The sequence below is a fragment of the Ensifer adhaerens genome, from assembly GCF_002007205.1.
GTDB lineage: Bacteria > Pseudomonadota > Alphaproteobacteria > Rhizobiales > Rhizobiaceae > Ensifer > Ensifer adhaerens_D.
In genome coordinates this window covers 1-114775 of sequence record NZ_LAZS01000010.1, presented here as the reverse complement: position 1 = coordinate 114775, position 114775 = coordinate 1, and the positions used below count along the sequence as shown (strand labels likewise).

Here is a 114775-nt window from a genome sequence, read left to right as displayed (position 1 = left end):
GTACGAAAACCCGCCGGGAACACAGGCCTGGGAATGGACCGGCGCATTGCCGGAGCCGACGCGGGCCAAGGATGCCAAGACCGTGATCACGCCGAAACCGTGAGAGGACGGCCGACTGTAATGAACTCTTTCAAATCCATCAGGAACCATATGATGAAGAAATCAGCACTCGCTCTGGCGCTCGTTGTCGCCTCCGCCCTTTCCTCCCAGGCCTTTGCCAGCGGCAGCCATGCCGGCGGCCACGACAAGGTGTCGATCGGCGAGCCCGGCGACAGCAAGAAGTCGACGCAGACGATCCGCGTCACCATGAAGGAAACCGACGACGGCAAGATGATCTTCACGCCCTCGACCATCAAGGTTCGCCAGGGCCAGACGGTGCATTTCGCCATCAAGAACGCCGGCGAGCTCGCGCATGAATTCGTGCTCGACGACAAGGCAACCATCCAGGAACACAAGATCACCATGGAGAAATTCCCCGACATGGAGCACGACGACCCGAACGCCATCCGGCTCGAGCCCGGCAAGTCCGGCGACATCTACTGGACCTTCACCAATGACGGCACCTTCGAATTCGCCTGCCTGGTGCCGGGCCACTACGACGCCGGCATGCACGGCCCGCTCGACGTCGTGAAGAAGTAACTCCGATTACAGGAAAGGACGAAACCATGAAGACCATAGGCAAACTTTTCGCAGCGCTCACGCTTGCCGTTTCCGCCGCCACATTTGCCCTTCCCACTCACGCAGCGGAATTCACCAAGGGCGTCGTCAAGAAGCTCGACACCAAGGCCAAGAAGGTGACGATCGCCCATGAGGACCTGAAGAACCTGGACATGCCGGCCATGACCATGGTGTTCCGCGTCAATGACGACGCGGTGCTCGCCAAACTCAAGGAAGGCGCTGCGATCGAATTCGTCGCCGATCGGGTCAACGGCAAGCTGACAGTGACCGAGATCAAGTAAGCTGCGGCAAACCGCCCGGGTCGACATCTGGCGACCCGGGCTTCACAATCCTTAAAATCAGGAAGAATGGAAAGGAGTGTTCGATGAACGTGTTACGCAGGCATTTCGTTGCAGGCACGATTGCGGGCATCACCCTCTTGGCAACAGGCGCAGTGGCGGCAACCGGCACCATGGCCGTCTACAAGGATCCGCAATGCGGCTGCTGCGAGGAATGGGCGGACGCGATGGAAGCGGCCGGCTACAAGGTCGAGGTGCACGACGAGGCCGACATGTCGGTGATCAAGACGCGCTTCGCGGTTCCCGCCGACGTGGAAGGCTGCCATACCGCCGTCATCGACGGCTATGTCATCGAAGGGCACGTGCCGCTCGAAGCGGTCAAGAAGCTGCTGGCTGAAAAGCCTGATGTCGCCGGCATCGCCGTGCCCGGCATGCCCTCAGGCTCGCTCGGCATGGGCAACGATCCGAAGGCCTCCTACGACGTCTACACGATCGCCAAGGCAGGCGGCGCGAAGTCGACGGTTTACTATCAGGTTCGCCCAGCGAACTAAGCCGCGCTTCGCCCTCTGAAGGATAGCGCACAATTCCAGGCGCCTTCGCGACGGCGAGGGCGCCTTGGATTTCAATGAAGCCAGCGCCTCAGTAAGTTTAGGGTTTCTCCGGGTCGGTTGGCGATTCCGGCACCTGCGGCTCTCCGATCTCGATCGCATGCCGGTCCGGGTCGTAGAAGCGGAATACGCACTGGCCCCATGCCTGACGCGCGACCGGATGGATCAGGTCCACATGCGGCGCAATGCGCGCGAAAGCCGCATCGACGTCGGCGTGCTCGAAATAAAGCAGCAGATTTCGCCGCCCGTAGGGTTCATTCGAACCAAACTCTGTTCGCCAGACGGTCCGCTCCAGCGAACGTCCTTCATGGATCGCAAAGCCGCCTTCGAAGAGGACGAAGTTACCGAAATCCTCGCGAACCGTCAGGCCAACAATCTTCTCGTAGAATTCCCGGGAGTGATCGATGTCGCGGACGAAAGGGATCGGATTGATGAACCGCATGCAAGTCCTTTCGTAACGTCCCGAGCAGATAGACAAATCTATCGCGGCAGGCGTTTGGTGAAAAGGAATTCAGGCGGCGTGCCAGCTGCCGTCGTCACGCCGCTGAAGCAGGGGCGTTTGAAACACTCCGACGACACGCTCGGGCCAATGTGGTGCACGCGCGGCGAGCGGGTGATGCCAGCGCTCGGTCTGCAGCATGGCGGCGCCGATCGCGACGGGTTCGATGCCGCAGGCCTCCATGAGGGTCAGCCCGGCAACGATCGACGTGCCGCTGGAAATGACATCGTCGATCAGCGCCACGCGTTTGCCCTCAAGCAGCGGCAGCATGCGCGGATCGACATAGAGCCGCTTCTTCTGGTCAGGCGTCGTGATCGAGGAAAGCGGCACCGACAGGTCGTCGACATACCAGAATTTTCTGGAGGTCCCGAGCGGCACGTAGCGGCTGTGGCCGAGCTTGCGGGCGACGGCAGACGCTAGCGTGAGACCAAGTGTCGGCAGGCCGGCGACGACTTCGGGCTCGTAGGCCGCGAGCTTTGCCGCGAGTTCCGTTGCCAGCGCGTCTTCGACGGCAAAACTTGCCTGATTGACGATCAGCGAGGCGAGCGCATGCTTGCCGTCGGCAAGCGGACGGATCGGCAAGAGGATCTGCCGTCCGTCATTGAGTGTCGCCGGGAAGAAATCGCGATAACCCGCCTGAATGTCGAAGCTTTTCGGCGGATAGATTTCTTGCCAGAAGTCGTGGGGCTGCATCGGTTACGTCCTCGTCTGCACGCTTTCGCCCTAGAATGAAAGGCGATCAAAAAGGCCGGCTTACTGTTCTGGTTCCGACCGTTTTCGTCTATACCGTTTGCGACTTCGATCAAACCGAAAGGGCACCGCCGAGCCGACAATGCGCGCGGAATTCACAAGCCCTTCGCCGGATGAAACATGGGAATGCCTGCCGATGCGCCTGCCAGACGGAATTGCCGACGACCTCTCCTTCCTCACCGATTTCCGTCGCGACCTGCATGCCCATCCGGAACTGGGCTTCGAGGAAGTGCGCACCAGCGACCTCGTTGCCGAATGGCTTGAGGATGCGGGCCTAAAGGTACACCGGGGCTTGGGAAAAACCGGTGTCGTCGGCACCCTGCAAGTGGGCAACGGCACGCGCTCGATCGGTCTTCGCGCCGATATGGATGCGCTCGCCATGCCGGAGATCGCCGACCGTCCCTACAAATCCCGCGAGGCCGGCAAGATGCATGCCTGCGGCCATGACGGCCACACGGCAATGCTGCTCGGCGCTGCCCGCCATCTGGCGAAGACCCGCAATTTCTCCGGCACCGTGCATTTCATCTTCCAGCCCGCCGAAGAAGGCCGCGGCGGTGCGAAGCGCATGGTCGAGGACGGGCTGTTTACCCTCTTCCCCTGCGACGCAATTTACGGCCTACACAACATGCCCGGCCTTGATCCGGACGAAATGGCTGTCGTCGCCGGCCCGCAGCTTGCTTCTTCGGATAGCTGGCGGCTCACCTTCCGCGGTGTCGGCACCCATGGCGCCAAGCCGCATCTCGGCCGCGACCCGGTAACGGCATCAGGCACATTCCTCGCCTCGCTGCAATCGATCGTCGGCCGCGTCGTCGACCCCTTGCAGCCCGCCGTCGTCAGCGCCTGCTCCGTGCGCGCCGGCGACTCGAAGGCGCTCAACGTCATTCCGGATATCGTCGAGATCGGCGGCACGGCGCGTGCCTATACGCCCGAAGTCCGCGATCAGCTTGAGACGGAGATCGGCCGGTTGGCGCGCGGCACGGCGGAGATGTACGGGATTTCCGTCGAATACGAATTCGAACGCCGCATTCCGCCGGTCGTCAACGAGGCCGATGCCAGCGCCCGTGCTCTGAAGGCCGCACGCGCCGTCTTCGGCGACAGGACCCGCACGGCGTTCCCGCCTTCGACCGCCGGCGACGACTTCGCCTTCTTCGGGCTCGAAGCCCCCGGCTGTTACGTCTGGCTCGGCAACGGCCCCGCCGTCGACGGCGCGCTGCACCACAACACCGCCTATGATTTCAACGACGCGGCGATCGGTCCGGGCGTCGCCTTCTGGTCGACCCTGGTGGAGCAGGAGCTGGAACGCGCCGAGTAAGCGGTGTCCGGCGATCCGCGAAATCGATCGGAAGCTGGCAATCTCAAGGCTTTAGAGCGTTTTCTTGAATATTGAGGCGCTCCGCCTAGCGGACGGGTCTTCACAGGTCGCCTTACTTCGGCGACCTGTGAAAATCATGCTTCAAGAACCTCAAGGATCGGGCTTTCCATGACCTTGCCCGTCGCCACGTCGGCGATGCCGCGATCGGTCTGGTGCGGGCCGGCATTGCAGGCGAGCGTCGCGCCGAAGCAGGCCTTGAAAACCAGATAGGGCGGCTGCCAGTCAACGATGCGACCGACCGCTTCGCGGAGCGCGGCAAAGCCCGAGGCCACCTCTTCCAGCGGCTCTTCCGAGACCAATCCGGCGAGCGGCAAAGGCAGGAGCGCGTCGACCTTGCCTCCGGACGCAACGGCCATGCCGCCACCGGCCGCAATCACCGCGTTGGCAGCGACTGCCATATCCGCGGCGTTTCCGCCAAAGACGGTGAGGTTGTGGCTGTCATGCGAGACCGTGGTGGCGAAGGCCCCACGCCAGGCGCCCCAACTCGACAACAGACCAACGCGTGGCCGGCTTTCAGCACGCCCGTGGCGGTGCGCGACCGCGATCAGGGTCGTACCCTCGGGCGGAACGACGAAGCCGTTCTCGACCTTGGCAACTGCTTCGCCCCACTGGGTGAAGCGCGGCCGGTCGATGGTCGCAACGCGGACCTTGGTGCCATCGGCGGGAATACAAAAATCGTGCGTCGAAAGGGGAGCAATCTTCATCGTGCCATGCAGCGCCTCGGCGGCGATGCCGTCGAGCGGTTCGATCATCCGTCCGGCGCCTGCAATCGCCTTGCCGTCGACGATGACCGTGCGCGCACGGAAATCAGCGAGATCTTCGAAGATCACGATGTCCGCCCGACGCCCTGGCGCCACAAGCCCGAGGTCGTGACGGCCGAGCCGGACGGCGCCGTTCAGCGTTGCCGCCCGGAGCGCCCATTCGACCGGCAGGCCGTAACGCACCAGCCGGCGAACGACATCGTCGAGACCGCCCGCACGGGCGAGATCGTCGGGGAAAACGTCGTCGGTGCAAAGCGTCACCGTCTGAGGAAGATGGCCCAAGCTGTTGAGTGTTTTGACGAAGTCCGGCAGCAGGTGGTCGTGGGAGCCGCGCAGTTCGATCGAAAGCCCTGCCCTGAGCTTTGCCAGCAGGTCGTCGCCGGAGACAAGCTCGTGGTCGGAGCTGACGCCGGCGGTCACGAAGGCCTGGAGATCAGAGCCGGCAAGGCTGCGCGCATGGCCGTTGACCGGCTTGCCGGCGGCGAGCCCCGCCTGAACGATGCCGGTGATCCGCGCCTCGCCATCGATGACGCCGCGCATGTTCATCATTTCGGCGATACCGCCGATTTCCGGCCAGCGCAGAATTTCGGCAATCACATCAGCGTCGAAATCGGCACCGGCCAGCTCCAGGCCGGGTGCCGACGGCACGCTGGAGGGCGCCAGCAGGACTGTACGCAACGGCAGACCGCGGATGGCATCTGCGGCCCAGCGCACACCGGCAACGCCGTTCACATTGCCGAACTCGTGCGGATCCCAGACGACGGTGGTGACGCCACGCGGCAGCACGGCATTGGCATAGGCCGCCGGCGTCACCATCGAGCTTTCGACATGCATGTGCGTGTCGATCAGACCGGGGGATATGAAGGCACCACTCGCATCGATGACCGTTACCGCATCACTGCGCGCCCCCGTTTCGTGAACACTGGCGATCAATGGTCCGACGAGGCCGATGTCGGCCGGACGTAGCTCGCCCGTGACCACGTCGACGAGCGTGCCGCCCGATATCAGGACATCGAACGGTCCTGCGCCGCGCGCTGCCGCCACCGCACGGGTGCGGAGCGCTGCGTCCATCAAGTCCTGAGGCTGCTGCAGGGCGCTCATTTCTGCGCTTCCTTCATCAAAGCACCCAGGATCTGCGCCCGCGTGGTCTCGACATGGGCATCGACGGCGTATTCCGCATTGAAGGTCACGTCGCTCGCGCGGGTTTCGACGACGGTGCGCCCACGCGTTAAGGTTCCGCCGAGTTCGACATCAATGCGCGCACTTCGGAAGGACACAGCCCCCGGATTGACGAAGGCAACGGCGGCTGAAGGGTCATAGATCGCCATGCCCGGGCGGCCGCGGCTGGTGCCGATGGAGATGTAGCCGGCGAGCAGATCGGCGAGCAGCGCCGCATTGGCGCCGCCGGCCGCGCGGATCGACGCGACATCGTCGGGATAGGCAAAGACCTTGCGGCAGAGATCGAGATCGACCATGCGCAGCGGCAGGCCGTGCGCAATCACGATCGCCAGCGCTTCCGGATCGGCAAAGGCGTTGAATTCGGCGGAAGCCGTGTGGTTGCCGCTGGTGACGCCGCCACCCATCCAGGTGAGGTCGGTGATGCGGCTGGCCAAGTCCGGACGGGCAAGGCAAAGGGCAGCGAGATTGGTGAGCGGTCCGAGCGCCAGAATGCGCTTCGGCCCCTCCCCGTCGAGCCAGGCGCAAAAGGCCGCAAAGGCGTCGCTAACCGGCAAGGCGTCCGCCTCCGGCAGGGTCAATCCAGCCGTTGGCATGCCGGCTTCGCCAAGGATGCGTTCGGCGGTCTCGAGCTTGCCGAGCACCGGCAGGGTGCGACCCTCGTGAATGGGAAAATTCCAGCCGAAGGCAAGCATCGCGCTGGCGGCATTGCGCTTCACCTGGTCAAGCGGCGTGTTGCCGAAGACGAGCGACACGCCGTCGATCTCTTCACCGGCATGAAGGACGACAAGCACGGCGGCAATGTCGTCGAACCCCATGTCCGTATCGATCCAGACACCCATCGGAGCTTACCCGAACTTCTTGAGGCGTGCGGCCTTCTCGACCGGCAGGTCGAAGGCAATGGCAGAACCGGTTTCACGGGCTGCAAGTGCTGCATCCTCCTCCGCCTTGATGGCGCCGAGCGGCGTATCGAGCAGGTACTCGCGCGTGCTGCCGGAGAAAGAGGCTCCGCGCACGGTGCCTTGGAAAGGACCTGAACCAAGGGTCACCATGCGCGGACGCCACGCAAGCCCTGCCGTGTCAGGCGGCAGGGATCCGGAAAGATCGATCGGGCCGTTGCCGGCCTTGAGCTTGCCGCCCTCGACGGCAAAGATGTTTTCGAAACCGACGAAGTCGGCGACGAAGCGCGAAATCGGGCGATTGTAGATATCCTCGGGCGTGCCGATCTGCTCGATCGCGCCATTGAGCATGACGACGATGCGGTCCGCCAGCGACAGAGCCTCGCCCTGGTCATGGGTGACGAAGATCATCGTCACGCCCGTTTCCTTCTGCACACGCTGCAGTTCCGTGCGCATTTCGAGGCGCAGGCGAGCGTCGAGGTTCGACAGCGGCTCGTCGAGAAGCAGCACCTTCGGCTCCATGACCATCGAGCGCGCCAGCGCCACGCGCTGCTGCTGGCCACCTGAGAGTTCGCCCGGCTTGCGCGCAGAAAAATTCGAAAGCCCGACCGACTTCAGGCCGGCGGTCACCCTGCTCTCGATCTCGGCTGCCGGCAGTTTCTTCAGCCGCAGGCCGAAAGCGACGTTCTCGAACACGGTCAGGTGCGGAAACAGCGCATAGGACTGGAAGACGAGGCCGACCGAGCGCTTATTGGCGGAAACGCGGGTGATATCGGCGCCGTCGAGCTTGATTGCGCCGGAGGCCGGCGACAACAGGCCGGCGATCGAACGCATCGTCGTGGTCTTGCCGCAACCGGAGGGCCCAAGGAATGCCACCAGTTCGCCCTTGCGGATCGAAAGGTCGAGGTCCTTCACCGCAACGGTATCGCCATAGGCGAGCGTCAGTTTTTCAAGGCTGAGGAAGGGGGCGTCAGACATAGCGAGAGAATCCCAGGAAGCGTTCGGCAAGGAAGACGATGCCGATGGACATGAAGGCGAGCAGCGCGGAAAGAGCGGCAACCGACGGGTCGTAGGTGATCTCCATATAGGAGAGCATGTCGATCGGCAGCGTGCGCACACCCGGGCCGGAGAGGAAGAGCGACACCGGCACCTGGTTGAAGCTCGTCACGAAGCCGAGAATGAAGGCGGCAAGAATACCGCTGCGGATGTTCGGCATCACCACCCGGAAGAAGGCGCCGGCGCGCGAGGAGCCGAGCAGCACCGCCGCCTCCTCGATATCGGAGCGCAGGTTGTTGAGGCTCGCCGAGACGACCCGCACCGCATAGGGCAGAACCAGCGCCGTGTGGGCGAGGAACAGTGTCAGCGTGATGTTGAGGCCAAAGGGCACGACGATGTAGCGCAAGAGCGCCAGGCCGACGATGATGCCGGGCACGATGATTGGCAGCGACACGATCGTGCGGATGGTTTCGCCGAAAGGCAGCTTGTAGCGCGACAGGGCGTAGGAGGCGGGAACGCCGAGCACGAGAGCGGCCGCCGTTCCGCCGATCGCCAGCAGCATCGAGATTGCAAAACTCTCCTGGAAGCTCTCGACCGTGAAGACCTTGGCGACCCATTTGAGCGAGAAGCCCTGCGGTGGGAAGGCCAGCGTCTCGCCGCCCGAGAGCGACGCGGCAACGATGATGAAGAACGGTCCGATCAGGAAGCCGATCACCAGGAAGAGGACGAGCGGAGTAAAGATACGAGGTGTCATCGCTTGTTCCTCGCAGTGGCAAGCCGTTTCAGGAGAAGGTTTGCGGCAAAGCTCATGACGATCAGGATGAAGGCGATGACGCTGGCTGCGACAAAATCATTGGCGACTGTGACGCGCTGATAGAGCAGCGTTTCGAGCATCAGCACCTTGGAGCCGCCGAGGATCGCCGGCGTGATATAGGCGGTGAGCGAGCCGGTGAAGACGAGCGTTCCGCCGATCACGAGACCTTCCTTGGTCAGCGGCAGGATCACCTTGAAGAACACCTGGAACCAGTTGGCGCCGAGAACGCGGGCGGCGGGAATTGCATCCTTCGGCATGTTCTCGAGCGCGCTGATCAAGGACAGGATCATCAGCGGCAGGAACAGCTGCAAGAGGCCGATGAACACGGCGGTTTCCGTAAAGAGAAACCGGATCGGTTCGTCCGAAAGACCGACGAGCTGGAGCGCCTGGTTGACGATGCCGGTGCGGCCGAGAATGACGATCCAGGCATAGGTGCGGGCAACCGACGAGATCATCAGCGGCAGCACGACAAGGCCGATCATCTGTCCCTTGTTGCGCGGCGTCAGATTGACGATGGCAAAGGCGGCGGCATAGCCGATGACCGCCGAAACGACGGTAACCATCAGGCCGAGCCGGAAGGTGCGCAGGAAGACGGTGCGGTTCAGCGGATCGGAAAAGAAGGTCGTATAGGCCGACAGCGACCAGCTGTCGGCGCTGCGAAAGCCTTCCGCCAGCAGGATCACGACCGGCGCCAGAAAGACGATCGCCGCAAAGACCGCTGCGGGCAGAGCGAGCGCCAGGGCTTCGGCGCGGTTCTGGAACATCCTTCTTCCTTTCAAGGCATTCCTGGGCGCGTCTCATCGCGCCCGTCGCATGAGGTCTCCACCGGCGATCACGATCCGCCGGTGGAGGTCGCAATGGCTTGGACTTACTGGCCGACCTGGGCGTTCCACTCCGACAGCCACGCTTCGCGGTTGTCGAGGGCGACGGCCGACGGGATCAGCTTCAGGTTCTTTACCGTCTCTTCGCCATAGGTCAGGTTCTCGGCGATCTCGGGCGAAACCTTGACGTCCTTGTTGGCCGGGCTGTCGACCAGCTTTTCGGCCAGTGCCGTCTGGATTTCGGTCGAGAGCCAGAAGTCCATGAACTGAAGCGCCAGATCCTGGTTCTTGCTGCCCTTGGTCAGCACCATGACGTTCATGCCGCCGGTCTGGCCTTCCTTGGGCGTTGCCCACTTGATCGGCAGGCCGAGCTTGGTGAAACCTTCCCAGGAGAAGCGGCCGATCGGTGCCGCCCAGATTTCTTCCTGCTGCATCAGCTGCACGAGCTGCGAGGACTTGACGTAGAAGGTGACGATGTCGTCCTTCTTGGCGCCGACGGCAGCAATCGCTTCCTTGAGATCAGGCGTGTTCTTGCCGATGGCTTCGCCGACCATGTAGAGCGCCGGCGGGCCCTGGTTGGTGGTGACGTTCGGGAAGGCGACGTGGCTGGCGTTCTCATCGCTCAGAAGATCGGCCCAGGAGTTCACTTCCATCTTGTCCGAGCGATAGACGATCGAGGTCGCATAGAAGGTGTAGCCGACGCTCATGCCGTCGCCGTTCGGATCCTTGGCGAGGTCATAGAGCTTGTTGAAGTTCTGGAGCTTCGAGGTGTCGATCTTTTCGATGAGATCGGCGCGGGTGGCGGAGAGCGCATCAGCCATCGAGACGACGGCCATGTCGACGACCGGGCTTGCCTTGTTGGCTTCCATCTTCGCCAGGCGCTCGACGCTGTTGCCGGTCTCGACGACGAGCTTGCAGCCGCACTTCTGTTCGAACGGCGTATAGACCAGTTCCTTGAAGGCGTCCTGGGCAAAGCCGTAGACGGAGATGGTGAGCGTCTTTTCCTGAGCGGATACGGCAGGGGCGGTAACGAGCAAGAGCGCGCTCGAGGCAAGCAGAAACTTCTTCAAGGCTGGTGTCCTCCTTCGGTGACGGATGTGGCTGCGGTGACGGTGGTATGAACGGGTTGAAACGCCGGCGGTGCGGCGGCCGATTGCCTGATGACCAGGTGCATCGGCACCTTGGATGTCTCGGCGGTGACCGGTGCGCCGATCGCGGGATCGGACGGGTCGCGCTCGCTGATCGCCTTCACGAGGGCTGCAACCGCGATGGCCGCAATCTCGGTCATGTCCATGCGCGCGGTCGTCAGCGCCGGCGTGATGACCGGCGACCAGATCAGGTCGTCGAAACCGGTGACGCTCGCCTTCTCCGGAACGTTGATGCCGGCGCGCTGCAATTCGGTCAGCGCCCGGAGCGCATGGAGATCGGAGATGCAGGCAAACGCGGTGTAGCCTTCCGCCACCATATCGGCGAGCCCGAGCGGACAGCCCTTGCCGGCCACCTTTTCCAGCGGCTCGATCCAGAGCGTATCGGTATGGGTTCCCTCGCCGAAAACCGAGCGGATGCCGCCGGCGCGGTCGTTCTGCACGTTGGAAGCCGGATTGTTGCCGATGATCAGCACGCGGCGGTGCCCGAGCGCCTTCAGATGCTCGGCGATCTGCCGGCCGCCGCCCCAATGGTCGGCGGCAACCGTGTTGCCCGGCGTCGAGGGCGTATCGATGACGGCGACCGGACAGCCGACATCGGCAATGCGCGTGCCGCGCCGCGGCACGATCACCAGTCCGTCGACGTCGCGATCGATCAGGCGCTCGATCGCCTTGGTCTGGGTCGAGACGTCGCCGCGCGAGTCCGCGATCAGCACGCCGTAGCCGGAGGAGGATGCAGCAAGTTCGATCGCCTGGGCGATCTGCGGGAAGAGCGGATTGGCAATATCGGGAAGGACAAGGCCGAGAACGCCGGTGCGGCCGGTGCGAAGCGCCCTGCCCGCCTGGCTCGGCACATAGCCGAGCTCGGCAGCGGTCGCGCGGATCTTTTCCACCATCTCGGCGGAGACGCGGCCCTTGCCGGAGAGCGCGTTCGAAACCGTGGCCGCGGACACGCCGAGCGTTCTGGCAATCCTCGTCAGTTTTGGTCCGGAACGCGCCAAGTCAGTGGTTTCCGCTATCGCATGATTAAACGATTAATCAGCCGATATATCAGAATCCTCTGACTGTCGAATCCTTTTGTCGACTCGTTGCATTTTGCAATTATCGAGGGAAATCGATTGTGGACGACAATCCGCCAAGCCCTCAAGGGGGCGAGATTTTTGCGACCTGGCTCGACAGAGCGGACAAACGGCAACCGGCGAAAGCGCCTGCACCATCGCCTCCCATTTCGAAGGGGTTTGATCCACTCCTTCTGATATATCTCGGCGACCAGTTTTTCGGAAAAACCGGAATCGCCTTCGCCAGCATCGCCATTTGCCGGGGTACAATTTTCAACTTCGTCGGACAAAAGGAACCAATTTTCCCACTAAATTACTAGAGAATAAGTATGATGCATCGCAATCATCCGCAGCGTACATTCGGATGGCCGCGGGATCCGCGTGACAGGCATAATGCAGGAGTTTGGGACATGACTGGTACTATCATCGCCTCGGGCAAGATCTCGGGACAGGGTCTGCGGGTTGGCGCTTTGGGAGCCGCCACGCTGGCGCTCGCTCTCTCGTCGAGCACGGCCGTCTTCGCCGAGGACGCGAAATTCGATCCCAACGCCTCGATCACGATCGGCTCGCTCTATGAGCCGCAGAACCTCGACAACACCGCCGGCGCCGGCCAGGGCATCAACGAAGCCTTCAACGGCAATGTCTATGAAGCCCTGTTCACCTTGACCGATGCCGGCGACGTTCAGCCGGGTCTCGTGGCCGAGCAGAGCGTCAGCGAAGACGGCCTCGCCTATACCTTCAAGCTTCGCTCCGGCGTCACCTTCCACTCCGGCGATCCGCTGACGGCGGCCGACGTCAAATATAGCATCGAGCGCGTGACTTCAGAGCAATCCAAGAGCTCGCGCAAGAAGAGCCTCGCGACGATCAGCGCGATCGAGACGCCCGACGATCAGACCGTCGTCGTTAAGCTGTCGGCGCGCTCGATCTCGCTGCCTTACAATCTGAGCTACGTCTGGATCGTCAACGATGCGGCGAAGGACCTGAACGCCGGCGAGGACGGCACCGGCCCCTACCGCCTCGACGAATGGCGCCGCGGCTCGTCGCTGGCGCTGACCCGCAACGACAAATACTGGGGCACCGCCCCGACCAACGGCGAAGTCGTCTTCCAGTACTTCACCGACGCGACCGCGCTCAACAATGCGCTCCTGACCGGCGCCGTCGATATCATCACCAGCGTCCAGAGCCCGGACTCGATCGCCCAGTTCAAGGACAATCCCGACTTCACCGTCACCGCCGGCCAGTCGACCACCAAGGAACTGCTCGCCTTCAACGATCGCGTCGCTCCCTTCGACAACGTCAAGGTCCGCAAGGCGATTGCCCGCGCCATCGACGACAAGAAGCTGCTCACCTCGATCTGGGGCGAATACGGCACGCTGATCGGCTCCTTTGTTCCGCCGACCGATCCCTGGTACGTGGATCTGACCGCCGTCGACGCCTATGACGTCGAAAGCGCCAAGGCGCTCTTGAAGGAAGCGGGCTTTGCCGATGGCTTCAGCTTCAAGCTCGACACGCCGAACTACGACCCGCATCCGATCGTCGCCCAGTTCATCCAGAGCGAACTCGCCAAGGTCAACATCAAGGTCGAGATCAACGTGATCACCGCCAACGAGTGGTACACCAAGGTCTATAAGGCACATGACTTCCAGGCGACACTGCAGGAGCACGTCAACCACCGCGACATCGTCTTCTACGGCAACCCGGACTTCTACTGGGGCTACAACAACCCCAAGGTCGTCGATCTGATCAAGGCGTCGGAAGCCGCCGCCAACACCAACGAGCAGACCGCCAAGCTTAAGGAAGCCAACACGATCATCGCCGAGGACGCCGCCAGCAACTGGCTCTACCTCTACCCACAGATCGTCGTCTCGAGCTCGGCCGTATCGGGTTACCCGGTGAACGGCCTCAACTCGCAGTTCTTCGCCTACGGCATCAAGAAGAGCGAACAGTAAGCGGCACCACCATCCGGCGCATTAGCTCCGGTCACTGACACGGCAGCCCCTGGATCCCTTCCGGGGGCCGACTGCGTTTAACCAATTCGTCTAGGCATCTTCCCGCGTTCCACAGGCGCCCCCAGGGATGCTCTAGCCTGCCCGATCTTTTTGGTGCAAAAGCCAGCTCTCTGATCACGGCCCCCGTGAGAAGAAAGGAATGCAGCCATTCTCACCTATCTCGTCCGCCGCCTTGCCATTCTCATCCTGTCGCTGCTGATCGCCGCGGTGGTGCTGTTCGTGTTGTTGCGCCTGCTGCCCGGCGACCCCGCCAATGCGCTCCTCTCCGTCGGCGCCGATGCCGCGCAGATCGAGAAGGCGCGTGAACAGGTCGGTTCGAACCTGCCGCTCTGGCAGCAGTTCCTGCGCTTTGCCGGCAGCCTCGCCCGCTTCGACCTCGGCACCTCCTTCGTCAGCGGCAAGCCAGTGATCGAAGAGATCGCTGCGCGGCTGACCGTCACCGTCCCGCTGGCGCTAATGGGTTTCGTGCTTGCCATCCTGATCGCCGTGCCGCTCGGCATCCTCTCCGCCGTCAAGGCCGATCGCTGGTATGGCGGGCTGATTTCGACTGTCTCGCAACTCGGCATCGCCATCCCCGTCTTCTGGGTCGGCATCCTGCTCGTCACGGTTTTTGCCGTTACCTTCCGGCTGTTCCCTTCCGGCGGCTTTCCCCGTCGCGGCTGGCAGAACGAGGGACAGGTGCTTTATGCGCTCGCGCTGCCCGTCATGACGATCGGTCTCGTCATGGGCGCGTCGCTGCTGCGATACGTCCGATCCGCCACCCAGGACGTTCTCGGCAGCGACTACCTGCGCACCGCACGCGCCCTCGGCGCCAGTTTTCCGGAAGCGCTGATCCGCCACGGCATCCGCAATGGTGCCGTACCGATCGTCTCCATCCTCGGCATCGAGCTTGCAACCACATTGCTTGGCGCCGTCGTCGTCGAACGCGTCTTCGCGCTGCCGGGCCTCGGCTCGATGCTGCTGCTCGCGATCGAGCAGCGGGACTACCCGAACGTTCAGGGCGTACTGTTCATCTCCACTCTGCTGGTGCTGCTGATCGGTTTTGCCGCCGACCTCACCCAGCGCCTCATCGATCCGCGTCTGCGCGAACGGGCCGTCGGAGGCAACGCATGAGCCCCGTCGAGACATCCGTTTCCGCGCGCAAGCGTCGGCATTCGCTCGCCCTTACCGTCGGCCTCGTGCTTGTCGGCATCAATCTCTCCGTTGCAGTGCTGACGCTGTTCTGGACGCCTTATGATCCGCTGAACGCCTCGGGCGGCCGGCTCGAAGCGCCGTCGCTGTTGCACTGGCTCGGCACCGACCGGCTGGGCCGCGACCTGCTCACCCAACTGATGATCGGCGCGCGCACGGCGCTGCTGGTCGGCATCGGCGCGATCGCGATCGGCGCGATGATCGGCGTCAGCCTCGGCGTTGTCGCCGCCTTCGCGACGCGCCTTGCCGACGACGTGATGGCCGCGACGCTCGATATCCTGATCGCCTTCCCGACCCTGCTTTTGGCCATGCTGGTGGTGGCGGCCAGCGACAGCGCCAGCCTCTGGACGGCGATCCTCGCGCTCGGACTTGCCATCTCCGCCATCGTCGCGCGGCTGACCCGCATCCTCGCCAAGCGCGTGCTGCGGCAGGACTACATCGTCGCTTCGCGCACGTCTGGCACGTCCTGGGTCGGCGTCGTCTTCCGCCATGTGCTTCCCAATATCTGGCCGACTCTCTCGATCAACTTCGCCCTGCAGTTCGGCCTTGCGGTCATTGCCGAAGCGTCGCTCTCCTATCTCGGTCTCGGCGCGCCGCCGCCGAACGCCTCCTGGGGACGGCTGCTGCAGGAAGCACAGGGGACGGTCTATACCGCACCGATCGGCGCAATCGCGCCCGGTCTCGCGCTCGTCGCCCTTGTCATCGGCATGAACCTTCTCGCCGACGGTCTTCGCGATATCGCCGATCCGACACGAGGGAGATCGCGATGACAGCGCTGCTCGACATTCGCGGCCTCACCATCCGCACCGGTGACAAGCCGCTGGTCTCCGACCTTTCCTTTACAATCCGTCCCGGCGAGCGCATCGGCCTGATCGGTGAATCCGGTTCCGGCAAGTCGATGACGGCGATGGCGGCAACCGGCCTGCTGCCGCCATCCATCGCTGTCACCGGTTCGATCACGCTCGACGGACAGCAAGTCGTCGGCGCCGCCGACAAGGTGATGAACCGCCTGCGCGGCGTCGCCGCAGCCGTTGTCTTCCAGGAACCACTGACCGCGCTCGATCCGCTGATGAAGATCGGCCGACAGATCGCCGAACCGGTTCGCCGGCGCCTGGAGCGGGACGGCGGCACGGCATCGAAGGACGCCATTGGTCGTGAAGTCCGCGACCTCATCGACAAGGTGGCGCTGCCGCAGCCCGACCGCATCATCAATTCCTACCCGCACGAAGTGTCCGGCGGCCAGCGCCAGCGCGTGGCGATTGCCATGGCGCTCGCCTGCCGCCCGAAGATCTTGATCGCCGACGAACCGACGACGGCCCTCGACGTGACGACCCAGGCGGAAATCCTGAAACTGCTGGACCAGTTGGTGCGCGAGACCGGCATGGCGCTGCTCTTCATCAGCCACGACCTGCCCGTCGTCGCCCAGGTGGTCGAACGCGTGATCGTGCTGAAGAACGGTTTTGCCATCGAGGAGGGCCCGGTCGGCACGGTTTTCGACAAGCCGCACCACGATTATACCAAAACTCTGGTCGAGGCCGCCCGCCTGTTCGACGAAGCACTCGGGACAACCGGATCATGATGCTCGACCTTCAAAACGTCAGCTTCGGCTACTCCCGCCAGCAAACCACCCTCGACAACGTCTCCATATCGGTGCGGCCGGGGGTGAGCGTCGGTCTCGTCGGCGAGTCCGGCTCCGGCAAGACGACGCTGCTGCGACTGATGCTCGGGCTCATCCGCCCAACGAGCGGCGCCATTCGCTTTGGCGAGGAGATCCTCGATACCCGCAACAGCACCTTCATGCAGCGCTATCGCCGCGCGGTGCAGCCGGTCTTCCAGGATCCCTACTCCTCCCTCGACCCGCGCCAGCGGGTGATCGACATTATTGGCGAACCGCTCAGGTCGTTGCGGATCCCGGGTGATCGGACGCGGGCCGTCGCCGAGGCGCTCGACGCGGTCGGACTTCCTGCCGATGCGCTTGGTCGCTATCCGCACGAGTTTTCCGGCGGCCAGCGCCAGCGCATCGCCATTGCCCGCGCCATCGTCGCAGGGCCTCAGATCGTGCTGGCGGACGAGGCGGTGAGCGCGCTCGATCTTTCCACCCGCATCCGCATCGTCGAACTGTTCAAGACGCTCGCCGAAAAGCTGACGCTGGTTTTCGTCTCGCACGATCTCGGCGTCGTCGCCGCCCTTTGCGAGGAGATGGTAATCCTCGAGCGCGGCCGGGTGGTCGAGCGCGGCAAGACCCGCGACATTTTGGCCTCCCCGAAGCATCCCTATACCCAGCGCCTTCTTGCCAGCATACCGCGCATGCCCGCTTGACGAGGGGTTGGCGCGGACCCCGCTTCCTCAGGCGAATCCGCCTTTGTCCCCAAGGGCTTGATGATTCGCGCGCGCATTGATCCAGGACAACCGCTGAGACGCCCGTCTTGAGCATAGTGCCGCCGGCCGCAGAATCCCTGCCGCCGAACGCCCTGACCGGCGATGTTCAACTTTCTTCTGGGGGTCCGGAAATCATGCCTACTCGCGCCATTCTGCCATCTGCCGTCCTTTTCGCCGCACTTGCGGCGTCGCTCGCGATCGCGACGGCGGCAGATATCTCCGAGCCGGGCGCGGTCGCGGCACCGGAAACGCCTCTCGCCAGCGAGCCGGGGCCGTGGATGATCCGCGGCCGCGCGCTCGCCGTCCTGCCCGACGACAAGGGCACGCTCTATCTGAACGGCGCCGCGCTCGACGGCGAGAAGGTCGGCGTCAGCAACTCCGTCGTGCCGGAACTCGACATCACCTATTTCTTCACCGACAACATCGCCGCCGAACTGATCCTCGGCACCACGCCGCACACGGCACGCGGCAGCGGCTCGATCGCCGGCCTCGGCGAGATCGGCAAGGCCTGGCTGCTGCCGCCGACGCTGACGCTGCAGTACCATTTCAATGTGACGGACGAGATCAAGCCCTATGTCGGCGCGGGCGTGAACTACACGATGTTCTACAACGAGAAGCCGCGCGGTGACTTCACGAGCTTCAACATGAAAAATACCTTCGGCGTGGCGCTGCAGGCCGGCGTCGACATCAAGCTCGACGACCACTGGGGCCTGAACTTCGACGTGAAGAAGCTGTTCCTGGAGCCGGAGGTCAACGCAACCTTGCCCGGTGCCGGCGCCGTCAGCGGCAAGGTCAAGCTCGACCCGTGGCTGATCGGCACCGGTATCAGCTACCGCTTCTGATCGCCTTCGAACGAAATGGTTTGCGGCGCCGTTACAAGGCGCCGCAATCTCTAAAAAAACGTCCTCAGACGTGATGGGCCGTAACGGCCTTTGCGAGTTCGCCGGAGAGTTCCCGGCTGCCCGCATGCGACACGTCGCCGAGCGACAACATGCCAACCATGCGTTTGTCCGCGTTGATCACCGGCAGCCTGCGAACCTGCTTGGCCTCCATCAGGTGGACGGCATGCTCGATCGACTCGTCGGTCCGGCAATAAACGATATCCCTCGTCATCACATCCCGCGCCGTCATCGACGCCGGATCGCGCCCGTTGGCGAAGGCGCGAAGCGCGATGTCGCGGTCCGTGACCATGCCGATCAGGCGGTCGTTTTCGCCAACCGGCAACGCGCCGATGTCCTCGTCGCGCATGATGCGCGCAATCGTCTTGAGATCGGTTTCGGGAGAGATCCAGCGAGCGCCGGGATGCATGGCTTCCGATATTCTCATCTCATCCTCCTGTGCGTGAAAGCGGCAGAGCATAGGCTGACATCGTGGCCATTCATTGATCCCCCGGTGCGCGGTGCGCCCTATCGCAGTTCGAGGAGGAAATAGGTCGTCGGGCCGGAAGGGCCGTCATTGGAAAGCCTGAAGGCAATGTCGCCTGCGCCTTGCGCCACAGCCGGATGCACCTTGCCATCGAGGCCCACCGGCGAAACGCTCCAGCTCTTTGCGGTCCTCGCAAGCGCGAGATCGACATAGCCTTCACGAAGCCGGACCGGCAGCCGTCCAAAATCTTCGATCACCTTCTCCTCGGTGTCGCGAAACGTCATGCCGGTGTTTTGGGCGTCGGTTGCAAAGATCAGCAGGAAGCGCCGGCTCGTGCTGAGCGAGGCGTCCGGATCGAGCGCCGACAGCGCAATGAGCGCGTTGCCGTCGGCCTGCTCGATCCTGAGCAGGCCGAGAGCGAGCGGCTCCCGCAGCGACGAGAACGCGGCAGCCTCCGTCCCGTCAGTCACGACGCGCAATTGCCCGGCAAAGCGGTTCAACTGGATCTGGCCGGTGCTGCTCTCATAGATGCCGGCATCGATGCTGGTGCCGTTGTCATCCGCAAGCGCACCGCTTTGGCGCAGACTTTCAAGCACCCCTTCGCCGTCTTGCTGACGCGGCTGCATCACCGCCGGTCCGTCACCGAGCCGGGTGCCGTCTTCAAGGCCGATCCGCCCGACCAGCGCGAGGTCCGTGAGGCGCTCGGGCTCGCGGGCCTGCATGTCGTCGGAAAGGTCTTCTTCTCCGCGCACCGCAAACGGAACCGTCACAGCCGAAGTCGCCACGTCGCCGCGGCGATAGAGCAGCGCCGATAACGTCTCGCCGGCGCGTGCGACGGGATCGAGCGCGATGGCATAAGGCAGCATCGCCTTCTTGTGCGGGAACGGCTCGCCATAAGTAAGAACGATCGGGCCATGGCCATGGCGGCAAAGCGCGTCCCAGCCTTGCAGCGCCGCATAGGCCGGCATCGCCAGTCCCGCCTCGTAGCGGTAGCGGTTCCAGAACAGATGATCGTATTCGCTGACGAGGAACGGCCGGCCGAGCCAGCGCGTCGCCGCGAGCATGCGGATATAGTTTACGCCGTCGGCAATCGAGCTTATCTGCGTGGTCTTGCTTCCCGGCGCATAGCCGCTGACCCAGTCATGATAGGTGTTCATGGTCACGGCTTCGAGGCCGCGCCGGCTGAGCGACGCCTGCACCGTCGGCCAGTTGTTGTAGTTGCTGATCAGGCCGCGGTAACCGAGCCCACGCAGCACGGCGCTCATGCGCGCGGTCATGGCCTCTTCCGTCTCGGTGAAGAAGGCCTGCAGGTCGCGCAGCCGCGGGCTGTCGACGTAGCGGTCGGCCGGCAGTGCGACGGATCCCGCCTCGATTCTCTCATCGGACCGAAGGTCGGGCCACGCCTTGGCTAAGGCGTCGGTCGATCCGTAGCGTTTGGCCAGCCAGTCGTTGAACGGCTTGGCAAGTTGCGGATCGTAGGGCGGCTTGCCCGGCCGGTCGTGCACGACGGTGTCGAACTCCATCCCGTTTTCGTTGGCGAGAATGACGACCGCCAGCGCGTCGTCGCGGATCGGCGCCACGCCCGTGTAGGGGTTCACGCGCCCGAGGATCGTCTCCTGCATGCGCTTCCAGTGATCGAAGGCCCGCTCGTCGACAAAGAGCTCGAGCTTAAGGTTTCCGCCGTCGTCCCAGCGATCGTCGAAACCGCCATAGACGCCGCGCAGCGACGACAGGCCGTCCATCATCCAGTAGATGCCGTTCTTCTTCAGCGCTGCCAGCAGGTAGTGGATGCGGTCGAGCGTCTCGGGGTCGAAGTCGAAGTCCCGGTCGCGGCCGAACATCAGACTGCCATCGACGAAATGCAGCCGGGCGAGATTGTAGCCGCGCATCGCCAGCTGCCGCGCATAGCGGTCGGCGGTCTCGTGATCCGGAAAGCCGCCGGAAGCCGGGCTCCAGGCAAGCGATGCGCAGAGCATCCGCTCCGGCTTTTCAGGCGACTTCGCGAAGGCGAGCCGGCCGCCGGCGCCCGCAACCAAGCGATGTTCCGCATCGATCGCGCCGTTCGGCAGGAAAGAGGAGAAATCGAGGGGGCTGCCTGCCCCAAGCTCGAGCGAAACTTCCCGGACGGGTAGCCACTGGTCGGACGCCTGGGCTGGCGAGCTGACTACGACAAGCGCCGCCGCGGCCGCCAGCAACGGCCGCCACATCATGCCGGAGCTCCGAGCAACTGGCTTTCGATCGGCGCATCCGGCTTCCGGCGCGCCCGGAAGAAGCCGACCGGCAGCGCTGCTGCATGAAAGAACCAGGCAACGACGGTGTAAAGCCCCATGCTGAATCCACCCTTGCGCAGGCTCATCAGCCCGACCACGCCGGCGAGGACTGCAAGAACGATGCCGAGCGCAAGGAGTTTATCGGGCACGAACAGCAGGATCGCCAGCGACGCCGCCCACCAGAGATAGACGAGCGCCCAAAGCTTGAGCTCCGGCAGTTCTCTGATGAGTTGGAAGAAATAGGGCTGGCCGAGCGAAGCGCGCAGCAACTCGCCGATGCCAAACAGATACTTGCTCTTCCAGCGGCGCACGAGCAGGCGGTAGGAATTGTCCGTATGGCCGAAATGCTGGACAAAGCGCCGGTCGAGGCGATGCAGCGTCCAGCCGGCGCTTCTGAGCCGGATACCGAGGTCGAACTCCTCATAACCGTGGAGATTGCGGTCGGAGAGATAACCGACCGCTTCGATCGCCGAGCGGCGATAGAGGCCGCCGCCATTCATGCGGTCGATCGCGCCGATGCGGTTTTCCGGGGCATTGCGCGTGACCCGCCGTGAAAATTCGAGATTGGAGGTCAGCATCTCCTGCACATGGCCGGTAACGCCCGCGACCTGCGGGTCGTCGGCAAGGAACGCCTCGGCCACTTCGAGGAAATCCTCGTCCAGCAGCATGTCGCCGTCGAGAAGGCAGATATGCGCATGGCGGGAATACTGAAACCCTAGTTGAGGACCGATGCCGCAACTGGGAAGCGCCGGCGGGCTGATCTGGGCGATCACAACAGGATAGCGCGAGGCGATCTCCACCGTCCTGTCCTTGGACCCGCTGTCGGCGACGATGACCTCGCCGCCAACGATTTCGAGCGCCTTCAGCGCGCTTTCGATGGTCGCGGCAATGCGCTTCTCTTCGTTCAGCGTCTTGATGATGACGGATACTGCCACGCGATCCCCCAGTCCCGACGGAGCGCAGACAGACCTGCTCCGGTTGCCGCCGATCTTACCGGCGATGTTTTGCGTTTTGGTTTACCGCCCGAGCAGCCGCAGCAGCGGCATGCGAAAGCGATGGAGAAACCAGCCGCCAAAGACGCCGCAGGCACCCCCAAGAAGCTTGACCGCCACGTCCGTCACGCGCGCGTGGCGATCGGCCGAGGCCATCTGCAACAGCTCGAAGCCGATCGCAGTCGCAAAGACCAGAACCAGCAAGAGCCCCAGCCGGCGCGGATAGGCGATCGCGAACAACAGACCCAGCAGGCCGAAGGCGCCGAACCGTTCGAGATGGACCAGATGCCCGATGCGCGGCCTGAGATCGAGCGGGGACATCGTCGAATAGGCAATCACGGCAAGAAGGATCCATGCGAAAAGGCCGGCGGCGCGTTTGAGGGTCATTGTCAGCTTGTCTTCCAGGAGGCGTGCGAGGCACGGCAATCATCGAACCATCGGCGACGGCGCGTTCATCGGGTTGCGAAGGCGCGGTCGCATTCTTGAACGGAGCCGTGTGCGAGGACGCACGAAGAAAGCTCCGGCAGGCGACACGCCAGACGCGAAGGTCCGGCTATTTCGCCAGCAACGCGCTATACACCGCCGCGGTCCGTTGCGCCACATTTGTCCAACTGTAGGCGGCTTCCGCGTGTGCCGCCCGTTCGCGCACCTCGTCGTCGCTCAGCGGCGCTGCGAGCTTATCCATGATACCGGACGCCAATGCATCGACGTCGCCCAGCGGGAAATACTCGTCGGGCGCCAGCTCCAGTTCCTGATTGGCGACGATATCGCTCGCCAGGACCGGCAGCCCGTAGGCCATCGCCTCGAGCAACGCGATCGGCATGCCTTCGTGGCTGGACGGCAGGACGAAAAGGGCGGCATTGGCGAAGAGTTCCGCCAGCCTGTCGCCCGTCTGGAAGCCCGTGAGCACCACACCCGGCACCTCGCGCGCGAGCGCCCTCACTTCCTTGACATAGGGCGTTTCGAACTCCGCGCCGCCGGCAAGGACGAGCTTCGTATCGGCCAAACCGCACTTGGCGAAAGCGCGGATGAGATCGAGTTGCCGCTTTTCCGGAACGAGCCGGGCGGCGAGCAGGATGTAACGCCGCCGTTCCAGGCCAAACTCCGCAAGAGCGCCGGCGTCGCCGGTCGGCGGTGTGACCTGGACACCATTCGGGACCAGCGTCATGGCGACATGGTGTCGAACGCGCATCGTCTCGGCGATGTCCTTCGAGATCGCCACGCGCCCGTTGGAAAACCGCATGCCCAGGAACTCGCCGAGCTTCAGCGTCCGCCTGGCAAAACCGCCCCACTTCTGCCTGTCGTAGTCGTAGCCATGGTGGGTCACGACGACCTTCAGCCCGAGCAGGCGCGCAAGCGGCGTCATCAGCGCGGGGCCGATGGCGTGGATGTGCAGGACATCCGGACGCCGCCAGGCCGCGAGCCAGACACCGAGGAAGGTATGGACGATTGCTTCCAGCGCCATCCGGCGCGGCGCCCAGAGCGGCACGACCTCCACGCCATTCCAGGCATAGCTGTCGCGCTGTTCGAGATAGCGACGCCGCCCGACGACCTCGACGTCCCAGCCGTAGCCAAGCAGTTTGCCTGCCAGCATTTCGACGTGTTTCTCGACGCCGCCCTGAACATTGGGGATGCCGCGCAAGCCCAGCATCATCACGCGCCTGCGCTCACCGCGCGCGGCCAGCGCGCCGCTCTGAACGGGCAGGCCCTGCTGCCGACTGGCGAGCGTGGGGCCACGCCGAGGCAGCCCGCCGGCCCCGTCCGACAGTCCGGTCTGCGCCAGCTCCTGCGCAATGACAGTCGGTTGCTGGCGATGACTTTGCGATACATCAGACTTTCTGCTCATGTGTCGCCTCGAAGGTTGCCCGTTGCGTTTACCGGGGCGATATACTTGTCCATCGCCAAGATATTTCACTCACCTCTTATATAAATGACCCAAAACCATAGAGCGAGCCCAGGTTACTACAAATTGTATCGTAACGTTAATGGCGGTCGTGATCAGACGGCGCCGAGCTTGGCATAAACGTCAATTGTCCTTTCCCGATAGGCGGCAGCCGAGAATTCGCTGGCGATCCAGCGCCGGCCCGAAATACCCATAGCAGCGCGTGTCGCGGGCGGCAGGGCTGCCATTGCCGACAGAGCGCGGGCCAGATCGTCGGCATCGCCCGAAAGCGCGGTCATGCCCGTCTCGCCCTCGCGGATCATCTCGGGAATGCCGCCGATCTTTGCCCCGATCACCGGCCGGCCGAGCGCATAGGCTTCGAGTATGCTGATCGGTGCGTTCTCGTACCATTCGGACGGCAGAACCAGTGCCCGCGACTGCCCGATCAGACGGTGCAGGGCTTCTCCTGAGAGATAGCCCGCAAAGCGCACGTCGGCGCCGGTCTGCCCGGCGAGTTGCCGCAGCATCGTTTCCTCGGGGCCGGTTCCGGCGATCACCAGTCGTTGCCCCGATGCCGCCGCCGCCCGTATCAGCGTCCCCAGCCCCTTCTCCGGCGCCAGGCGCCCGGCAAAGACGAAGTAGTCTCCCTCGGCCCAGTCGGCGGAGTAGTCGTCGACATCGACGAAGTTCGGGATATGGACCATCTGCTCACGCGGCCAGCCCCAGTCGACCAGCTTCTCGACGTAGAACCTGCTCGGAACGACGATGCGATCCACCTTGTTGCGATAAAGACCGAGCCCGCGATGGACCACGGTTTCGGCGAGCACGACCGCGCTCAGCGTCGTCTCCCCCTTGATGCAGCGGTGGCGCAAGACGTTGTAGATATGCCCGCCGCGACAGTCTTCGCAAACGGCGCCGTCACGCAGCATCTTGTAGGACGGACAAGCAAGCTTCAGATCATGGGCCGTCATGACAACGGGGATGCCGGCCGCCTTCAGCGTCGAGAAGATCGCGGGCGACAGGTGATGGTAGACGTTGTGCGCATGCGCGACCGAGGGCCGTGCGCGCTCGATCAGCCGGCTGACGTTCTTCTGCGCTTCGCGCGAGTAGATGACGCTCGCCGCCTGCACGACCTTGCGCAAAAGATTGGTGCGCCGGCCATACTCGATCTCGGAGACGAAGTACTCGGACCATGGCGAGATTTCGTTGTCCTCGTGCTGCATGGCGAAGGGCACCACGTCCCAGCCGATGTCCGAAAACATCTTCATGTGGTCGAAAAAGACCGCCTCCGCCCCGCCGCGGCGATAGAAGTAATTGTTGATGGCGAGCAGCCTGTTGTCGCCGTTCCCGCGCCCCGACATCCCGCCCTCCTACCAGCCGAGCCTGTCAAGCGCCTGTTCGACGGGCAACACGACACAGTCCTTGGTTACCGCATAGCGAACCAGGTGCTCGAACGTCTCGGGCGTGCATCCATAGGGCGTCGGACGCGCGGCGATGTCGTGGGTGAAGAACACGAGCCAACCTGGCCGATCAACGACATCGTCGATCCAGCCCGTGAGCGCCTGGGCGTCCGCCTCCGGCTGCCGGATCTCGACGGCCTTCAGCATCAGCGGATCGACGGCGGTGCGGTTGACGCTCTCGCCAGCCGCACGGCAGGTGCGGTAACGCCGCCCCAGCTCCCGGCGCGCCAGCGGCCAGGCGGCGTTGTAGGGAAAGGCGAAGTTGGTTGCGGCCGGGCCGACGCCGCTCCGCTGGAGGTAGGCGGCATTGCGATCAAGATCGCGGGCAAGCCCGTCCACGCCCAAACGCCTGATCTTGTTATGGGAATAGGTGTGACAGCCGACCTCGTGCCCCCGGTGGGCGAGTTCGGCGCAGCCCTCAGGCGAGATCAGGGTGCGATCCGTTTCGACGCGCCCCGAAAGCCCGCCGGCGATATAGAACGTGCCGCGGACGCCATGACGTTCGAGGATTGAGGCGCCGTTGTGAAGTGCCGTGTCCGGCACGTCGTCGAAGGTGAAGGAAACGAGCGGCACGTCGGTCCTGACGTCGCGCGGCGTCGCGGCGAAGCGCCAGATCAGCCGGTTGGCGATGCGGTCCACCAGGCCGTCGATCGTTTGCATGACGTCAGGCATAGGCGGCTCCGGATTTTATCTGCTGCGGTGCGAGCGAAAGCACCGCCCGCGACTGAAGGTGCAAGCCGTAAAGCGAGAACAGGAAGGTGAACCAGAGAAGATTGCCGCCCTCGAAGAAGAGGCTCTCAAGGCCGGCATTGAAGATCGTGTAGAGCCAGACGCGGACGTAGAGGCGCGTGAGATGCGAGTGCTCCTCGGCCGGCGCCAGGCGCGCAATGTTTCGCAGCGGCAGCACCAACAACCAGATCACCGTCAGGAACAAGCCCGGAAAGCCGGTCATCAGGGCGATGTCGAGGTAGGAATTGTGGCCGTTGGCGGCCGCCACCGCCCAGGTCTCGATCGACCCGCCGCTGTTGACGAGTTCCGATGTCTGCCAGAAGGCCTTGAAGCCGTAGCCGGTGATCGGCTGTTCGGCGAGCGCACTGAAGGCGAAGCGCCAGATATCGGCCCGATTGGTGAACGTGGCGTCGATGCCCAGATCGGTGATGAACTCGCTGAGCGGCGTGAACACCGCCGAGCCGACGGCAAAAAGGTTGAACAGGCCGACGCCGCCGATGACGATCGGGATGCGCAGGAATCGAAATCGTTCGAAGATCCACGCGAGCAGCACGATCGCCGGCAGCATCGCCGTCGATGTCTTGCCACCCGTGTGTAGCAGGAAGTTGAAGGCCAGAAGCACGATCGCGATACCGGCAAGCCGCGACCAGACGTTCATCACGTAGAGGCCGAAGAAGGCGGCGATCACCATCGCCGCCGCAGCACTGTTCTTGTGCGGGAAATGACCGCGCCACAGGCCGGCATTCATCGGCTCGCGCAGTTCCGATGCCTGATGGATTGCAAGCGTGGGTTTGAAGACGATGCCGTAATAGGCGACGGCAAGCATGAACAGCGTTCCGACGCCGAGCATCGCCGCGAAGTGTCTCTCCGACTTCGGCAAGAGCAGGTAGACGCTGGCGTTGATCGTCACCATCACCGCGAGCACCGTGCCCTTGATGCCCAGCATCGGATAGGCCGAAATCACCGAGACGAATAGAAACCAGACGTAAAGTACGGCGAGCAGCGGCCGCGGCTGCAGAATGATGTTGCGCATCGGATGCGCGAGACCGTAGGCAAACATGCCGGCAAAGAGAAGCAGCGATACGATCTGGTTGAGCCGGTTGGAGTTGCCGGCCGACGGGTCGAGCACCGCCTCGCCGGTCAGATCGACGAAAGGCGTGGTCGAGATCCAGAAGAACAGGAACGTCGCCATGAAAAGCACCGTGCCGATGCGCTGGCGCAGCACATCCGCCGGGGTTTGTTCAAGGTAGACGGCGCTGGTCATGCCGCCCCTCTTCAAACCGTTGCCGGCCGGCGTCCGCGCAGGAAACGCCAGAGCCCGAGCGTCACGGCGAGGCCGATGCCAAGCGCGAGGCCGAAGATCGCGCCGCCGGCCAGAAGCACGATCGTGCGCGGCGGCCAGCTTCGCGAATTCGGCGGCAGCGCGCGCGAGATGACGCGGACATTGGTCGTATCGATCTGCTGGCGCTCGGTGATCTGTTGCGCGCGCGCCAGATGGGTTTCGTAGATGGCGGCCTTGGCGCGCGCATCCCGCTCCAGGTCGCGAAGCTGGACCTGCGCCTCGTTGTCGGAAAACACGTTCGACTTCTCGTCGTTCGCCTTGGCACGCAAGGCGGCGAATGCCTTCTGCTCCCGGTCCGTGTCCGCCTTGGCACGGTCGAGGATACGGCGGGCCTCGTCGGCCATGGCTGACTCCAGGTTCGCGCGCTCCGAGCGCGCGTTGACGAGACGCGGGTGACGCTCGCCATAGGTGCGCTGCATGGAGGCGATCTGCTGCTGCAGCACGTTGTACTGCTCGCGCACGTTCGTCATGTTGACGGATTCGAACTCCGAGGCGCTCGCGGTCCGCCCTTGCGCGATCGCGTCGTTCATCTGCCGGTAGCGCGTGTCCGCCTGGATGAAGCGCTGCTGGGCGTCGAGAACCTGGGTGTTGAGTTCGTTCGAAAGCTGGTTGCTGACGAGCTGGCCGTCATTGGTCGATTGCAGGCCGTTCTTGCGGCGGAAATCCTCCACTGCCCGCTCCGCCTCGGTTACGTTGTGGCGCAGCTCGTCGAGCCGCGCGTTGAGGCTCTGCGCGACACGACCGGCGCTCTCGGCGGCAGACTGAAACAGCTCCTGCTCGAAGGCCGCAACGATCGCATCCGACAGCGTCACCGCCTTCGCCGCCTCTTCGCTCCAGACCTTCATCACCACCACGAAGGACCGCTCCTCGCGCCGGGCCTCGACCCGCTCCGACAGCGCCCGCATAGCGGAAAGCTCGTTTCCGGCCTGTTGCTCCGCCTTCGTCGAGAAGAGGTTCTTCAGCGCTGCGAAGGCCGAGGGCTTCACGAATTCCGGGTCCTCGCTGAGGCGCAGTTGCGTGATCACCCGCGACAGCACGTTGCGCGACGTCAGGATGCGCAGCTTGCTTTCCACCTCCAGCAACTGCGCATCGCGCTGCGGATTGGTGGTGAAGACATCGTCGCTGACGACATTGAGGTTGGAAGGATCGACGACGATATCGGTATAGACCGTGTAGCGGGGCGTCGCCGTCATCGCATAGGCGAGCGCGGCGCCCACACATAGGACGAGCGCCAACACGATCCAGAGAAGCCCGTCGCGCAACCAGCCGATGATATCGTCGACGCCGATCCTGCTGAGGCCGCTCAAGCCGGGAAAGTAACTGTCGCGACGTCCATCGGCCGCGCCGATCACGGGCCGAGCCACATCCGCCTGGCGTGTCGTGGCTTTGGGAATATCCCTGGATTGTCGCTGGACCTCGGTCGGTTCGTCCGCTGCGGACCCATCTGCCGTGGGCCTCGCTTCATGGAGGTCCGACGAGAGCAGATCGAGCAACGAGCCTCGCTCGACCGGCGCACGCTGCTCGCGTGCCGGTTGGCTGGCTCCCTGTTTTCCGGCCTCGTCCGGCCTATACATAAGCATCCCTCACGCACGCCCATCAAGACGCGAAGATCGTGACCCCACGAGCCGCCTTCTATCGCAGAATTAGGGTTGTACGGTGAATATTCCGTTAAACGGCAGGATTGCCGTTTAACGCATCGCGTCAGAAGTCGGTCAGCAACCGGCTCCAACTCTCCGATGCCAGGCCGCCGACATAGATATCGTTGCGCTGGGCGGCGTCTTTCAGATCCGCATGCCGCGTCACCATGCAGAAATAGCCGCGATGGTGGAAGGACAACCACCTCTGGCGCGAGATCGCATTCATGAGGAACGGCTGCGAGCTGCCGACGGCGAGTGCATAACCGTCGGCGTCAAGCGCGTGGAACATCTGTGCGGTGACGGCGAACTCGCGGCCGGCCTCGCAGACGACGTTGAGCACCGTCGCCCTCTCACTGGCCCTGCCGAAGTAGAGATAGGCGCCGATGACGCGCCCGCTTTCGTCGCGCACCTCCCGGCAGAGAAGGTCGCCAAGTGGTGTGTTCAGCCGCGCGACCATCACCAGCCAGTCGAATTCGCTTCGCGACCAGACGGGCCTGACGGCAAATCGCTGCAGCATGGGTTCGGCAAGATCGAGGAAGGCGGCGGGGTCGATGGCATGCGTCGTGCAGCCGGCCACGGCGCCGGGCTTCGTGCGGGGGCGACGGTGACGCAGAAGCCGGTCGGCAAGGGCGAGCGGCTTGGAAAGTATAGGGGATCTAAGCAGGCGGACTTGCCTGCCAACCGTCAACCCCCATGCTCTGAACGGCCGGAAGGAGCGGCGCCAATCGAGGCTCTGGATCGGCAGCACGACGCCGCCGCCGGCGACCCAGTGATCGGCACTGACCGGGGACGAGTTGTCGGAGAAGCACATGTCCTGCCTTGTGGCTCGCATTGCGCGCGCCAGGCAGGCGGCGCCGACCGCACCCGCCTTGCCTTCGGACATGAAGGCGCAGAGAAGTTTCGCCACCGTTCGGCGGCCGTTGACCGTGAACTCCATGGGAATCGCCAGAATGGCGCTGCCGATGCCGCCGGTCCCGTCGTCATAGACGATGCTGCCGTTTTCCGGCGCGTAAAGCGGGCTCCCGAAGAAAATGGTCTCGAGATAGTTCTGAAGCTCCGGGCTCGCCTCCTGCTCGCGCTTGCGAAAAATCCGGGTGAACATGCTGCTGACGGCGGGGATATCCCGGGGCTCCATGGCGCGTACGTTTCCCGTCCGGGGCATTTCCCGCCCGAGCGATCTTGCCGACTGGATTTTCCCGAGTTCAGCCTCCATGCGCCACCCCTGCCGACAAGGATGCAGCGCCGGCCTGCTCCCGATCGCGCCGCACGAAGCGCAGGAAGACTGCCCATGAGACGATCACCATCGCCGTCTCGATGACATAGAAGGAGATGAAGGTGCCGGCCGGCGGCGCGTACCAGGTGGCCCAGGCAGTGAGTGCCGCACCAAGCACGCTGCCAAGCCCCATGACCGAAGCGCGCGCCGGGTGATGGCCGGACGCGCCAAGCGCCTCCATCGCCACCGACCACATGGCGATCGGCACCACGACCCAGCACAGGATGCGGACGAAGGCGACGAGGGAGACGTAGTCCTTGCCGAAGAGATAGGGCAGCACCGGCGCCAGCACGAAGACGGCGACGGCAGCAGCGATGCTGATCGAGGTGGCGGCAAACAGCACCTTGCGCACACGCTCGAAGGCATGGTGCAGGCCGGCCGCCGTCGCCTTTGCCGAGCCCGGATAGATCAGCCGGTTCAAGGCCTCGACCGACAGGTAGCTGCTCTCCAGCATGCGCCGCGCGACGCTGTAGCTGGACATCACCTCGGCGCTTGCCACTATGCTCAAGACCAGAAGGTCGGCGTTCTGCCGGACGGCGCGCAGGATGAACGGGATGCTGAAATAAAGCCCGAGCGGCAGCTCTTCCCGCACGATGCCATAACGCGGGCGTCCCAACCCTTTGACGGCCCGCCAGCAGCCGAGCGCCACGATCACGTGGCACACGAACTGCCACACGGCCCAGGAGGCGACCGTTGCGACCCCGAAGGCGATGCAGGCGAGCGCTGCGGCTATGGTGCGCGCCAGGGCGAAACCGACGACCACCTTGTTGGCCGAGGCAAAATTGGAATGCGCAAGAAAGATCTGCTCCGCCAGCACGATGACCCGCACGAAGATGATGTTGGTCAGGAGCATCAAGGTGATCACCGCGACGTTGGTCGCGGGATCGGGCGAGAGCGTGAAGAAGAACGGCAACACCGCCGCGCCAAGCACCACCAGCAGCACGCCGCTGATCGCGGTCAGGATGATATTGTGGCCGAGCATCTGCGGATACATGCTGCGGTCGCGCGCGACGCGCCGCACCAGGCATTCCATCGCGCCGAGGCCACACAGGTGCACCGCGATGTTGGCAACGGCCGTGATTGCGACGAAGACGCTGAACTCATGTACGCCGAGAAAGCGCGCGAGGATCGCGAAGGTCACGAGTTGGGCAGCCGAGCCAATGACAAGGCTGCCGCCGGATGCAGCATAGGATATGATCATCGAGAGGAACGGCCTGTGCGCACGTTCCTTCACACCTTGCGAAGCCATTCCGATCTGCCCTTGATCTCAACCTGTCATTGCCACGAAGAAACAACGTTCAATGACAGCGAGCACCCGCCACTGATCACGCGCACGGTAACAGGCAGAAATGATTGCGCGGTTAACGTGCTCGCCGCAATTGTATTTCAGCTTCGTTTACTCAATTACACTAGTCTCCGGTCCGCACGTCTACAGAGTTTTCCAGCGACATGAGGAGTGGCCGTGGCGCAAGACGACAGCTATCCGAACGACGGACCGACTAAAGACCGGGCCGCGACATTGCACCGGTTCATGGGTGTCGAACTGGAACTTGCGCCCGACGTCCTGGTGCCACGGGAAGAAACGGAGCTTCTTGGCCGAAAGGCCGTGTCGATCCTTGAAGGCGGCCCCTCGGACGTCGCCATCATCGACATGTGTTGCGGTTCCGGCAATCTTGCTCTTGGTATCGCCGGCGAGATCCCCTCGGCGCGCGTCTGGGGGGCGGACCTGACGGACAGCACTGTGGCGCTTGCCCGCCGCAACGTTGACCGGCTCGGCCTCGGGTCACGCGTCTCGATCCGGCAGGGCGATCTTTTCTCGGCGCTAGAAGGCGACGACCTCCAAGGCGGGATCGACATGGTGGTCTGCAACCCGCCCTATATCTCGACCGGGCGGCTGGAGGGAGACAGGGCGCATCTGCTGGAGAACGAGCCACGCGAAGCCTTTGACGGCGGCCCCTACGGCATTTCCATCCATCAGCGCCTGATCCGGGACGCGCTTGCTTTCCTGAAACCGGGAGGCTGGCTTTTGTTCGAGTTCGGCGAAGGCCAGGAGCGGCAGGCAGCCGCACTTCTCTCCAGGGCGAAAGCCTATGCCCCGGTCACCTTCGCCACCGACCGCGACGGCAAGCCGCGCGTCGCCATCGTCCAGAAGATCGCCGGCCCGGCAGAGGCCGGCACCGGAGAGCAGTCTCGATGAGCGAAATTCGTTCGCTAGAGAACGCCGACGTTCCAGCCGTCGCCGGAATGTTCCAGCGGGTGTTCCGCGACGAGCGGGCCGCTTCGCCCGCCCTCGCCGACTACATGCGGCAACTCTATCTCGACGGACCAGGCTGTGACCCGGAAATCAGACCGCTGGTGCATGTGAATGACGCGGGTCGCATTACCGGCTTCGTCGGTGTCAATGCGCTGCCGATGATACTGAACGGCCGGCACTTGCGCGCGGCGATCTGCGGCTCGCTGATGGCGGAAGACCGCGAGAGCGATCCCCTGGCCGGAGCGCGCCTGATGAAGGCATTCCTCGCCGGTCCGCAGGATCTGTCGTTCAGCGAAACGGCAAGCGAAGTTTCCGTGCAGATGTGGACGCGGCTTCGCGGCGTGGTTCTGCCGCAGTACAGCCTCGACTGGGTGCGCGTCATCCGTCCGGCGACCTTCAGCCTCAGCGTCGCTTCGAACCGCATCAAGCCCGCCCGCCTCGCCGCCCCCTTCGCGCGCGCGCTCGACAGGTTCTATCGCAAGCGCATGGGCCAAGGCGAACAGCGCTGGTCCGCCCTGCCCGAAGCGGGTGCGGCACCGGCCGGCTTCACCGCGATCGAAACCGACCGCGGCGGTTTTGCCGCCGTCGTCGACCAGTTCACCGCGCCGTTTCCGCTTCGCCCCGAATGGAGCGACGGCCAGCTCAATCACATCCTTGCCGATGCCGAAAAGAAGCCCGAGCAGGGTGAACTCGTCTACGCGCTGGTGACAGCCCGCACGGGCGCCGTCGTCGGCGCCTTCGCCTACTACGCCAAAGCCGGTGAAATCGGTCGGGTACTGCAGATCCTGGCGCGGCCAGGGCAGGCGGGGCCGGTCATCGACTGCCTGGTCGACGAGGCGTCGCGACGCGGTCTTGCGGGCTTGCGCGGACGCACGCAACCGGCGCTGATGGAAGCCATGCTCGGCCGTCGCATCGCTTTCGTGCATGTCGCCTCGACCGTCGTGCATTCGCGCGACCAGGCCATTGTCGAAGCCTGCCGCGACGGACAGGGCTTCTTCAACGGCATTTCCGGCGAATATTGGAGCCGGCTGATCGGCGGCAACTTCGATTGACGATGGCCGGCGGTCCGGCCAAGCCTCAATAGCCGGCAATCTCCTCCACGGGCCGCACCAGTTGCGGTCCGAGATGCAGGTAACGCGTCGCCTTGCGCTTGGCTGCAATATCGGCCCAGACCCTTTCGACCTGGACGACGCTCAGGCCCGCCGCCTTGGCAACGACGTCGATCTCGATGCCATGGTTGAGGCCATAGAGGCAGAGGTCCATGCGGTCGTAAGGCAGGGAGAAATAGAACTCCTCCTGCGTCTGCTCCAGCGAATAGGTGTCGGTCGTCGGCGGGCGGCGGCGCACTTCCTCGGGAACCCCAAGATGGGCGGCAAGCGCATAGACCTGCGACTTGTAAAGATGGGCGATCGGTTTGACGTCGGCAGCGCCGTCGCCGTTCTTGACGAAGAAGCCCTGGTCGTATTCCAGCCGGTTCGGCGTGCCGAGCACGGCGAAGTTCAGCCGGTCGGCATGGTAATATTCGACCTGCTTGCGGGTGCGCTGCTTCATGTTGGTGGCGGCGACGATGCCGAGATAGACCGACGGCGGCATACGGTGTTTCGACTGCACGCCCTCGGGGCTCTGCACCACCAGCGACGATATGTTGTACCCCTCACCTTCCAGGGCGTTGGCGATGACGATTTTTGACGCCCATCCGTCGCCATATTCCGGAACCAGCTCGCGGATGAAGGCGTCGCGGCGCTCGTAGCAACCCATGGCCTTGAGCGCCGGGCCGATATCCTCGACGATCGCCTCGACGCCGAAGGTTTCGGCGACCAGCCGGCCGAAGCGAAGGCTTTCCGGATCGGAATCGTTTTCCGGCATGAACAGGCAGAAGACGTTCTTGGCGCCCACGGCGCGCACCGCAAGCGCGACAGAAACGCTGGAGTCGATGCCGCCCGAAAGCCCGAGCACCAGGCCGCGCTTCTTCATGGAGCGCAACTGCTCGCGCAGCGCTGCAACGATGCGATCGGTCTCGACCGCATGGTCGATCGTCAGGGTTTCGGCCGAAAACGGGCCGGCGCCCTCAGTCGTTCTGATGTTCATTGTGCAGGCTCCATCGTCTCGGCGGCAAGGCGGCGGCTGACCTTGCCCGTATCCGTCTTTGGCAGTTCGGTGCGGAATTCGATGATCTTCGGCACCATGAAGTCTTCGAGGTGGCGGGTGCAGTGGCGGATGATGTCCTTGTCGGTGAGGTCAGGATCCGTGCGCACCACAAGCGCGGCAATGGCATGGCCGAGAACCGGATCCGGCATGCCGATGACGACCGCCTCGGCAATGCCGGGATGGGCATGCAGCACGGTCTCGACTTCCTTCGGCGCGACCTTCTCGCCGCGGGTCTTGATGATGTCGTCCTTGCGGCCGACGAAATAGAGGAAACCTTCCTCGTCGGTCTGGAAGAGGTCGCCGGTATAGAGCACCTTTTCCCACGGGTTCGGCCCGGGCCGCAGCATGCGCTCGGTCGCTGCATCATTGCGCCAGTAGCCCTGCATGACATGTGGTCCGCGAATGACGAGTTCGCCGGCAACGCCCGGCGGCACGCGGCTGCCCTCGTCGTCGACGACGAAGGCTTCCGTATTGGGGATGGCGATGCCGACGGAGCCCGGCCGACGATCAAGCTCTTCCGGCGGCAGGTAGGTACAGCGCTTGCACTCCGTCAGCCCGTACATCGAATAGAGCCGCGCGCCCGGGAAGAGTTCGCGCAGGCGCGCGATGTGCGGCGGCGGCAGGGCGGCTGCCGTATTGGAGAGGTAGCGCAAGCTCGGCAGGAACCCCGGCTCCAGGTCACGCATCTGCAGGATCATCGCCGCCATCGTCGGCACCAGCGGGAAGCCGGTGACGCGCTCTTCGCGGATGCGCTCGAAGATCGCATGCGGGAAGGCGAAGGACTTTTCGAGCACCAGCGTCGCACCGAGCCGGATCGCCATCAGTAACTGGTAGAGGCCGTAGTCGAAGGCGAGCGGCAGCACGTTGAGGATGATGTCGTCGTGCTCGTTGCGCAGGTAGGTGGTGATCGATTCCGACGCCGCATCGATATTGCGATGGGTCATCATCACGCCCTTCGGGCGCCCGGTCGAACCCGACGTGTAGATGAGCATCGCCAGATCGACGTCGATGCCGCCATGCGGCACCGGCGCTGCCTGCGCCGACAGACAGTCCTCGAAGGAGACTGCGCCTGAGGGCGACTGGCCATTGGGCGCTGCGGTCGATGCGACGAAGATATCGGCCTTGCCGCTGCTCTGCGCCCGGGCGTCTGCCACCACCGGCATCAGCTTGGCCTGCGTCAGGATCGCAGCCGCCTCGCAGTCGTCGATGATGTAGGCGAGCTTGTCCGCCTTGGTCGAGGCGTTGATCGGACTGAAGGTCGCGCCCGCCTTCAGGATCGCAAAGATCGAGACGGCCGCCTCCCAGCAATTGTCCATGAACACGAGGACGCGGTCGTTGCGCTTGACGCCTGCCCTTGCCAGCGCGGCCGCCAGTCGGCTCGACAGATCGTCGAACTCGCCGTAGCTGAGGCGCTTGCGATCGGTGACCAGCGCCGTCTTGGCCGCATGCCTTGCCGCATTGCCGATGAGAAATTGCTCGAACCGCATGGAACGCCCTCGGGTCTTGGTTAGGCCGTGGCCGGCACTCCGGCCTTTGCCTCGATGAAGGCCGATATGCGCGCAAGCGAATCGAGGTTCGAGGGCACGATGTCGGCGTCAGCCATGGCGATGCCGAACTGGTCTTCGATGAAGGCGACGAGTTCGAGAACGCCGGTCGAGTCGATGATATCGTTCTCGATCAGCGAGGCGCCGTCGGCGAGATCGTAAGAGGTATCGCCGAACAGGAAGTTCTCGACGACAAAGGCCCTGACCTTGTCCTTGATGGTTTCCGTCATTTCGTTTCCTTTCCCAATGGGTTCAGGCCGCTCGAGCGGCGCGGATGCTGGTGCCGGTAAAGGTCTGCAGCCAAAGCTGCGTCGACAGGATACCGACGAAGGCGGCATTGTCCCTGAAGCCGGTCGCCGGTTGCGACTGGCACTTCTCATAGAGCTTGACCACGGCCTTGGCATTGAACAGACCGCTGTCGCCGATGCGCGTCTCGCTCATGGCCTCGCGAACGTAATCCAGTTCGCCGGGGCCGGTGAAGGAATGGCTGTCGGGCGCGCGGTAGGGCTGCTTGGTGCGTTGACCGATGGTCGGCGGCAGCAGATCCTTCGTCGCCTCGCGCAGGATGTGCTTTTCCACCAGCCCCTTCAGTTTCATTTCCGGCGGCAGGCGCGTCGCGAACTCGACGAGACGGTGGTCCAGGAACGGAAAGCGCCCCTCGATCCCGTGCGCCATGGCCATGCGGTCGCCCTGGCTGGAGAGAATGTATCCGGGCAGAAGGAAACGGCTCTCAAGATATTGCGCCTGGTGCAGCGGATGCCAGCGGCCGAAGGCGGCAGGAAGCCTGCTCGCCAGATCTTCGGCCGCGTCGTAGTCCTTCAGCGTGGCGCGAAGATCGGGAGAAAAGAAGATCTTGGTCGCGGCCGTGCTCTTGAACCGCGGACGGTGCGAGAAAAGCGGATCATCGAGCGGCACGTCGCCTGCGCCGAAGAAGGCGGCGAGATATTCCGCCGATTGCTGCTGCAGACCCGGCAGATAGGGGTAGAGCTTGCGGAACAGGTGCGGGCGGATTCGCGAGCCGGGCTGGCGGCCGCAGAAGCGGCGCACCCGCGCCTCCTTGAAGATATCGTACCCGGCGAAGACCTCGTCGGCGCCCTCGCCCGTCAGCACCACTTTCAACCCCTGTTCGCGAACGAGGCCGGAGAGCTGGTAAAGCGGCGCCGGTGCCGTGCGGATGATCGGCCGTTCTGCGAAACGGACGACCTGCGGAAAAACCTTCGCGATGTCGCCGGCGCGACAGGCGACCGCGCTGTGATGGGTTCCGAGCGCTGTCGCCATTTCCATCTGGAAGGCGCTCTCGTCGTGCTCGGCGCTATCGAACGTCACGGAAAACGTGCGCAGACCCTGAGGCGCCATTCCGGCTGCCAGAGCCGAGACGATGGAGCTGTCGAGCCCGCCCGAGAGATAGGAGCCGACGGGCACATCGGCCCGCATCCGGATCCGGGTCGCATCGGTGAGGAGGGCGCGCAATTCCTCGGCGGCGCTACGCTCATCTGCAAACAGCGGCGGCGCGTCGTGGCCAGGGTAGTCGAGCTGCCAATAGGGGCGGATCGACGTCTTGCCCTTTTCGACGATCATCAGGTGAGCCGGCTCGAGCTCCTCAATGCCGCGAAAGCCCGTCCGCGGCGCGATTGGCGCCCAGAGGGTAAAGATCTGGTCGAGCGCAACCGGATCGAGCTCGGCGGAAATTCCGGGAACCTGAAGCAGCGCCTTGATTTCGGAGGCGAAATAGAATGTGCCGCCATGGGTCGTGTAAAACAGCGGGCGCACACCCATGCGGTCGCGCGCCAACACCATGCGCTGGCGGCGCCGATCCCAGATCGCGAAGGAAAAATCGCCGTTGAGGACGGACAGGCACGCCTCGCCCATCACAGCGTAGAGGTGCAGGATGACCTCGGTGTCGCTCGTCGTGCGGAATCGGCGCCCCTTGGCGCGCAGATCCTCGCGCAGTTCGACATAGTTGAAGATCTCGCCGTTGAAGGCGATCGAAAGGTCGCCTGTTTCGTCGGACATCGGCTGCTGCCCGTCGCCAAGACCAACGATCGACAGCCGCGCGTGGGCGAGCCCTGCTTCCGGCGCGGCGAGAATACCGTTTTCGTCCGGGCCGCGATGCGCGATCGCAGCGACCATCCTCTTGAGAAGGATTTCCGCCTCCGGGACCGAGCCGAAATAGCCACCGTAACCGCACATGCCGAGATACTTTCACACCGTTCGATCACCGCCGGACCATAAACCGCATGACAGAATTATGGGTTAATCTCCGGCATTTTCTGGTTGTATGGTAAATACTGCGGTTCGGGCGCCGCGTTCGGGATAAGCGCCGCAGGCCCTCGCTGTCAGCGCTCCGGAATTCTTCTTTTCGATGCCATCGTGAGCATCAGATACAGAAACAGGATCGGCCAGAAAACGCAGACCAGAAGCCCGGCGAGCCGGTACATATTCCAGGGCGCACGCGCCTGCAATCCTTCGAGATAGGTCATCGCCACGAGAAAAAATGCCGTCAGGCCATAGGCGACGCCGGCAATGTATACCCAGGACATGCGGCCGCCCTCCTCGACGCTCCACAACCAAAACCAGGAAATAGCAGCAGCAAGCTTATACCACCGGAAGTAACATCTTTAAACGAAGAATTAACTTTACGCGGGGGCATGGTTAACCGACCGAAGATCGTTCGGGCTCTCGGCAAATGCCCGGAGCATTGCCAGTCTCGTATCTCGTGCATGGTGGGACTTGAGCCGTCAGCGGCTCGTCAGCGGGTGCGATCTCGCGCCACGAACAGCAGGTCGAAGCCGCGGAACTCCCCGCGCGCGATCGATTTGCGCAGCGCCGTCCAGATCGCCGAGGGGTTGTCGAGACGGAAACCCTTCAGGCTGCGGATCAAGCCTACGGTGGCGGACATCGTGCGAAGGACACGCGACAGCCTGGAACCCTCCAGCGACGCAAACAGGATCTGCGGATGAACCGCCAGCAACACGCCGGCCGTCCGCCTCCGGTCGATCATGCGGAACTGGTCCAGCGCACGATACTCGTAGCCTTCGATGTCAATCTTGAAACAGAGCCTTTCGGTCCGGGCCATCTCCTGGAGTGCCGCGATCGTCACGGTCCGCGCACGGATCGCCTCGCCGTCGTCGTCGGCGATCAAGGCCGATGTTTCGGAGCTGCCGAAACCGCCACCGACGGAGTGCAGCACGAGAACGTCATCCTCCGAGAGCGCGGCATTGATGACCTGCACCTCGCCACGATTCTCGAGCTGCATCTCCTTGAGAATGCCGAAGCAGACGGGGTCGGGCTCCACTGTGATGACGTTGTCGGCAATCTGCGCCGCCCAATAGGGGGTCACGCCGATCCAGCCGCCGATGTCGACGAAAGTCGTCTTGCCGTCGACCAGGCGCGCGATGTTCTGGAACGTGCAAGGCTCCCAGTCACCGTTCTGCAACCGCGCGAAAAAGCGCTTCTTTTCCGGCTTGTCGGGAAACTGGACGGTCTTGTGGAAATAGGTGATCGAACGCATGGCGTTTCTCTAACCCATATCCCGACGAAGCGGAATCGATTTTGCGAAGGGCTCGTATGCCGAGGGCGAATGACTGCCGCCCACGTCATCGCTCGCATCTTCCCGGGGGGATCGCGCCGTCACGAAGCGCTTTTGTCAGGCGTCCACAGGCTCGCGCGGGCCGCGTGCCTCGCTCAACTCCGCCGTCGTTTGCGCAAGGCGGTCGGCGAGAACGCGCATGATTTCTACCGCCATTTCGGGGAAGTCGGCCAGAAGCTTGAGGAAATCGTCCTTGCGGATGCGCAGGGCTTCGAGCGGGGTGCTGGTGCGCACCGTTGCGGTGCGTGGCGTATTGCAGAGGATGGCGATTTCACCAACGATCGAATTCTGTTCGACTTCGGCGATCTTGAAGGGCCCACCCGCCGTATTGATGAGCACCTCCGCCTTGCCGGAAAGAATGACATAGGCCGCATCGCCAATGTCACCCTGATAGAACAGCGCTTCGCCGGCGCTGTACATGACCCGGTCGGACGTGAAGGCCAGAAGTTTCAGCTTTGCCGGCGGCAATCCTGAGAACAGGGTTATTCGGCGCAGCATTTCCACTTCATCTTTGAGCAACATCACAATCCGTGTCTCCGAGTTCCCGTCGGGAGCAACTTGCCTCCCGCATCGCGGCGGGACCATATGCTCGTGCCCTGACATTAATATTACATCAAGATGCCATTTCCTTATAGTCAGGTCGTTCATCCACATTGGCGTCGTTCACCAGGCGACCGTTTTCGAACTGGGCGACGCGATCGAAGAGGTCGGTCAGCGCCGGATTGGCGAGAACCCAGACGATCGCCGGGTCGCGCCCGCTCTGGTCGAGCATCGCGAAGACATTGCGAACGACCTGCTCCTGGACGCGCTGGTCGAGCGCCAGCAGCGGCTGATTGAAGATGTAGTAGTCACAATTGCGGATCAGCGCGCGCGCAAGGTCGAGCTTCTGTCGTTGCGCGGCCGTCAACCGCTTGCCGCCGGCGCCGACATTGAAGTCGAAGCCGAAGGCGAGCACTTCGTTGTAGAGGCCGCCCGCCTCGAAGAGATCCCGAACGATGGCGCGGATTTTCTCCGATCCGTCGGCATGTTTGTGACCGATACGCCCGAAGAGCACGTTGTCGATGATGCTGCCGGAGGCGATGAAGCGGTTCGGACGGTAATGCTCGATCATGCCGGCGAGATCGGCCGGCAGGCCTTCGTCGAACTCGCGCCGCGCGGCCACGATCTTCGCCATCACCTCATCCGTCAACAGACCGAAGCGGTGCCGCGGCTCGATGTAATCGAAGCACAGCCTGATCACCTTGATCTGGTCGTCCTCGGAAACCTCGCCCTTGCCCTTCGTGCGCACCTTCTGAAGGATGACTTCATAGACCGGGATTTCTTCGGCGGTCATGAAGGTCAGCTGCTGGAAGAACGGGTGATCCGGCGGCAGGTCGCGGAACAGTTCGACGACGTTCTCGGCGATCTCGATGCCCATCTCGTAGAAGGTGTCGCGCAGGCCGACCCGTTGCAGGATCGTCTTGAAGAACGGGTGGTGCTCGAGCGCGTCCGCCCACATCGCCTGGTCGGTGATGGTGCCGAAGAGCATGTTTTCACCGATCGTCGCCTCGACATTGTAGGTCCCGGGCTCGAAGAACACGACGAGATCGCTGAGCTTTTCCGTCTCCAGGCGCTGCCTGAGCGCGCTGCGCATCTCGACGATACCAGCGGCAAACTCCGCATGCCGGTGCGGATCGATGGTCGAACGCACCGCCAGCGCCATGACGTCGTTGGTCAGAAGCACGGCGTCGAGAACCGGCCGGATCTGGACGAGCAGATCGTCCGGCCCGTTCGCGCCGGCAGATTGATAGTCGATCCAGTCGCTTTCAACGTCGAGGTGCGGGTTGCCGGCAAGCCGCGCCTCCGTCACCTCCCACTTGCGATGCGATGCGCGCTCGCCCTCATAGACCAGGTCCGTCAGCGGCGCATGTTTCAGCCCGTAAAGGATGTTGTCGCCGAGACTGCCCTGGAAGACGTAGACGTCGGACGAAGCGTAGGCGATCCGCCGGCCGGTCACTGACTCCGGCATTTCCAGAATATCCTGGCCACCGACGACCACCTTGCCGCTTGCCGGCCAGACGAGCCGGCCGAAAGCCTCGGCGAGCACTTCGCCGCCGCCCATCAGCGCCAATTTCTCGCCCGGCTGGACCTGCAGCGACACGTGGTCAAGCAGGGTCGAGCCGCCGTCGTCGATCACCGTCACGTTGACGGCGGCAAGCGGGCCGGCGAGCGGCACGGCAGCCGCCGTCGCCACCGCCTGGACCTTTGGATCGAGCAGCGTGTCGACGCTGAACTGCTCGACGACCTGCGCATATTTCACCTGGACGTCCTGGCGGGCCTGGTCCCAGTCGATCAGTTCCTTCAGCGGGCCCGGCAGGTCCTTGTAGGCGCCGATGACGGCGACGAGCTGGCCGATGTCGAGGCGCCCCTGCAGGGCAAAATAGCCGCCGATCGCATAAAACAGGAACGGCGTGACCTGCGCCAGGAAGTTGTTGATGAACTTGACGAGGAATTTCCACTGGTAGAGGTCGTAGCGGATCTTGAAGATCCGCCCGAGCCGCGCCGCGATGTCGGCGCGCTCGTAGTTCGACGTGTCGTGGCCGCGGATCGCGCCGATACCGTCGACGATTTCACTGACGCGGCCGGAGAGCTCGCGCGCCGTCAACTGCCGCTCGCGTCCAAGCACGAGGAGCCGCTTGCGCATGCGCGGGATGATGATCGCCTGTACCGCGACGATCAGCGTTGCGATCAGCCCGAGCCAGAAGCTCTGCAGGAGGATGAACACGAGCGCAGTTAGGGCTTGGCCGCCGAGCAGGGCGGGCGAGACGAAGGCGTCGCCGGTGAAGCCGCCGAGCGGCTCGACCTCGTCCTTGATCATCGTTGCGATTTCGGCCGGCTTCACCCGCTTGAAGTGGCTGGGCGGGAAGCGCAAGACCCGATCGACGAGCTCGAAACGGATACGCCGCAGGAGCCGCTCGCCGAGCCGACCCTTGAACGTGTTGATATAGAACTTGAACAGGCCGTTGACCACCACCAGGGCCAGGAAGACCAGGCTTAGGGCAAGCAGCATGCCTTCGCGGCCAAGCTGGAATCCGTCAAAGACGTTGATCGTGCCGAGGTACGGCAGGTCGAAGGATATCGACAGGAAGGCCTGCGTGGCCTCCGGACTGTCGAAGCCATCGCCCTGGATCGGTCCGTTGACGATCTGCTTCGGCAGATCGAAGGACAGGAAGTAGGGGATCATCGACAGCGCGACGACAACCAGGATCCAGAGCTGGTCCTTGCGCGTGTGGGTCCAGATATAGCGGGAAAGGCGTGGTTCCATGTTACTGGCGATAGGACCCTATTGAACACGACTGCTGCTGGCGGGCTGGGTTGCCATATGTCCCCAGCACGCATCACTCTTCGGCGACGCCTCCGGATGGCTGCCCTATGGCCCGCGATCGTGGAGGGACGCCTGCATATTCCGCCCGGCGCCGAATCCGGTTGATCGATTATGCAGGTGCGAGGGAAATCTGCAATGGACGCGGTTTCCAACAGGCGGCCCTATCGTCAACCGGCAGAGGCCGATGCTCTTGAAAGCACACGCCGTTATTGCACTCGCTCGATGCGCAGCTTACAACGACGGCATGAAACACACCAGCCATCCCCCCTGCCAAACCAGCGATTGGTACGAGCATGCCTTTGATCTGACGCGTGGCATCGCCGCCTACACGCGCAGTCCGCTGATCGAAGGGATTGGCCGGGTGATTGCCAAGCATCCCGACGCCCAAATCGCCAATGCGTTCAACCACAAGCAGGTCGCCTGCAAGGTCTGGGCGCGCGATACGCTCTTTGAGGTCACCGGCCCCTCCTATGCCAGGATCGCGATCCTCGGCGGCTGGTACGGCATTCTCGGCGCCATGCTGCTGGAAGACCGGCGCTTCGACGTGGCGGCCGTCGACAGCTTCGACATCGACCCGGATGTCGAGGCCGTGGCCCGGACGCTGAACGCCGCCTTCCCGGAAAAGTTTCGTGCCGTGACCGCCGACATGTATGCAATCGACTACGCAGCGCTGGCGGCGGACCTGGTGATCAACACGAGCTGCGAGCATATCGCAGACCTCAAAGCGTGGCTCGATCGCATTCCGGCCGGCACGCGGGTGCTGCTGCAGTCCAACGACTATTTCAGTGAGCCAACCCATATCAACTGCGTCGCCTCGGTCGAGGAATTCGCCAAGCAGGCGGCACTGACGACGGTCGAATTCGCCGGTGCGCTGCCGACCAAAAAATACACCCGTTTCATGCTGATCGGCACGATCTGATCAAGCCCCATTGATCGGGGCTCCCCTCCCCGCCGCTCCTGGCGCAGCGTCAAGCGCGCGCGTGGCGATCGAGGATTTCGGCCGTCTTTGTCGCGCCGTCGAGATCGAGCGGCGGAATGTCCGGCCTCGGCCGCTCAAGCATCGCCTCGATATCCCGCGCCAAGCGCTCGGGTGTTACCTCCGCCTCAGGCAGAACCCCGGCAAGGCCGAGCTTTTCAAGCCGTGCCGCGCGGGTCGACTGCTCGGTCTCGCCGCCGGCGACGAAGGGGATGAGCAGCGACGCACAGCCGGCACGGAAGATGTCGCAGACGGTGTTGTAGCCGGCCTGGGAAACGGAGAGCCGTGTACCCGAAAGCAGACTCGCGAAATCCTTGCGGAAACGGAACAGGTGCACGTTTGCGGGCGCTGCGGCCGCAAAGGCGTCATAGTCGTTCTGCGGCAGGTTCGGCCCGGTTATCAGGCACCATTTGAGGTCGCTCGCCAGCAGCCCGGCTGCCTGCAACGCAGCGCCGATCAGTTCCTTGCCAACCGCCCCGCCGCCGGCCGAGACGAGCACGTCGAACCTTTCGGCCGGTGGCTCCGGCGCATTGCCGGCCACAAGACCGGTATAGACGATCTTGTCCTTGATCTCCGCCGAATAGGGATAGGTCTCCTCCAGCCGCGCGAAGGCAGGATCGCCGTGCACGAGCACGAGGTCGAAATGCGCCCTGACCACGTCGAGGGTTTCCTCGGCGCGCCCAGGCTTCGTCCGCTCCTGCAGGATATCGCGCAGCGATGCGGCAACGAGAGGCCGCGGATCCTGCTTCTCGATCACCTCCAGCAGCGGCATCAGCTCGAAACGCATCTGGCGGCGGCCAAAGGGAAAGGCTTCGAAGATGACGATATCAGGATTGCAGGCGAGGAACGCCTCGATCAGGAGATCCCGGCGCTTTTGCTTGAAATCCTCGCTCACCGGGTTTCCCTCGCCATCGGCAAGACCGGTAAACCCCTTGTCGCCGGCGAGCACCGGCGGCAGGGCGACATGCTTCACGTCACTTCCCGGAAAACCCGGCACCGGGCTGCCGCCCGTAACGACGGTCACTTCGTAGCCCCCGGCCGCCAATGCGCTCGCGATCCGGCTTGCCCGCGCCAGATGGCCGATGCCGAGCAGGTGCTGTACGTAGAAGAAGACGCGACGTGCACCCATCAGGCAGCTCTCCATTCGCTGGCAAACAGGCCGGCGAGTTGTTCGATGCTGGTGTGGTGGTCGAACTGCCCGCGAACCTTGCGCTCGGCAGCGTCGCCGAACCGGTGGCGAAGCGTCGGATTGCGGATCAGCTCCTCGAGCGCGACCGCAAGCGCCTGCGAATCCTCCGACGGAACGACACGGCCGTTTTCGCCATCTTCGAGAAGTTCCGGAACGCCGGATATGGCGGTCGAAACACAGGCCAGTCGCTGGCTCGATGCTTCCACGAGCACGTTCGGCAGCCCATCCCGGTCGCCGTCCGCGGTGATCCGGCAGGCGAGCGCGAAAATGTCGCTTGCCCGATAGTGCGCAAGCACATCGGTCTGGTCGAGCGCACCCTTCCAGACGACGCGGTCCGAGATGCCGAGCTCCTTTGCGAGGGTCTTCAACTGCCCCGTCAGTTCGCCCGCGCCGATATGTTCGAACCGCCAATGAAGCTCCGCCGGAAGCTGGGCGAGCGCCTTCAGCAGCACGTCATAGCCCTTTTTTCCAACGGCACGGCCGACGCTGACGATGCGGACGGGATCGGCGGGATCGAAACCCGTTCGATCGGAATGCGCGCCGTCGAAACGCGGGAAACGATCAAGGTCGAGGCCGTGATAGCTCAGATGGACCCTCTTCTTGTCGCTCGCGAGGCTGCGGAGATGTTCGTACCCCATGCGCGTGCAGGTCACGGTCCAGCGCGCCAGGCCGAGCTTTTCGGAAAGCTCCCAGTCGGGTGAGGTCCAGATGTCCTTCGCATGCGCCGAACATGTCCACGGCGTGCCGGCGATCACGCTGGCATAGGCCGTCACCGAGGCAGGGGTATGGATGAAGTGCGCATGCAGCCAGCCCGGCTCACCTGGCCATTCGGCGGCAAGCACCAGTGCTTGGCCGAGCCGGCGAAAGCGGTTGCGGCTGAAATCGCGGGGCAGGTCCTTGAAAAACAGGCCAAGGGCGCGCCAGATGCCAGGCTTCGGCAGGCAGCGCACGAGGCCGCGCAAGACCCTTAGGGGCTCCTCGTGCAGATATTCCGGCAGGTAGTGGACGTCGGCGCGGATTTCGTCATGGACCGGGTGGCGCTTGCCGTCCGTCGGACGCCGGAGCGAGATCAGGACCAACTCGATCCCGGCCCGCTCGAGGCCAAGCAGTTCCTGGGCGATGAATGTTTCCGAAAGACGCGGGTAGCCCTTCAGCACGACTGCAATCTTGCGGTCTGTCGGCAATGCTTCAGCTCGATTTCTTCACGATGTTCAGGTGGTCGGCGGATGACCGTTGCAGCCATCTGCTGACGATTTCGGAGATGTGCACGAGACCTTCCAGCCGCAGGCCGTTGGCGCTGCTTTTCGACGGCGGAGCGCGATAGGGCAGCGCCTTCAGCGCTGCCGCCAGCCGCAGCGGATCCTCCGCCTCGTTAGGCAGCAGCATCTCGACCAAGCCCAGCTCGGCGGCACGACGGGCACGGATCAATTGCTCCTCGCGCGGCTGGATGCGCGGTACGATCAGCGCCGGCTTGTCGAAGGAGAGAATTTCGCAATAGGTGTTGTAACCGCCCATCGCGACGACGCCTTTCGCGCCGGCGATGAGTTCCTCCATGCGGTTGTCGAACTCGATCACCTTGATATAGGGGATCTTGCTGCCCTTGCGGATCAGCTTCTCCCGCTTCTTGACCGGCATGTAGGGGCCGAGCACGATCAGTGCCTTGTGCGTAAGCTCAGGGTCTTCCTGATAGGCGTGAATGACGTCGTGGATGAGGTCGGCGCCGTCGCCGCCACCACCCGTGGTGACGAGGATGTAGTCGCCCTCAGGCTTGTGTCCCGGCAATTCCTCGCGCGGGACGCTGCGCTGCAGGAAGCCGACGAAGTTCATCCGTTCCCTTACCGCTGGCGGCACGTCGAGTTCGGTGAGCGGGTCGTAGAAATCCGGCGGGCCGTAGACCCAGATCGTATCGTAATATTGCTCGATCTTGCGCATGGTGTCGCGCCGCTTCCACTCCGCCTCCAGGAGATGCGGCGCATCCATGACTTCGCGCAGGCCGAGGACCAGCGTCGTGCCGTGCGCTTTCAGGTAGGTGAGCGTCTCCTCGACCTCGCCGCGCAAGCCCATCGGCTCCTTGTCGACGATGAAGATGTCCGGCTTGAACGTCTCGGCCGTATGGCGAATGATCGCCTGGCGCATCTTCAAAGTCTCGTCGAGTTCGATGTGGCGATCGAGCGAGGTATAGTCGCCATTGTGCAGCTTGATGACGCTCGGGATCTTCACGAAATCCACGCGCGCGCGGTAGTCGAAGGCACCCGCGATCGTCGCGCCGGAAATGATCAGGATGTTCAAACCGCGATAGTCTTCCACCAGCGAATGCGCGATCGTACGGCAACGCCTCAGGTGTCCGAGCCCGAACGTGTCATGGCTATACATGAGGATCCGGGCATCTTCGAAACGCCGCATCATGCAAGAAACCTTTCGCTCAGGGTACGATGAACCATTCACGCTGGCAGTACGGCCGCGTCAATCCGGGCTTCATTTGTAGGGATCGGCCGCGTCACGCAAGCCATCTCCCAAGAAGTTGAACGCCAAAATCACAAGAATGACCGGAATTGTGGGAAATAGGAGCCAGGGATAGAAAGCAATGACGCTGACGCTTTTTGCCTCCGTCAGCAGAATACCCCAGCTGGTGATGGGTGGCCTGAGACCGAGGCCGAGGAAGCTGAGCGCCGTCTCGCCGAGGATCATGCCAGGAATCGAGATCGTCGCGGTGGCAATCAGGTGCGACATGAAACCGGGGACGAGATGCCGGCCGATGATGCGGCTGCTCCTTGCGCCCATCAGCTGGGCCGCAAGCACATAGTCCTCCTCGCGCAGCGCCAGCAGCTTCGAGCGTACGGCGCGGGCAAGCCCGGTCCAATCGAGCAGGCCGAGGATGATCGTGATCGCCAGATAGATGAAGATCGGACTCCAGGTCGCCGGCATGATCGCCGCCAGCGACAGCCAGAGCGGAATGCTCGGGATCGACTGCAGCACCTCGATCACGCGCTGGACGACGAGGTCGAAGACGCCGCCGTGATAGCCGGCGAGGCCGCCGATGACGATACCGAGCACGAAGCTCACGGTGATGCCGAGCAGGCCGATCGTCAGCGAAATCCGCGCGCCATAGATGATGCGCGACAGCACGTCGCGACCGAGGCGATCCGTTCCGAGAAAGAAGGCTTGACCGCCTTCCGCGGGGCAGACGAAATGCACGTTGCTCTCGAACAGGCCCCAGAAACGATAGCCGTCGCCGCGGCAGAAGAAGCGAAGCCGCTGCACGTCCTTGGTATCGTCGGCGTAGTTGCGCTTCAGCGTTTCCATATCCAGCGTCATCGTGCGGCCGTAGACGAAGGGTCCGACGAACGTGCCCTCATGGAAGAGGTGCACCGCCTGCGGCGGAGCGTAGATATAGTCCATGTTGCGCGTATGCAGGTTGTAAGGCGCCAGAAACTCGCAGACGACGATCATCAGGTAGAGCGCGGCAAGAAAAATGCCGGAAGCAAGCGCGAGCCGGTGGCGGCGGAACTTCCACCACATCAGCCGCAACTGGGACGCCTGATTGACACGCACCTGCTCGTCCGTCATCGCCTCGACGGAATAGGGGTCGAACGGGGCGGTCGATACGTAATGTGGCATAGGCTCGCCGGGCGCCGGAAGAAATGACGTCACTTGGTGCTCCTGCCTTGCAGCCGAATTCGGGGATCGAGGATGGCGAGCGCTATGTCGGAGATCAGCACGCCGATCACCGTCAGGAAGGCCAGGAACATCAGGAAGGACCCGGCAAGATACATGTCCTGGCTCTGCAACGCCTTGATCAACATCGGGCCGGTCGTCTCGAGCGACAGCACGATCGCTGTGATTTCAGCGCCGGAAATGATCGCCGGCAGGATCGACCCGATATCCGAGATGAAGAAGTTAAGCGCCATGCGCAGCGGATACTTCACCAGTGTGCGCATCGGCGACAGCCCCTTGGCGCGCGCCGTCACCACATACTGCTTCTGCAACTCGTCGAGCAGGTTGGCGCGCAGGCGCCGGATCATGCCGGCGGTTCCCGCCGCCCCGACGATGATGACCGGTATCCAGATGTGTTCGAGGATCGACTTCGCTTTCTCCCAGCTCATCGGCTCGGCCAGATACTTCTGGTCCATCAGGTGGCCGATCGAGATCCCGAACCAGATATTGGCGAAATACATCAGGATCAGCGCCAGCATGAAGTTGGGGATGGCGATGCCGATCAGGCCCATCAGCGAGAGGCCGTAGTCTCCCCAGCTATATTGATGGGTCGCCGAGTAGATGCCGATCGGAAAGGCGATCAGCCAGGTGAAGATGATGGTGACGAAGGAGACGAGGATCGTCAGCCACAGGCGGTCGCCGACGACGGCGCTCACCGGAAGCTCGTACTCGAAGGAATAGCCGAAATCGCCCTGCAGCATGCCGCCGAGCCAATAGACATATCGCAGGACCGGCGGCTGGTCGAAGCCGTACTCCTTCCGGAGCGCCTCGATCTGCTCCATGTCGACGCCTTCGCCCTGCGCCTTGATCTCGGCGACATAGCTCTCGAAGTAGTCGCCCGGCGGCAGCTCGATGATGGTGAAGACAAGAGCGGAAATGATGAGGAGGGTCGGAGCCATCGCCGCGATACGCCAGAGAATATATCGCAGCATGTCAGCCTTCCTGTTCGATCCAGAAGGTGTCGGGTTTGTAGACACCGAAATAACACGTGGGGTCGAAGCCGTAGAGCGCCGTGTCAGGCACGTTCTTCAGCTTGTTCGCCACGAGGATCGGCTGGAGCGAAGCGTTGACGATGCCGATCGAGAAGACCTGGTCGGTGTAGATCGAGAGCATCCGGCCCCATATCTCCGTTCGCTCCGCGTCCTCGGACGAATGGCGCCAGCGCTGCAGCAGTTCCGTCAGTTCGACAGCTGCCGGAAGGTCCGGAGCCTGGCCCATTTCGCCGTGGGAAAGGTAGTTCAGCCCCCAGACCGGCCATTGCAGCTGGTCGTCCGCGGTCGGCGCGAGCTGCCCGGGGTTCATGCTCGCCGTAGGCACGCCGTTGTCTATGCCGAACCACATCGACATGATGATCTCGCCGCCGACGGCGCGGCTGCGGAACGTGTCGCGCTGCGAGGTGCGGATGAAGAGCGATATCCCGATCTTCTGCCAGTAGTCGGTGATGAGTTGCAGCACGTCCGTCTCGAGCGTGCTTTCCCCGGCCGTTTCCACGACGATCTGCGCCGCGCGGCCGTCGGAGAGAATACGGATGCCGTCGCTGCCCTTCTTGGTGAGACCCGCTTCGTCGAGCAGCGCATTGGCCTGCGCCGGATCATGGGCGACCCAGGCGTTGGCGAACTCGGGTCGGAAGAGCGGGCTCTCGGGCAGGACCGTGTCGGCGCTCTCTTTCGTCAACCCGTAGAACACCGCCTTGTTGATTTCGGTGCGATCGATGGCAAGCGACAGGGCGCGGCGAACGCGCACATCCTGCAATAGCGGCCGCCAGACCGCATCCGAGCAGTTGAGGTTGGGAAGGAGCGCCAGGCGCGAGCCTTGCGTCTTCTTCCACAGCAGCACCTTCGCCGGATAGCGTTTCTCGGAATCCTTGAGGAAGGTATAGTCGACGAAGTCGATACCGGTCGCCTGCAGGTCGCTTTCGCCGGTGCCGGTCTTGGCCGGGATCAATGCCGACGAGCTGACGCTGAGCACGAATTTGTCGATATAAGGTAGCTGCAGGCCGTTCTCGTCGACACGATGATAATAGGGATTGCGTTCGAAGACGAATTGTTCGGCTGGAAGCGGCGTCGTGTTGCGCCAGGGATCAAGCGTCGGCAGGTCCGGGTTCTCCGGACGGTAGGAACGAGCCATGCGCATATGCAGCTGGCTCCATTTCTTGACCCGCTCCTCCTTCATCAGGGCCTTGAGCTTGTCCTCCTCCTGATACTTCTCGTGGAACTGCTTGAGGTAGGCCGACGGCACCACCACCACCAGCGGCTGGGGGCCGGCAAGCTTCTGCAGGAAGTCCGGATTGGGCGTCGACCAGGAATAGCGAACCGTGCGCTCGTCGATGATTTCGAACTTGGCGGGCTCACCATCCATGACCAGCGCCGTCGGCAGTCCGGCCGGGCTCAGCTTCTCGTTGTTGAGCACGTCGTCCCAGCAATAGCGGAAATCCTCCGACGTCAGCGGCGTGCCGTCGGACCATTTGTGACCTTCGCGGATATGGAAGGTGAAGATGCGATCCTCGACACCCTCGAAGCTTTCGAGGACATCCGCTTCGATCTTCAGCGTTTCGTCGAAACCGACCAGACGGGCATAGCCGTAGATCGTCATCAGGCGAATGTCCTTGGCGCTGCCGATGAGCATGCGCACCTCGCCGCCGTACTTGCCGGGCTGGCGCCCCATGGCCGCGACGTTGATGACACGTGGCGTCTTGGGCAAGCGCTCGGCAAGCGGCGGCAGCTTGCCGTCGGCAATCAGCTTCTCAAGGAACGCTGGCTCGCTGGGAGCGGCGAAGAGCCGCGTCGGCAGAGCCACGGTCGCAAGCAATGCCAGTACAGTTCGGCGGGTGATCATGGCCGTAACTCCCTTGCATCCACGGATCGGCGCGCCAGAACGAAGTGGTCGCCACCGAGGTCCGCGGGGGTCAGCGCGTCGCCAGCATCGTCGTCCCGGAACTGCGGTCCCCAGCGCCGCATATCCGATCCTTCGCTATCCTTCAGCCGGTCGAAATCGAGCGGCCGGTCGAGATCCGGATAGGGAACCGCCGCCAGCAGCGACTTGGTATAGGGATGCACCGGTTTACGCATCAGCACCTCGCGCGGCGCGAGCTCGACGATGCGGCCGGCGCACATCACGGCGATGCGGTCCGCCATGTAGTCGACAACCGCGAGATTGTGCGAGATGAACAGGCAGGTCAGACCCAGTTCCTTCTGCAGGTCCTTCAGAAGGTTGAGGATTTGCGCCTGGACGGAGACGTCGAGTGCGGAAACCGGCTCGTCGCAGATCAGCAGTTCGGGCACCAGCGCGAGAGCCCGGGCGATGCCGATGCGTTGGCGTTGGCCACCGGAGAAGCTGTGCGGATAACGGTTGATGAAGCGTTGATCGAGGCCGACGGCCTGCAGCAGCGAACGCACCGTTTCTTCGCGCGATTTTCCCGTTCCGCGCCCGTGGATCTCGAGCGGTTCGCTGAGGATGTTCTTGACGGTCATACGCGGCGAGAGCGAGGAGACCGGATCCTGGAAGACCATCTGGATCTTGGATCGCATGGTCTTCAGGTCGTCGCCCTGCACCTTCAGCACATCGACCGGCCCCTCGCCATTGTCGAAGGTCACCGACCCCTGATCAGGCGTCACGGCCCGCATCAGGATCTTGCTGACGGTCGTCTTGCCGCAACCGCTTTCCCCGACAAGGCCGAGGCATTCGCCGCGGCGGATGTCGAAGCTGACATCGTCGACGGCGCGGTGCAGCGTATGCTCGCCAGCACCGAACCAGGAAGACTTCCGCGTTCCGTAGGTCTTCGAGACATTGCGCACGGACAAAAGCACGTCGGGGCCGGCGCGCCGGTCGGCGGCCGAGGTCCCGAGCAGCGTGCCGGCCTTGACCGGCACCTCGCGCAACGCCTTAAGCCGCTCGCCTGGCTTCATGTCGAAATGCGGAACGGCGGCCATCAGGCCCTTGAGATAGGGATGCTGCGGGTTGCGGAAGATCGCTTCGACCGGACCGGCCTCGACGATCTGGCCGTGATAGATCACCACAACCTCGTCGGCCATGTTGGCGACGACGCCGAGATCGTGCGTGATCAGCAGCATCGCCATGTTGAGCTTGACCTGAAGCTCGCGCAGGAGTTTCAGGATCTGCGCCTGGACGGTCACGTCGAGCGCCGTCGTCGGCTCGTCGGCAATCAGCAGCGCCGGCCGGCAGATCAATGCCATGGCAATCATCGCGCGCTGGCGCATGCCGCCGGAAAGCTCGAACGGATACATGTCGTAGGCGCGCTTCGGATTGGCGAAGCCGACATAGCCGAGCAGCTCTTCCGTGCGTGCCCGGCGTTCCGCTTTTTCCGCGTCCGTGTGGATCTTCAGCACTTCGGAAATCTGGTTTCCGATCGTGTGGAGCGGCGACAGCGACGTCATCGGCTCCTGGAAGATCTTGCTGATGCGCGTGCCGCGCAGGCCCCGGATTTCCTCCCCTTCCCGCTCCAGCGAGAGCAGGTCGATCGGCTTTGCCGCCGACGTCGGATCGTTGAACAAAATTTTGCCACCAACCTTGGCGACGTTGGGCAAAATGCCCATCACCGCCTGGCTGATTGCAGATTTCCCCGATCCGGATTCGCCGACAAGCGCCGTGACCTTGCCGGGCAAAATTCTGAAATTCGCGTTATTGACGGCTTGAACTTCGCCGCCGAGCACCGAGAATGTGATCCGCAGACCTTCAACTCGAAGCAGGTCCGCCCCAGATGTCATAGCAGCACGCTTCCCTCATTGCTTTTTATCCGCCGCCTCTAAAAAAAGACTAGCGCAGCTTCTAAGGGCTGTCCAGCACGCCCGGTCGCAGCCGAGGCTATACCCACCTGCATGTTCAGTTGGTTAGAGCGTGGGGCACGCACCGGACTTCAAGACATCGGCGCAATTCGGCGAGCGACGGAAGTCGTCGTAGAACAGCGTCCAGTCGGTCGTATCGGCTGCCCGATAGGGACCGAATTTGAAGTACTGGTTCCTGCCGAGCCCCTTGTCGTCGTGGCCGATATGGCCCGTTACCGTGATGATCGGCTTGTCGTTGGCGAAGAGTTCGATGCGCCCCGTGCCGTTGGCCCCCGGCAGCGTATAGATCGCGAAGTCGATCCAGCCGGACTTCGGGTCGGGCAGCGGATTGCCGTGGTTCGTCACTTTGACAGCATCGGTGCAGGCATTGAAGAGACTGCCGTCAATAAGCTCCCAGTTGCTGTCTGCGGCGACCAGCATGCGCATCTGGTTGACGCCGGGCCGCCCCCACACGGGGATCTCGCCGGACTTGCAGCTCGCCGGCTTCCCTTCAGGACCGGCCGACAGCGGCGCGATGTAGTTCGTCTCCACCGTGGCGAAGAGCTTGCCGGCCTCGAGCCTGAGCGCGAGGAACGGGCTGAAATCGCCCTCGGCGCCCGGGTCGATCTCGCGCTTCCACTGGGCGATCAGGTAGCGATGATCCTCATTGGGGATCGGCTCGGCAAACTTGACCGCGAACCCATACCACACCCCCTTGTCGTAGGGCACGCGCAGTGCCGTCTTCTCCCAGATTTCCGCCCGCTCGCTGCAACCGTCGAGCGAATCGGGACAGGTCGGAACGACGCTCAGCTTGAGCGCCCCGCTGCCGTTGCGCGTGACCTGGTTCTGAAACTCCACCGTTCCGGCGGTCTGCTCGAAGTTCTCGCGATAGTAGAGCCCGCCCTCAGGCGCGAAATTCTGCCCCTCGAAACCGTCGATAAGCTTGGTTTCCCATGGCTGCGCCATCGCGCTCCCGGCGATCGCGAAGGAAGCGGCGAAAAGGACGGCTCGGAGCATTGTTCCCCCTTATTGAAGCATCTTGTCGATGAGGCCGCGTGGCGGCTGGAGCGGACGGGTATTGCGGTGAAGCAACATGACATGCTCCGCCTCGGAAAGTCCATCCTGCAATACGTCGTCGAAGCGCTCGTCGGCCCTTGCGAGCAAGGCCGCGTCGTTGGGGTAAAGGATCGTGAATTTCTGCCGAACGCCCCTCAGTTTTTCCTGGCCAAGGGCCGTCCAGTCGCCGCCGCAATAATTGACGAAGGCTTCGCTTGCGACGACGCTGTGGGCGTATTTCTTGGTCAGGTTCTGCAACCTCTGGACTTCGTTGACCGCAGAGCCGAAGGCGGAAAACGTCAGCCGGTCGCGCAGGCCGACATTGCCGAACATCACGTTGCCGACGTGCAAGCCGATGCCGTAGCCGATCGGATCACGCGACTGGTTGCGCCGCTCGCCGTTCAGCATCTCCATGCGCGCCGTTGCCGCGCGCACGGCGGCAAAGGCCTCGCGGGCGGCAAATTCCGAAGGTTCCTTATGTCGCCCGCACGGATAGACCGCGATGAACCCGTCACCGACAAAACTCAAGATATGGCCGCCGTTGCGGTTGAACGGCGCCGCGATCGCATCGAAATAGGTATTGAGCGTCTCGATATAGGACTGGCGCCCTTCCTTCTCCGCAAGCATCGTCGAGCGGCGCATGTCGCCCATGACCAGGATGGCGCGCACGGTCTCGCCGTCGCCGCGGCGCACCTGCCCGCTCATCACGCGCCGGCCGGCGCTGGAACCGAGATAGGTGGTCAGCATATTGTCGGCGAGCTTGCCGAGCACCGCCATCTTCGCGGCGACCGCCAGGTGATACTGCAGCTTCAGCAACGCGCCGATCACGTCGTCGGTGAACCCGCCGTGACGGTCCGTCGTCCAGGATCCGACCATGCCATGGCCGGAATCGGCGCCCAGCGTCTGCATGAAGGCCAGATAGTCGGTTGCCCCCATCTCCTTGAGGTCGTCGAAGATCGGGAACTCGGACGGCGTATCCTGGTAGATGCGCCGGCGGACATGCTCGAGATTGTTGTTGAGCAGGTAATAGTAGGGGCTCTGCAGGAACCGCTCGGGATTGAGCGCCAGTTCCTCGTGGCGCAGGCCGCTCACCTCGACGCCCTTGCCGCGCACCCAGGTGAAACCGAGCGCATCGTAAAGCGGGTGCAGCATCGAGAAGGAAAGATGAACGCGCATCAGTGGCAGACCGGCGGCGGCCAGCCGCTCGCAGAAGCCCTTGACGATCGTCTCCAGCGGCGCGTCGCTCAGCGATGTGCGCATCAGCCAGTCGGCAACCTTGTCGATGAGGATTTCGGATACGTTGTCGTTCGTCGGTCCCATTTCGCGTCCTCATCATGACAGACCGTCCCCAATTCACCATCCGGAGACGGCGAACGCCCCGGCGCGACGCCGGTTCATGTTCGCGGTGGATGATGATGAGCCGTGCCCGTTAAGAAAATGCTCCAGCCGATTCCGGCGTCGATGACGTGCAGGCACCCGGAATGCGGCACTTATATGTTGCAGATATTTACGACGGGCTCCGATTTCCAGAGGCCGGCGAAGATTTTTCCGGCGTGTTGCCGCACGAAGATTTGATAGCCGGCTCAATCGCCTGCTTGCCTGCGCGGCGCCGCCCCTCGCTTGACTTGGGACTTGTTTCTCTCCAACAAACCACGACATGTTCGCGCGGCGTTGCCCGTCTGCCCACGAGATCCGGAACCGAAACTTGACCTCACCTCACTTCGAAAGCCTGCTGTCGTCCATCTCTGCCCGCAGCGCCAAGGTCGGCGTCATCGGCCTTGGCTATGTCGGCCTGCCTTTGGCGATCGCGGCGGCGCGCGCGGGCTACTCCGTCATCGGTTTCGATATCGACCCCGGCAAGATCGTCGCGCTCGACGCGGGCAAGTCTTACATCGCGGCAGTCCCGGACGCTGTGCTTGCACAGCAAGCTGGCGCCGGACGCTTCAGATCCACGACGGATTTCGGAGCCCTTGCGGATTGCGACGTGATCATCATCTGCGTGCCGACGCCGCTCACCAAACACCGCGACCCGGACCTGTCTTTCGTCGAAAACACCTCACGCGCGATCGCTGCGACCCTCCGGCCGGCGCAGCTCATCGTGCTGGAATCGACCACCTACCCGGGAACGACCGATGGCGTCGTGCGCACCATCCTCGAAGAAACCGGACTGAAGTCGGGCGCCGAGTTCTTCGTCGGCTTTTCGCCGGAGCGCGAGGATCCGGGCAACCCCGTCTATGAGACCGTGAGCATTCCGAAGGTGGTCGCCGGCGACGGACCCGAGGCGGCAAAACTGATGGAGGCATTCTACGCCTCGGTGGTCAAGACCGTCGTTCCGGTCTCCTCCAACGCCACGGCGGAGGCCGTGAAGCTCACGGAGAACATCTTCCGCTCGGTCAACATCGCGCTCGTCAACGAATTGAAGATTGTCTACGAGGCGATGGGCATCGACGTCTGGGAGGTGATCGAGGCGGCAAAGACCAAGCCGTTCGGCTACATGCCCTTCTATCCGGGCCCCGGCCTCGGCGGCCATTGCATCCCGATCGACCCGTTCTACCTCACCTGGAAGTCACGCGAATACGAACTGCCGACGCGCTTCATCGAGCTTGCCGGCGAGATCAACTCGGCCATGCCGCGCCACGTCGTCAGCCGGCTTGCCGAGGCGCTGGACCGGCACGCGGGCAAGGCGCTCAGCCGCTCCAACGTGCTTGTCATCGGCCTGGCCTACAAGAAGAACGTTCCCGACATTCGCGAGAGCCCGTCCCTCCGCCTGATCGAACTGATCGAGGAGCGCGGCGGACGCACCGCCTATCACGATCCCTATGTTGCCGAGATCCCGCCGACGCGCGAGTATGCCGCCCTGAAGGGCCGGCGTTCGGTTGTGCTCGACGAAGCCACGGTGGGTGCGTTCGACGCCGTGCTGATCGCCACGGACCACGATCAGGTGGACTACGCAGCACTTTCCGACTGGGCGCCACTCCTTGTCGATACGCGTAACGTCTTCCACCGCAACGGGCTGATGGGCAACCACATCATCAAGGCATAAGCCAGCAGCCGGCGCGGATCCCTGAAAGCTGAAAAGCTAGATGGCCCCGCCGGCGAAGGGGTGAGCAGCCTTGTTGCGCGCCAGCGCGGCCTTGAGCTTGCTCGCCGCCACGGCATAGCCGCCCGAGGCACCGTCGACGAAATGCATGTGGTCGCGGGACATCGGCGTCGGCACGATGCAGGTCATCAGCGCCGAGTCCTGCTGGTGCAGACCATAGTGGCCCACCCCCTGTGCCTCTGCCTGTTGCAATCGCGCCTCGATCCGCCGGAGGCGCTCGGCGCTGATGTCGACCGTCATTTTCAGGCCATCGTCGAATTTGCGGAAGTCGGTGTTGTCGGCGAGGTCGCGACGGTAGCGGGTCGTGTCGAAAGTCCCGAGGTTCCAGCCCATCTTGAGACAGACGAAGAGCGCCAGCGTCTGCAGCGTGATCCAGACGCGTGCGCCGACGCGGCGTCCCCGGGGCGCCGCAGCGCGCGCTTCCGTCTCGATTCCGCGGAAAGAGAACCGCGGTGCCGGCCCGAGCGCGGGAACGGGGTGACCATTGCGATCTTCCTCGTCGGCAAGCGCGACGATGTCGGCGATCAGTGCTTGGAACTCCGGACCGTTGCCCTTCGCCCCCGGCACCGCGATGATCGAGGCGATGGTACCGTGGCGGGACTCGATCGGGTTCCAGCGGCAGGAAAGGCCGGTCAGGTCCGGGCGGCTGCCGGCTGGCGCCGCGGCGACGTGATAGCGCCCGGACTTCATTGCCGCCTCCGCCCAGCTTGCGCCTCCGCCCGCAAACATCGCGTAGGAAACCTCGTCACTGGCCTTGAAGCGGGCGACACGCATATCCAGCCCATGCTGGCGAATGTCGCTGACGGGAACGAGCGCGGTCCGTAACTCAAGGTCAAGTTCCTCTGCCACCCAGGTCTTTACGGCTGCAAGCGCGTCCCGCGCCCTGTCGGCCATCGGTGCCGGCAGGGCCGCCAACGCGCCATCCCCCCCGAATACGAAGGGCATCGTCTTTTCTTCGAGAACGTTCATCAGGGCGGATATGACGCTCGCGCCGGCCATGTTGACCGTCTTGTACCGACCTTCGGCAATCGCACCGGTCGAGTTGACGATATCGGCGACGGCCAGCAGCCAACCGTCCGGCAACGGCCGGTAATTCGCCTCGTCCGCAACGCCTTCGAAGGCGTCGAAAAGTGGCACGTTATCGTAAAATCGCCCTTCGATTGCCTCAGCCATCTGCGCCTCGATCTTCGCTCCCGCTTAACGTTCGTCAGATAATTCACGCGGGAGCGCAACAAAAAGTTTCATTGGCTGTTACCAAGGGGACACCCCTGTCCGGTTCGGCGGCCTACAACATGCGCGAGGAGCGGATTTGGCAGGAGCGAGACTTGGCGACGCGATGGTTAGTTTCCAAATAATAACCCATGGCATTGCAGGGGTGTGGCCATCTGTGCTTGTTTAACAGTCACACAAGGATCAAAATGGTCCAAGCGTGCGTAGTGAAGCCGAAACTGAATGCGTGACGACAACTTTCGAGTGCGGTTCTGGGGCGTAAGAGGAAGTTTGCCGGTCTCCGGCCAACAATACGTCGCCTATGGGGGAAATACGTCCTGCATCGAGGTTCGATGCGGAAAGGACGTGTTGCTGTTCGATGCCGGGTCCGGCCTGCGCGAGGCGGGCTATGCCCTGATCGCCGAAGGTGTCGAAGAGTTCGATCTGTTCTTCACCCACAGCCACTACGACCACATCATCGGCCTTCCCTACTTCAAGCCCATCTACAAGTGTCGCAATTCGGTGCGCTTCTGGTCCGGCCATCTGCACGGCACCATGACCACGCGGGAGATGATCCGCGATTTCATGCGCCCGCCGTGGTTCCCGGTCGATCCTGATATCTGTCAGGCAAGCCTCGACGGCATGGACTTCAAGCCCGGCGACGTGCTGACGCCGCGCGCCGGCGTCACCATCCGCACGACGAGCCTCAACCATCCCGGTGGCTGCGTCGGCTACCGGATCGAATGGAACGGGCGCGCCGTCGCCCTCGTCTACGATACCGAACACGAGCCGGGCGTTCTCGATCCCGGCGTCCTCGAACTGATCGCCGGCGCGGACCTGTTCGTCTACGACTGCACCTATCTCGAAAGCGAGATGGAGCATTTTCAGGGATACGGACATTCGACCGGCATGCATGGCGCGCGACTGGCGATGGCCGCGGGCGTCAAGCAACTCGCCATGTTCCATCACGACCCGTCGCGCACTGACGAGGCATTGGCGGCGATGGAACGCGACGTTCAGGCCACCTTCGCCGGGGCCTTTGCCGCCCGCGACGGACAGATCATCGATCTGGGCTAAACGTCTGAAATCGTGTCGGGACGTACCCCTCACGAGAGCCGCGCGTGCCGGAGCTGCACCGCTGATCGGACCAAAGCTGCTTTTGCAGTCGTAAGTGCCGCCCGCGACAGCACCTCCTCAACCGGCTCCGCACAAACCGCGGATGGCCTTTGCCGCGAACGCTCGATCCGGTCCGTCACCTCTCTGCCGCGTAGAAGACGACCCGGCTGGAACCATTTCACGCTCCGTGGATTCCCCTTGTCCAAGGAGAAACAGCAAATGAGCAAGGACAAGAAGGCCCAACACGCGATCGAGGAAACCGGGAAGGAGCCGTCAGGCGGACAGCATCTTCCAACCGCAGGGCCTCACGCAAAGGACCGGCTGACCGACAAGAGCAAGACGCCTGGCACCGGGTCGCTGCCGGATAAGGACGAAGAAAGTGTCGTGCCCGGGAGCGGCTGAAGCGGCGGGCGGCCAGAGGTCGAAGATCGTTTGATGCGCTCGGGCCATCCGGAGAAAGGCACGCCGCTCGGCAACACGTCGACATCGGCAATCGTCGGCCGCTCGGCCAGATCACTGATCGATGAGATCGAGACCGGCGCGCCAGCGACAGGCCGGATGCTTCGCCGTCATGGAGAAAAGTTGTTCCATGAACGACCAGACGGCCTCGTCGTGAACCAAATGATGGGTCAGCAGCCCGACGGTGCGTCCCGTCTGGTCCGGTCTCCTCTCGTCATCGCCGCAAACCTGCCTCAGCCTGCCGATGGTATCGGCGACGATCGACGCGTGGTCGCGGCAACCGCGCGTTCCGTGCCAGTCCATCACGTCGACATGGGTGTTGACGAGCCTGAACGGCGACGGCTTTTCCGGTCCGAAGACAGAAAGAGCCGCAAAACCGACTCCGGGCAGGCCGTCCAGCAGTGAAGGATCGATCCGGTTCCACGGCGGCACCAGCATCGGCACGAAGCTCCGCGGAAACAGCGCCTGAAGCCGCGCATAACCCTCGGCGAGTTCGCGGAGAACCGTGGCGCGCGGGCGGTGCGCGCCGAGTTCCTGTTTCTTTTCCTCCGGCGGGGCGTGGTTGCGATGGGCCCATCCGTGCTCCGCGACACTGACGCCGGCATGGCCATCGAGGCGGCGCGCCAGCGCTTCGCCCGCAAGGGCCGGCGGCGCGGCGACGACCACGGGAACCTCGAACTTGTCGACCAGCGACAACAGGCGGTCGAGCGCCGCCGAGGGCTCCGCGGCGTCGTCGTCCCGAAGCCAGAAATCCACGCGTCGCCCGGATGCCGCCACGCGGTCGAGCGCCTCAGCAAGCTGATGCCAATGGGTTTCGCTCATGCCGTCGTCTCCAGGTACTCGTCAAAGATCGCGCGCAGCCGCCGCGCCGCGGCCGGGAAGGAGCGCTCGTCGTGCACGAACCGCCCGGCGGCCGCGCCCAGTCTCCGGCGGCGGGCCGGATCCTCGATCAGCACGCGCACAGCCGCAGCAAAGGCGGCGACATCGCCGTCGGGCGTAAGAATCCCGGTCTCGCCGTGCCTGACCACCTCCGGCACGCCGGCCGTATGCTGTGCAACGACCGGCAGGCCCGCGGCCTGTGCTTCAAGATAGGCAAGCCCGTAGGCCTCGCCGCAGCCGGGCCAGACGTAGAGATCGCTGCGCGCCAGAATAGCCGGCAGATCGGCCGCACTTCTTTCGCCGAGCCATTCCAGCCGGTCGGACGGCAGGGCCGAGAAGGCCTGCCGCACCTCATCGCGACACGGACCATCGCCGACGACAGTCAGGGTCCAGCGATCGTCGGCGATCGGCAGCAGCGATTGCGCCAGCATGCGGTAGCTGTCCAGCTTGTCGCCGCTGCGCATCATCGCGACCACGACCATGCGGCAAAGATCATCCCCTCGGGGACCGCCCGGCGTGAAAGGCGTCGCATCGATGAACGGCGCAAGCATCGCGTGGCTGCACGTGGGTGCTGCTTCCAGCAGGCCATCCCGGTCCCGCCGCGTCAGGCAGATGTTGACCGCGGCCTGTTCGATGCCGGCAAGCACATGGCGTTGGGCGATCGCGCGCACGCCCTCGTTTCGCCGCATCGAATAGGAGGCCTCAACCGTCACGTACGCGGTGGCGAACTCGGCGGCGAGCACAGGACCGAGGAGATCCGGCGCCTTGTAGTAGGGATGGTAGCAGAACCAGAGATCAGGCGCCCCGTCACGCTTCCAGCCCTCCCGAAGGCGCGTGACTTCGTCCGCCGCCGCCCGCTCCAGCTCATGAAAATCCGCAGCAGACGCGGTCGCCATGAAGCTGCGCAAGGACGAGACGACGGTGACCTCGTGCCCTCCCGCCCGCAGCGCTGCGACCAGCATGCGCGCCATCAGCCGGTCACCCGAGGGAACCGGGTGGTCAGGGGACTTCAGCGGTGCGTAAAAGGCGATCTTCATCCAAAGCGAGCTATCGTTTCTCCGCGGCGGACTGTCAACCGACTGCGCCGGTAGCATGCCGCTTTCCGGCGGGGGCCGAGACAGGCAGCCCTTACGTCAGTGCGCAGTCCGCGTGCGCTGAGGCGAATGCAGGCCCCGACCACCAGCGCTTCATCAGTCGATCGGCAGATCGTAGTAGTCCCGGCGGATGAGCCTCAGCGAACGGTCCGGCTCGATGACATAGGTTTCCTGAACGAAACTGTTGCCGCTGGTGAAGCGGTGCGGAACGATGCTGCCGACCGGCGCCTTCGTCAGCTTCGTGCGCGGCTGTCCGCCATAGGTGATGCTGCCGGGGATCGGCTCAAGGTCCGGTGTCGTGCAACTCGCAAGCGCCACCGCGGACAGGACAAGCAGGCCAGAGAGGCCGCCGAGACTGCGGATGTTTTTCACCATGACCACCTGGCAGGTGCATCGCCGTCTGCCGACCGCTCCTTGCCTGCCACTCCTTGTTTCGTTTCTTTCTTCCTGCGCGCGTCCAGGTCTCGGGATCCGGACACCCGCGCAGGCTTAAGGTGTTGCGACCGCTGCCGCGCTGCCAGCCTTCGCGGCCGAGGTTTCTGCATCATGCTCCGAGAGCAGGCTATAGGCGACATAGTATTTGTAGATGTTGCTGACGTATTGAACCGTCTCACGCCCGACGATGGCGGCGGCTGCGTTCTCGACATTCCCGAACCAGAGGTTCGGATCGAGCCCCATCTCCTTGGCCTTGGCCCTGAACTTGCGCAGGTTTCCGGGCCCCGCGTTATAAGCCGCGAAGGCAAACAGCATCTGGTTTTTCGGCGTGACGGCCGGGTCGTCGATATAGGTATCCGCCAGGTAGCGCAGATACTTCGTGCCTGCCTCGACGTTGAGGTTCTCGTCTTTGTCGATGCCGCTTATGTTGACCGCCTTGTCCGCGGCGGTCGAGGGCAGCAGTTGCATGATGCCGACCGCGCCCCGGTGGCTGCGGCGGGACTGGTCGAGCTGCGATTCCTGGTAACCCTGCGCCATCAGCATCAGATGGTCGAAGGAATAGGTCTTCCCGTGGATGCGGAAGATCTCCACCAGTTGCTTGAAACGCTCGACATCGGCTGGCGCATAGGCGCGCTTCAGCATCTTGTCGCCCTTGTAATAGGTGTTTCTCAGAATGTTGCCAAAGGTTGTTCCGACCTTGTGGGTCTTGACGAAGGCGTCGAGGACGGCCTTGAGCTTCGGGCTATCCTTGCGGATCGCCCAGGCGACCTGGCCGTGGTCGGAGACGACGATGTCGTCGCGCACCTTGAGGTCGGTGAAAACGTTCACCCAGATGTCCGCCTTGTATTTGTCGACGACCGTCCAGGGCAGCAGGCCGGCATTGATCATCTCCAGGACGTCTTCGTCCTCGAGGTTGTCATCCATGTCCTTCAGCGCAATCGGCGCGCGACCGGCCTTTTCGAAGCCTGCGCTCATCGCTGCCAAGTGCTCGTAGTAGCTGCTCGATCGGCGTACGTGCAGTTCCTGCCCGCTCAAATCGTCGATGCTGGCGATCGCCGGCGCCGAAGGATCTGTGACGAGCACCTCCTGCGCTTCATCGAAGAGCGGTGCGGTGAAATCGACCTTTGCAAGCCGTGCCTCGGTGATCGTGAGATTGGCCATGACGATGTCGCCAAGCCCCTCTTCAAGCGCCGACAGCAAACGCGCCCGCGGCATCGGCAGGAACCCGACGCGGATCTTGTCGATCTGCTTCTTCTTCCCCTTGTTGAGTTCGTTTTCGAGCGCCGTGCCGAACTCGACGGCCGTGCCCAATTGCTGGCCGCGATCAAGGAAGTAGATCGTCTTGCTGAACGGTACGATGATGCGGATCACGCGCCGCTTTTCCATTCCGTCGAAGTCGTCCTTGTGGGGAACGAACATCGAGCGAAGGAATTGCTCGTTCGACTGTGCCAAGGCACCGCTTCCCGTGAAGAACACGAGAAGCAGCAGCCCCAAGAGAACGCGTTTCATGTCAGCCCCCAGCCCGAGAACCCTGTTGCCGAAATGCTATTCCTGCGGCGGGCCGCCTTCGCCGAGCGCGGCGGCCGCATTCTTCTTGGCGATGGCGTCGCGGGTCGCAGCGGCCGCGGCGACGGATTGCTGCTGCTCGTCGCCCGCCACCTGCACGGTCGGCGAGGCGAAGTTGATGCCGTTTTCCTTGAAGGATTCCTTGATCATGACCTGCGCCCGACGCCTGACCTGGGTCTGGGCGCCCGGCTTGGTCTTCATGGCGAAACTCAAGGTCATGCCGTAGTCGCCAAAGTTCTCGACGCCCTTCATCTTCACCGTTTCCAGGATCAGCGGCCCGATGTCCGGATCCTCGAGCAGCTTGGCGCCGATGCCCTTCACCAGTTTCTTCACCTTGGCGACGTCGGCATCGAAGGAAACGTTGATCAGGAACTTGTCGATCACCCAGTCGCGGCTCATGTTCTGCACGGCGCCGAGCGAGCCGAAAGGCACCGTGAAGACGGGGCCGCGGTGATGCCGGAGCTTGACGGAACGAATGCTGAAGGATTCGACCGTGCCCTTGTAGCTGCCGCTCTGGATGTATTCGCCGATACGGAAGGCATCGTCCATCATGTAGAAGATGCCGCTGATGACGTCCTTGACCAGCGTCTGCGAGCCGAAGCCGATCGCCACGCCGAAGACGCCGGCACCGGCGATCAGCGGGCCGATTTCCACGCCAAGGCCGGAGAGCACCATCAGCACGGCGACGACGGCGATGAAGGCCGCCAGAAAGTTGCGCAGGATCGGCAGCAACGTCATCAGGCGGGTATTGCGGGCGCGCTCGGCCGGATCCTCGGTCGCGTGATTGGCCTGCTTGACGCGCAGATTGATGAAACCCTTGACCAGCTGCCAGACCAGATCGGCAGCCAGCAGGATGACGATACCCGCAAGAACGCCGCGAAACACCCGATTGAAGGCGTCGTCCTGCATCATCGACGTGGCGCTGACCTTGAAGACGAGCGCCAGCCAGCCGGCGGCGAGAGCGATGACAAGCAGCCGCGCGCCGCGCTCGATGAAGATGTTGCGCACCACGCGCGGATCGTCCTCTGCCGAGCTATCCAGCATCGTCTTGGTAAAGGCGCTTGTGAACCGCAGCAGCGGCGGCAGGCCGATCACGTAAAGGCCGATCCAGAACAGCACGTCCATGCCGGCGACCCAAAGCAGCCAAAGCACGATCAGGAAGGCGACCAGGAACACATTGCCGACGATGCGGCGCGAGCCGACAACGGTGCCAACCGGACGCCGCACGACGGTGAGGATCCCAAGCCCCAGCACCACCAGGCCGAGCAGCGCCGTGATGAGATTGCGCACGTCGGCGGAAATCGACAGCGCGCTCATCGCATCGCCGACGCCCCAGACGAGCGCCCCGCCACCGATCAGCCACAGGGCATGCCGGTGCCAGAAGCTGGCCTCATCAGGCGTCAGCGAGAGATAGCCCCCTCGCCCGTCCGCACTCCCCTCGCTGACAGGTCCGCCCGTCAGGACGGCCGAGGCGATGATCATCAAAAGGCGTGCGCCAATCCAGGCGCCGAGCAGCGGCGCGATCGTCGTTTCCAGCCGCGTCGGCCAATCGGCGATCGCCAGCACCGACATGCTGGCAGCCGCAAAAACGATGAGCGGCAGAACCCGTGTGAGCATGGTGCGGGCCGGCCCGGTCAGCACCGCCCCCTTGAGGCTGCGTCCGAGCAGCCAGCGCAGGAGATATTCGGCGCCGTAGCCAATCGCCAGGATCAGGAAGAATCCTCTGAGGATCGGTGCAGCGCCATGGCTCTCCATGTCGCCGGAAAGGCGCTGCCGCGCCGCCTGCATTTCCGGAAGGACACGTGGTACGGCGTTGCCAATCCCGGTGAGGTGACGCCTGATTTCGGCGGTCCAGCGCGCCACGACACCGGTCGCGGGTGTTCCGGCCGGAGCTTCGGCCGAAGCGGCGGGCGGGGCCTGTTTCGTCGACAGCCACTGCTTCACTTCCGGATCATCGAGAAGCTGGATCAGTTGCTGAACCTTTGCCGGCGGCGCGGCAGGCGCGGCCTCCTGCGCCAGCCCTGGCGAAACCAGCCCGACGGCAACCGAAAGAAAGACAAGGAGGCCGAAGACCGGCCCCATAAGCAAGCGACCCGACAACGCGACACAGCCCATTCTCAGTACCCCCGACGCGCATGCCCGTCCCCCGACCGGCACGACTCTCAATCATTACAAAGGCTAACATATCACTGGGCTGTTGCGCCAATGTCAAAAGCAATGCGGTCAGCGGCGGCGGAAGCCACCACCGCCATGGAACCCACCGCCTCCGTGGAAGCCACCCCCGCTAAACCCGCCGCCACCGCCAAAGCCACCACCACCCTGGAAGCCGCCGCCACCGTGGAAGCCGCCGCCGCTGAAGCCGCCACCACCAAAGCCGCCGGGTCGGTCAAAGCCACCCCCACCATCGTTCGGGAAATTCAACGGCCGCTGGTCGAAAGACTGGCGTTCGAAGGAGCGCTGGTTGCCAAGCTGCCGCCCGATATTGTCGATCGCCAGATGATCGGGTGCGCGAGCGCGGGCCGCACCTTGACCGGCTTGCTGGCGCGTGTCGATCCGCTGGTTCAGGTTCTCGGCCGCATCCGGATGGTTGGCGGAAAACTGCTCGCCGGCCTTTGTCCTGTCCTGGATCAGGGGTTTCTGGACCGGCTGCCAACCGTCGGGCGTGTGTTTCTGCCATTGTCCGTCGTCGCGGCGATAGACGTTTCCGTCGCGGCCGGCATAGACATCGCCGCCCTTGCCACCGGCGACAAAGCCATGGTTTCCGTCCGACGTGCGCCAATGGGCGCCGGCGCCGTTGGCGGTCGAGCCGCCGCTGATGCGGGCGAAATCGGAGCCGTGCTTGACGGCCGCCGTACCCCAGCTTCCGTAGACGTTATGCCCACCGCGCGCGATCGCCGCATTGCCGGTGCGCGGATTGTAAGCTGCGACGAAGCCGCGGTCTCCATTCGGTCCGTAGCCGACCGCACCGCGCGTATAGGTGCCCGTGCGCGGGTTGTAGGCGGCACCGGCAGCGATACCGCGATAGGGCCCGTAGGCATAACCGTAACGACCGAAGGTGCCGACGGCCGGATTGTAGAAAGCGCCGACACCATAGGTCACCGGGCGCGGATAATAGGGCCAGTATCCGCCGCCGGCCCAGCCATAATCCCAATAGTCGTCATAGTACCAGCCGGTGCCGTAGACGAAGGTGTCCCAGGCAAGATAGGCACCGAGATAGCCCATGGTGTACCCGAACCAGACCGCGTCGGGCTCGGTGTCGTAGATGCGCACATAGGTGGCATTGTAGACCGGCGACGACGGCGGAATGGTATAGATCTCGTCCGGCACTGCCTTGGCGACGCTGAAGGGCCCGGTCGGGCTATCGCCGACGAACCAGACGCCATCCTTCAGCACGAAATACTTGTCTGCGACCTTGATGACGGTCTCGTTCGTATTGACGGCGTAGGCAACGGACGTTCCGTCGATCTCCTCGAACTTCGGGTCGCCACTATAGGCCACCTCCACCTTGACCGAACCGTCGAGCGAGACACGCGCCTTTTCTGGGATACTCGCCTTCAGCCGCGCCTCGGCGTTTTCAGACGTGCCGGGAACGGACGAACGCACCGTGTAATAGGCCGCATCCTGCGGAATGTTCTGAAAGTCTGCCGGCAGCTTGGGCGTCGCAAAGGTCCACGGCCCATCGAGAGAGGTGCTCGCGAACCAGCGGCCGGAAACGAGGATGTACCAGTTGGAATCCGCATCACGAAAGAAGACGTCGCTCTCGGTGTTCGTCGCGACCTTGAGGCCGGTGCCCGGCACCTGCTCCAGTTTCGGCTCGCCGTCGAAGGCGAGCAGTTCCGATGGCTTGTCCGAATAGATGACGTCAGGCACGATGACCTTGTCCGCTTGCGGCGGGATCGCCGCCTTGGCGTCCCTCCAGTTGTCGTCGTCCGGCAGCTTGCTGAGAATGTCCGGAAGCGACGATGCGGGCTGCCATCCGGAGGCGAGATCCTTCGACTGCAGCCATGCCTTGTCGTTGCGCAGGTAATAGATCGCGTCGGCCTCGACCTTGAACAGATCCCAATTGGTGTTGACCGCGAAGGAAAGCCCCTCGACGCCCTTGACCGGCGCAAGCACCGCCTTGCCGTCGGTCTGCACCAGGATCGCCGGTTTCCTGCTGACAAAGATCGGCGGCGCATCGGCCTTCAGGCCGTCGACATTGCCGAGCCGCTGGTAATCGGCGAGGCTCGCCGTCAGCTTGTCCTCCGAAACGGTAATCGTTCCGACCGGCATCAGCTTGCCGACCTCAAGCGCCAGATCCGCCAGCTCTTTCCGATCGAGGACGGAAAAGTTGATCTCGGTCATCTTGATGTCGGAAACGACCACCTGGCCGGAGGCGCTGTCGGCGTCCGTCTTGCCGGTCACACCGACCACGCCGAAGATCGGCTTGGCGTCGTCGGACTGCTTGTATTCGGCGGCGATCAGCGCATCGAGTTCGGTAAAATCCTTCCAGGCGTTGATCTGCGGCTGATAGAGCGTGATGGTCGCGCCGCTTTCGGTGTTGAAAGCGCGCGGCCACCCAAGTCCCTTGGGATCGGCATCGTTCAGGTACTTGCCGCTGACGAAACCGTTCTGGCCGTTGAAGCTCACCGCACACCAGGCGCCCGCATCGTCGCATTCCTTGACGTCGACTTCGCTGCCCTCCGCGATCGTGCCCAGACTGTCGAAGCCGGTTCCCGGTCCCTCCCGGAAATTGACGGACGCGCTCGTCGTCGCCGGCCCGGCCTGCGCCGGAACCGTGGCGATTGCGAGAAGGGTCAAGGCGAGTGTCAATCTGCGCATTACGGTTCTCCGAGATCCCGGGGCGGTCCGACCCGGCGCGCCCGAAATGACATTCGGCCGAAGCTGGCACCGGAACCGGTTGAGCCTGCAGCATCTTTGCCCGCCGCCATAGCGCAAGTACGTAACAGTAACGGCGACCGTAACGGGTCAATGGGAGGGTCGGCGCGGCCACGGGGAGCGTGCCTTCGCCAGGTCGCGACGAAGGAAACGATTCGCTAGCCGGCTGGGGCGCACACCGTCTCGCCGCCCGTCCCGGCACTTGTGGGCGCCCGCTTCTGTCCCGATCGCGACGGTCGCTATCCAGTCTCCCCAGGTGAAATCGTCAAAGCGTCGCAAATCTTTGTGTTTTAGCCCGTAGTGATTGCATCAGGGCATTTATTCAAGCAAACTCATATGTATGATTTGACCACTCCTACGTGCGGAGGAAATACAAGTGAACACGAAAGCCCCCAGCCAGATCGATGTCTTTGTCGGTTCCCGCGTCAGGATGCGTCGGTTGATGGCCGGACTGAGCCAGGAGAAGCTGGCCGACGGTCTCGGGATCACATTCCAGCAGGTACAGAAGTACGAAAAAGGCACCAACCGCATCGGCGCGAGCCGTCTGCACGCGATCGCCGATATCCTGGGCGTACACCCGAGCTTCTTCTTCCAGGAAGGTGAAGACCCTGCCGGCGCGCGCAATGGTGCGGGCGACACGACACGCGAACCGAGCGAAATCTCGTCCTTCGTTTCGTCAAAGGAAGGCATCGCGCTCAATCGTGCGTTCCTGAAGATCACGGACCCGGTGCTACGCAAGAAGATCATCTCGCTGGTCGCTGCCGTTGCCCAGACGCCGGAGACCGAGACCGCCCGCTCAACCACGAGCCACGCTCAGGACCTGCACGGCTAAGCACCCGCGCCCGACAGGAATGACCGGATGACATTCAGACTGCAGACCCTCGGGCGCTTGCGGCTCGTCGATGGCGGCGGGCGTGAGATCGCGTTCCCGGAAAAGGGTCTGCTGATCCTGTGTCATCTGATCATCGGTGGCCACAGCGAGCAGTCCAGAAACGAAATCGCCAAGCTCCTATGGGACGAGATCGTCCCGAGCCAGGCCTTCGTCAATCTGCGCCAGACGATCTCCCGCATCAGCGCGCGCCAGGAAGAGCTCGGCTGTCACTTTCTGAGTTTCTCGCCGTCGGCGGTGCGTCTCGACGCCACCCGGCTTAAGAGCGATTTGGATGCCATCGGGCACGAGGCGGGCGATCCGCTTTCCCGCCTCCAGTGGGCGGCCGAAACCTTCCAGGAAGACTTCCTCAAGGACCTGAAATCCCAGGGCCAGGCGCTGCATGGCTGGATCGAGCGGCAGCGGGGCGAGCACATGGCGCTGCTGCGCGAAAGCCTGGTTCTCGCGGCAGCAGATGCGACGAACAATCATCGCAAGCTGGTCAAGGCGGCCGCGACCCGGCTGCTCGAACGCAACCCGCTCGACGAGGACGTACGCAAGATCCTGACGCAGGCGTTCCAGCTCGAAGGCAATCACCTGGAAGCGCGGGCAGTCTCCAACAGCAGCGCTGTGACGACCGGGCCGGAATGGCGGCCGGTCTCGACGATATTCGCACCAACGCCGGAGCCGGCAGTCGACACACGCCCGCCGCGCGTCGTCCTTTTGCCGCCGAACAACGGCGCGATCGACAGTCCGGCAACACAGTTTGCAAGCGCATTGATCGAGGACGTGACCATCGGGCTTTGCGCGCTTCGCTCGGTTTCGGTGATCGCGCCCTATACGGCCGCGCAGATCAGCCTCCAGGCCGACAAGGCCAACACCTACCAGAAGCACGCCATCAGCTACATTCTCGATACACGCCTCACCGACGAAGGCAGCCGGCAGACGCTCTTCACGCAATTGATCTTCTTTGCCAACGACGAGGTGATCTGGGCCGACCGCTTCAATCTCGACGGCGATGGACTGATGGCCTCGCGACGGGAAATCGCGCGTCAGGTCGCACTGGCCATCGCGAGCCAGGTGGAGCGCAACGAGAGCCATCGCAAGACCTACGAAACCAATGTCGGCTCCTACCGCAGCTTCCTGCTCGGACAGCGCTATCTCAAGCAGCTCAACCTCCCGGAGGTTCGGCGCGCGCGCAAGAGTTTCCGCGAGGCGCTCTACCAGAACGGCGACTTCGCGCCGGCCATGAGCGGCCTTGCGCGCAGCTACTTCGTCGAATGGCTGCTGACGGCCCGTGGCGACGCCGAACTGCTGGCGCTTGCCGAACGGCATGCGCGCGACGCGGTCGTCGCCGACGATACGCTGGCGACGGGCTACCGCGAACTCGGCGTCGTCAAGCTCTATCTCCGGCAGTTCGACGAGAGCATGGAATTCCATGACAAGGCGGAAGCGCTGAGCCCGCAGCATGCCAACGTGATTGCGAGTTACGCCGACACGCTCGTGCAGGCCTCGCGGCCGGAAGGCGGGCTGCGCAAGATAGAGGCGGCACTCGACCTCAACCCGATTGCGCCGGACGAATATTTCTGGACCGCGGCCGGCGCCAGCTACTCGCTCGGCCGATACGAGCAGGCCATCGCCTATATCGAGCGCATGCGCGACCCGACGCCCGCCGACCGCCTGTCGGCGGCGAGCTGGGGCATGCTCGGCAACCGGAAAAAGGCCCGTCAGTTCGTCCGCAAGACTTTCGACGTGCACCCGGATTTCGATCTCGACAAATGGATCGCAATCGTTCCCTTTAGAGAGGAATGGCAGCGAATTCACTATTGCGAAGGCCTGCGCAAGGCGGGCTTCTGATTTCTCACAGCAAGCAACAGGAGGGGCAGATGGCGAAAGTAGTGGTGATTGGATTGGCGGGCGACGACAGGCTTTGGGTTGCGGATCTCGACGCGGGTACGGTCTCGCAGATCGCGAAGCCGACGCAAGGGCCGCTGGCCGCGGCCAACGACCTGCGCATCAGCAGTGGGGCAGCGGTGCATAAGGGCGTCAATCTCGCCGTGGTCGCGGCCTCGTCCGGCTCCGTTTCCGGCGGGTTCATGGACGGCTAATTCGCGCGTGGCACAAGCCACCGAAATTGGCCGGCCGCCGGACGAGCATTTCAGCCGCCCGGCGGCCGACGCACTTTCATACAGCGATCGCGCCTGCCCGCCCGAGGAAACCTTCCGGCGGATTGAAGCGTTCTTGCCGGCGCTCGGCGTCAGCCGGCTTGCGCGGCTGACCGGCCTCGACCGGATCGGCATCCCCGTTTGGAGCGCCGTGTCGCCCAATGCGCGATCGATCGTCATCAACCAGGGAAAAGGCATCACCGACATCGACGCCAAGGTTTCGGCGGCCATGGAAGCGATCGAGCGCGCGATAGCCTGCGCGCCGTCGGTGCAGGCAAGAACGGCGACCGCCCGGGCGCTGTCTGACACCGGCGATCCGGCGCTGCCGCTTCCAGGACTCATCGCGGCGGGACAGGCGGATCTTCGGGACGACGAAACGATCGACTGGCTCCGCGGCTTTGATCTCTCGGACCGCGCGACGACGTGGGTTCCCCGCGAAGCGGCAATCCTCGACCGGACGATCGACGGTTGCCGCTATTGGCAATCCTCCGATGGTCTGGCGTCAGGCAACACCGAGACCGAGGCGATCCTGCACGGATTGCTGGAGCGCATCGAGCGCGACGCCGAAACGCTGTGGCGGATGCTGCCGCTCAGCGGCAAGCACCGTGGCTGCATCGATCCGAAAGGCTTCGGGGATCCCGTTCTCGACGACCTGGCAAAGCGGATCCTGTCTTCGGGCCTGGATCTGCGCCTGTTCGACATGACCAGCGACATCGGCATTCCCTGCTATGCCGCAACCCTGGCCGAGGCGGGCATCCTGTCGGCGAGGCACCCCCGCTATCACGACGTGACGATCGGACATGGCGCCCACCCCGTGGCGCGACGCGCGGCGATCCGCGCGGTGACCGAAGCCGCCCAGTCGCGGCTCACCTATATCAGCGGCGCCCGCGACGACGTCTTCCCTGAAACATTCGCCCGCGACCTGCCCGAGGAAACGCAACGCCTGTTTGCGGCCGTGCCGCAATGGAGAACCGTAGCAACGGCCGAAACCCCGGCCGGGCCGCAGGCGCTGCTCGATTTCGTGATACGGCGGCTCGAAGCCGCGGGCATCCGGACGGTTGTCGTCGTCCCGCTGATGGAAGGCGTTGCGCCTTTTTCCGTGGTCAAGGTCATCGTGCCGGCTCTCGAAAATCCCGACGGCGTGCGCAAGCGCCGCTTTGGAGAACGGGCGCTCGCCCGCGCGCTGGAGGTCGGATGAACGTCGTCTTCATAGGCCCGACGCTGCCGGGCGCAGGCCAGGCGGCAGATAGGGACATCGTCATCCGCCCGCCCGCCGTTCAGGGCGATGTCCTGCGCGCGGTCGAAGACGGCGCGACGGCGATCGGGCTGGTCGACGGCAACTTCGAAAACGTCGCGCCCGTCTGGCACAAGGAGATCCTGTACGCGTTGTCGAGGGGCGTGCGGGTCTTCGGCGCCGCCAGCATGGGCGCGCTTCGCGCGGCGGAATGCGCTGCCTTCGGCATGGTCGGCGTTGGCGAAATCTACCGGCAATACGCCGAAGGAGAACGGGTTGACGACGCCGACGTTGCGCTGATCCACGGTCCGGCCGAACTCGGCTATCTGCCGCTGACCCTGCCGCTCGTCAACGTCGATGCGACGCTCAAGCGCCTTTCGCATAGCCAGGCCCTTGCTCCGGAACTGGTCGCGTCGATCGGCGCGACGGCGTCGGACATGTTCTACAAGGAGCGCAATTGGGCCGGCATCGCCGCGCGCGTCGCGCTGCCGGCAGGGATCGACGCTCACCGTCTCGTCACGCTGCTGGCAACCGAACATGTCGACCAGAAACGTATCGACGCACAGCAGTTGCTCGATGCGCTACGATACGCGCCGACCCAACGGACGGTTGTAGCGCAAAGCTGGAAATTCAATTCTACCAGCATGTGGAAGAGGTTGCTCGGTCAACCTGACGCTTCATCTTAAGGATGCGGTTTTCAGATACAACGTGTGTCACGCTCATGTCACGCGCACTGCCGCGAAGTCACGCTATGATTAGCCACGCTGGACTGGATCTGTCGATCCGAAGGGAGCTGGGGAAAATCATGCTATCTTCATTTGCTGTACCGGTGGAACCGGAAGACAAGGAAAAGGAGCTCTTGGCACTGGCTCGTCTTGTCACCTATGCGCGCGACTCCGCAAAGACCCTCAACGTCGAAGGCGTCCAATACTGCCTCGAGCTGGCGCTGGCATCGCTGCTCAAGGAAGCCGAGGACTGCGGCAGCCAGAGAGCGCATCTCACCAACGAACTGCTGACACGCCCGAGCCTCGGCCGCTGCTGAGCCCTCGCACGTATCTTGGAATGCCGTCATCCCGGGAACGGTCTGCCTCCGCGGATCGCCTGTTTCGCGGATGAGCGGCAGACCTGAACGATGCCGGAAGCCAATAACAGAATGGCCCCGTTTCGCCAGAAGCGAAGCGGGGTTGTCGCCGTTGTTCGACCCGACGTGTGCCCTCCCCTTGCTGCCGGCGCCAGCGGATTTCGACGCTGGTGTGATGATCGTCTTTGCACCTGGGCGACTGCCCGGAGAAAATCGGAAATCAGCCGGTCGGGACGGAAATTTCGCGCAAGCCAATTCCGTTCGAAAGCAAGCTTCGCGTTTTCGTTGAAATTTAGTCCATAATTTCCATAGACAATATTGAGTTAATAAGCCGCCTCCGGTTAGGCTGCTCCCATCATGTCCGAACCGGCGGCAGGGCCACTTTTACCGACTGCCCTCGGCGCCCGAACGACCAAGGGAGACCAGCTTGAGCCAGACACATCCAACCCTGCCCGTCCTTGACCTCGCACGCTTTGCGGCGGGCCATCCCGAGCGGGCCGCAGCGCTTGACGAACTGCGCAGCGTTGCCCGCTCGGTGGGCTTTTTCTATCTCGAGGGTCACGGTATTCCGCAGGAGGAGATCGATGGCATTCTGTCGCTTTCGCGTCGCTTCTTCGCACTGCCGGAGGATGACAAGCTGGCGATCGAGATGCGCAAGTCGCCGCACTTCCGCGGCTACAATCGCGCCGGCCTCGAATATACGCGCGGCACCCAGGACTGGCGCGAACAGGTCGACTTCGGCCCCGAACGCCAAAGCCTCGACATCGCGACCAGTGACGCGCCGTGGAAGCGGCTCGTCGGTCCGAACCAGTTTCCGGACGCCTTGCCGGAGCTGAAGCCGGCGATCCTTAGCTATATCGAAGCTGTGACCGGGCTCGGCATCCGGCTGATCGAGATTTTTTCCGAAGCGCTCGGCCAGAAACCCGATGTCTTCGGACCGATCTATCGTGACGGTCCCAACCAGCTGCTGAAGATCATCCGCTATCCCGGCCGCGACAAGACCGAGAGCGACCAGGGCGTGGGCGCCCACAAGGATGGCGGCTTCGTCACCATCCTGCTGCAGGACGTCGTCGGCGGCTTGCAGGTCGACGACGGCAAGGGCGGCTGGATCGACGCGCCGCCGAAGCGCGGCACCTTCGTCATCAATGTCGGCGAGCTGCTGGAGCTGGCGTCGAACGGCTATCTGCTTGCCAATATCCACCGGGTGGTCACGCCGCCGGCCGGCGGCGACCGGCTTTCCGTTGCCTTCTTCCTCGGCGCCAACCTCGCCTCGACCATCCCGGTGCTCGACCTGCCGCCCCAGCTTGCGGCCGAAGTCCGTGGCGTCACCCAGGACCCGCAAAACCCGCTCTTCCACGAAGTCGGCCGCAACGTGCTGAAATCCAGGCTGCGTTCGCACCCCGATGTCGCCGCCGCGCACCACGCCGACCTGCTGGAACAGCAGAAGGCGGCCGTGCCCGCCTAACTGAATCGGACAACGCCGATCAACCTGAGAGCCAAGGAGAATGGCATGACGATCCATCAAAAGCCGGACGAAGCTGCAGCCGAGATCAAGGCGCCGACCGGTCTGCGTGAAGCCGGCGGTCAGCTGCATCCCGAAACGCTGGCGCTTCACGGCGGCAGCTATCGCTTCGATCCGGCAAGCGGCGCCGTCGCCGTGCCGATCTACCAAACGACCTCCTACCAGCTGCCCGGCACCGACGGTGCCGACAAGCTCTTTGCGCTGGAGGCTCCCGGACATCTCTACACTCGCGTTTCCAACCCGACGCAAGACGCTTTCGAGCAGCGACTGGCGGAACTCGAAGGTGGAGCGGCCGCGCTCGCGCTCGGCTCCGGCCAGGCGGCGTCGGCCTTCGCGCTCCTGAACCTTGCGCGTGCCGGCGACAACGTCGTCAGCGCCGCCGGCCTTTATGGCGGCACCTGGGCACTGTTTGCCGCCACGCTGAAAAGTTTCGGCATCGAGGTTCGTTTCGTCGATGCGGCCGATCCCGAGGCGTTTGCCCGGGCGACGGACGACCGGACACGTGCCTATTATGCCGAGTCCCTGCCGAATCCGAAGCTGGAGGTCTTTCCGATCGCCGAGGTCGCCGAGATCGGCAAGCGCTTCGGCATTCCGCTGATCGTCGACAACACGGCGGCCCCGCTGACGATCCGTCCCTTCGATCACGGTGCGGCGGTGGTCGTTTACTCCACGACAAAGTACATCGGCGGCCACGGTACCTCGATCGGCGGCGCGATCATCGACAGCGGCCAGTTTCCCTGGCACGAGCATGAGGCGCGCCATCCGAACCTGCACGAGCCGGATCCGAGCTACCAGGGCAAGACCTGGCTCGAAAAGGCGGCAGCGATCGCTTTTCATCCCTATATCCTGCGCGCCCGCGCGGTCCTCCTGCGCGACCTCGGCGCCGCAATCAGCCCGCTGAACGTCTTCCAGTTCATCCAGGGTCTGGAAACGCTGCCGCTCCGGATCCGGCAGCACAACGAGAATGCCATCAAGGTGGCCGAGTTCCTCCGCACCCACCCGAAGGTGGCGCGGGTGATCTTCCCGAAGTTCCAGGACGGCGAGGCAAAGGCACGCGGCGGGAAGTATCTGCGGAACGGCCACTACGGCGCACTCGTCGGCTTCGAACTGAAGGATGGCCGCGAGGCGGGACGCCGTTTCATCGACGGACTGAAGCTGCTCTACCATGTCGCCAACATCGGCGACGCCCGCTCGCTTGCCATCCATCCGGCAACGACGACGCACTCGCAGCTGTCGGAAATCGACCAGCTCAAGACCGGAGTGACGCCCGGTTACGTCAGGCTTTCGATCGGCATCGAACATCCGGACGACATCATCGCGGATCTCAGGCAGGCGATCGACGCCGCCTGAGCGCACAGTTCTCGCAAATATGCCGCGGGCTCACCCATCAGGGGCGAGCCCGCGGAGCCGTTTCCGGTTCATGACAGGTCTGTAGGCCTTTGTTCCGTTTCATGCGAAAAGAGGCCCTCGTCGCGCGTCCAGTCGCCGCGGCGCATCGGGACAAAGACAGGGAGAAAAAGACAATGAGCAAGAACACCCAGGTCCTGCTTGCCGCCCGGCCATCCGGCAAACCGACGCCGAGCGATTTCCGGGTCGCCGAGACAGCAATCCCGGAGCCGGCGGAAGGCGAGGTTCTCCTGAAGATCCTCTACCTTTCGCTCGATCCCTATATGCGCGGCCGGATGAACGCCGGACGCTCCTACGCCAAGCCGGTGGAGATCGGCGCGGTCATGGAGGGCGGCACGGTCGCCCGCGTCGTCCGCTCGCGCCACCCGGATTTCAGCGATGGCGATTACGTGCTCTCCCACTCCGGCTGGCAAAGCTATGCGCTGTCGCGCGGTGCTGACCTGCGCAAGCTCGATCCGGATGCAGCGCCTCTATCGACCGCGCTCGGCATTCTCGGCATGCCCGGCTTCACCGCCTATGCCGGACTGCTGACGATCGGCAAGCCGAACCCGGGCGAAACAGTCGTCGTTGCGGCTGCAAGCGGCGCCGTCGGCTCGGCGGTCGGCCAGATCGCCCGCATCAAGGGCGCGCGTGCGGTCGGAATCGCCGGCGGTGCGGACAAATGCGCCTTCGTTCGCGACACGCTCGGCTTCGATGCGGTGATCGACCACCGCGCGCCGGACTTCGCCGAACAACTCGCAATCGCCTGCCCCAAGGGCATCGACGTCTATTTCGAGAATGTCGGCGGCCATGTCTGGGATGCGGTGTTCCCGCTGTTGAACGACTTCGCCCGCGTGCCCGTCTGCGGCCTGATCGCGCACTACAACCAGCCGGCCGGCGCGCAAGGCGGTGGTGACCGGCTGCCTGGCGTCATGCGCGAGGTGCTGAGCCGGAGCCTGCTCATCAGGGGGTTCATTCAGCGCGAATTCGCCGATCAGCGGCCCGCCTTCTATCAGGAGATGGCCGGCTGGATCAAAAGCGGTAAGGTCCGCTACAGGGAAGACGTCGTCGACGGCATCGAGAATGCGCCGGATGCATTCATCGGCCTGCTCGAAGGCCGCAACTTCGGCAAGCTGGTGATCCGGGTCGCCGCTGAAAGCTGACCATCAGCTCCGGCTGCTAGCGCGCGGCCGGATGCAAACCGGCCTTGGCGAGGCCGTCATCAAGGAGAGCGATCAGGTCCGGCGCATAGCCGCGGGCGGCCAGTTCCGTTTCCAACGGCTGCGTCGTGCGCGGTTCGCTCAGGCGCAATCCGTCCATGGCGCCGGTCGCTTCCCGCGTCAGGCCGAGCTGGCCCGCCGATGCCACGCGCAAAAGGTTGACGGTTGTGTCCGCCGGGTTGGCAAGCTCGCGGGCGCGCCTGAGCGCGTCGCTATAGCGGCCACTCCGATAGTCTTCCAGCGCCAGGGTCAGCGCGGCGTCGTGATGCAGATACTCGCTGCCGGCGTCCGCCGCGCGGGCCAGGTTCACCCCTTCCGAATAGGCACCGCTGACGAAAAGCAGCAGGCCGAGCCGCGCCGGAATGGCGTCATCGAGGGGATTGAGCGCCGCCGCGCGGCGACCGGAGATGAACGCCGCTTCCGCCTCGCCGGCCGCAAAGCGCGCCTGCATCTGGGCGACGTAGCTCTGGCTCGATTGCGGCGCCAGCGCAACGGCCTTGTCTGCCAGGTTCAGGGCACGCTCAGCCACCGCTGGCGCAGCACTCGCCTCGCCGGTCGCGACCAAAACCATCGCCAGGCTGGCCAAGACGTCGGCGTCGGCGGCCTGGTAGGCCACCGTTTTCTCGAGGCAGCCGCGGGCCAAAGCCAGCCCCTCCGCGTCTATCCGCGCCAGCGCGACATCCGCCTGAAGTACGCAACCGAAACCGATCGATGGCGTCACCAACTGCCGCGCAGCCTCCAGGCTGACAATGACGCCCTCATCGCCGACGAGAGAAAAGGCGAGACGAGAAAGCAGCGTCTCCTGAATCTCCCGCGCATCGCCGCTGCCGAGCGCCGCCTTCGAGCTGCCGGCCCTCAAGGCCTCGTTGCTCTGCACATCGATCACCTGCCAGGAGACCTCATGCCTGCGCTCATCGGCGCTGTAGGCGATGGATAGCCTGTATTCCTTGCTGCCCTCCAGCTTGACCGGCGGCGCGGACGGCACCCATCCGGTTATGGACGCCACGTCCACTCCTGCCGGCGAGGGCTGCGCGAGCGTGCGGACGGCGGAAAACTGGGAGAGCGCGTGGACGAGATAGTTCCCCGCCTTCTTCTGCACGTCGTCGTCGGCCCCTTGCCGCGTCGGCACGTCAACGACGATCGTCGGCTTCGCTGAGAAAACCGGTTGCCAGGGAAGGCGGTCGGCAACCGACATGTAGAAGGCGCCGGCCATGACAACCACGCCGGCTCCGAGCGCGGCGATACCAGCGAGAGGGTGCAATCTGCGCGAGGCGACGGGCGGCACAATCGCCGGTTCGGCCGGCTGTTCGCCTACCGGCTCCGCAGCCGGCGCAACGCTTTCGGGCAGACCCCTCAGGGACTCGCTGCCGATCACGAACTGCGGCACGTAATTGCCCTTCGGCAGCTCGATCCGAAGCTCCGCTCTTTCGCCGAGCGCCTCGTAGTACTGCGCCAGTGCGGCGCGCAGGCGCGAAGCTTCCACGCGCACGATCGGATCGGTCGCAGGATCGAAGGAGGCGGGTCGTCCGAAGACGTCTATGGCGATCGTGTAGGCTTTCACCTGGCCCGAACGGCCAGCGAAAAACTCGTCGACCAGGTATCGCAACAGCTTGCGATGACGCTCGGTCGCGTGAAACTGGCTGTCGGCAAGAATGCGCTCAAGGGCGGCTCGCGCCTCGCATTCTGCAACGGCACTGCAATTCATATGACCCGCATTTCTGCTGGCTTCCATGATGCGCTCCCAACTGCCACAACCCCAAAGAGAGTGCAACGCGAGGCGAACTCTAGACGAGAGCTCCCGTTGCGGGAAGAAGAATATCGCACCGTCACAAAATATTTTTGTCAAAAAATTGAATCATTTCATATCGGAACAGAAAGTACCGACAATTCCCATAGAATTCTTGTGGGGCTTTCGTCGAACCGACAAGCTCAAGAGAGGTGTTCATTAATCACAATGGACTAGTCTCACGTCCTCGTATCGGCGATACAGACAGAAATGACCTCTTCTTCGATCTCTCGACAGATCAATTCATACTCCGAGATGATCGAATGATCCAGAGGCGCGAGACGCCTCTGCCGGTCGAGCATCGAGCTCGCCTCCTCATAGGCTTCGCAGAGGCTTGCCAAGGACTGGTTCTTGGCGCTGAGCAATTGCAGCTGGCCGCGCAAGGCCGGCAGCTTGAGCATAAGCTTCAGAAGTCCCCTTTGAGAGGCTGCGCTGGGCATGGGTTACCATCCGTCTGAACGACAATCGATGCTCATGCTTTGACATTCCCCGGGGTGTCCTTGACGACCAGACACCGTTGCGGGCGGGGCACCGGCTCGCCGGTCGGTGCTTGGTAGCCAACCGACCCTCGCTCACCTCTCCCCCTTAGCGAAAAGTGGCACGAACATCGATTTTCGGAAGTACGTAACAGTAACATTGGCCCGGATCGGCCGGCAACTTCGGTATCCCCGTGCCGATTCGGATGGAATCCGCGATCACCGCCGGACAGGTGGCACGACTCCATGGATCCTGACAAATGCACCACGACAGGAATAGGCGGACAGCTTACCCCTCCGCTTGAGGTGCGACCCGCCAAGGTCCGCACGTGGCGCCTGACCATTGGCTTTCGGCTCGGTATCGACCGCTGGCACACGGCGGCGCCAGCGATTGAGCCCGCCTACTTTTCGAAGGCGTAGATCTTGCGCCAATCGTTTTTCATGTCGACCAGCAGCCAGTTCCTCTGCTCGGCCTCGGTCATCGCCTTGTCCAGCTTTCCGACGGGCGATTGCCGGTCATAGGCCCATTCGCGCTCTCCGTCCGTATGGTGCACGATCAGGCCGAAGCGCGGGCCTGGGCCTGCCGTGACCCAACGCAGCATTTCGTAGTCGCCATCGGAATTGCCCGCGGCGAAGATCGGCCGCCGGCCGATAAAGGTGTTGATCCCGACCGGCTTGCCGGCACCATCGTCGATGAAATCGACCTTGGGCTCGCGCATCAGCACCGGCGCGTCGCCATCCAGCTCATACTTCGTGGTGATGCTGCTGCCGACGACCTGTTCCGGCGGAATACCATACATCTGCTCGGTCATCGGCCGCATGAACTCAATGCCGCCACCGGAGACGATATAGGTCTTGAAGCCGTTCGCCCTGAGATAATCGAGCAGCTCGCGCATCGGCAGGAAGGTGATCTCGTTATAGGGGCGGTCGAAGCGCGGGTGCCTGGCGGTCGCAAACCAATCCTTGACCGTTTTCGTGAACGCATCCGTCGTCATGCCGGCATGGGTCGCCATCACGAGCTCGACGATGCCCTTCTCGCCGGCGGCGGCAACGCCGGCCATGTCACCCTTCAGCAGCGACGCAAATGGCTCCTTGTCCTTCCACTCGGGATGTTCCGGCGCCATCGCCTTGGCGCGGTCGATGGCAAACATGCCCTGGAAGTAGTTCGGCTGCTCGGTCCAGAGCGTGCCGTCATTGTCGAAGACTGCGATCCGCTCCGCCGGTGCCACGAAGTCGGCGCTGCCCTCGCTGGTGACCCGCGTGACGAAATCGACGATCTCGGCTTTCGCCTCGCCATCGTTCCAGGAGGGGAGGCTGTCGGCGGGCGCATCAGCCGCGACGAGGGCAGCAGGCGGCGCGAAGGCCGCGGCGAACAGAAGCAGCAGACCGGCCAACCCCGAGCGGCGCCGCGGCCTGCGGGCATTTTCGTCCGGCACGGAACCGGAACGCATCGCTGTTGCCATCATCATCCATCCTCCTGGCGGAACGATTTTCAAGTCCTCCGGCCGGATCAGGGCCGCCGAACGCAGCGGAACCCGATATGGGTCGTCGCCGCGTTTTCCTCATGCGCATGGCGCGCCGCCGGCCGGTAGCGGCGGCAATAGTTGGGCGCGCAGAGATGCGATCCGCCTTTCACGACGCGACGGGCGATATGGATCGTCGGCTGCCGCGGGTCGAAGCTCGCTTCCCGGTCGCCACCGCGCGGGTTGGCGGGAATGCAGCAGCTCTTTTGCGCCGGTGCCGGGTGACGGGTCGACCAGTAGTCGCTGGTCCACTCCCAGGTGTTGCCGATCATGTCGTAGAGGCCGTAGCCATTGGCGGGAAAGCTCGCGACCGGCGAGGTCCGCTCGAAACCGTCGGGCTTCAGGTTTTCGGTTGGGAACATGCCGTGCCAGGTGTTCGCCATGAAGCGTCCCTCGGGCACCAGTTCGTCTCCCCAGGCAAATTCCGCGCCTTCGAGCCCGCCTTTGGCGGCAAACTCCCATTCGGCTTCCGTCGGCAGGTCCTTTCCCGCCCATGCGGCATAGGCCTTGGCGTCGAGATAGGAGACCTGCACGACCGGATGGTCGAGCTTGCCGCGGATGTTGCTCTGCCGCCCGTAGGGCCGTCGCCAATCGGCGCCGAACTTGAAGTTCCACCATTGCGACGGACTGTTGCTGGTCACCCGCTTTGGCGGATCGAAGATCACCGAGCCCGCCCGCATCATTTCCGGCAAGGCACCGGGATAGTCTTTCGGGTCCGGCGCCTTCTCCGCCTCGGTCACGTAACCGGTCGCCTCGACGAAGGCGGCAAACTGCCGGTTGGTGACGGGCGTGACATCGATCCAGAAGCCGTCGACTTTCACCGGATGGGCAGGCGCTTCCTCCGGATAGTGCCTGTCCGAGCCCATGAGGAAGGTCCCGCCCTCGATCCAGACTTGCTCGCGGGCGCTGATCGCCGCCGGCGTTTCGTCGACGAGGGGTATTTTCGGGGACATTTGCATATGGCTCTCATCTCCCTGGGCACCGTCGGCAACCGAACATGCGAACGGCAGAAGGCAAGTTAGCGCCAAATGCTCGCTGGCCAAAGTACGTAACCGTTACGCAATCGCCCGAAGCCTTCGGGATCGCAAGCTGCGTGTCGTAGAGTGTGCCGCCATCGCCGCTCAGGCTTTCGTTACTGTTACGTGCTTTCCAATTGGCCTGATTTAACAATAAGCTCTGGCGAAAGTTCATGAAGACTGATGTTGCCGGCAGGCAAGGGAGCAGGGCCTCATGGGTGCACGCGACGATATCCAGCAACTCGGCAAGCGCATCGGCGAAGCGATCATCGGCCAGGAGGGCATGATCGAGCGCTTGCTGCTGGGGCTACTCAGCAACGGCCATCTGCTGGTCGAGGGCCTGCCCGGACTTGCGAAAACCCGGGCGATCAAGAGCATGGCCAAGAACCTCGACGCCGAGCTCTCCCGCATCCAATTCACGCCCGACCTCTTGCCCGCCGACATCACCGGCTCCGAAGTCTACTTTTCCGAGGGCGGCAAGGGCGCGTTCCAATTCCAGGAAGGGCCCATCTTCGCCAATCTCATTCTCGCCGACGAGGTGAACCGTGCGCCGGCCAAGGTGCAGTCGGCGCTGCTCGAGGCGATGGAGGAACGCCAGGTCACGATCGGCGGCAAGAGCCATGCGCTGCCCGACCTCTTCCTGGTCATGGCGACCCAGAACCCGATCGAGCAGGAAGGCACCTATCCGCTGCCGGAGGCCCAGCTCGACCGCTTCCTCATGCACATCCAGGTGGACTATCCGGACGCTGCCTCGGAAGCCGATATCATGCGGCTCGTGCGTTCGGAGGAAACCCACGCCAAGTCCAACAACCATGCGAGCGAGAAGCTTGCCCAGGACGCGGTCTTTGCGGCCCGCAAGGAAATCTCGGCGATCACCGTGTCCGAGGCGATCGAGAACTACATCGTCGCGCTGGTCATGGCGACCCGCTACCCGGACAAGGTCGACAAGGAGCTGGCCAAGTGGCTTCAGGTCGGCGTCAGCCCGCGCGGCGTCATTGGCCTCGACAAGGTGTCGCGGGCGCATGCCTGGATGAACGGCCGCGATTTCGTCACGCCAGACGACGTGCAGGCGACCGTGCACGACGTCTTTCGCCACCGGCTGGTGCTTTCCTACGAGGCGCATGCCGGCGGCACCACCGCCAACCAGGTGATCGACCGCATCGTCGAACTCGTCGCGGTCGCCTGAGGATGGAGGTTCGCCGATGGCCATATCCCTGCCGGCTCTCGCCCGTTCCCGCGGCATCATAAAGCCCCGCGCCACCGAAACGACCGGCGTCTACACGTCCGTGGACGCGCTGGTCGGCCTTGAGGCGATGGCCCGCGACCTGACGTTCCTGCGCAAGGCACCGGTACGCCGCCTGCTTGCCGGGCGCCATGAATCGCGCATGCGCGGCCGCGGGCTTTCCTTCGAGGAACTGCGCAACTACCTGCCCGGCGACGACATCCGCGCGATCGACTGGCGGGTGACGGCGCGGACCGGCAAGCCGGTCGTCCGCGTCTATGACGAAGAGAAGGACCGGCCGGCGCTCATCCTCGTCGACCAGCGCATCAACATGTTCTTCGGCAGCCGTCGCGCGATGAAGTCGGTCGCTGCGGCAGAAGTGGCAGCGCTTTCCGCCTGGCGCGTGCTCGCACTCGGCGATCGCGTCGGCGGCTTCGTCTTCGGCGACGAGGAGGTTACCGAGGTGCGCCCCTATCGCAGCCGCGAAGCGGTGATCCGCCTCGCCGATAGTATCGTTCGCCACAACACCGCGCTGCAGGCCGGTTCGCAGGCGCCGCATGGGGCCGAGCAGCTCGACGTCGTGCTGACGACCGTCGCCAACATCGCCCGGCACGATCACCTGATCATCGTCATCAGCGATTTCGACGGCTACAGCCTCGAAACACGCGACATGCTGCTGAAGCTCTCGGCCCACAACGACGTGATCTCCGTTCTGATCTACGATCCCTTCCTGCTCGAACTGCCGCGCAAGGGTGATATCGTCTTCAGCGGCGGGCTGCTTCAGGCCGAAGTGCAGTTCGGCCACGGCAATGTGCGTGAAGCGATCGACAGTTTTGCCCGTAAGCGCGGGCGGGCGCTGCGCGCCTGGCAGGAGGAACTCGGCCTGCCGATGCTGCCGATATCTGCGGCCGAAGAGGTGGCGCCGCAGCTGCGCACGATGCTCGGCCAGCTCGCCAGCCGGCAGCGGAGGCGATAATGGCGACGGCGGCACCTGCGAAAGACCCGCTGCTCGACGCCGCCCTTCGGGGGCTCGCGGATATCGCCTTGCCTCAGCCTGTCTCGATGATGCCGCAGACGCCGGCGTGGGCAGCGCTCGGCTGCTTCATATTGCTGCTGATTGCCCTTGCCTGCTGGCGCTGGTACCGGCGCTGGGAGGCCAACCGCTACCGCCGCGAAGCGCTCGCGGACCTCAGGAAGATCGAGGCAGGACTTGCGGCGGCGACGACCCGCGGCGAAGCGCTCGTCGCGCTGCCCGTCCTCTTGAAGCGGACCGCGCTATCGATCTGGCCGCGCGAATCCGTTGCCGGCCTCTACGGCACCGGCTGGACCGGGTTCCTCGACGCCCATTCCGGCGGCCCCGTCTTTCCGATCGCCTCGGCCCGTTTCTTCGAGGAGGCCGAATATCGCGGCAGCCAGGCGCTCGCCACGGTTCCGGAACCCGAAGCGCGGGCCTATGCCGCTGCGGCACGTCACTGGATCGAGGCGCACCATGTACGTGCTTGACTACGCCTGGGCGCTGATCCTTCTGCCGCTGCCGTTCCTCGTCTGGTGGCTGCTGCCGCCCTATCGCGAGCAGTCGGCCGCCGTCAGGGTGCCGTTCTTCAAGGACATCACCGCGGCCGCCAATCTCGGCCCGACCGAAGGCTCCGTCGTCCCGAGGACCAATCTCGGCCAGAAGGTGATCGCGCCTATCTGCTGGACGCTGATCGTGCTGGCGCTGGCACGGCCGCAATATGTCGAGCCGCCGATCGAGAAGACCGAGCCGCAGCGCGACCTGATGCTGGCGATCGATCTGTCGCAATCCATGGACACGCGCGACTTTCGCGATCCCTCCGGCAACCTTCAGACCCGCGCCGAAGCGGTGCAAAAGGTGGTCGCCGAGTTCATCGACCGGCGGCCGAACGACCGGCTCGGCCTGATCGCCTTCGGCGATGCGCCCTATCCGCTGGTGCCGTTTACGCTCGACCACAAGACCGTCAAGCTGATGCTGGCCGACAGCCTGCCGGGCATGGCCGGGCCCCGCACCGCCGTCGGGGACGCCATCGGGCTTGCGATCAAGATGTTCGATGCCAGCACCGCGCCGGACAAGGTGATGATCCTCTTGACCGACGGCAACGACACCGCCAGCAAGATGCCGCCCGACAAGGCCGCCGGCATCGCCGCCGAGCGAAAGGTGGTGATCCACGCGGTCGGCATCGGCGATCCCAATGCGGAAGGAGAGCAGAAGCTCGACACTGCAGCCCTCCAGCAGATCGCCGAGGCGACGAAGGGGCGCTACTTCTTCGGCCAGGATCAGGCTAGCCTGCAGAACATCTACCAATTGCTCGACCAGTTGACGCCGGCAAACCAGAAGACGCTCTCCTGGCGGCCGCGCATCGAGCTCTACTACTATCCACTGGGTGCGGCACTCCTGCTGGTGCTCGCCTATCACGCCGCCATGTGGCTCCTGTCCTCGCTCGGCGACCGTCGCCAGCGCCGGGAGGCAGCGCCATGATCGCGGATTTCCACTTTCTGAGGCCGCTCTGGCTGCTGGCGCTCACCGCCGTCCCGCTGCTGATCTATCTCGTCACCCGGCGTGGCGATGTCCGCTCGCAATGGCAGGACATGATCGCACCGCACCTGCTCGATCATCTGCTGATCGACAAGGGCGGAAAACGACGTTTCCAGCCGGTGCACATCACCGCGGCACTGATTGCCGTCGCGGCGATCGCGGCCGCCGGCCCGACCTGGCAGCGCGAGCGGCCGCCTTTCGTCGAAGACACGGCACCGCTGGCGATCGCCATAGACCTCAACCCGACGATGAACGCGACCGACATCTCGCCGACACGGCTCGAACGCGCCAAGCTGAAGGTCCAGGATATTCTCAACCTCAGGAAGGGCTCGCGCACCGCCCTGTTCGCCTATGCCGGCTCCGCCCACATGGTGCTGCCGCTCAGCGACGATGCCGCGCTGGTCAAGACCTATCTCGCCGCGCTTTCGCCTCAGATCATGCCCGTCGACGGCAAGGACACGGCCAAGGCTCTGCAGGAAGTCGAAAAGGCGCTCGCCAACGAAACGGTTCCCGGCACCATCCTCTTCATGACCGACGGCGTCGAACGTTCGGCCTTCGAGGCCTTCGGCCAGTATCAGGGGCGCAACGCGTTGATGGTGCTCGGCATCGGCACGGCCGAGGGCGGACCGGTCAAGACGGCGGACGGCGGCTTCCTGACCGACGCGACCGGTGCCCATGTCAGGGCGAAACTCGATATCGACGGCCTGAAGGCGCTGCAATCCGCATCCACGGCCGAGGTTGCGACCATAACGTCCGACGATGCTGACGTCAGCTGGATCATCCGGCGCATCCAGACGAACTTTGCTGCTAAGACCGCCGAGGGGCTGACGCGCTGGCACGATCTCGGCTGGCGGCTGACGATCCCGATTGCCGTCTTCGGCCTCTTCTGGTTCCGGCGCGGCTGGACCATACGCTGGGCCGTCTATCTGCTCGCCGCCACTCTGCTCATCGGCAACGAACGCGCGGAAGCGGCGGACAACCGCTTTCTCGACCTCTGGCTGACGCCGGACCAGCAAGGCCGCCGCGCCTTCGAACAGGGCGATTTTCAGGGCGCGTCCGAAGAATTCGCGGAACCCGACTGGCGTGGCGCAGCGCTCTACCGCGCCGGTCGTTTCCAGGATGCGATCGACGCCTTTGCCGAGAGCGATACGGCCGAAAGCTACTACAATCAGGGCAATGCCCTCCTGCACCTCGACAAGGCCGAGGAAGCGATCGCCGCCTATGAACAGGCGTTGAAGCGCCGTCCCGACTGGCCCGACGCCAAGAAGAACCTCGAGATCGCCAGGAAGCGCAAGGCCGACAAGGACAAGCAGGAGCAGGACGCACAGCAGGAACAGGCGGGCATCGACCCGGACCAGGTCCAGTTCGACGACAAGGGCAAGAAAGGGACGGAGGCCACCGTTCAGGGCGGACCGCAGACCGCCGACATGTGGATGCGCAACATCCAGGTGTCGCCCGCCGAATTGCTGGCGCGAAAGTTTGCGATCGAAGCAAAGGAGACGGCACCGTGACCGCCCTCTCCGCGCTGCCGCGCCTGCTCCTCTGGTTCCTCGGCCTGTCGCTCTCGCTTGCAGGTGTTGCCATCGCCGCCGATCCGTTTGCGCGCGCCACGCTTACGACCAAGGGCACGATCTACGCCGGCCAGCAAATAGAGGTCGACGTCGACGTCTTCGTGCCCAACTACTTCCTCTCGCCGCCGCAATTTCCCCTGTTCGATCTTCCCGGCACCGTGGTCACCATGCCCGACGATCGCGGCTTGAACCTCAACGAAACCGTCAACGGCGAGGCCTTCTCCGGGATCCGCAAGACCTACGTCATCACACCGCAGGCGCCCGGTGATTATGCCCTGCCTGCCGCGGTCATTCCGTTCGGCTATGCCGCCGTGCCCGGCCAGACGAGCCAGGGGCAGGTGACATTGCCATCACTCAAGTTCACGGTCGCGGCCGTTCCCGGTGGCGAAGTCGGAACGCCTGGCGTGACGGCCGGAGAGATCACCATTACCCAGACTTTCGACCGCGATCCCGCAGGCTTGCATGCGGGCGACGCCCTGGTGCGGACCGTCACCATCCGTGCCGCCGGCCTCGCGCCGATGATGATCCCCGAGCCGACCTTCGACACCCCGGCGAATGTGCAGCTCTACCGGCACGATCCGGTGCTTTCGGAGGAACGCACGTCACGCGGGGATATCACGGCGGGACTGCGCAAGGACGTGGCGACCTACGTCTTTGCAAAGCCCGGCACCTACTCGCTTCCGACAATCAGCCTGCCCTGGTTCAACCCGGCGAACGGGTCGATGCAGACAGCCGAAGCGGCGGGCGCGACTGTCAACGTCGGCGCGGCTCCGGCGGCCACGCCCGCACTCGCCCCACCGGCGCCGCCGACCACGGAGGAGCCTTTCGACTGGCTGTGGTGGCTCGGCATCGCAGCATCGGTCGTTGCGCTCGCAGCCCTTATCCAGCTGGCCGCCAATCTTTCCGGCCGGCTCGAAACCCGCCTGGAGACCGCATTCAAGCAAAGGGCGTTATCGGAGGCGACCGCCTTTCGCCATGTCCTCGACGCCTGTCGCGACCACGACGCGACTAGGCTGGAGGCCGCGCTCGACCGCTGGTCGCGCGGGACCGGCAACGCGCCGCTCTCGCGCTGGCTCGAAAAATTTGCCGATCCGGCGACGGCCAACGCGTTTGCCGACTACCGCCGGAGCCGCTATGGCAACGCCCATTCCCAAAAGGCCGGGCCCGATTACACGCGGTTGCGCGGTGGCCTGAAGGCGGCAAGGCAACGCTGGCTGACGGAATCCGCCGACGACGGCGGTGGCCCGGAATCCGACCTGCCCGATCTCAATCCCGGACTGGAGGCCGCGCCGCCGAGGCGCCTCAGAGGCGCCGGCTAGGCCTGATTCACCCGCCTTCGTAACCGTTACGTACTTACACGCAGCCGGAATCCCGCGGAAATTGCATCGGTAGACTCGAAACCTGCTGCATTCCGAGAGCGATTGCGTGCTGCCTCAGGGAGACATGAATGAGTATCGATTTGAAGAACAGGTTTGGGCGGCTCGCCGCGTGTACCGTCGGGCGAACGATGAAGCCGAAAGCGCTGGCGCTGGCCGGTACCGTGCTGATGTCGACAATTTCCGCCTCCGCGCTGCCGGCTGTCGCACAGGATGCGGCGAAGCCCAACATCCTCGTCATCTTCGGCGACGATATCGGCCAGACTAATATCAGCGCCTATTCCTTCGGTGTCGTCGGCTACAAGACACCGAACATCGATCGGATCGCCCGGGACGGCCTGATGTTCACCGACTACTATGCGGAGAACAGCTGCACGGCCGGCCGTTCCACCTTCATCACCGGCCAGACGGTGCTGCGCACGGGCATGTCAAAGGTCGGCGTTCCCGGAGCCCCGGTCGGCATCCAGGACCGCGACGTGACGATCGCCCAGGCGCTGAAGCCGCTTGGCTACGCCACCGGCCAGTTCGGCAAGAACCATCTGGGCGACCAGGACCGCTTCCTGCCGACGGCACACGGCTTCGACGAGTTCTTCGGCAATCTCTATCACCTGAACGCCGAGGAAGAACCGGAACGCCCCTATTGGCCGAAAGATGATCCGGCCTTCCTGAAATCCTATGCACCGCGCGGCGTGCTGCACTCCTTCGCCGACGGCAAGGTCGAGGATACCGGCGCGCTCAATTCCAAGCGCATGGAGACCATCGACGACGAGACGACGGGCGCCGCGATAGAGTTCATCAAGAAGCAGACTGCCGAGAAAAAGCCGTTCTTCACCTGGATGAACACCACACGTATGCACCTGTTCACCCATGTGCGCGACCAGTACAAGGGCCAGAGCGGCATGCCCGGCAACGACTACGCCGATGGCATGATCGAGCACGACAATGACGTCGGCAAGCTGCTCGACCTGCTCGACGAATTGAAGATCGCCGACAACACCATCGTCGTCTACACAACCGACAACGGTCCGAACCAGTTCTCCTGGCCGGATGCGGCGACCACGCCGTTCCGCAGCGAGAAGGACTCGAACTGGGAAGGCGCCTTCCGTGTGCCGGCTATGATCCGCTGGCCTGGCAAGATCAAGCCAGGCACCTCCAGCGAGATGTTCTCCGGTCTCGACTGGTTCCCGACGCTGCTTGCCGCTGCCGGCGACAAGGACGTCAAGGAGCGCCTGTTGAAGGGCACCGACCTGGGTGGCAAAACCTTCAAGGTGCATCTCGACGGCTACAACCAGTTGCCCTACCTCACCGGTGAACAGCCGAAGGGGGCGCGCAAGGAATTCTACTACTTCAACGACGACGCCAAGCTAGTCGGCATGCGCTGGGACAACTGGAAGGCCGTCTTCTGCGAAATGCGCAAGCCCGGCGGCTTCGACGTCTGGCAGGATCCATTCACGTGCCTTCGCGTTCCGAAGATCTTCAACCTGCGCATGGACCCCTATGAGCGGGCCGACACCGTCTCCGATCAGTACAACGACTGGCGGACGAAGAACGCTTATCTCTTCGCCCAGGCAGTGGGAAAATCAGCGGCATTCCTCGAAACCTTCGTTGAGTATCCACCGAGCCAGAAGCCCGCGAGCTTCTCGGTCGATCAGGTCGAAGAGAGCGTCCACCAGAAGATCGACGAGATCCTGGCGAAATCGCAACCGGCCCAATAACAATATCGGAGGCGGCGCGCCCTGCGCCGCCTTTCTCTTCTTGCCCTTGCTAAGAGATGGCGTGCCGCAATGACGAAGAACGTTCCGCCTGCTCGCACGGTGGCCTTCCAGCAGTCGAACAAAGACGCCTTGGCGGCAAAGCGGTCGCACTTCACTCCGGCAATCGCCGCCTTCATGCTCTTCCTCTCCGGCACCGCCGCACTGGTCTTCCAGGTTCTCTGGATCAAGCAGCTCTCGCTGATAACCGGCGTCGATGTCCACGCGGTCAGCACCGGGGTCAGCGCCTTCTTCCTCGGCCTTGCCCTCGGCAGCTTTGCCCTTGGCCGCGCGGGCGAGCGTTCCCGCCAGCCGCTCCGCCTCTATGCCCTGCTCGAGGCCGGGGTCGCCGTGCTCGGTGCCGGCACTACCTTCATCCTCTCGGGTATCGCGCCGCTCTTCGTCGCGGTCGAGGGCACAAGCCCGCTGGCCGCCTGGGGATTGCTGATCCTGATCGTCGCGACGCCCGCTTTCCTGATGGGAGGCACCCTGCCGGTCCTCCTGCGGGCGTTGAACGCGGCTCCAGGCGGTGTCGCAGCAAAGGGCGGCCGGCTCTACGCCGCCAACACGCTCGGCGCCATCGTCGGCTGCCTTGCGGTCTCCTTTGTCCTCATTCCCGCGCTCGGCGTTCGCGCGACCGGGCTTGCAGCCGCAGGGCTCGGGCTTGTCGCCGCGGCCATCGCGCTTTCGCTGAACATGCCGGCCGCTCGCGAGCCGGTTCGAGAAAGGCAAGCCGCAGAGATGCGTGCCACCGGCGGTTCGCGGCTAGCACTCATTCTTTATGCCATCGCCGGCGGTATCGCCCTTGGCTATGAAGTGGCCTGGTCGCAGGCGATCGTGCAGTTCATCTCCACCCGCTCCTTCGCCTTTTCGGTGGTGCTTGCCACCTATCTCGCCGGTCTCGCGCTCGGCGCTGCCCTTTTTGCGCGCCGGACCGAGCGGCTCTCCGATCCCTGGGGCACTTTCGGCCTGCTGATCACGCTCGCCGGCCTGGTCGCGCTGGCCGAACTTGCGCTGCTTGGCCCCTGGCTGACGGCGCTGCAGACCAGCGCTGAGGCCACTGTTGCAGACATCACCGGCAGCATCTTTGCCGGCATGTGCGCGCGCTTCCTCGTCGCGGCACTGACCATCGTTTTCCTCCCGACACTGATCCTCGGTGCCGCCTTCCCGGTCGCCCTCAGGCTCGCGGTTGATCCCGAACATGCTGGCCGCGACACGGGCCGGGTTCTTGCCTTAAACACGTTTGGCGGCATCCTAGGCACGCTTCTGGCCGGCTTCGTGCTGATCCCGTCTCTCGGGATTATCCGAAGTTTCTCCGTCCTCGCCATTGCCGCAGCGGCCATCGGCCTCGTCGCCGTCAGCCGCGGTCGGACCGGCCGGGTTGGCCGACGGTTTCTCGCACCGGCCCTCGGCGCGCTCACCGTCCTGATCGCCATCCTCGTGCCGTCGGACCGACTGGCAAACCTGCTCAACCTTTCGCGCGGCAGCGGCACGATCGTTTCCTATGAGGAAGGCCTCGGCGCGACCGTCGCCGTCATCGAGCAGGGGCAGCCCGACCGCCGCTTCCGCCGCCTCTACATCCAGGGCGTTTCCAACACCGGCGATGCCATGCCGTCGCTGCGCTACATGCGGCTGCAGGCGCTACTGCCGCTCGTCATCCACAAGGGCGAGCCGAAATCGGCTCTGGTCATCGGTCTCGGTACCGGCATCACCGCCGGTGCGCTGCTCGCCTATCCAGGCCTTGACCGGCGCGTTGCCGCCGAACTCCTGCCCTCGGTCGCCCGCGCCTCGACGCTCTTTGCCGGCAACTTCAATGCGGCTGGCGATAGCCGTCTCGACGTGCGCGTAGCCGACGGCCGGCGCGAACTGATGCGGAGCCAATCCCGCTACGATCTGATCACGCTCGAACCGCCGCCGCCCTCGGCCGCCGGCGTGGTCAACCTCTACTCGTCCGACTTCTATCGCCTGGCGCGTGAGCGCCTCGCGCCGAACGGGCTTGTCGCGCAATGGCTGCCGATCGCCACTCAGAACGACGAGGACACCCGTGCGCTCGTGCGCAGCTTCCTCGACAGTTTCCCGCATGCGACGCTCTGGTCAACGGAACTGCACGAGATGCTGCTGATCGGCTCCGTCGAGCAGCAGGAGCTTGACGCTTCCCGCATCGCCGCGCGGCTCTCCGACCCGACGCTTGCCGCAGCGCTTGGCGAGGTCGGCATTTCCGGACCGGCCGACCTGCTCGCGACCTGGATGACCGACCGCGCCGGGCTGGAGCGCTATGCCGGTTCCGCCCTGCCCGTCACCGACGACCAGCCCCGGATCGAATATGCAAGCTGGGTTCGCCCCGACGAATTGCAGCGCACGCTTCCGGCCCTCGTTGCCCTGCGCAGCAAGGCTCCGCTCATCGGCGCGGACGCGGCGCTCGAAAAATCCGTATCGGACGCCCACAACCGGCTGATGCTCTTCTATCAGGCCTCGCTCAACGCCTATGCCGGCTATCGAGACGAATGGGCGCGCGACATGGAACTGCTGATGCGCGTGGAGCCGGACAATCCCTATTATCGCTGGTTCGTACCGAACAGCGAACGGTGACGGCGCGTCGCCGATTCCGTGCGCGACACCCCTCAGCTTCGCACTTTGCGTCGATGGGCGGGAACGATTCCTGCACAAAGCGAGGATGGCGCAAATTATTTGCACGGGGCCGGATCACTCCGGTACGGATTTGCAACACGAAGGCATCGCCGGCGTAGTATCCTCTTCCTGTTGCTCTGCCCTATGGCAGACAGGGAGGCATTTCCATGGAAAAGACGGACAAACCCAACCCAGACGCCAACTCGCGCGCGGCGATGGATGGCGAGATCGGCATTCTCGCGCGCCGCCGTATCGAGGCCGGCATCATCGCGCCGATCTATGAGGCGATGCGCGAGGAAATCGGCGAGGAACGCGCCCAGGCGATCCTCGACAAGGCGATCACCCAGGCGGCGATCGAAGCCGGCAGGACCTTCGCCGCCAAGACGCCCGGCGGCACCAACCTGCGCACCTTCCAGGAGCTGCAGGATCTCTGGACCCAGGACGACGCGCTGGTCATCGAGGTCACCAAGGCGACGGACGACGAATTCCACTACAACGTCAAGCGCTGTCGCTACGCCGAGACCTATCGCGAGATGGGGCTCGGCCATATCGGACATCTGCTGTCGTGCAACCGCGACGGCGTCTTCTGCACCGGCTACGACCCACGCATTACGCTGGAGCGCACGCAGACGGTGATGCAGGGTGCTTCCCATTGCGATTTCCGCTACCGGCTCAACAAGGATGCGCCGGAGCAGTCGAAATGAGTGCAGAAGTCTTGCGCGCCGAAGTGCGGCGCATCAACACGCCGGCGACGAACGGCAACCGGCTGTGGTCCGACATCGTCTCGACCGCGCGCTTCGGTGCCGCGGACAAGGGCGGGGTCACCCGCCTGACCTTGACCGAGGAGGACCGGCAGGTCCGCGACTGGTTCGTCTCCGAATGCCGGGCGCTCGGCTGCACGGTCGAGGTCGACGGCATCGGCAATATCTTTGCCACCTATGCCGGCGAGGACATGTCGTTGCCGGCGATCGCCGTCGGCAGCCATCTCGACACGCAGCCGCAGGGCGGGCGGTTCGACGGCATCCTTGGTGTGCTTGCCGGGGTCGAAATTCTGCGTACCCTCAAGGAAAGCTCTACCCGGCTCCGTCATCCCCTGACCGTCGTCAACTGGACCAACGAGGAAGGCTCCCGCTTCTCGCCGGCGATGCTGGGCTCCGGCGTCTTTGCCGGCGCGCTTACGCTCGATGACGCCCAGGCGCGCACCGACCGCGAGGGCGTAACCGTCAGCACGGCGCTCGACGCCATCGGCTATCGCGGCGAGGCACATGTCGATCCCGCCGCCTTCGCCGCCTATGTCGAGCTCCATATCGAGCAGGGGCCGCTGCTCGAAGCGTCCGCGACCGAGATCGGTGTCGTCTCCGGCATACAGGGCTTGCGCTGGTTCGATGTCGTCATCACCGGCACCGAGGCCCATGCGGGCAGCACACCAATGGCGCAGCGCGACGATGCGCTCGTTGCCGCGGCCGAGATCGTCCTTGCCGTGCGCGACATCGCCCGCCAAAACCCGCCGGGCGTCGGCACCGTCGGCTTCGCCGAGGTCGGCCCCAATTCGCGCAATGTCGTGCCCGGTTCCGTTCGGCTGCAGATCGACATGCGCCATCCGTCCGAGGCAGGCCTCGATCAGATGCAGGCGGCTCTCGAGGACGCTGTCCACAAGGCTGGACCAGGCGTCGCCTTGAATCACATCTGGTCGAAGGCGCCCGTCGTTTTCGACCCGGCAATCGTCGAAGCCGTGCGCGCCAGCACGCAGGCCCTGGGCTTTTCGGCGATCGACATCGTCTCCGGCGCCGGTCACGATGCCGCCCATATCGCGACGATCACCCCGACCGCCATGATCTTCGTGCCCTCCAAGGACGGGCTCTCGCACAACGAGGCGGAATACACCGCGCCCGAAGAATGCGCCCGCGGCGCCGAGGTCCTGTTCCAGACCATTCTGGAAATCGACCGCCGCTGACCGTCAAGGCAAATCACCCACGGCAGAGCGTCTGCCGTGGGTGCCTCATTCGCGCTCCCGACGTGGGTCTTAGCCGCGCTGCGAGTCGAGCTGTTCGTGGTCCTTTTCGACCTGCTGCGCCTTGAGGTAGCTTTCGATCAGCAGCTGATATTCCGGGAAGATCTTGGTGTAGATCTCGGCCCACTGCTGAGCATCGTCGCGATGCCAGGTGCGCTGCAGTTCGGAGGCGACGGCTGCCGTATCCATCGGCACCACGCCGGCCTGGACGACGCGGGCAAGGGTGATCTCCTCAGCCATCTTCGAATAGGTGCCCGAGGCGTCGACGACGACGAAGACCTTGTAGCCGTCATACACGGCGCTGATCGCCGGGAAGGCCATGCAGACGCTGGTGATCGTGCCGGCGATGATCAGGGTCTTGCGGCCGGTCTCCTTGACGGCGGCGACGAAGTCCGGATTGTCCCAGGCGTTGATCTCGCCACGGCGGGCGACATACTTGGCATGCGGCGCATTGGCATGGATTTCCGGGATCAGCGGACCGTTCGGGCCCTGCGGCACGGAGGCCGTGGTGATGACCGGCATCTTCGTCAGCGTCGCCATGCTGGCAAGGGCTGCCGCATGGGCGCGCAGCTTCGGCATCGGCATGTCGTTGACGGTCTGGAACAGGCCGCTCTGGTGGTCGATCAAAAGCATCACGGCATCATCGGGATCGATAACCGGGCGCTGTCCGTTGAAGTTTGCAGGGGTCATGGTCTTGCTCCTTGTTGGCTTGATTGCATGGCTGCATCCGGGAAGCAGGCATGCGTTCGGGTTCCCCGAAGCGCGTCCTTGCGCTTCGGCGTTGGGATTTGAGGGGCGGTACAGCCCGGTCTTCTGTTCAGTCGCGGTTCCTCATTCCGTGTTCGCGATGCGGTCTCGCGCGGCTAAGCGCTCGCGATCTTGCCGAAGCGGCCGGACTGGAAGTCCGTCACCGCCTGCCGGATTTCCTGTTCAGTGTTCATCACGAAGGGGCCGTGCATGGCGACCGGTTCGTCGATCGGCTCGCCGCTCAGGACGAGCGCCGTCACATCCGAACTGGCATCCAGTGTAACGCCGCCGCCATCGCGGCCGAAGAGAACGAATTGCGCCTCCCCGACGAGATCGCTGCCGTTGACGAGCACATTGCCGCGCAGGACCGCCAGGCCGAGCGAATGGCCCTCGGGCAGATCTAGGCTGAGCGAGCCTTGCTGCTTCAGGCGCAGGTCCCAGAGGTTGACCGTCGTGAAGGTGCGCGCCGGCCCTCGCGTTCCGGCGTAGCTTCCGGCGATCACGCGCAACGATCCGGCGCCATCCGGGAGGCTGACCGTCGGAATGTCGCGATCGAGCAAGGTCTGGTAGCCGGGATCGACGCTCTTTTGGGCGGCCGGCAGGTTGACCCAGAGCTGGACCATTTCGAGCGTTCCGCCCTCCCGGGTGAAGCGCTCCGAATGGAATTCCTCGTGCAGGATGCCACCGGCCGCCGTCATCCATTGCACGTCGCCCGGACCGATGTGGCCGCCATTGCCGGCGGAGTCGCGGTGGTCGACCTCGCCCTGGTAGACGATCGTCACGGTCTCGAAGCCGCGGTGCGGATGGACGCCGACGCCGCGCGGCGTGACGCCAGGCGCAAAATACATCGGCCCGGCATAGTCGAGCAGAAGGAACGGGCTGGCGTGATCGCCGGCGCGGTCGCGCGCCAGCAGGGAACGGGCCGGGAAGCCATCGCCAACCCAATGCGGATGCGTGTTCCCGAAGATGCCGAGTATCTTCCTCATGGCTATTTCTCCTTGGCCTCGCTGATTGAACGAGAGCGTTGGAGGGAAGATATGCCTGCACCAAATCTGGCGGTAGACAGCCAAATCGGGCTATAGTGTCCTGAAAACAGGACAAACACCCATGCAGGATTTGAACGATCTCAAGCTGTTCGTCGACGTGGTCGAGCAGAACGGATTTGCTGCGGCCGCCCGCAAGCTCAACATGCCGCGCTCACGCCTGAGCCGCCGCATCGGCCTTTTGGAGGAACGGCTCGGGGTACGATTGGTGCAGCGTTCGACCCGTCACTTCGTCATCACCGAGATCGGGCGCGAATATTATCGCCATTGCGTCGCCATGCTGGTGGAGGCCGAGGCGGCGCAGGAGATGATCGACCGCACCCGCTCCGAGCCTCAGGGGGTGGTCCATGTCAGTTGCCCGTCGTCGGTCGTCTATTTCCAGGTGGCGGAAATCATCGCGCGCTTCATGGCCGAATGCCCGAAGGTCGAGGTCGTGCTGGAAAGCACCAACAGGCGCGTCGATGTTCTGCGCGAAGGCATCGACATCGCCATCCGCGTCCGCTTCCCGCCGCTCGAAGAAAGCGATCTCGTCGTCAAGCGCTTTGCCGAAAGCCGCCAGCGCCTGGTCGCCAGCCCCGCACTGCTCGCGCCGATGGGCAAGCCGCTGGTGCCTGCGGACCTCAGCGCATTTCCCAGCTTTGCCTGGAACCCGGACCGTCCCGAGCACGACTGGCGGCTGGAAGGCCCCGGTGGCGCCACCGCGATCGTGCGCCACCGGCCCCGCCTGGTTACGGAAGACATGGTGGCGCTGCGGCTCGCCGCACTTCGCGGTGTTGGCATCTGCCAGTTGCCGGAGATGGTGATACGCCAGGACCTGAAGGAGGGAACGCTGGTCGATGTTCTGCCGGACTGGTCGCCGAAGGCCGGCATCATTCACGCGGTCTTTCCCTCGCGTCGCGGCCTGCTTCCTTCGGTCCGTGCTCTGCTTGATTTTCTCGCGGCGGAATATGCGGAACTGGCCCGTCTGGACGAGCCGCGGACCTGATCACCCGGCGGCGCTTGCCCGGGTCTTGAGGATCGCCGAAAAGCGCGGATCGAAGGTGCGACTGATCGGCTCGGCCGCCGCACCGATCGCCACCGCCCAAGGATCGGTGAAGCCGACCTGCAGCCGGGGAAGACCGCGGTCGCGCCGATCGGCGATCGACGGCAGCAGCGGCATCATCGCCTCGGTGAGCAGGCGCGCAAGCCCGGGCGGCAGGCCGCCACAGAGGATCACCGTCTGCGGGTCGAAAATCGTTTCCAGCGCCTGGACGGCCGCACGCATTTCGAATGCGGCCGCATCGATCCATCGAAGCAGCCGTTGATCAGGGTTCGCGGCGGCGGCATCGATGCGCCCATAGAGGTCCGGGTCGGCGGGATCGAGGTCGAGCAGCTTGCACAGCGACGCGATCGAGGCGCGATGTTCGAGCGGCATGCGCTCGTCCGAGCTTGCCCCGCGCGGCAAGCTCAGGATCATGCCGATCTCGCCGGCATTGCCGTTGGCGCCGCGATAGAGTTCGCCGTTGAGGATCAGGCCGGCGCCGAGACCATAACCGAAATAGATGCAGATCGCATGATCAACACCGTGCGCCGCCCCGACCATGCGTTCGGCTGTTGCGGCGGCGGCGGCGTCATTCTGCAGGCCGACATCGAGCCCTGTGCCGGCGGCAAGGGTTTCGAGCAGCGGAAAATTCTGCCAGGCCGCCATCATCCAGGGGTCGTCGGCATCGGCTTCCACCCCGAAGGGACCGGGCATGGCCGCGCCGAGTCCGACGAGGCGATCCTCCGAATGCGGCGCAAGCGCCGTCAGATCGCGGCGGGTCTTTTCGATCAGCTCGAGGATGGTCCTCACTCCGGTCGCCGGCCCGCCGGCCGGCAGGTTGGCCTCGCCGCGGGCAAGCACCCGGCCGACGAGATCGACCGCGATGGTGCGCGTGACATGCCGGTCGATCTGCAGCCCGATCGCAAACGCACCTTCCGGCACCAGCCGATAGGGCGTCGACGGCTGCCCGCGGCCTTGGCGCACGGCTTCCAGCGATTCGACCAGTCCGTCGCGCTCGAGATCCTCGATGATGTTGGAAACGGTCTGCTTCGTCAGCGCCGTCGCGCGGGCAAGCTCGGCGCGGGACAATTGGCCGTTCAGCCGCAACGCATCGATCATGACGCGGCGGTTGTGCGCACTCGTCCCCTCCTGATTGGTGCCGCTCTTCGCCCGGATCAGGCGCATATCGTTCATCCAAAAACCCCTCTTGACACTGTTAGAATATTGAACAAAAAATAAGTCAAGACAATTGACTTAATAGGAGCCAAAAAGAGCTTCGGGGGAACGAAAGCGGCGGCAGGACCCACCGCGAGCGCTCCAAACGATATGTCGACAGCCGCTTTCGTGAAGGGCGGACGTCTCGCATGCGGCATGCCCAAAAGCATGCCGGGAATTCTCAAACGCTTATGTCATTGGGAGGTAGGAATGTTGAAATCCATTAGAACCACGCTGCTTTGCGCGACCCTTGCCGGCCTATCCTTCGCCGGCCACGCGCACGCGGAAACCATGCTCAACGCGCTGTTCATGGCCCAGGCCGCCTATAGCGAGGCGGATGTGCGCGCCATGACCGAGGCCTTCACCAAGGCCAATCCGGATGTGAAGGTCAATCTCGAATTCGTGCCTTACGAAGGCCTGCACGACAAGACCGTGCTCGCGCAAGGGTCCGGCGGCGGCTACGACGTCGTGCTCTTCGACGTGATCTGGCCGGCCGAATATGCCGCCAACAAGGTGCTCGTCGACGTGACGGACCGCATCACCGACGAGATGAAGTCCGGCGTTCTGCCCGGCGCCTGGACAACGGTCGAATATGACGGCAAGCGCTATGGCATGCCGTGGATCCTCGATACTAAATACCTGTTCTACAACAAGGAAATCCTGGAAAAGGCCGGCATCAAGGCGCCGCCGAAGACCTGGGACGAGCTTGCCGAACAGGCAAAGGTGATCAAGGACAAGGGCCTGCTTGCAACCCCGATCGCCTGGAGCTGGTCGCAGGCGGAAGCGGCGATCTGCGACTACACCACGCTTGTCAGCGCCTATGGCGGCAAGTTCATCGACGGCGGCAAGCCGGCCTTCGCCTCGGGCGGCGGCCTCGATGCACTCAACTACATGGTGACGAGCTATACCTCGGGCCTGACCAATCCGAACTCGAAGGAGTTTCTGGAAGAGGACGTGCGCAAGGTGTTCCAGAACGGCGAAGCCGCCTTCGCTCTCAACTGGACCTACATGTACAACCTCGCCAACGACCCGAAGGAAAGCAAGGTCGCGGGCAAAGTCGGCGTCGTGCCGGCACCGGGTGTTGCCGGCAAGAGCGACGTCTCGGCCGTCAACGGGTCCATGGGCCTCGGCGTCACCTCGACCAGCAAGAACCCGGACGAGGCCTGGAAGTACATCGTCTACATGACCTCGCAACAGACGCAGAACGCCTATGCCAAGCTCAGCCTGCCGATCTGGGCTTCCTCCTATGAGGACGCCAGCGTCACCAAGGGCCAGGAAGAGCTGATCGGCGCCGCCAAGCTCGGCCTTGCGGCCATGTACCCGCGTCCGACGACGCCGAAGTACCAGGAACTTTCGACTGCCCTCCAGCAGGCGATCCAGGAAGCGCTTCTCGGCCAGACCTCGGCCGAAGACGCCCTGAAGACGGCGGCCGAAAACAGCGGCCTTTGAGCCGACCTCTCAAGCCCCGGGCGGGCAACCGCCCGGGGACCGTGGGACAAAGCGGCAGCGCTTGCATTCGCGCTTCAACACTATGATCTTGCGCATCATTCGCTTGGATCGGTGACGGTCCGGAGCAATATGCGATAGCATGGCGGGGCTCCCGAGGCCCGAGAAGGTTTCCATCCTATGTCCGGCACCTGGATAACAACGCGCGCATGGCTGCTCATGCTGCCGCTGCTGGCGGTGATGATCGCTGTCATCGGCTGGCCGCTTATCGATACGGTCAGGCTTTCCTTCACCGACGCCAAGCTCGTCGGCACGGAGGGCACCTTCGTCGGTTTCGACAACTATGCGAAGATGCTTGGCGGCTCGAACTTCCAGCGTGCTTTCATAACGACGACCTGGTTTGCGGTCGTCTCGGTTACCGCCGAAATGGTGCTCGGCGTCCTCGCAGCCCTGCTGCTGAACCAGCAATTCCGCGGCCGCACGGCGCTGAGAGCCCTGATGATCCTGCCCTGGGCGCTGCCGACCGTGGTCAACGCCACGCTTTGGCGGCTGATCTACAATCCCGAATACGGCGCGCTCAACGCCGCCCTGTTGCAACTCGGAGTGATCGACAGCTACCGCTCCTGGCTCGGCGAACCCGGCTCGGCGCTGGCGGCATTGATCGTCGCCGACTGCTGGAAGAATTTCCCGCTGGTCGCCCTGATCGCACTTGCAGCCCTTCAGGCCGTGCCGCGGGACATCACCGCGGCCTCGCTCGTCGATGGCGCCGGCCCGTTCAACCGTTTTCGCTACGTCATCATGCCCTATCTGGCGGGGCCGCTGCTCGTCGCCTTGGTGCTGCGCACCATCGAGGCCTTCAAGGTGTTCGACATCATCTGGGTGATGACGCGCGGCGGGCCGGCAAACAGCACCCGCACCCTGTCGATCCTCGTCTACCAGGAAGCCTTCTCCTTCCAGCGTGCCGGATCCGGCGCCTCGCTGGCGCTGATCGTCACCCTGCTCGTCACCGTGCTTGCCGTCGCCTACGCGGCCATGGTGCGCAAAGCCGCCGGAGCCTCGTGATGGAACGCCAAAGCCCTGTCTTTACCGTCTTCGTCTATGCCGCGGCCCTGCTGCTTGCCGCGGTCATCCTCGCGCCGATCCTCTGGCTTTTCGTCATGAGCATTTCGTCGGCCGCCGACCTTTCGACAAAGCCGCTTAACTGGTGGCCGGAGGAAATCGACCTGTCGCGCTACCGGGTGCTTCTGTCGACGATCGAGAACAGCGCCGGCGCCGCCTTTACCGCTTCGCTGTTCAACAGCCTGAAGGTAGCGGGCATGGCGACGCTGGCAGCGATCGCGGTTGCCATTCCGGCCGCCTGGGCGGTGTCGCGCACGTCAAATGTCTCCTGGTCGCTCTATGCGGTGATCGCCACCTACATGCTGCCGCCGGTGGCGCTCGCCGTGCCGCTCTATATGGGGCTCGCCTATCTCGGGCTCCTCAATTCGGTGTTCGGGCTGGCGCTCGTCTACCTCACCATTCTGGCACCCTTCACCACCTGGCTGCTCAAATCGGGCTTCGATTCCATTCCCAAGGAGATCGAAAGTGCCGCGATGATCGACGGCGCCCGCCTCGACCAGATCCTGAGGCTCATCACCCTGCCGCTCGCAGCACCTGTCATGGCGACATCGGCGCTCTTCGCCTTCCTGCTTGCCTGGGACGAATTCTTCTACGCGCTGCTCTTCACCTCCGATCTGCGCGCCAAGACGCTTACGGTCGCCATTTCCGATCTCGCCGGCGGCCGTGTCTCCGATTATGGGCTGATCGCCACAGCCGGGGTGCTGGCCGCCCTGCCCCCGGTGCTGATCGGCCTCGTCATGCAACGTGCCCTGATCTCCGGGCTTACCAGCGGCGGTGTCAAAGGATGACGACAATGACCACTTCGGAACGCCCTGCGGGGCTCGTCGCGATCGATCGAGAAATGGCGCGCCAGGCGGCCGATGCCGTGGCCTCCGTCTCCGGCAATGCACCGCGCGCCGCAGAGATTGCCCGCTCGCTGAAGGCGACCGGCAAGCTTCTGCTGCTCGGCATGGGCGGCTCGCATGCGGTCGGCCGCGCCCTCGAACCGCTTTATCGTGCTCATGGCATCGACGCTGTCGCCCTGCCGCTCTCGGAACAGCTCGGCCAGCCGTTGTCGATCGACGGGAAGACGATCCTGATCACCTCGCAGTCCGGCGAAAGCGCCGAGGTGCTGCGCTGGCTCGGCGAAACCAACGGCGGGACGGCGCATACGTTCGGGCTGACGCTGGAAGGCGGTTCATTTCTTGCGAAGAACGCAGCATCGCTCGTCGGCGTCGGTGGGACCGAAAAGGCCTTTGCCGCCACCCGCAGCCTGACGATCAGCTTTGCGCTGCACCTCGCCATCCTCGCCGCCCTCGGCGACGACCCAAGCGACGCGCTTCACGCGCTGGAAAATCCGCAATTGCCCGATACGGCGGAAGCACTTTCCGCGCTCGCTGGCGTCCGCTCCGTCGTCACGTCCGGCCGTCGCCTGCAGGGTCTCGCTGAAGCGATCGGCCTTGGCCTCACCGAACTCGCGCGCCTGCCATGCTTCTCGCTCGAAGGCGGCCAGCTCCGGCACGGCCCGATGGAAATGCTCGGCCCGACCGTCGGTGTGGTTCTTTTCCGCGGGGCGGATCCGACTGCCGGGCTCGTTCGGGCGATGGCCATCTCGGCGGCGGAAGCCGGCTCGCCGGTCGTCGTTTTCGATGCTTCGGGCGAAGCGTCCATCGAAGGCGTCACCACCGTTCCCTTTGCGCCGGCCGCCGGCCTCGCGGCAATCTTTGCCATGCTGCCGGTCGCCCAGTCCTTCATGATCGCCTTTGCGGCAGCCCGCGTCGAGAATGCCGGCACCCCCGTGCGCTCGACCAAGATTACCCGGAGCGAATAAACGATGCGTCCTCTTGCCGTGATCGGCAACGCCAATGTCGATCTCATCCTCGGGCCGGCGGCCCCCTGGCCGAAAGCCGGAACCGAAATCATCGTCGACCATGACGAGCTGCGCGTCGGCGGCTGCGCCGGCAACAGCGCGCTTGCCTGGGATTCGCTCGGCGTCGACTACGCCATCGCCGCCAATGTCGGCAACGACCAGTTCGGGACCTGGCTGAGGCAAGCCTTTCCCGAGCGGTCCAAATCCTGGCCGGTCGAAAATGTCGGGACCACACTCTCGGTCGGCATCACCCATCCCGACGGCGAGCGCACCTTCTTCACCACGCGCGGACATCTGCCGCTCCTTAATTTTGAGGAAGTCCGGGCGATGCTCGATGGCGAGAAACTGCGCGGTGGCTACGCACTGCTGACCGGCTCATTTCTGACCGACGCACTGACGGCAGACTACGACCGCTTCTTCGATTGGGCCGTCGCGCATGAAATCGCCGTCGCGCTGGACACCGGCTGGCCGCTCGATGGCTGGACCGAGGCAAACTGCGCCGCGACGGTTCGCTGGCTCAAGCGCTGCCGGCTCGCCCTCTTCAACGAGGTCGAGACCACCACGGTGACCGGTGTCTCCGACCCGGCCGAAGCCGCACGCGAACTCCGGACACACATGCCGGAGGGTGCGATCGTCGTCGTCAAGCGCGGACCGCACGGCGCGCTCGCCATCGATGCGAGCGGCCGGATCTCCTCCGCAGCAGCCCCCGTCGTCAGCGTGGTCGACACGATCGGCGCCGGCGATGTCTTCAATGCCGGGTTCCTCGCAGCACTCGCCGCCGAAATGCCCCTTGAAGCCTGTCTCTCGACCGGCGTCGCCATCGCCTCCGAGGCCATCTCCACCCTGCCGCGCAGCTACGGCAAACCGCTTTCGTCCTACCTTCAGGAGACCGGCGCATGAGCGCTCTTGCCATAGAGAACATCCACAAGCGCTATGGCGAGGTCGAGACGCTGAAGGGCATCGACATCGCGCTCGAAAGCGGCGAATTCCTGGTGCTGCTGGGCTCGTCGGGCTGCGGCAAGTCGACCCTGCTCAACATCATTGCCGGACTTGCAGAACCGAGCGGCGGCGACATCCGCATCGGCGAGCGCTCCATTCTCGGTGCCCATCCCAAGGATCGCGACATCGCGATGGTGTTCCAGTCCTATGCGCTCTATCCGAACATGAGCGTCGCGCGGAACATCGGGTTCGGGCTGGAGATGCGCAAGGTCCCCTCGGCCGAGCGCGAAAAGGCGGTGAAGGAAACCGCGAAGCTGCTGCAGATCGAAAGCCTGCTCGAACGCAAGCCGAGCCAGCTCTCCGGCGGCCAGCGCCAGCGCGTCGCGATCGGCCGCGCGCTGGTGCGCAATCCGCAGGTCTTCCTCTTTGACGAGCCGCTGTCCAACCTGGACGCCAAGCTGCGCATGGAGATGCGCACCGAGCTCAAGCGCCTGCACCAGATGCTGAAGACCACGGTCGTCTATGTGACCCACGACCAGATCGAGGCGATGACGCTGGCGACCCGGATCGCCGTCATGCGCGACGGACGCATCGAGCAGCTCGGCACGCCGGAAGAGATCTACGATCGGCCGGCCACGCTCTATGTCGCCGGTTTCGTCGGCTCGCCGCCGATGAACATCTTGGATGCAACGGTTGTGCAAGGTCAGCTCAAAATCGCCGGTGACGGTGAGCCGATCGCTCTGCCGGCACGTTTTCGGGACGCTGTCTCCGAAGGGCAATCTGTCAAGGTCGGCATCCGGCCGGAGGCACTGCGGCTTGCGGCCGGCAATGAGGCCACGCCACAGTTCAGCGCACGGATCGAGGTCGTCGAGCTCACCGGCCCCGAGCTTGTCACCACGGCCCGGATCGGCGACCAGCGGGTCACCGCCTGCCTGCCGCCGCGCAGTTCTGTTCTGGCGGGCAAGGAACGCGCCTTTACCGTCGAGGCGGAAGCGTTTCACCTGTTCGATCCCGACAGTGGTCGGTCACTGGCGAAGGGCTGAGCCCGCCAAGCAAAGGCCGGCCATCGCTCCCGCGGCGGCCGGCCCGATCAGAAAACCTGCCTCAATTGAACGACGAGCTTTTCAGGAACTCCGCCAGGCGCTCCGTCTGCGGCTTGACGAACATGTCCTTCGGGTTTCCCTCCTCACCGATGCGCCCCTGGTTCATGAAGATCACCCGCGTCGAGACCTCATAGGCAAAGCGCATCTCGTGGGTCACGAGCAGCATGCTCATGCCGTCCTCGGCCAGCCCCTTGATTACCTGCAGCACCTCGTTGACGAGTTCCGGATCAAGCGCCGAGGTAACCTCGTCGAACAGCATCAGCTTCGGGTTCATCGCGATTGCCCGGGCGATCGCCACGCGCTGCTGCTGACCGCCCGAAAGCTGGCCGGGATAGTGATCGATGCGTGACAGCAGCCCGACGCGATCGAGCCACTTCTCGGCGACGGATCGCGCCTCGTCGCGGCCCATGCCGCGGACCTTCATCAGGCCGAGCATGATGTTTTTGGCCGCGGTCATGTGCGGAAAGAGATTGAACTGCTGGAAGGCCATGCCGGTCATCGCTCGCTGGCGGGCGATTTCATTCTCCTTCTTGCGTTTGCGCACGCCACCCACGGTCTCGTAGCCGATTTCCTGACCGTCGATGCGGATCGAGCCGCCCTGGAATTCCTCCAGCATGTTGATGCAGCGCAGCATCGTCGTCTTGCCGGAGCCGCTGGAGCCGATGATCGAGATGACCTCTCCCTGCGCCATGGTGCAGTCGACGCCTTTCAGCACTTCAACAGTGCCGTAGCGTTTGTGGAGGTCGCGGATTTCAAGCAATGTCTGGGTCATCGGAGCCGAAGCCTCAGGATGAAACAGCGGTCTTGCGTTCGACGTAACGGCCGAAGCGCTCGATGCTGTAGTTGATGACGAAATAGAGGAAGCCGGCGAAGAAATAGAACTCGAGGCTCATGAAGGTGCGCGAGATGAGTTCCTGGGTCCGAAGCAGAAGCTCGGCGACGCCGATGATCGACAAAAGCGTCGACGCCTTGACCATCTCGGCGGCCGTATTGACCCAGGCTGGCAGCGCCTGCCGCATCGCCTGGGGCCCGAGCACATAGAGGAAGGTCTGCGAGAACGTCAGGCCGATGGCTTTCGCCGCCTCCGTCTGCCCCTTCGGGATCGCCTGCAGCGCACCGCGGACGAGCTCGCCAACATGCGAACTGCAGAAGATCGAGAGCGCCAGGATGCCGGCCTGGAAGGGCCCGAGATCGATGCCGATGGTGCTCAACACATAGTAGCTCGCAAGAACGAGCACCAGCACAGGCGTGCCACGGATGAAATCCGTGTAGCCGCGCACGATCCACTGCACCGGGCGGTAGCCATAGGTGAGCGCAAGGCCGACGAAGACGCCGAGCACCGTTCCGACCAGGATCGACAGGAAGGAGATCGAGATCGAAACGCCGAGCCCTTTCAGCAGGGGAATGCGCGCGAGCCAGAGCTGGTCGAGAAATGCCGGGATATCCATGGCGGTCACCTCGGCACGGTCAGACGGCGCTCGACCGCGCGCATCAGGGCGGCCAGCACCGAACAGGTGGCGACATAAAGGCAGCTCGCAACGATCCATGTCTCGATCACCCGGAAGGTCTCGACATTGATCTTGCGGGCTTCGAAGGTCAGTTCCGGGACGGCGATCGCGGCGGCGAGCGAAGTGTCCTTGAACAGCGAGATCATCGTGCTGCTGAGCGACGGCAGCACGTTGCGCAGCATCAAGGGCAGAATGATCGAGGTGCGGATCTGCATTTCCGTAAGGCCGATCGCCAGCCCCGCCTCCCGCTGTCCCGGCGGAACCGACAGAAGCCCGCCGCGGAAAACCTCGGCCAGATAGGCACCGGAATAGATCGCCAGCGTCAGCACGAAGCTCTCGATCTTGCCGAGCCGGACGCCGAGCTGCGGCAAGGCAAAATAACTGAACAGGACCAGCACCAGGATCGGCGTGTTGCGGATGACGGTCACATAGAGACCGGCGGACTTGCTAAGGAACAGGTTTTTCGACACCAGCCCGAAGGCGGTGACGAGCCCGATCAGGCAGCCCGCCAGGATCGCCGCGAAGGCGAGGCCGAGACTGAGCGCCAGCCCTTCGAGCAGGAGATCGAAGGAGCGCCAGACCGCGGCGAAATTCAGAGTATAGCCCATGATTCAGCCACCCTTGCCGAAGGACGGAGGGCGACCCCGCAGGCGGCGGGATCGCCCCGGAGAGGCTTACTTGTACTCGACCGGGAAACCGATCTGGGGCGGCGTAAGATCTTTGCCGAACCAGGTCTTGAACGACTTCGCATAGAAATCGAACTCGACGCCGGTCATCGCCTCGTGCAGAGCCGTGTTGACGAAGTTCAGCCAGTCCTGGTCGCCGCGCTTGACGCCGCAGGCATAGGTCTGCGGGTTCCAGCCGTAGCCGGCATCCTTGTAGCGGTCGGGGTTCTGGGTCATGTACCAGGCAAGCGACGACTGGTCGGTGGCGACCGTGTCGGCGCGGCCGGATTCCAGCGCCTGATAGATGAGGTCGACGGACTCGTACTGGTCAACGGTCGCCTCCGGCAGTGCGGCATGCACCATCGCTTCGGCATAGACGTTCTGCAGGACGGACACGGTCACCGACGAGCCGGCAGCCTTGAGAGCGGCATAATCGGCATACTTGCCGTCGGCCTTCAGCATCAGCCCGACGCCCTCGCGATAGTAGGGAATGGTGAAGGCGATCTGCTGCGCGCGCTCGCCGGTCACAGTCATGAACTGGCAGGTGATGTCCACCTTGTTGGTGGTGATGTTCGGAATGCGGGCATCAGACGACTGGTTGACGAACTCGATCTTCTCCGGATCGCCGAAGAGCGCCTTGGCGATGATCCGGCCCATGTCGACATCGAAGCCCTGCAGCTTGTCGTCGGCGCTCTTGAAATGCCAGGGCGCATTGGTGCTGCCGGTGCCCATTACCAGATGGCCGCGGGCGAGAATTTCGTCCAGCTTGCTCGCCGGCTGCTGGGCCGCGGCCGAGCCGGCCATAGCCATGACTGCGATGGCAGCCGCCGCAAAAACGGTCTTGCTCATTTCATTCCTCCCTTTTTTAGCCTCCCCACCATTATTCTATTACTGTGTATCGTAATCTTGAATAATGGATTGACGTATCAAAGGCCCGTGGTCATATCTTGTCAAGGGCAGTTAAGGTAGTTTCGCTGCCGATCCTGCGCCGCCAATGAGGAGATGAGTCGCGATGCCCCTGCCGATCGAAACGCCGGCCGTTCTCGTCGATCTTGAAATTGCCAAGCGCAACATCGAGCGCTTTCAGGCCTATGCGGATGAGCACGGCATCCGTGTGCGGCCGCACATCAAGACGCACAAGCTGCCGCAGATGGCCGAACTGCAGATCGAAGCCGGCGCCATCGGCATCACCTGCCAGAAGGTCACCGAGGCCGAAGCAATGGTCGAGGGCAGCGACCGGATCAGGGACGTGCTGATCACCTACAATATCCTCGGCGAAGCCAAGATGGCGCGGCTCGACCGGCTCAATGCCCGCGTTTCGCTTGCCGTCGTTGCCGACAGCGAAGCGGTCATCGACGGGCTCGCCGGCTTTTTCGCCGGCAAGGACAAGCCGCTGCGCGTGCTTGTCGAATGCAACACCGGCGCCGATCGCTGCGGCGTCGGCTCTCCGGTGGCGGCAGCGAAGCTCGCCCGCCGGATCGAGGATGCAAGCGGGCTCGTCTTCGGCGGCCTCATGACCTATCCGCCCGTCAATGGCGAGGCGAAAGTCCAGGCTTTCATGACGGAGGCAAAGGAGCTGATCGAAGCAGACGGCATCACCGTGCCGGCCATCACTTCAGGTGGCACGCCGAGCATGATGCATGCCGATGGCGCCCCCGTTGCCAGCGAATACCGGCCGGGTACCTATATCTACAACGACCGCTCGCTGGTCTCACGTGGCGCCGCAAGCTGGGACGACTGCGCCCTGACGGTGCTTGCGACCGTCGTCTCGGTTCCGTCCGAAAACCGGGCCATCATCGACGCCGGCAGCAAGGTGCTGACCTCGGACCTGCTCGGCCTCCCGGGCTACGGCCACGTGCTTGGCCGCGACGACATCCGCATCGACCAGCTGTCTGAGGAACACGGCCGCCTCGTCACCGATGGGTCGATTGGCTTGAGGGTTGGCGACCAACTGAGGATCGTGCCGAACCACGCCTGCGTCGTGACCAACATGGTCGATGCCATCCAAATCGTCGAAGGCGACAGGCTGAAGGATATCTGGCCGGTCGTGGCGCGCGGCCACGTGCTCTAGCCGGTCGGCATAGTTGAGCGGCGCGTTTGCCGCGCCGTCACTCTTGACGCTCCGCGCTCAGCGCACCCGGTCATAGACAAGGGCGATCTCGCCCCGCTCACCCGTCTCCTGGTGCGCAACCCGCCACGTCGTGCCCGGCAGGCCGTCCTCGAAGAGCCGCGCTCCGCCTCCGGCAATCTCCGGGCAGATCAGCAGATAGAGCCTGTCGATCATGTCGGCCGAAAGAAGCGACTTGATGAGGCTGGCACTGCTGTTGACGAGGATGTCACCTTCGCCGGACGCCTTGAGCTCTGAAACGACGTCCACCACTGATCCATTCGCGATCCGCGTGCGCTCCCAGGGCGCTTCGGTCAGCGTCCTCGAAAACACTACCTTTTCCGCCTCGACCAGCCAGTTCGCATAGCCGCGATCGCGAGAATCGGCCGTTTCGTCCCCGGCCACCGCCGACCAGTAGCCGAGGAAGCCCTCGGCGTTCAGCCGGCCGAGCACGGCCGTCGTCGCCGTCTCCCAGATGCGCGCCATATGGTTGCGCGCGACATCGGTGACCGCATAGGGGACGATCGCGCCGAGATCGCCTGCGCCGCCGGGGCCGCTATATCGCCCATCGAGGGTGAGCGCCAGATTTGCAGTCACACGACGGCTCGTCTCAGCCATGATCCTTCTCCTCTTTGTTGTGCCCAGTCGCGGCGTTCGAACCCATCGCGGCCTCGACCGCATGCGTGAGATTGTCGAGCACCTGCCGCCAACCGGTCTCGATGCCGGCGATGTACGGCAAGGCCCCGGCGGTGGTCTCGGTGATCTGCAGGCCGAGCCGAAGCGCGGTGCCGCCTTCCGTTTCTGTCAGGCTGACGTCGTAGTGGCCGGTAAAGGAAACGCCGCCCGCCCCATCGAGCACCGAGAGGTCGAAGACGAGGCGTTCGGGCTCCTCCGCTGCATGAACGCGCCCCTCGGAGCGATAGCGCCCTTCGGCATCGCGATATTCGAGAACCGCCCTTCCGCCCGGCCTGGGCTCAAGAACACACTCGGAAATCGCCAGCGACGGCGGCACCCACCAGGATGCAAGCAGCGTCGCGTCGGTAAAATGACGCCATACAAGGTCGCGCGATGCCGGCAGGGCGCGTTCGAACAGGAAGCTGCGCCCGTCCGCCCAGCGGTCCCGGTCTGCCTTTGCTGCGTCGGCCTCGATGGCCGCCTGATAGCGGGCAACCACGTCGCGTTCGCCGCGGTTTTTCTCCGCCGCTTCGATCAGCAGGCGAAGGCGCTGTCCGACCTCCGTTAGCGGCGCTGCCTCTATCGCGTATACGCGACGCTGCCCGAGGGGAAACACGGTAACGAGGCCGGCATTGCCCAGGGTCTGCAGGTGTTTTGTGGTCTGCGGCTGGCGAAGCCCTGTCAGTTCCGCCAGCTCACCGACCGACCGAGGCCGCTCGGCGAGAAGCTCCAAAATGCGCCAGCGGGCGCTGTCTGCGAGGGCTGAAATAATCTTTTCCATGCGCTACATATTCTGCATAAAGAATATTCTTGTAAAGGAATATTTTTTCCACCGCGCAATTTTTCTGGACAGCGGCATCGCGCTTACCATGTATTCTGTCGTTGGTTCGGCGTGGCGGCGGCGGCGGTTGCAGGCAAACCGTTCCCGAAAAGCCCGACAAAACGATAGGACATTTCCCCATAGCTGCTTCTGGCGTCATCGGTTTACGTTGTAGCAGTCGACAAAATTGATAGTTTTATCTGGTAACCAATGGAGGTCGAAATGGTCTTTGGACGAATTACCGGAATGGTGGGACTGGCAATCGTGCTCGGAGGCCTGCAGCTGGGAGCTGCAAGTGTTGCGTTTGCCGACACGACGATCTTGAACGTGTCCTATGATCCGACACGTGAACTCTACAAGGACTTCAATGCTGCCTTTGCCGAGAAGTGGAAGGCCGACACCGGTGAGACCGTGACGATCCAGACGTCGCATGGCGGTTCGGGCAAGCAGGCCCGCTCGGTCATCGATGGCCTGCAGGCCGACGTCGTGACCCTGGCGCTCGAAGCCGATATCGACGCGATCGCCAAGGAAACCGGCAAGATCCCGGCAGACTGGAAGACGAAGTTCGAAAACAACAGCGCCCCCTACACCTCGACAATCGTGTTCCTGGTGCGCAAGGGCAACCCCAAGGGCATCAAGGACTGGGGCGATCTGGTCAAGCCCGATATCCAGGTGATCACGCCGAACCCGAAGACCTCGGGCGGCGCGCGCTGGAACTTCCTCGCCGCCTGGGCCTATGGCCGCTCCGCCAATGGCGGCGACGACGCCAAGGCGCAGGAATATGTGACCGAACTCTTCAAGCACGTTCCGGTACTCGATACCGGCGCACGCGGCTCGACGACGACCTTCGTGCAACGTGGTCTCGGCGACGTGCTGCTCGCCTGGGAAAACGAAGCCTATCTGTCGCTCGAAGAACTCGGCCCCGACAAGTTCGAGATCGTCACGCCGTCGATCTCGATCAAGGCGGAACCGCCCGTGGCGCTCGTCGACGGCAACGTCGACGCCAAGGGCACGCGCAAGGTGGCGGAAGCCTATCTCGGCTACCTCTACAGCGATGCCGGCCAGAAGATCGCGGCCAAGCACTACTACCGGCCGTTCAAGCCGGCAGCGGCAGATCCGGCCGACATCAAGCGGTTCGGCGAACTGAAGCTCGTAACCATCGAAGATTTCGGTGGCTGGAAGGAAGCCCAGCCGAAATTCTTCGGCGATGGCGGTGTCTTCGACACGCTCTACAAGCCGGGCCAATAAGACCTGACAGAGCGCGCAGCCGGACGAACCGGTTGCGCGTCTTGTTTCGCGTCGCGCCGGGCCAAGCCCTCGAGCGAAGCGCGTTTCATCGTGCCGCGTAAAGTCTGCAAAGGTAGCGCCATTGACGCATGCGACGAAGACTGCACCC

General features: G+C 63.8%; 102 protein-coding genes (1 of these 102 cut by a window edge). 45 read left to right on the top strand and 57 right to left on the bottom strand.

From position 1 onward, the window contains the following. The 4 genes from XB14_RS22595 to XB14_RS22580 form a co-directional block, all read left to right on the top strand. Window positions 1–103 carry the 3' portion of a multicopper oxidase family protein gene (locus XB14_RS22595; protein WP_077964321.1) on the top strand. Its footprint begins 1235 nt before the window's first position, so 103 of the gene's 1338 nt are visible here — the last part of the coding sequence; its start codon lies off the left edge, out of view; it ends in the stop codon at window positions 101–103. A 50-nt stretch (window positions 104–153) separates the two neighbouring features. Continuing rightward, window positions 154–639: a cupredoxin domain-containing protein gene (locus tag XB14_RS22590; protein ID WP_077964782.1), complete on the top strand. Its 486-nt coding sequence runs from the start codon at window positions 154–156 to the stop codon at window positions 637–639. Between the two features lie 26 nt (window positions 640–665). Then, window positions 666–959 (top strand): copper-binding protein, encoded by a 294-nt coding sequence (locus tag XB14_RS22585; protein ID WP_077964313.1) that lies wholly within the window; start codon window positions 666–668, stop codon window positions 957–959. A gap of 89 nt (window positions 960–1048) precedes the next feature. Next, on the top strand, window positions 1049–1507 hold the full coding sequence (locus tag XB14_RS22580) for a DUF411 domain-containing protein (protein WP_419178617.1): 459 nt from the start codon (window positions 1049–1051) through the stop codon (window positions 1505–1507). Window positions 1508–1604: 97 nt separating this feature from the next. Here XB14_RS22580 and XB14_RS22575 read toward each other — a convergent pair whose 3' ends face one another. Both XB14_RS22575 and XB14_RS22570 read right to left on the bottom strand, forming a co-directional pair. Further along, window positions 1605–2006, bottom strand: coding sequence for a VOC family protein (locus tag XB14_RS22575; protein ID WP_077964309.1), 402 nt, complete (start codon window positions 2004–2006; stop codon window positions 1605–1607). Between the two features lie 69 nt (window positions 2007–2075). Next, window positions 2076–2756, bottom strand: a complete 681-nt coding sequence (locus tag XB14_RS22570) for a phosphoribosyltransferase (protein WP_077964307.1) — start codon at window positions 2754–2756, stop codon at window positions 2076–2078. A 193-nt stretch (window positions 2757–2949) separates the two neighbouring features. Here XB14_RS22570 and XB14_RS22565 point away from each other — a divergent pair, with 193 nt between their 5' ends. Continuing rightward, window positions 2950–4125 carry a M20 aminoacylase family protein gene (locus XB14_RS22565; RefSeq protein WP_077964780.1) on the top strand — a complete coding sequence of 392 codons (1176 nt, stop codon included), beginning with the start codon at window positions 2950–2952 and terminating at the stop codon, window positions 4123–4125. Between the two features lie 134 nt (window positions 4126–4259). On the opposite strand, the gene XB14_RS22560 is transcribed toward XB14_RS22565, so the two are convergent. From XB14_RS22560 to XB14_RS22530, 7 genes are all read right to left on the bottom strand, one after another. Continuing rightward, window positions 4260–6047 (bottom strand): adenine deaminase, encoded by a 1788-nt coding sequence (locus XB14_RS22560; protein WP_077964304.1) that lies wholly within the window; start codon window positions 6045–6047, stop codon window positions 4260–4262. Beyond that, on the bottom strand, window positions 6044–6964 hold the full coding sequence (locus XB14_RS22555) for a nucleoside hydrolase (RefSeq protein ID WP_077964302.1): 921 nt from the start codon (window positions 6962–6964) through the stop codon (window positions 6044–6046). Before XB14_RS22555 ends, XB14_RS22560 begins: the two co-directional genes overlap by 4 nt. A gap of 6 nt (window positions 6965–6970) precedes the next feature. Then, complete coding sequence (locus tag XB14_RS22550; protein WP_077964296.1) at window positions 6971–7999, bottom strand: ABC transporter ATP-binding protein; 1029 nt, start codon at window positions 7997–7999, stop codon at window positions 6971–6973. Then, window positions 7992–8771 carry an ABC transporter permease gene (locus XB14_RS22545; RefSeq protein WP_060586135.1) on the bottom strand — a complete coding sequence of 260 codons (780 nt, stop codon included), beginning with the start codon at window positions 8769–8771 and terminating at the stop codon, window positions 7992–7994. The genes XB14_RS22550 and XB14_RS22545 overlap by 8 nt, the downstream gene beginning before the upstream one ends. Further along, a complete protein-coding gene (locus XB14_RS22540) occupies window positions 8768–9595 on the bottom strand; it encodes an ABC transporter permease (RefSeq protein WP_060586133.1) in 828 nt (275 codons plus the stop codon). The genes XB14_RS22545 and XB14_RS22540 overlap by 4 nt, the downstream gene beginning before the upstream one ends. A gap of 104 nt (window positions 9596–9699) precedes the next feature. Next, window positions 9700–10722, bottom strand: a complete 1023-nt coding sequence (locus XB14_RS22535; protein ID WP_077964294.1) for an ABC transporter substrate-binding protein — start codon at window positions 10720–10722, stop codon at window positions 9700–9702. Continuing rightward, window positions 10719–11798 (bottom strand): LacI family DNA-binding transcriptional regulator, encoded by a 1080-nt coding sequence (locus XB14_RS22530; protein WP_077964291.1) that lies wholly within the window; start codon window positions 11796–11798, stop codon window positions 10719–10721. The genes XB14_RS22535 and XB14_RS22530 overlap by 4 nt, the downstream gene beginning before the upstream one ends. Before the next feature lie 467 nt (window positions 11799–12265). On the opposite strand from XB14_RS22530, the gene XB14_RS22525 reads away from it, so the two are divergent. The 6 genes from XB14_RS22525 to XB14_RS22500 all read left to right on the top strand — a co-directional run bounded on the left by XB14_RS22525 (window position 12266) and on the right by XB14_RS22500 (window position 18276). Beyond that, window positions 12266–13804: an ABC transporter substrate-binding protein gene (locus XB14_RS22525; protein WP_077964290.1), complete on the top strand. Its 1539-nt coding sequence runs from the start codon at window positions 12266–12268 to the stop codon at window positions 13802–13804. A 207-nt stretch (window positions 13805–14011) separates the two neighbouring features. Further along, window positions 14012–14977: an ABC transporter permease gene (locus tag XB14_RS22520; RefSeq protein ID WP_077964289.1), complete on the top strand. Its 966-nt coding sequence runs from the start codon at window positions 14012–14014 to the stop codon at window positions 14975–14977. Then, the gene (locus tag XB14_RS22515) at window positions 14974–15825 is read left to right on the top strand and encodes an ABC transporter permease (RefSeq protein ID WP_077964288.1); all 852 of its coding nucleotides are present in this window, start codon (window positions 14974–14976) and stop codon (window positions 15823–15825) included. The genes XB14_RS22520 and XB14_RS22515 overlap by 4 nt, the downstream gene beginning before the upstream one ends. Beyond that, the gene (locus XB14_RS22510; RefSeq protein WP_077964287.1) at window positions 15822–16634 is read left to right on the top strand and encodes an ATP-binding cassette domain-containing protein; all 813 of its coding nucleotides are present in this window, start codon (window positions 15822–15824) and stop codon (window positions 16632–16634) included. The genes XB14_RS22515 and XB14_RS22510 overlap by 4 nt, the downstream gene beginning before the upstream one ends. Beyond that, window positions 16628–17374, top strand: coding sequence for an ABC transporter ATP-binding protein (locus tag XB14_RS22505; protein ID WP_077964284.1), 747 nt, complete (start codon window positions 16628–16630; stop codon window positions 17372–17374). The genes XB14_RS22510 and XB14_RS22505 overlap by 7 nt, the downstream gene beginning before the upstream one ends. Before the next feature lie 194 nt (window positions 17375–17568). Continuing rightward, window positions 17569–18276: an OmpW/AlkL family protein gene (locus tag XB14_RS22500; protein WP_077964774.1), complete on the top strand. Its 708-nt coding sequence runs from the start codon at window positions 17569–17571 to the stop codon at window positions 18274–18276. A 64-nt stretch (window positions 18277–18340) separates the two neighbouring features. On the opposite strand, the gene XB14_RS22495 is transcribed toward XB14_RS22500, so the two are convergent. The 11 genes from XB14_RS22495 to XB14_RS22445 all read right to left on the bottom strand — a co-directional run bounded on the left by XB14_RS22495 (window position 18341) and on the right by XB14_RS22445 (window position 31633). Beyond that, entirely contained in the window at window positions 18341–18760 is a 420-nt protein-coding gene (locus tag XB14_RS22495; protein WP_077964281.1) for a CBS domain-containing protein, read from the bottom strand. Between the two features lie 80 nt (window positions 18761–18840). Then, window positions 18841–21006 carry a glycoside hydrolase gene (locus XB14_RS22490; protein WP_077964772.1) on the bottom strand — a complete coding sequence of 722 codons (2166 nt, stop codon included), beginning with the start codon at window positions 21004–21006 and terminating at the stop codon, window positions 18841–18843. After that, window positions 21006–22004 (bottom strand): glycosyltransferase, encoded by a 999-nt coding sequence (locus XB14_RS22485; protein WP_077964277.1) that lies wholly within the window; start codon window positions 22002–22004, stop codon window positions 21006–21008. The genes XB14_RS22490 and XB14_RS22485 overlap by 1 nt, the downstream gene beginning before the upstream one ends. Window positions 22005–22085: 81 nt before the next feature. Beyond that, window positions 22086–22448 (bottom strand): VanZ family protein, encoded by a 363-nt coding sequence (locus tag XB14_RS22480; RefSeq protein WP_077964276.1) that lies wholly within the window; start codon window positions 22446–22448, stop codon window positions 22086–22088. 166 nt (window positions 22449–22614) lie between these two features. Next, entirely contained in the window at window positions 22615–23715 is a 1101-nt protein-coding gene (locus XB14_RS22475; RefSeq protein ID WP_234804126.1) for a glycosyltransferase family 4 protein, read from the bottom strand. A gap of 344 nt (window positions 23716–24059) precedes the next feature. Beyond that, window positions 24060–25304, bottom strand: coding sequence for a glycosyltransferase family 4 protein (locus XB14_RS22470; RefSeq protein WP_077964267.1), 1245 nt, complete (start codon window positions 25302–25304; stop codon window positions 24060–24062). 9 nt (window positions 25305–25313) lie between these two features. Further along, window positions 25314–26075, bottom strand: coding sequence for a polysaccharide deacetylase family protein (locus XB14_RS22465; RefSeq protein WP_077964265.1), 762 nt, complete (start codon window positions 26073–26075; stop codon window positions 25314–25316). Beyond that, the gene (locus XB14_RS22460) at window positions 26068–27396 is read right to left on the bottom strand and encodes an O-antigen ligase family protein (protein WP_077964263.1); all 1329 of its coding nucleotides are present in this window, start codon (window positions 27394–27396) and stop codon (window positions 26068–26070) included. Before XB14_RS22460 ends, XB14_RS22465 begins: the two co-directional genes overlap by 8 nt. An 11-nt stretch (window positions 27397–27407) precedes the next feature. After that, the gene (locus XB14_RS22455; RefSeq protein WP_077964261.1) at window positions 27408–29048 is read right to left on the bottom strand and encodes a GumC family protein; all 1641 of its coding nucleotides are present in this window, start codon (window positions 29046–29048) and stop codon (window positions 27408–27410) included. A 127-nt stretch (window positions 29049–29175) separates the two neighbouring features. Then, window positions 29176–30324 (bottom strand): GNAT family N-acetyltransferase, encoded by a 1149-nt coding sequence (locus XB14_RS22450; RefSeq protein ID WP_077964259.1) that lies wholly within the window; start codon window positions 30322–30324, stop codon window positions 29176–29178. Continuing rightward, window positions 30314–31633: a lipopolysaccharide biosynthesis protein gene (locus tag XB14_RS22445; RefSeq protein ID WP_077964257.1), complete on the bottom strand. Its 1320-nt coding sequence runs from the start codon at window positions 31631–31633 to the stop codon at window positions 30314–30316. Before XB14_RS22445 ends, XB14_RS22450 begins: the two co-directional genes overlap by 11 nt. Before the next feature lie 282 nt (window positions 31634–31915). Between XB14_RS22445 and XB14_RS22440 the strand changes: the two genes are divergently transcribed. After that, window positions 31916–32581 carry a HemK/PrmC family methyltransferase gene (locus XB14_RS22440; protein WP_077964767.1) on the top strand — a complete coding sequence of 222 codons (666 nt, stop codon included), beginning with the start codon at window positions 31916–31918 and terminating at the stop codon, window positions 32579–32581. Beyond that, on the top strand, window positions 32578–33690 hold the full coding sequence (locus XB14_RS22435; protein WP_077964255.1) for a hypothetical protein: 1113 nt from the start codon (window positions 32578–32580) through the stop codon (window positions 33688–33690). The genes XB14_RS22440 and XB14_RS22435 overlap by 4 nt, the downstream gene beginning before the upstream one ends. Before the next feature lie 25 nt (window positions 33691–33715). Here XB14_RS22435 and nadE read toward each other — a convergent pair whose 3' ends face one another. The 8 genes from nadE to XB14_RS22395 form a co-directional block, all read right to left on the bottom strand. After that, a complete protein-coding gene (gene nadE / locus XB14_RS22430; RefSeq protein WP_077964253.1) occupies window positions 33716–34726 on the bottom strand; it encodes an NAD(+) synthase in 1011 nt (336 codons plus the stop codon). Next, complete coding sequence (locus tag XB14_RS22425; protein WP_077964250.1) at window positions 34723–36273, bottom strand: class I adenylate-forming enzyme family protein; 1551 nt, start codon at window positions 36271–36273, stop codon at window positions 34723–34725. The genes nadE and XB14_RS22425 overlap by 4 nt, the downstream gene beginning before the upstream one ends. A 20-nt stretch (window positions 36274–36293) precedes the next feature. Continuing rightward, window positions 36294–36560: an acyl carrier protein gene (locus tag XB14_RS22420; protein ID WP_077964248.1), complete on the bottom strand. Its 267-nt coding sequence runs from the start codon at window positions 36558–36560 to the stop codon at window positions 36294–36296. Between the two features lie 22 nt (window positions 36561–36582). Further along, window positions 36583–38520 carry an asparagine synthase (glutamine-hydrolyzing) gene (asnB, locus tag XB14_RS22415; protein ID WP_077964247.1) on the bottom strand — a complete coding sequence of 646 codons (1938 nt, stop codon included), beginning with the start codon at window positions 38518–38520 and terminating at the stop codon, window positions 36583–36585. Between the two features lie 146 nt (window positions 38521–38666). Beyond that, window positions 38667–38870 carry a hypothetical protein gene (locus XB14_RS22410; protein ID WP_077964244.1) on the bottom strand — a complete coding sequence of 68 codons (204 nt, stop codon included), beginning with the start codon at window positions 38868–38870 and terminating at the stop codon, window positions 38667–38669. A gap of 209 nt (window positions 38871–39079) precedes the next feature. Then, entirely contained in the window at window positions 39080–39841 is a 762-nt protein-coding gene (locus tag XB14_RS22405) for an FkbM family methyltransferase (RefSeq protein WP_077964234.1), read from the bottom strand. A gap of 135 nt (window positions 39842–39976) precedes the next feature. Continuing rightward, the gene (locus XB14_RS22400; RefSeq protein WP_077964228.1) at window positions 39977–40441 is read right to left on the bottom strand and encodes a cyclic nucleotide-binding domain-containing protein; all 465 of its coding nucleotides are present in this window, start codon (window positions 40439–40441) and stop codon (window positions 39977–39979) included. A gap of 91 nt (window positions 40442–40532) precedes the next feature. Further along, on the bottom strand, window positions 40533–43223 hold the full coding sequence (locus XB14_RS22395; RefSeq protein WP_077964226.1) for an ABC transporter transmembrane domain-containing protein: 2691 nt from the start codon (window positions 43221–43223) through the stop codon (window positions 40533–40535). A 304-nt stretch (window positions 43224–43527) separates the two neighbouring features. Here XB14_RS22395 and XB14_RS22390 point away from each other — a divergent pair, with 304 nt between their 5' ends. Then, on the top strand, window positions 43528–44202 hold the full coding sequence (locus XB14_RS22390) for a class I SAM-dependent methyltransferase (protein WP_077964766.1): 675 nt from the start codon (window positions 43528–43530) through the stop codon (window positions 44200–44202). Between the two features lie 49 nt (window positions 44203–44251). On the opposite strand, the gene XB14_RS22385 is transcribed toward XB14_RS22390, so the two are convergent. From XB14_RS22385 to XB14_RS22345, 9 genes are all read right to left on the bottom strand, one after another. Continuing rightward, complete coding sequence (locus XB14_RS22385; RefSeq protein WP_143348500.1) at window positions 44252–45388, bottom strand: glycosyltransferase family protein; 1137 nt, start codon at window positions 45386–45388, stop codon at window positions 44252–44254. Beyond that, window positions 45388–46632, bottom strand: coding sequence for a glycosyltransferase family 4 protein (locus XB14_RS22380; RefSeq protein WP_077964222.1), 1245 nt, complete (start codon window positions 46630–46632; stop codon window positions 45388–45390). The genes XB14_RS22385 and XB14_RS22380 overlap by 1 nt, the downstream gene beginning before the upstream one ends. Before the next feature lie 4 nt (window positions 46633–46636). Beyond that, complete coding sequence (locus tag XB14_RS22375; RefSeq protein WP_077964220.1) at window positions 46637–47854, bottom strand: glycosyltransferase family protein; 1218 nt, start codon at window positions 47852–47854, stop codon at window positions 46637–46639. A gap of 69 nt (window positions 47855–47923) precedes the next feature. After that, window positions 47924–49066, bottom strand: a complete 1143-nt coding sequence (locus XB14_RS22370) for an ABC transporter permease (protein ID WP_077964218.1) — start codon at window positions 49064–49066, stop codon at window positions 47924–47926. 29 nt (window positions 49067–49095) lie between these two features. Beyond that, window positions 49096–50094, bottom strand: coding sequence for an ABC transporter permease (locus XB14_RS22365; protein WP_034799190.1), 999 nt, complete (start codon window positions 50092–50094; stop codon window positions 49096–49098). Between the two features lies 1 nt (window position 50095). Next, window positions 50096–51997: an ABC transporter substrate-binding protein gene (locus XB14_RS22360; RefSeq protein ID WP_077964207.1), complete on the bottom strand. Its 1902-nt coding sequence runs from the start codon at window positions 51995–51997 to the stop codon at window positions 50096–50098. After that, window positions 51994–53886, bottom strand: coding sequence for an ABC transporter ATP-binding protein (locus XB14_RS22355; RefSeq protein ID WP_077964204.1), 1893 nt, complete (start codon window positions 53884–53886; stop codon window positions 51994–51996). Before XB14_RS22355 ends, XB14_RS22360 begins: the two co-directional genes overlap by 4 nt. 123 nt (window positions 53887–54009) lie before the next feature. Then, the gene (locus XB14_RS22350; protein ID WP_077964202.1) at window positions 54010–54960 is read right to left on the bottom strand and encodes a polysaccharide lyase; all 951 of its coding nucleotides are present in this window, start codon (window positions 54958–54960) and stop codon (window positions 54010–54012) included. Between the two features lie 9 nt (window positions 54961–54969). Continuing rightward, window positions 54970–56319 (bottom strand): adenylate/guanylate cyclase domain-containing protein, encoded by a 1350-nt coding sequence (locus XB14_RS22345; RefSeq protein ID WP_077964200.1) that lies wholly within the window; start codon window positions 56317–56319, stop codon window positions 54970–54972. Window positions 56320–56704: 385 nt separating this feature from the next. Between XB14_RS22345 and XB14_RS22340 the strand changes: the two genes are divergently transcribed. Beyond that, window positions 56705–58042: a nucleotide sugar dehydrogenase gene (locus XB14_RS22340; protein WP_077964198.1), complete on the top strand. Its 1338-nt coding sequence runs from the start codon at window positions 56705–56707 to the stop codon at window positions 58040–58042. A gap of 36 nt (window positions 58043–58078) precedes the next feature. Here the strand turns inward: XB14_RS22340 and XB14_RS22335 are convergent, their stop codons facing one another. Then, window positions 58079–59272, bottom strand: coding sequence for a DUF3095 domain-containing protein (locus tag XB14_RS22335; RefSeq protein WP_077964196.1), 1194 nt, complete (start codon window positions 59270–59272; stop codon window positions 58079–58081). A gap of 279 nt (window positions 59273–59551) precedes the next feature. Here XB14_RS22335 and XB14_RS22330 point away from each other — a divergent pair, with 279 nt between their 5' ends. After that, complete coding sequence (locus XB14_RS22330) at window positions 59552–60385, top strand: MBL fold metallo-hydrolase (RefSeq protein ID WP_077964189.1); 834 nt, start codon at window positions 59552–59554, stop codon at window positions 60383–60385. A gap of 258 nt (window positions 60386–60643) precedes the next feature. After that, window positions 60644–60826 carry a hypothetical protein gene (locus tag XB14_RS22325; protein WP_077964187.1) on the top strand — a complete coding sequence of 61 codons (183 nt, stop codon included), beginning with the start codon at window positions 60644–60646 and terminating at the stop codon, window positions 60824–60826. Window positions 60827–60937: 111 nt separating this feature from the next. On the opposite strand, the gene XB14_RS22320 is transcribed toward XB14_RS22325, so the two are convergent. The 6 genes from XB14_RS22320 to XB14_RS22295 form a co-directional block, all read right to left on the bottom strand. Next, window positions 60938–61705, bottom strand: coding sequence for a polysaccharide deacetylase family protein (locus XB14_RS22320; RefSeq protein ID WP_077964185.1), 768 nt, complete (start codon window positions 61703–61705; stop codon window positions 60938–60940). Continuing rightward, window positions 61702–62799: a glycosyltransferase family 4 protein gene (locus XB14_RS22315; protein ID WP_077964183.1), complete on the bottom strand. Its 1098-nt coding sequence runs from the start codon at window positions 62797–62799 to the stop codon at window positions 61702–61704. The genes XB14_RS22320 and XB14_RS22315 overlap by 4 nt, the downstream gene beginning before the upstream one ends. Before the next feature lie 153 nt (window positions 62800–62952). Beyond that, complete coding sequence (locus XB14_RS22310; protein WP_143348497.1) at window positions 62953–63231, bottom strand: hypothetical protein; 279 nt, start codon at window positions 63229–63231, stop codon at window positions 62953–62955. A 114-nt stretch (window positions 63232–63345) separates the two neighbouring features. Then, window positions 63346–64800: a lytic transglycosylase F gene (locus XB14_RS22305; RefSeq protein ID WP_077964181.1), complete on the bottom strand. Its 1455-nt coding sequence runs from the start codon at window positions 64798–64800 to the stop codon at window positions 63346–63348. A 36-nt stretch (window positions 64801–64836) separates the two neighbouring features. Next, on the bottom strand, window positions 64837–66939 hold the full coding sequence (locus XB14_RS22300) for a mechanosensitive ion channel family protein (RefSeq protein WP_143348496.1): 2103 nt from the start codon (window positions 66937–66939) through the stop codon (window positions 64837–64839). 141 nt (window positions 66940–67080) lie between these two features. Next, complete coding sequence (locus XB14_RS22295) at window positions 67081–69678, bottom strand: SH3 domain-containing protein (protein WP_077964177.1); 2598 nt, start codon at window positions 69676–69678, stop codon at window positions 67081–67083. Between the two features lie 433 nt (window positions 69679–70111). Here XB14_RS22295 and XB14_RS22290 point away from each other — a divergent pair, with 433 nt between their 5' ends. From XB14_RS22290 to XB14_RS22250, 9 genes are all read left to right on the top strand, one after another. Next, the gene (locus tag XB14_RS22290; RefSeq protein WP_077964175.1) at window positions 70112–70567 is read left to right on the top strand and encodes a helix-turn-helix domain-containing protein; all 456 of its coding nucleotides are present in this window, start codon (window positions 70112–70114) and stop codon (window positions 70565–70567) included. A gap of 27 nt (window positions 70568–70594) precedes the next feature. Beyond that, on the top strand, window positions 70595–72460 hold the full coding sequence (locus XB14_RS22285; RefSeq protein WP_077964173.1) for a hypothetical protein: 1866 nt from the start codon (window positions 70595–70597) through the stop codon (window positions 72458–72460). A 29-nt stretch (window positions 72461–72489) separates the two neighbouring features. Then, a complete protein-coding gene (locus tag XB14_RS22280; protein ID WP_077964171.1) occupies window positions 72490–72711 on the top strand; it encodes a hypothetical protein in 222 nt (73 codons plus the stop codon). Window positions 72712–72736: 25 nt separating this feature from the next. Beyond that, window positions 72737–73966, top strand: a complete 1230-nt coding sequence (locus XB14_RS22275; RefSeq protein WP_143348511.1) for a YcaO-like family protein — start codon at window positions 72737–72739, stop codon at window positions 73964–73966. Beyond that, window positions 73963–74688 (top strand): TfuA-like protein, encoded by a 726-nt coding sequence (locus tag XB14_RS22270; RefSeq protein WP_077964167.1) that lies wholly within the window; start codon window positions 73963–73965, stop codon window positions 74686–74688. Before XB14_RS22275 ends, XB14_RS22270 begins: the two co-directional genes overlap by 4 nt. Before the next feature lie 119 nt (window positions 74689–74807). Then, window positions 74808–75044, top strand: a complete 237-nt coding sequence (locus XB14_RS22265; protein WP_034799160.1) for a hypothetical protein — start codon at window positions 74808–74810, stop codon at window positions 75042–75044. 466 nt (window positions 75045–75510) lie between these two features. Further along, window positions 75511–76548, top strand: a complete 1038-nt coding sequence (locus tag XB14_RS22260) for an isopenicillin N synthase family dioxygenase (protein WP_077964163.1) — start codon at window positions 75511–75513, stop codon at window positions 76546–76548. Between the two features lie 45 nt (window positions 76549–76593). Then, complete coding sequence (locus XB14_RS22255; RefSeq protein ID WP_077964161.1) at window positions 76594–77955, top strand: O-acetylhomoserine aminocarboxypropyltransferase/cysteine synthase family protein; 1362 nt, start codon at window positions 76594–76596, stop codon at window positions 77953–77955. A gap of 173 nt (window positions 77956–78128) precedes the next feature. Further along, window positions 78129–79154, top strand: a complete 1026-nt coding sequence (locus XB14_RS22250) for an NADP-dependent oxidoreductase (RefSeq protein ID WP_077964159.1) — start codon at window positions 78129–78131, stop codon at window positions 79152–79154. A gap of 16 nt (window positions 79155–79170) precedes the next feature. On the opposite strand, the gene XB14_RS22245 is transcribed toward XB14_RS22250, so the two are convergent. The 4 genes from XB14_RS22245 to XB14_RS22230 all read right to left on the bottom strand — a co-directional run bounded on the left by XB14_RS22245 (window position 79171) and on the right by XB14_RS22230 (window position 83949). Continuing rightward, entirely contained in the window at window positions 79171–80943 is a 1773-nt protein-coding gene (locus tag XB14_RS22245; protein ID WP_077964157.1) for a hypothetical protein, read from the bottom strand. 233 nt (window positions 80944–81176) lie between these two features. Next, entirely contained in the window at window positions 81177–81437 is a 261-nt protein-coding gene (locus tag XB14_RS22240; protein ID WP_143348495.1) for a hypothetical protein, read from the bottom strand. A gap of 437 nt (window positions 81438–81874) precedes the next feature. Then, complete coding sequence (locus XB14_RS22235; RefSeq protein ID WP_327327126.1) at window positions 81875–82939, bottom strand: HAD family hydrolase; 1065 nt, start codon at window positions 82937–82939, stop codon at window positions 81875–81877. 44 nt (window positions 82940–82983) lie between these two features. Continuing rightward, a complete protein-coding gene (locus tag XB14_RS22230) occupies window positions 82984–83949 on the bottom strand; it encodes a formylglycine-generating enzyme family protein (RefSeq protein WP_077964762.1) in 966 nt (321 codons plus the stop codon). Window positions 83950–84226: 277 nt separating this feature from the next. Between XB14_RS22230 and XB14_RS22225 the strand changes: the two genes are divergently transcribed. The 10 genes from XB14_RS22225 to XB14_RS22180 all read left to right on the top strand — a co-directional run bounded on the left by XB14_RS22225 (window position 84227) and on the right by XB14_RS22180 (window position 97065). Beyond that, window positions 84227–85198, top strand: coding sequence for an AAA family ATPase (locus XB14_RS22225; RefSeq protein ID WP_077964155.1), 972 nt, complete (start codon window positions 84227–84229; stop codon window positions 85196–85198). Between the two features lie 16 nt (window positions 85199–85214). Further along, complete coding sequence (locus XB14_RS22220) at window positions 85215–86210, top strand: DUF58 domain-containing protein (RefSeq protein WP_077964153.1); 996 nt, start codon at window positions 85215–85217, stop codon at window positions 86208–86210. Then, entirely contained in the window at window positions 86210–86737 is a 528-nt protein-coding gene (locus tag XB14_RS22215) for a DUF4381 domain-containing protein (protein WP_077964151.1), read from the top strand. Before XB14_RS22220 ends, XB14_RS22215 begins: the two co-directional genes overlap by 1 nt. Continuing rightward, complete coding sequence (locus XB14_RS22210; protein WP_077964149.1) at window positions 86724–87728, top strand: vWA domain-containing protein; 1005 nt, start codon at window positions 86724–86726, stop codon at window positions 87726–87728. The genes XB14_RS22215 and XB14_RS22210 overlap by 14 nt, the downstream gene beginning before the upstream one ends. Next, complete coding sequence (locus XB14_RS22205) at window positions 87725–89296, top strand: vWA domain-containing protein (RefSeq protein ID WP_077964147.1); 1572 nt, start codon at window positions 87725–87727, stop codon at window positions 89294–89296. Before XB14_RS22210 ends, XB14_RS22205 begins: the two co-directional genes overlap by 4 nt. Then, window positions 89293–90675 (top strand): BatD family protein, encoded by a 1383-nt coding sequence (locus XB14_RS22200; RefSeq protein ID WP_179119640.1) that lies wholly within the window; start codon window positions 89293–89295, stop codon window positions 90673–90675. Before XB14_RS22205 ends, XB14_RS22200 begins: the two co-directional genes overlap by 4 nt. Before the next feature lie 188 nt (window positions 90676–90863). Continuing rightward, window positions 90864–92447 (top strand): arylsulfatase, encoded by a 1584-nt coding sequence (locus tag XB14_RS22195; protein ID WP_179119646.1) that lies wholly within the window; start codon window positions 90864–90866, stop codon window positions 92445–92447. Between the two features lie 69 nt (window positions 92448–92516). Then, on the top strand, window positions 92517–95072 hold the full coding sequence (locus XB14_RS22190; RefSeq protein ID WP_077964123.1) for a fused MFS/spermidine synthase: 2556 nt from the start codon (window positions 92517–92519) through the stop codon (window positions 95070–95072). Window positions 95073–95278: 206 nt separating this feature from the next. After that, complete coding sequence (locus tag XB14_RS22185) at window positions 95279–95815, top strand: L-2-amino-thiazoline-4-carboxylic acid hydrolase (RefSeq protein ID WP_077964121.1); 537 nt, start codon at window positions 95279–95281, stop codon at window positions 95813–95815. After that, the gene (locus XB14_RS22180; protein WP_143348494.1) at window positions 95812–97065 is read left to right on the top strand and encodes a Zn-dependent hydrolase; all 1254 of its coding nucleotides are present in this window, start codon (window positions 95812–95814) and stop codon (window positions 97063–97065) included. Before XB14_RS22185 ends, XB14_RS22180 begins: the two co-directional genes overlap by 4 nt. A gap of 69 nt (window positions 97066–97134) precedes the next feature. On the opposite strand, the gene XB14_RS22175 is transcribed toward XB14_RS22180, so the two are convergent. Then, complete coding sequence (locus XB14_RS22175) at window positions 97135–97812, bottom strand: isochorismatase family protein (RefSeq protein ID WP_077964119.1); 678 nt, start codon at window positions 97810–97812, stop codon at window positions 97135–97137. Window positions 97813–97985: 173 nt separating this feature from the next. After that, a complete protein-coding gene (locus XB14_RS22170; protein WP_077964117.1) occupies window positions 97986–98855 on the bottom strand; it encodes a pirin family protein in 870 nt (289 codons plus the stop codon). Window positions 98856–98976: 121 nt separating this feature from the next. Between XB14_RS22170 and XB14_RS22165 the strand changes: the two genes are divergently transcribed. Then, window positions 98977–99897: a LysR family transcriptional regulator gene (locus XB14_RS22165; protein WP_077964115.1), complete on the top strand. Its 921-nt coding sequence runs from the start codon at window positions 98977–98979 to the stop codon at window positions 99895–99897. Here XB14_RS22165 and XB14_RS22160 read toward each other — a convergent pair whose 3' ends face one another. Then, window positions 99898–101127, bottom strand: coding sequence for an ROK family transcriptional regulator (locus XB14_RS22160; protein ID WP_077964113.1), 1230 nt, complete (start codon window positions 101125–101127; stop codon window positions 99898–99900). Between the two features lie 231 nt (window positions 101128–101358). On the opposite strand from XB14_RS22160, the gene XB14_RS22155 reads away from it, so the two are divergent. From XB14_RS22155 to XB14_RS22130, 6 genes are all read left to right on the top strand, one after another. Further along, a complete protein-coding gene (locus XB14_RS22155; protein WP_077964112.1) occupies window positions 101359–102597 on the top strand; it encodes an extracellular solute-binding protein in 1239 nt (412 codons plus the stop codon). Between the two features lie 177 nt (window positions 102598–102774). Then, entirely contained in the window at window positions 102775–103656 is an 882-nt protein-coding gene (locus XB14_RS22150) for a carbohydrate ABC transporter permease (RefSeq protein ID WP_077964110.1), read from the top strand. After that, window positions 103656–104501, top strand: coding sequence for a carbohydrate ABC transporter permease (locus tag XB14_RS22145; protein ID WP_077964108.1), 846 nt, complete (start codon window positions 103656–103658; stop codon window positions 104499–104501). The genes XB14_RS22150 and XB14_RS22145 overlap by 1 nt, the downstream gene beginning before the upstream one ends. Then, window positions 104498–105523, top strand: a complete 1026-nt coding sequence (locus XB14_RS22140) for an SIS domain-containing protein (protein ID WP_077964106.1) — start codon at window positions 104498–104500, stop codon at window positions 105521–105523. Before XB14_RS22145 ends, XB14_RS22140 begins: the two co-directional genes overlap by 4 nt. Window positions 105524–105526: 3 nt before the next feature. Further along, entirely contained in the window at window positions 105527–106462 is a 936-nt protein-coding gene (locus tag XB14_RS22135; protein ID WP_077964104.1) for a carbohydrate kinase family protein, read from the top strand. Further along, the gene (locus XB14_RS22130; RefSeq protein WP_077964102.1) at window positions 106459–107544 is read left to right on the top strand and encodes an ABC transporter ATP-binding protein; all 1086 of its coding nucleotides are present in this window, start codon (window positions 106459–106461) and stop codon (window positions 107542–107544) included. The genes XB14_RS22135 and XB14_RS22130 overlap by 4 nt, the downstream gene beginning before the upstream one ends. A gap of 61 nt (window positions 107545–107605) precedes the next feature. Here the strand turns inward: XB14_RS22130 and XB14_RS22125 are convergent, their stop codons facing one another. The 4 genes from XB14_RS22125 to XB14_RS22110 all read right to left on the bottom strand — a co-directional run bounded on the left by XB14_RS22125 (window position 107606) and on the right by XB14_RS22110 (window position 110626). Beyond that, complete coding sequence (locus tag XB14_RS22125) at window positions 107606–108376, bottom strand: amino acid ABC transporter ATP-binding protein (protein WP_077964100.1); 771 nt, start codon at window positions 108374–108376, stop codon at window positions 107606–107608. A gap of 13 nt (window positions 108377–108389) precedes the next feature. Then, entirely contained in the window at window positions 108390–109052 is a 663-nt protein-coding gene (locus XB14_RS22120) for an amino acid ABC transporter permease (RefSeq protein WP_077964098.1), read from the bottom strand. 5 nt (window positions 109053–109057) lie between these two features. Further along, entirely contained in the window at window positions 109058–109720 is a 663-nt protein-coding gene (locus XB14_RS22115) for an amino acid ABC transporter permease (protein WP_077964096.1), read from the bottom strand. Window positions 109721–109786: 66 nt separating this feature from the next. Further along, on the bottom strand, window positions 109787–110626 hold the full coding sequence (locus tag XB14_RS22110) for a transporter substrate-binding domain-containing protein (protein ID WP_077964094.1): 840 nt from the start codon (window positions 110624–110626) through the stop codon (window positions 109787–109789). 163 nt (window positions 110627–110789) lie between these two features. Between XB14_RS22110 and XB14_RS22105 the strand changes: the two genes are divergently transcribed. Further along, the gene (locus XB14_RS22105; RefSeq protein ID WP_077964092.1) at window positions 110790–111848 is read left to right on the top strand and encodes a D-TA family PLP-dependent enzyme; all 1059 of its coding nucleotides are present in this window, start codon (window positions 110790–110792) and stop codon (window positions 111846–111848) included. Window positions 111849–111905: 57 nt separating this feature from the next. On the opposite strand, the gene XB14_RS22100 is transcribed toward XB14_RS22105, so the two are convergent. Beyond that, on the bottom strand, window positions 111906–112502 hold the full coding sequence (locus XB14_RS22100) for a dihydrofolate reductase family protein (protein WP_077964091.1): 597 nt from the start codon (window positions 112500–112502) through the stop codon (window positions 111906–111908). Further along, complete coding sequence (locus XB14_RS22095; RefSeq protein ID WP_077964089.1) at window positions 112495–113340, bottom strand: metalloregulator ArsR/SmtB family transcription factor; 846 nt, start codon at window positions 113338–113340, stop codon at window positions 112495–112497. Before XB14_RS22095 ends, XB14_RS22100 begins: the two co-directional genes overlap by 8 nt. A gap of 285 nt (window positions 113341–113625) precedes the next feature. Here XB14_RS22095 and XB14_RS22090 point away from each other — a divergent pair, with 285 nt between their 5' ends. Next, complete coding sequence (locus tag XB14_RS22090) at window positions 113626–114627, top strand: sulfate ABC transporter substrate-binding protein (protein WP_419178616.1); 1002 nt, start codon at window positions 113626–113628, stop codon at window positions 114625–114627. Window positions 114628–114775 lie beyond the last annotated feature (148 nt).

What these genes read in the sequence shown, in the direction of transcription:
- XB14_RS22590 (WP_077964782.1), top strand. Translation starts at nt 154, where the DNA reads ATGAAGAAATCAGCACTCGCTCTGGCGCTCGTTGTCGCCTCCGCCCTT.
- XB14_RS22585 (WP_077964313.1), top strand. Translation starts at nt 666, where the DNA reads ATGAAGACCATAGGCAAACTTTTCGCAGCGCTCACGCTTGCCGTTTCC.
- XB14_RS22575 (WP_077964309.1), bottom strand. Translation starts at nt 2,006, where the DNA reads ATGCGGTTCATCAATCCGATCCCTTTCGTCCGCGACATCGATCACTCC.
- XB14_RS22570 (WP_077964307.1), bottom strand. Translation starts at nt 2,756, where the DNA reads ATGCAGCCCCACGACTTCTGGCAAGAAATCTATCCGCCGAAAAGCTTC.
- XB14_RS22565 (WP_077964780.1), top strand. Translation starts at nt 2,950, where the DNA reads ATGCGCCTGCCAGACGGAATTGCCGACGACCTCTCCTTCCTCACCGAT.
- XB14_RS22560 (WP_077964304.1), bottom strand. Translation starts at nt 6,047, where the DNA reads ATGAGCGCCCTGCAGCAGCCTCAGGACTTGATGGACGCAGCGCTCCGC.
- XB14_RS22555 (WP_077964302.1), bottom strand. Translation starts at nt 6,964, where the DNA reads ATGGGTGTCTGGATCGATACGGACATGGGGTTCGACGACATTGCCGCC.
- XB14_RS22550 (WP_077964296.1), bottom strand. Translation starts at nt 7,999, where the DNA reads ATGTCTGACGCCCCCTTCCTCAGCCTTGAAAAACTGACGCTCGCCTAT.
- XB14_RS22545 (WP_060586135.1), bottom strand. Translation starts at nt 8,771, where the DNA reads ATGACACCTCGTATCTTTACTCCGCTCGTCCTCTTCCTGGTGATCGGC.
- XB14_RS22540 (WP_060586133.1), bottom strand. Translation starts at nt 9,595, where the DNA reads ATGTTCCAGAACCGCGCCGAAGCCCTGGCGCTCGCTCTGCCCGCAGCG.
- XB14_RS22525 (WP_077964290.1), top strand. Translation starts at nt 12,266, where the DNA reads ATGACTGGTACTATCATCGCCTCGGGCAAGATCTCGGGACAGGGTCTG.
- XB14_RS22515 (WP_077964288.1), top strand. Translation starts at nt 14,974, where the DNA reads ATGAGCCCCGTCGAGACATCCGTTTCCGCGCGCAAGCGTCGGCATTCG.
- XB14_RS22510 (WP_077964287.1), top strand. Translation starts at nt 15,822, where the DNA reads ATGACAGCGCTGCTCGACATTCGCGGCCTCACCATCCGCACCGGTGAC.
- XB14_RS22500 (WP_077964774.1), top strand. Translation starts at nt 17,569, where the DNA reads ATGCCTACTCGCGCCATTCTGCCATCTGCCGTCCTTTTCGCCGCACTT.
- XB14_RS22495 (WP_077964281.1), bottom strand. Translation starts at nt 18,760, where the DNA reads ATGAGAATATCGGAAGCCATGCATCCCGGCGCTCGCTGGATCTCTCCC.
- XB14_RS22490 (WP_077964772.1), bottom strand. Translation starts at nt 21,006, where the DNA reads ATGTGGCGGCCGTTGCTGGCGGCCGCGGCGGCGCTTGTCGTAGTCAGC.
- XB14_RS22480 (WP_077964276.1), bottom strand. Translation starts at nt 22,448, where the DNA reads ATGACCCTCAAACGCGCCGCCGGCCTTTTCGCATGGATCCTTCTTGCC.
- XB14_RS22475 (WP_234804126.1), bottom strand. Translation starts at nt 23,715, where the DNA reads ATGATGCTGGGCTTGCGCGGCATCCCCAATGTTCAGGGCGGCGTCGAG.
- XB14_RS22470 (WP_077964267.1), bottom strand. Translation starts at nt 25,304, where the DNA reads ATGTCGGGGCGCGGGAACGGCGACAACAGGCTGCTCGCCATCAACAAT.
- XB14_RS22465 (WP_077964265.1), bottom strand. Translation starts at nt 26,075, where the DNA reads ATGCCTGACGTCATGCAAACGATCGACGGCCTGGTGGACCGCATCGCC.
- XB14_RS22460 (WP_077964263.1), bottom strand. Translation starts at nt 27,396, where the DNA reads ATGACCAGCGCCGTCTACCTTGAACAAACCCCGGCGGATGTGCTGCGC.
- XB14_RS22455 (WP_077964261.1), bottom strand. Translation starts at nt 29,048, where the DNA reads ATGTATAGGCCGGACGAGGCCGGAAAACAGGGAGCCAGCCAACCGGCA.
- XB14_RS22450 (WP_077964259.1), bottom strand. Translation starts at nt 30,324, where the DNA reads ATGGAGGCTGAACTCGGGAAAATCCAGTCGGCAAGATCGCTCGGGCGG.
- XB14_RS22445 (WP_077964257.1), bottom strand. Translation starts at nt 31,633, where the DNA reads ATGGCTTCGCAAGGTGTGAAGGAACGTGCGCACAGGCCGTTCCTCTCG.
- XB14_RS22440 (WP_077964767.1), top strand. Translation starts at nt 31,916, where the DNA reads ATGGGTGTCGAACTGGAACTTGCGCCCGACGTCCTGGTGCCACGGGAA.
- XB14_RS22435 (WP_077964255.1), top strand. Translation starts at nt 32,578, where the DNA reads ATGAGCGAAATTCGTTCGCTAGAGAACGCCGACGTTCCAGCCGTCGCC.
- nadE (WP_077964253.1), bottom strand. Translation starts at nt 34,726, where the DNA reads ATGAACATCAGAACGACTGAGGGCGCCGGCCCGTTTTCGGCCGAAACC.
- XB14_RS22425 (WP_077964250.1), bottom strand. Translation starts at nt 36,273, where the DNA reads ATGCGGTTCGAGCAATTTCTCATCGGCAATGCGGCAAGGCATGCGGCC.
- XB14_RS22420 (WP_077964248.1), bottom strand. Translation starts at nt 36,560, where the DNA reads ATGACGGAAACCATCAAGGACAAGGTCAGGGCCTTTGTCGTCGAGAAC.
- asnB (WP_077964247.1), bottom strand. Translation starts at nt 38,520, where the DNA reads ATGTGCGGTTACGGTGGCTATTTCGGCTCGGTCCCGGAGGCGGAAATC.
- XB14_RS22410 (WP_077964244.1), bottom strand. Translation starts at nt 38,870, where the DNA reads ATGTCCTGGGTATACATTGCCGGCGTCGCCTATGGCCTGACGGCATTT.
- XB14_RS22405 (WP_077964234.1), bottom strand. Translation starts at nt 39,841, where the DNA reads ATGCGTTCGATCACCTATTTCCACAAGACCGTCCAGTTTCCCGACAAG.
- XB14_RS22400 (WP_077964228.1), bottom strand. Translation starts at nt 40,441, where the DNA reads ATGTTGCTCAAAGATGAAGTGGAAATGCTGCGCCGAATAACCCTGTTC.
- XB14_RS22395 (WP_077964226.1), bottom strand. Translation starts at nt 43,223, where the DNA reads ATGGAACCACGCCTTTCCCGCTATATCTGGACCCACACGCGCAAGGAC.
- XB14_RS22390 (WP_077964766.1), top strand. Translation starts at nt 43,528, where the DNA reads ATGAAACACACCAGCCATCCCCCCTGCCAAACCAGCGATTGGTACGAG.
- XB14_RS22385 (WP_143348500.1), bottom strand. Translation starts at nt 45,388, where the DNA reads ATGGGTGCACGTCGCGTCTTCTTCTACGTACAGCACCTGCTCGGCATC.
- XB14_RS22375 (WP_077964220.1), bottom strand. Translation starts at nt 47,854, where the DNA reads ATGATGCGGCGTTTCGAAGATGCCCGGATCCTCATGTATAGCCATGAC.
- XB14_RS22370 (WP_077964218.1), bottom strand. Translation starts at nt 49,066, where the DNA reads ATGCCACATTACGTATCGACCGCCCCGTTCGACCCCTATTCCGTCGAG.
- XB14_RS22365 (WP_034799190.1), bottom strand. Translation starts at nt 50,094, where the DNA reads ATGCTGCGATATATTCTCTGGCGTATCGCGGCGATGGCTCCGACCCTC.
- XB14_RS22360 (WP_077964207.1), bottom strand. Translation starts at nt 51,997, where the DNA reads ATGATCACCCGCCGAACTGTACTGGCATTGCTTGCGACCGTGGCTCTG.
- XB14_RS22355 (WP_077964204.1), bottom strand. Translation starts at nt 53,886, where the DNA reads ATGACATCTGGGGCGGACCTGCTTCGAGTTGAAGGTCTGCGGATCACA.
- XB14_RS22350 (WP_077964202.1), bottom strand. Translation starts at nt 54,960, where the DNA reads ATGCTCCGAGCCGTCCTTTTCGCCGCTTCCTTCGCGATCGCCGGGAGC.
- XB14_RS22345 (WP_077964200.1), bottom strand. Translation starts at nt 56,319, where the DNA reads ATGGGACCGACGAACGACAACGTATCCGAAATCCTCATCGACAAGGTT.
- XB14_RS22335 (WP_077964196.1), bottom strand. Translation starts at nt 59,272, where the DNA reads ATGGCTGAGGCAATCGAAGGGCGATTTTACGATAACGTGCCACTTTTC.
- XB14_RS22330 (WP_077964189.1), top strand. Translation starts at nt 59,552, where the DNA reads ATGCGTGACGACAACTTTCGAGTGCGGTTCTGGGGCGTAAGAGGAAGT.
- XB14_RS22325 (WP_077964187.1), top strand. Translation starts at nt 60,644, where the DNA reads ATGAGCAAGGACAAGAAGGCCCAACACGCGATCGAGGAAACCGGGAAG.
- XB14_RS22320 (WP_077964185.1), bottom strand. Translation starts at nt 61,705, where the DNA reads ATGAGCGAAACCCATTGGCATCAGCTTGCTGAGGCGCTCGACCGCGTG.
- XB14_RS22315 (WP_077964183.1), bottom strand. Translation starts at nt 62,799, where the DNA reads ATGAAGATCGCCTTTTACGCACCGCTGAAGTCCCCTGACCACCCGGTT.
- XB14_RS22310 (WP_143348497.1), bottom strand. Translation starts at nt 63,231, where the DNA reads ATGGTGAAAAACATCCGCAGTCTCGGCGGCCTCTCTGGCCTGCTTGTC.
- XB14_RS22305 (WP_077964181.1), bottom strand. Translation starts at nt 64,800, where the DNA reads ATGAAACGCGTTCTCTTGGGGCTGCTGCTTCTCGTGTTCTTCACGGGA.
- XB14_RS22300 (WP_143348496.1), bottom strand. Translation starts at nt 66,939, where the DNA reads ATGGGGCCGGTCTTCGGCCTCCTTGTCTTTCTTTCGGTTGCCGTCGGG.
- XB14_RS22295 (WP_077964177.1), bottom strand. Translation starts at nt 69,678, where the DNA reads ATGCGCAGATTGACACTCGCCTTGACCCTTCTCGCAATCGCCACGGTT.
- XB14_RS22285 (WP_077964173.1), top strand. Translation starts at nt 70,595, where the DNA reads ATGACATTCAGACTGCAGACCCTCGGGCGCTTGCGGCTCGTCGATGGC.
- XB14_RS22280 (WP_077964171.1), top strand. Translation starts at nt 72,490, where the DNA reads ATGGCGAAAGTAGTGGTGATTGGATTGGCGGGCGACGACAGGCTTTGG.
- XB14_RS22270 (WP_077964167.1), top strand. Translation starts at nt 73,963, where the DNA reads ATGAACGTCGTCTTCATAGGCCCGACGCTGCCGGGCGCAGGCCAGGCG.
- XB14_RS22265 (WP_034799160.1), top strand. Translation starts at nt 74,808, where the DNA reads ATGCTATCTTCATTTGCTGTACCGGTGGAACCGGAAGACAAGGAAAAG.
- XB14_RS22255 (WP_077964161.1), top strand. Translation starts at nt 76,594, where the DNA reads ATGACGATCCATCAAAAGCCGGACGAAGCTGCAGCCGAGATCAAGGCG.
- XB14_RS22250 (WP_077964159.1), top strand. Translation starts at nt 78,129, where the DNA reads ATGAGCAAGAACACCCAGGTCCTGCTTGCCGCCCGGCCATCCGGCAAA.
- XB14_RS22245 (WP_077964157.1), bottom strand. Translation starts at nt 80,943, where the DNA reads ATGGAAGCCAGCAGAAATGCGGGTCATATGAATTGCAGTGCCGTTGCA.
- XB14_RS22240 (WP_143348495.1), bottom strand. Translation starts at nt 81,437, where the DNA reads ATGCCCAGCGCAGCCTCTCAAAGGGGACTTCTGAAGCTTATGCTCAAG.
- XB14_RS22235 (WP_327327126.1), bottom strand. Translation starts at nt 82,939, where the DNA reads ATGATGGCAACAGCGATGCGTTCCGGTTCCGTGCCGGACGAAAATGCC.
- XB14_RS22230 (WP_077964762.1), bottom strand. Translation starts at nt 83,949, where the DNA reads ATGTCCCCGAAAATACCCCTCGTCGACGAAACGCCGGCGGCGATCAGC.
- XB14_RS22225 (WP_077964155.1), top strand. Translation starts at nt 84,227, where the DNA reads ATGGGTGCACGCGACGATATCCAGCAACTCGGCAAGCGCATCGGCGAA.
- XB14_RS22220 (WP_077964153.1), top strand. Translation starts at nt 85,215, where the DNA reads ATGGCCATATCCCTGCCGGCTCTCGCCCGTTCCCGCGGCATCATAAAG.
- XB14_RS22215 (WP_077964151.1), top strand. Translation starts at nt 86,210, where the DNA reads ATGGCGACGGCGGCACCTGCGAAAGACCCGCTGCTCGACGCCGCCCTT.
- XB14_RS22210 (WP_077964149.1), top strand. Translation starts at nt 86,724, where the DNA reads ATGTACGTGCTTGACTACGCCTGGGCGCTGATCCTTCTGCCGCTGCCG.
- XB14_RS22205 (WP_077964147.1), top strand. Translation starts at nt 87,725, where the DNA reads ATGATCGCGGATTTCCACTTTCTGAGGCCGCTCTGGCTGCTGGCGCTC.
- XB14_RS22195 (WP_179119646.1), top strand. Translation starts at nt 90,864, where the DNA reads ATGAAGCCGAAAGCGCTGGCGCTGGCCGGTACCGTGCTGATGTCGACA.
- XB14_RS22190 (WP_077964123.1), top strand. Translation starts at nt 92,517, where the DNA reads ATGACGAAGAACGTTCCGCCTGCTCGCACGGTGGCCTTCCAGCAGTCG.
- XB14_RS22185 (WP_077964121.1), top strand. Translation starts at nt 95,279, where the DNA reads ATGGAAAAGACGGACAAACCCAACCCAGACGCCAACTCGCGCGCGGCG.
- XB14_RS22180 (WP_143348494.1), top strand. Translation starts at nt 95,812, where the DNA reads ATGAGTGCAGAAGTCTTGCGCGCCGAAGTGCGGCGCATCAACACGCCG.
- XB14_RS22175 (WP_077964119.1), bottom strand. Translation starts at nt 97,812, where the DNA reads ATGACCCCTGCAAACTTCAACGGACAGCGCCCGGTTATCGATCCCGAT.
- XB14_RS22170 (WP_077964117.1), bottom strand. Translation starts at nt 98,855, where the DNA reads ATGAGGAAGATACTCGGCATCTTCGGGAACACGCATCCGCATTGGGTT.
- XB14_RS22165 (WP_077964115.1), top strand. Translation starts at nt 98,977, where the DNA reads ATGCAGGATTTGAACGATCTCAAGCTGTTCGTCGACGTGGTCGAGCAG.
- XB14_RS22160 (WP_077964113.1), bottom strand. Translation starts at nt 101,127, where the DNA reads ATGAACGATATGCGCCTGATCCGGGCGAAGAGCGGCACCAATCAGGAG.
- XB14_RS22155 (WP_077964112.1), top strand. Translation starts at nt 101,359, where the DNA reads ATGTTGAAATCCATTAGAACCACGCTGCTTTGCGCGACCCTTGCCGGC.
- XB14_RS22150 (WP_077964110.1), top strand. Translation starts at nt 102,775, where the DNA reads ATGTCCGGCACCTGGATAACAACGCGCGCATGGCTGCTCATGCTGCCG.
- XB14_RS22145 (WP_077964108.1), top strand. Translation starts at nt 103,656, where the DNA reads ATGGAACGCCAAAGCCCTGTCTTTACCGTCTTCGTCTATGCCGCGGCC.
- XB14_RS22140 (WP_077964106.1), top strand. Translation starts at nt 104,498, where the DNA reads ATGACGACAATGACCACTTCGGAACGCCCTGCGGGGCTCGTCGCGATC.
- XB14_RS22135 (WP_077964104.1), top strand. Translation starts at nt 105,527, where the DNA reads ATGCGTCCTCTTGCCGTGATCGGCAACGCCAATGTCGATCTCATCCTC.
- XB14_RS22130 (WP_077964102.1), top strand. Translation starts at nt 106,459, where the DNA reads ATGAGCGCTCTTGCCATAGAGAACATCCACAAGCGCTATGGCGAGGTC.
- XB14_RS22125 (WP_077964100.1), bottom strand. Translation starts at nt 108,376, where the DNA reads ATGACCCAGACATTGCTTGAAATCCGCGACCTCCACAAACGCTACGGC.
- XB14_RS22120 (WP_077964098.1), bottom strand. Translation starts at nt 109,052, where the DNA reads ATGGATATCCCGGCATTTCTCGACCAGCTCTGGCTCGCGCGCATTCCC.
- XB14_RS22115 (WP_077964096.1), bottom strand. Translation starts at nt 109,720, where the DNA reads ATGGGCTATACTCTGAATTTCGCCGCGGTCTGGCGCTCCTTCGATCTC.
- XB14_RS22110 (WP_077964094.1), bottom strand. Translation starts at nt 110,626, where the DNA reads ATGAGCAAGACCGTTTTTGCGGCGGCTGCCATCGCAGTCATGGCTATG.
- XB14_RS22105 (WP_077964092.1), top strand. Translation starts at nt 110,790, where the DNA reads ATGCCCCTGCCGATCGAAACGCCGGCCGTTCTCGTCGATCTTGAAATT.
- XB14_RS22100 (WP_077964091.1), bottom strand. Translation starts at nt 112,502, where the DNA reads ATGGCTGAGACGAGCCGTCGTGTGACTGCAAATCTGGCGCTCACCCTC.
- XB14_RS22095 (WP_077964089.1), bottom strand. Translation starts at nt 113,340, where the DNA reads ATGGAAAAGATTATTTCAGCCCTCGCAGACAGCGCCCGCTGGCGCATT.
- XB14_RS22090 (WP_419178616.1), top strand. Translation starts at nt 113,626, where the DNA reads ATGGTGGGACTGGCAATCGTGCTCGGAGGCCTGCAGCTGGGAGCTGCA.